Source organism: Micromonospora sp. NPDC049049 (assembly GCF_040649115.1).
Lineage (GTDB): Bacteria > Actinomycetota > Actinomycetes > Mycobacteriales > Micromonosporaceae > Micromonospora.
In genome coordinates this window covers 115344-229200 of sequence record NZ_JBEZEX010000001.1, presented here as the reverse complement: position 1 = coordinate 229200, position 113857 = coordinate 115344, and the positions used below count along the sequence as shown (strand labels likewise).

The window sequence follows — 113857 nt, the reverse complement described above, 5'->3', positions numbered from 1 at the left end:
CACCGAAGATGTTCACCCGGGCGATCTCCAGGTCCTCACCGCGCTGACCGTTGGAGAGCGCGTTGTGCAGGGCGCCTGTCTCCGCGTCCACCAGGTAGGCGGCGAAGGCCCCCGCGTCCCGCCGGAACAGCGTGTTCGACAGCGAGCAGTCGCCCCAGAAGAAGCCGGTCAGGTGCATCCGCACGATCAGGGCGGCGAGCGCGTCGAGCAGCCGGCTCATCGTCTCCGGGCGGAGGGTGTGCGAGAAGAGCGCCCGGTACGGCAGCGAGAACTGCAGGTGCCGGGTGATCAGCACCGATTCGAGGGGCTCCCCGTCCTCGGTCTGCCGGTCGGCGACGACCGCGACCGCCTCGACGGAGGGGAAGTCGATCCGCTCCAGGGCCCGGAGCAGGTCGTACTCCCGCTCGGCGATCCGCTCGCGGGTCTCCTTGAACGCGTACACGTAGTCGCCCAACCGGACGAAACGGACGATGTGCCGGGAGATGCCCTGCGGCAGCGCAACCAGGTGCTGGGCAGGCCACTCCTCCAGCGGTGTCGACCAGGGCAGGTCGAGCAGCGCCGGGTCCACGAGAGCAGACGTGATCCGCACGGGCACAAGCATGACTGGTCGTCCCCCTCATCCGCCTCTGATCGTGGTTGGGCCCACAGCGCCGCACACCCCGGCCTCGCGCCGGGCCGGTAGCGTGGTCGCGTGCTCAAACCCACAGCGGTACGACGTGACCTGCGGCTACGGCCCGTTCGCCCGGCCGGCTGGTGGTTCGACGCGCTCCTGCTGGTCGGTCTGGTCGGGTTGACGGTGGCGCTCGCCGCCGACCAGCTCTTCGGATTGGACCGGGCGGTCGCCGACTGGGCCGACGGGCACCGGCCGACCGCCGCGTACTGGATCGCCCGGGTGCTGAACTTCCTCGGCCAGGGCACCCCGCTGACCCTGATCGGCGTCGGGCTGGGCGTGCTGCTGGCCGTCCGGCTGCGTTCGGTGCGGCCGATCCTGCTGCCGGTGGTCGGGTTCGTGATCACCACCTTCACGATCGGTCCGCTGAAGGTCTGGACCGCGCGGGCGGCACCGAGCGCCAGCGTCAAGGAGCCGTTCCTGACACCCGAGCAGACCCTGCCGCTGTTCCACGACGACCTGCCGGTGCGGTTCGCCCAGTCCTACCCGTCGGGCCACGTCGCCAACGCGATCGTCTGGTACGGGGTCATCGCGCTGCTGCTCGCCCCACTGGCCCGCACTTTCGGCCGGCAACTCCCGAGCCGGCTCGTCACCGTGATCCGCGTCGTACCGCCGCTGGTCGTCCTCACCACCACCACCTACCTCGGCTGGCACTGGCTGACCGACTCGGTCGCCGGGCTGCTGCTGGGCCTGCTCCTGGACCGGCTGCTGCACCGGGTGCCCTGGGACGATCTGCCGCTCCCCGGCCGGTTACGCGCGTGGGACCGGCCGTTCACCTCGTACCCCTAGGTTCTGATTCATGGATCAACTGGCGCGGCGGCTGGGCGTACCCGATGCGGTTGTCATCGGGTTGGGCTCGATGCTGGGCGCGGGCGTCTTCGTGGTCTTCGGCCCGGCGGTGGCGGCGGCCGGCGGTGCCGGCCTGCTGCCCGCGCTGGCGCTGGCCGGCTTCGTGGCCTTCTGCAACGCGACCAGTTCGGCGCGGCTGGCGGCCCAGTACCCGGAGTCCGGCGGCACCTACGTCTACGGCCGGGAGCGTCTCGGGCCGTTCGCCGGGTTCCTGGCCGGTTGGGGCTTCGTGGTCGGCAAGACGGCGAGCTGCGCGGCGATGGCGTTGACCGTCGGGGCGTACCTCTGGCCGGGCCAGGCCCGATTGGTAGCCGTCGGCGCGGTGCTCGCGGTGACCGCTGTGAACCTTCGCGGCATCGGCAAGACCGCCACCGTGACCAGGGCGTTGGTGGCGCTGGTGCTGGCGGTGCTGGCAGTGGTCACCGTCGTCGGCCTGGTCGGTGGGCCGGTGCATCTGGGCCGGCTCGGCGAGCCCGGCGGCTCGGCGCGGGGCGTGCTCACCGCCGCCGGGTTGCTGTTCTTCGCCTTCGCCGGGTACGCCCGGATCGCCACGCTGGGCGAGGAGGTCCGCGACCCGCAGCGGACCATTCCGCGCGCGGTGCCGCTGGCGCTCGGGGTGGTGCTCGTGATCTACCTGGTGCTGGCGGCGGTCACCCTCGGCGTGCTCGGTGCCGACCGCCTGGCCGGATCCGCCGCGCCCCTGGTCGACGTGGTGACCGCCGCCGGGCTGCCCGGCCTGGCGTGGGTGGTCCGCGCCGGTGCCACCATCGCGGTCGTCGGGGTGCTGCTGTCACTGGTCGCCGGGGTCGGGCGGACCACCCTCGCCATGGCCCGCCGCCGCGACCTGCCCGGTGCGCTGGCCGCCGTGCACCCGGTGCACCAGGTGCCGCACCGCGCCGAACTGGCGGTGGCCGCCGTGGTGACAGTGGTGGTGCTGCTCGGCGACGTACGCGACGCGATCGGCTTCTCCAGCTGCACGGTGCTGGTCTACTACGCGATCACCAACGCGTCTGCGCTCACCCTGGGGCGGGACCCGGACCGGCGGTTGCCGGTCCGGGTGCTCGCCGTTCTCGGGCTGGTCGGGTGCCTGCTGCTCGCTGTCAACCTGCCGCTGAGCAGCGTGATCGCCGGCTTCGGTGTGCTCGCCGTGGGTGCCGCCTTCCACGCCCTGCGGGTCCGCCGCTGACCCGGGCAGACGGTCGGAGTCAGCGGCTCAACCGTTGGTAGCGGCGCACGGCCAGCGGGGCGAACGTCGCGATCAGCAGCACCGGCCACAGCACCGCCAACAGCATCGCGTGCTCCGCCGGCCAGGAGTCACCACCCAGGCCCGGGTTGCCGAACAGTTCGCGGATCGCCGCGACGGTGGCCGACAACGGATTCCACTCCGAGATCGTCCCGATGACCGACGGCATCAGCTCGGGTGACACGAAGACGTTGGAGATCGCGGTCAGCGGAAACGCCGCCGGAAAGACGATGACGCCGACGGTGTCCGGGTTGCGGACCAGAAGCGCCAGGTAGATCCCCATCCAGGTGATGGCGACTCGCAGCAGCAGGAGGAGCCCGACGGCGAGCAACGCCCTGCCCACACCCTCGCGCCACTGCCATCCGACGAGCAGGCCACACACCAGGAGGGTGGACATCTCCAGCAGGGCGCGCAGCAGGTCGGCGGCGCTGCGACCGGTCATCAGGGCGGACCGTGCCATCGGCATCGACCGGAACCGGTCGACCACACCCCGGCTGAGGTCCAGCGCCACGCCGGTCGCTGTGGCCCCCAACCCGTAGAGCATCGTCATCACGAAGACCCCGGGCAGCAGGAACTCGCGGTAGTCGCCGCCACCCGGCACCTGCATGCCGCTGCCGAACACGTACCCGAAGACCAGCACGAACATGATCGGCAGCGAGAAGTAGAGGATCAGCTCCTCCGGCGCGCGAACCACGTGGGTCATGTTCCGCCTGGTCATCGTCCAACCGTCGACGATCGCCGTGGTCATGCCATCTCCACAGTTCGTCCGGCCCCGACCGGCTCGCGGGCCTCATCCGGCCGGTGCCCGGTCAGGTGCAGGAATGCCTCGTCCAACGTCGCGCGCCGCAGGCCGATGTCCTCGACAGCGATCCCGGCGTCGTCCAGCGCGCGAACCACGTCGACCAGGCCGGCGACGCGATCGACCACCGGCACGCTGAGCCGCCGAACCTCCGGGTCGAGTTCGGGCTCCGCGCCGCAGATCCGCGCGACGAGGCGGACCGCCTTGCTCAGCTCGGCCGCGTCGCGGACCACCACCTCGATCCGGTCGCCCCCAGTCATCGCCTTCAGCTGGTCCGGTGATCCCTCGGCCACCACCCGACCGGCGTCGATCACCGAGATCCGGTCGGCGAGCTGATCGGCCTCCTCCAGGTACTGCGTGGTGAGCACGACCGTGGTCCCGTCCGCCACGAGACCTCGGACCAGGTCCCACACCTGGTTGCGGCTGCGCGGGTCCAGGCCGGTCGTCGGCTCGTCCAGGAACAACACCCGCGGCGTACGGATCAGACTGGCGGCGAGGTCCAACCGGCGACGCATCCCACCCGAGTACTCACCGGCGGACCGGCTCGCCGCCTCGTCCAGCCCGAACCGCTCCAGCAGTTCATCGGCGCGTCGGCGGGCCTCCCGTCGGCCGAGCCGGAACAGCCGGCCGAACAGCTCCAGGTTCTGCCGGCCGCTGAGGATCTCGTCGACCGCGGCGTACTGCCCGGTCAGCCCGATCCGGGCGCGCACTTCGTCCGGATGGCGCAGCACGTCGTACCCGGCCACCGTGGCCCTTCCCGTGTCGAAGCGCAGCAGGGTGGTGAGGATCCGTACGGCAGTCGTCTTGCCCGCGCCGTTCGGTCCCAGCAGTCCGTGGACCGTGCCGGGCGGCACTGTCAGGTCGAACGTGTCGAGCGCCCTGGTCGGGCCGTACCGCTTGCCCAGACCCTCGGCGACCACCTCGAATGTCGTCATGCCCCCACGGTGCGGCCCGACGCTGACGGGTCACGCACCGCCCGCTGACAGCGGCGCACCGGCCTTCTCCGCCTCGGTGATCTCCTTCAGGACGAGAACGATCTCCGCACGGGCTGCCTCGCCGACGTACCAGCCGGTGAGCCCGCCGGTCAGCGCCTCCTCGCAGAACCGCCTCGCGGCAACCAGGTCCCCGCGCACCCGGGCCACCTGGGCGAGGCCGAGCCGGGCGCTGGCCACGAACTCGGGCGCACCGCTGCGCTGCGCGAGGAGCAGCGCACCGGCGAAGTCCTCGTGCGCCCCCGCGAGGTCACCGGCGCGCAGCCTTATCTCGCCCCGGGTACGCAGCATGTCGGCCTGGTCGACGGCCGACCCGAGCGCCTTGACCAGTCCCATGGCCTCATCCATGTGGGCGCCCGCGGTCTCCGGATCGCCCTGCCAGGCGGCCAGTTCGCCGAGCGCACCGAGCGTGATCATGGTGCCCCACCGGTCCCCGGTGCCGCGGAAGCCGTCGAGCGCTGTGGCCAGCGCGGCCCGGGCGCGGTCCCGTTGGTCGCTCCACATCAGCGCCGAGCCGCTGCCCATCGCGCCGAGCGCGTTGATCCACGGGTCCGGGCCGACCAGCCGTCGCAGCTCCCCCATCAGCTCGTCGACATCCTCGGCACCGCCGGAGGGCGGTCCCGTCGAGATCCCCGACAGGTACAGCAGGAAGGGCTGTCGCGGCGGCCGGTCGAGGCTGCGGATCACGGACCGCTGCGTCCCGAGCGACGGCAGAGACCCGGAGCCAGCGAGCGAGGCGTTGTAGACGCAGAGGGCGAACTCCTCGCCCAGCCCCGGCGGCGCCTCGGTGCCGAGCAGTTCGAGGACGTCCGCGGCGAGCCGCGCCCCTTCCCCGCGCATGCCGCGCAGCCACCAGTAGAACGACAGGGCCGCGACCATTCCAGCCGCGTCGGACGCGTCACCGGCCGCGGTGGCCCGACGCAACGCCGCGTGCAGGTTGTCCCGCTCCGCGTCGAGGCGTCGCAGCCAGTGCAGTTGCTCCGCGCAGCGGAGGTGGTCGCTGGCGGTCCAGGCGAACTCCAGGAAGTACGCGGTGTGCGCGCGACGCAGTTGGTCGGCCTCGCCGGCCTCGGCGAGACGCTCCGCACAGAAGGCCCGCACCGTTTCGAGCATCCGGTACCGGCCACCCGTCATCTCCACGAAGGACTTGTCGACCAGACCGGTGAGCGCGTCGACGAACTCGGCGGTGGGCAGGCCACAGACCCGCTCGGCCGCCTCCAGCGTGGCCCCACCGGCGAAGACGGTCAGCCGTCGGGCCACGTGCCGTTCGGCGTCGTCGAGCAGATCCCAACTCCACTCGACCACGGCCCGCAGGGTGCGGTGTCGCGGCGACGCGGCCCGGTTGCCCGTCGACAACAGCCGGAACCGGTCGTCGAGACGGGCGGCCACCTCGGCGACGGGCAACGCCCGCAGCCGCGCTGCGGCCAACTCGATCGCCAGCGGCAGGCCGTCCAGGCTGCGGCAGATCCGCAGCACCATCTCGACGTTGGCCGGCGTGACGGTGAAGTCGGGCGCGACGTCGGCGGCCCGCTGGGAGAAGAGGCCGACCGCCGCGTAGTCGTCGGCGTCCAGCACGGACGCGCCGAGCGGTGGCAGGCTGAGCCCGGACAGCGGGCACAGCGCCTCACCGGCCAACCCCAGCGGCTCCCGACTGGTGGCCAGGACGCGCAACGCCGGGCACGCGCTCAGCAACCGGGCCGCCAGCTGGGCCGCGTCGACGAGGACGTGCTCGCAGTTGTCGAGGACCAGCAGCAGCCGCCGCTCGGCCAGCGCCTCGACCAACCGGTCGGTGGTCTGCCAGCCCGGCTCGGCCGGGGCACGCAGGCCCGCGTCGCGTAGGCCGAGCGCACTCAGCACCGCCTGCGGAACGTCCGAACCGTCAGCCAGCCCGGCCAACTCGACGAAACGGACCTCCCCGTCGACCCGGCCAGCGGCCTCGATCGCCAGGCGCGTCTTGCCCGCGCCCCCGGGGCCGGTGAGGGTGACCAGCCGCCGCTCTCCGAGCAGATCGCCGACGCGCTTGAGCTCCTCCTCGCGCCCGACGAAGGTGGTGAGTTGACTCGGCAGCACCGGTTCGGCCGACCCGCGTTCCGCACCACGCAGCACCGCCAGGTGGACCGCGGCCAAATCCGCCGACGGGTCGACGCCGAGCTGCTCGGCCAGCGTGTGCCGGGCATCCTCGAACTCGGCCAGCGCCTCGGCCGGCCGGCCCAGCGCCGCCAGGGCGCGCATGAGCTGACCACGTAGCCGCTCCCGCAGCGGATGCGCGACGACCACTTCCCGCAACTCCGCGATCAGGGCGCTCTGTGCGCCCAGCGCCAGATCCGCCTCGACCCGATTCTCGATGGCGGCCAACCGCAGCTCGTCCAGCCGGGCCGCCTGGGCGGGCACGCCGGCTGCGCCGATGGCATCGGCCAGGGCGGGACCACGCCACAGCTCCAGCGCCTCACGCAACGCCGCCGCCGCGCGGGGCCAGTCGCCGTCGACGAGCGCGCGGCGTCCCTCCTCGGCGAGCCGTTCAAAGCGGTACGCGTCGACGTCGTCGGGATCCACCGCCAGGCGGTAACCGGCCGGGTGGAACTCAACCGGGTCGTGCCCGGCGGGCAGTGCCTGACGCAGTCGCGACACCTGGGACTGGAGCGCGTTGGCCGCACCTCGGGGCGGGTGCTCGCCGTACAGGCCGTCGATCAGTCGGTCGGCGGAGACGACCCGTCCCGCGTTGAGCAGAAGCAGCGCCAGCAGGGCACGCAGCCGAGGCCCGCCCACGGGGACCTCTCGCCCGTCGGCCAGCACGACCTGGGTCGGACCCAGGATGCGGAAACGCATGCCATGGATTGTCGCTCAGTGCCGCCCGGTTCCTGCTGCGTCGGGTGCTGTCAGCTCACCTCGCCGGGCCCGTCATGCCGGCGGGTCAGCTCACGTTCGTCAGGTTGAACACCGTTGGTCGTCGAGGGCGCATCTCCACCCGGAGGGACGGGATGTGCCGCGCCACCCCCCGGGCCCGTCTGCCCCGGCACGGGGGGAGACGCCGCCGCCGGGGTGTGCGCTCCGCCGTGGACCGACCCGGCCGGTCGGGTGACCGGCTCCGGGTGGGCCGGCGGGGCGCACTGGCGCGTCAGCCAGTCCAGCCCGCGCCGCCGGGCGACGACGGTCAGCCGGTCGCCGGCGAAGATCACCTGGCGGGGGTCGAGGTCCTTCCACCAGATGGTCCTGGCGCCGCCGGCCGGGGTGCGGGCGATCAACCGGACCTGCCCGTCCCGGTTGACCGCGTCCAGCGGTCGACCGTCCAGCTCGGAGCCGGCGGCGACCGGCACCTCGGCGACCGGGAGCGCGTGCCGGTCGACCGGGATGGTGCTGATCACGGCGCGTTCGGTGAGCGCCCCGATGAAGGCCGGGGCGGCCAGGTAGGAGACCGAGCGGGACACCCCGAGCGCGAAGGTCTCCTCCACCCGTTCGGCGAAGTCACCGTCGAAGAGCCGCAGCACCACGCGCAGGTCGGCGCGGAGGTCGCGGGCGGCGAGGGCCGCCTCCAGGTTGGCCACGTCGTCGGTGGACGCCACCACCAGCGCCTGACAGTCGGCCACCGAGGCGGAGGCGAGTGTCTCCGGCAACGCGGCGTCGCCGACGATCAGCGGCACCTCCAGTTGGCGGGCCAGGGCGGCGCCGCGCGGCTCCGGATCCTTGTCGATCGCCACCACTTCGACGTCGTACTCGCGTAGCTGCGCCATCACCCGGGTGCCGACGTTGCCCAGACCGATCACCACCACGTGCCCGACCCGCGCGGGTTGCAGGCGGCCGGTGTGCAGGGCCAGTCGGGCGTTGACGATGCCGTCCACCACGACGGCGGTGATCAGTGGGATCAGCGCCAACCCGGCCAGGTTGAGCACCACCTGCATGATCTGGGCATCCGCCGCCTTGGTGGTGTCCGGGTCGGCGCCGCTGAGCGTGGTGACCAGCGTCAGGTACAGCGCCTCCAGCGGAGAGACGTCCTCGGCCCGGGAGATCAGTGCTCCCAGCACCGCGATCAGCGCGAGCACCACCATCACCGCAATGCCGATCTTTCGGGTGGCGAAGCCGCGTACCGCCCCCACCACCACCGAGATCGGACGACGCCGCCGACGCGCCCGGACCAACCGGCGGGCGGCGACCTCGGTGCCCGGCGGCTGACCGGTCGCCTCGGCCAGCACCAGGTCGGCGCCAGCCTGCTGGGCCGGCAGCAGCTCCACCCCCCGCGCCTCGCTGAGGTGCGCCAACGCGCAGACCACGTCCTGCGGTCGGACGTCGGCCCGACGCGCCACCCGCAGCGTCTTGTCCCGGTGTTGGAAGGAACTCGGGTCGACCTCGTTGAGCGCGGCGGCCACGAAGGCCGGCGCGGCCATCTCGGCGTCGGAGAGCACCTCGACCGGCGCCTTGAGCAGCTTGCGCACGCCGTCGGCGAGGGTGCCGTTGAACATCCGCAGCACCTGGCGGACCCGCTGGTCGACGGCCTGCGCGCAGAGCGCGGCGTGCAGGTTGCCCACGTCGTCCTGGTGCAACAGGGCCAGCCCGGTCGCGCCGGCCAGGCCGGCGGCCTCGAAGGTGGCCACGTCAAGCCGGTCCGAGCGGACCACGCGGACCCCGCGCAGCCCGGCCACGTCCGGCCCGTTGCTGCGGTAACGCTCCGGCACCACGACTGTCACCCGGGCCCCACCGACCGGCAGCTCGGATTCGAGCATCGCCCGGGCCACGTAGTAGGCGAGCGCGTCCTTGCCACAGATCACGTAGTGCGGGCGGGGATCACCGACGGACCTCAGTCGCCAGTTCCACTCGACCGCCCGTCGCGCCCGGTCCCGCCACGGCTCCGCCATGCCCGGATCGTAATCAGCACTGCCACCCTGGGCGACCCCGTCCGGATCATCCCGGGCCCAGGTATGTCCGCCCCGGCGACGGGTAGAGCAGCGGCATGCAGACGTTCCTCCCGTACCCGGGCTTCCTGGCCAGCGCCCGCACGCTGGACCAGAAGCGGCTCGGCAAGCAGCGGGTGGAGGCCATCCAGGTGCTGCGCGGGCTCACCCGACCCGGGTACGGCTGGCGCAACCACCCGGCCGTGAAGATGTGGGCCGGGTACGAGGAGGCGCTCGTCCGCTATGGGCTGGACATGTGCGCGGTCTGGACCGAACCGGGGCGGGCCGACACCTGCGCCACCACGATGACCGTCGACCTCGCCGACGCCTGCGGGGCCGGCGTGGTACGCACCCAGGACGAGCTGGCCCGAGCGGGTGAGCTGCCACCGTGGCTGGGCCGCGACGACCTGCACCTCAGTCACCGCTCGTCGCTGCTGCGCAAGGACCCGGCGCACTACCGCCCGCTGTTCGGCGACGGCGTGCCGGAGGACCTGGAGTACGTCTGGCCGGCCTCCGACCGTCCCCGCCGTTGCTTGCCAGCCGACTGAGCCGAGGTGGGGCAGACTGGGCCCATGGCGCTGTCGCAAGTGGTAGGTCGGCTGATCGGCGTACGGCAGCACCAGGTGGACCCGGGCGGTGGTGGCGCCGACCGGGTGCCGCGACCGACCACGGCGCTGGTGGTGGGTGGCGGCATCGCCGGGATGTCGGCGGCGGTGGTGTTGGCCGAGCGGGGTGTGGCGGTCACGGTGCTGGAGGCGGCACCCACCCTCGGTGGTCGGCTGGGCGCCTGGCCGGAGGCGCTCGCCGACGGCAGCCAGCAGAACGAGCACGGCTTCCACGCGTTCTTCCGGCAGTACTACAACTGGCGGTCCATCCTCCGCCGGATCGACAGTGACCTGGGTTTCCTCAAGCCGATTCCGGGCTACCCGATTCTCAGCGAGCAGTGGCCGACCGAGGAGTTCGGCAGGTTGCCGCCCGCGCCACCGGCGAACCTGCTGGCGCTGCTGCTGCGCAGCCCCAGCCTGCGCCTGGCCGACCTGCGACTGATGGACCGGGACGCGGCGCTGCCGCTGCTCAGCTATGACCCGGTGCGCACCTACGCGGACCTGGACGACACCACAGCCGACGAGTTGCTGGCGTCGCTGCGACTGCCGGACCGGGCTCGGGCGATGCTGTTCGAGGTCTTCTCGCACTCGTTCTTCAACCATGAGGCGGAGATGTCGGCCGCCGAGATGGTCGCCCAGTTCCACTTCTATCTGCTCGGCAACCCGGAGGGGTTGGCCTTCGACTGCCCCGACGAGGACTACGCCACGGCGATCTGGGAGCCGCTGACCCGGCACGTGGAGAAGCACGGTGGCCGGGTCCTCACCGGCTGCGGCGCCACGGGGGTGCACCGCGACGCCGAAGGGTGGCGGGTGACGACCACCGACGGCGGCAGCCATCCGGCGGGTCACGTCGTGCTCGCCGTCGACCCGCCGGCGCTCGCCGCGCTGGTGGCGGCCTCCCCGGACCTGGCGGAGCAGGCACCCGAGCTGGCGGCACGGATGCCGGCCTTCGGCACCCCGGGCCCGCCGTACGCGGTGGCGCGGTACTGGTGTGACGGGGACGTGGGCGCCGAGCGGGCGGTGTTCAGCGGCGTGTCCCGTCAGCCCACTCTGGACTCGGTGACGCTCTACCACCGGCTGGAGAACGAGTCGCGGCGCTGGGCGCAGCAGACCGGCGGCTCCGTCGTCGAGCTGCACGCGTACGCCTGCGAGCCCGGCGTGCCGGCCGAGGAGCTGGCCGAGCGGATGCGCCGCGAGCTGGTCGCGCTCTGGCCGGAGGCCGGCGACCTGCGGGTCCGCGAGCTGCGGGCCCGGGTGGAGGCGCAGGCGCCGGCTTTCACGCCGGGCAGCCACGCCTGGCGACCGGGGGTACGCACCGACGCGACCGGCCTCTACCTGGCGGGTGACGGCATCGCCACGGACTTCCCGAGCGCGTTGATGGAACGCTCGGCCGCGACCGGGATCATCGCCGCGAACCACATCCTGCGCGCCGAGGGTGGCGCGGCCGAGCCGGTGCTCTCGATCCGACCGCGTGGTCTGCTGGCCGGCCGCACGAAGCCAAATCGACAAAACATGACATAAGCCACGGTACGCTGCCGTACGCTCGAATGATCAACCGTCGATCGGCCGGGCGGGAGGGCAGCGGGAGATGTCACCACTGCACCGCGCCGGCGCGGAGAACGGCTCGTCGACGGACGAGATCGGCCGCGACGACGCGTACCCGCTGATCCGCGACGAGCGCGCCTGCATCGTCACCGCGCTCCGGCTGGGCTGGTGGATGGCGGACGCCTACCACCACGGGCAGCACGCGGAGCCCAGCGCCTTCGTCGAGGCCCGCCCGGCCGTACCGCCGGCCAAACTCTCCAACCTCACCGAGATGTCCGCCCACCGTCGGATGCGGATGTACCTCGACGGGGTGGACGTCGCCCTGGCCCAGATCGCCGACCTCACCCGGCACACCGGGCCGGTACCCGACACGTCGGCCGCCCGCGCCCTGCTCCCCGACCTGGGCCAGCCCGACCCCGCCGACCCGGTGCCGCTGCTGCTCGCCCTCGACGACCTCAACGTTGAGGTGCTGCGCTGGGCGATGGCCGCCAACCACCGGGTCGGGCTGGCCTACCGACTGGGCCGGTCAGTGGCCGACACCGTCCGAGCCGGCGACGTCACGCAGTTGCTGCGGCAGTTCGGCGGCCGGCAGGTCCAGATCAGCCGGTGGCTGGACGAGTTGGCCAGCGTGCTGCCGCCGTACTCGGCCGCTGTGGTGCGCCGCTCACTGGCCGCCTGGGCGAGCGCTGTCGACCGCGCCGGTCACGGGGATCCGACCGAGCCGACGCCCGCCACCCTCAGCCGGGCGCTGCGCGGCCAGGGCGACCTCTGGCGCGACGTGCTCACCGGCGGCCTGCACCCGCGCGACCTGCTCGACGAGGAGGACTACGCGGTGATCGCCCGGAACCTGATCATTCGAGACCGGCGACTGGTGGCGCAGGCGGCCCGAGGCATCTTCTGGCCGGTGCTCGTACCCCTGCTGCTCGTGCTCTTCGCGGTCGTCGGGGTGAGTGCCGCCGCGGCCGCCGGCTCACCGACCACCCGGGCCACAGTGGCCCTGGTGGGCCTCGGCGCCGGGCTGGCGGCGATCTGGCGGTCGGTCTCCGGGCCCGCGCTGTCCGTCGCCGGTGAGGTCAACCGGCCGCTGCTGGACAGCGAACTCACCGCACGGATGGCACTGCGGCTGAACCGACCGCTGACCACCGCCCAGGTCTCGGCCAAAGCGGTTCCCCGCACCCGCCGCCAGCGGCGTCCCGACGGGGCCGGCCGATCGAAATACGTTGCCCGTGTCTCCCGGGTCGACCTACCGTGAGCGCGCAAGGTCAACCACCACCGCGGGAGCAGCTCATGACGATGTGGCACATCAGCATCGTGCTGTCGACGCTGCCCGGTGACGGTTGCCGAGCGGAAGGTCCCCGGGCGGGCCGGCCCGACTGACGCGTGTCCTGACGCGCTGAGCCGCCCCGTCCGCCAACCGGACCGGGCGGCTTCCTGCTGTCCGTCACCATGTGGAAAGGAGTCCCGGTGGATGCCGTCCTCGTCATCAACGCCGACCTCGGCCCGCTGCACCGGGTCACCGTCCAACACGCCGTCCGCATGCTCTGCCGTCGGGTGGCCGAGATCCACGAGGCCGAGCCGGACCGGGTGATCGGGGTCTTCCCGATGCCCCGGGTGGTGCGGCTGGTCCGCTTCGTCGTCACCCGGTGGAGGTTCAGCTCCGGGCCGGCCTGGTCGCGGGCCGGTGTGCTGCGCCGCGACGACAGGTGCTGCGCGTACTGCGGCGGCCCGGCCTCCACCATCGACCACATCCTGCCCCGCTCGCGCGGCGGCCGGAACAACTGGCGGAACACCACCGCCGCCTGCTACGCCTGCAACCAGCGCAAGGGGGACCGGACGCCGGCGGAGGCGGGCATGCCGCTGCGCCGGGAGCCGGTGAACCCGGGCTGGGCGGCGTTGGCCGGGCGGTGACGGACCGGCCGGCGGGAACGGGGGGCCGCGTCCCGGGTACGACCCGGGCGCGGCACCCGCCGGCCCCCGATCAGGCGGCGCGTTCCTTGACCTTCGGCCTCAACTGGCCGCTGGGGCACTGAACCCTGATCTCGCTGCGGTGCTCCGGGGAGGTCAGCTCGACCACGATCTGCTGTGCCGGCCCCGGGTCGTACCCCTCGGCTCGGAAGCCGGGTGCGGGTGCCACGGTGAGCACCTCGACCGACTTCCCCACGCAGCGGGCGGTGACCGTCCCGCCGAGCGCGTCGACCGGTACGCCGACGCCAGGTGTCGGGGTCGGCGCGGCCGGGGTCGGGGGCGGTCCGGCGGTGGTGGTCGTCGGGCCCGGGACCGCTGTCGTCACGCCCGGAGCGGCCGGAGAGCTGGTCCGGGTGGCGGCCGAGCTTTTCCTGGTCGTCGGTACGGCGGCCGGTCCGGCATCGGCCGCGTCGGTCGGGTCGTCGGTGCGCGGCATCCCCACGGTGGTGGTGCCGGGGCCGCTGCTGGTCGGCGCGGCGCTCTGTCCCTGTCGATTGCTGAAGTCACCGAGCGGCCCGGCGAGCGCCACGGCGGCGATCACAGCCCCGCCGACCGTCAGAATGGCTCGCCCCCGACGCCACGGCCCGCGCCTCGTCCGCACCGCCGAGTCACCCGTCGTTCGGGCACCCTCGGGCCTGGCTCTGGTCGGCCCGGTGCCGGTCTGCTCCGTGCCGGCCAGCTCGGGGCTGGTCTGCTCAGTGCCGGCCTGCTCGGTGTCGTTCTGTTCGGTGCTGGTCTGCTCGGTGCTGGTCTGCTCGGTGCTGGTAGGGCCGGTCTGCTTGGTTACGTCGGCCGCCGGTTGGGCGGCGACGGCAGCGGCCTCGGGGGCGGCCCCGCTGGCGGCGGCGAGCAGTATGCGGGCCGCGTCGGTGGCCGGTGGCCGATCGGCGGGGTCGGCGGCCAGGCACCAGCGGTAGAGCCGGTGCACCTCGGGCGGCACGCCGTCGATCGCGGGCAGCGGGTCCGGTTCGACGGGCGTGTGCGAACGGACCATCCGGGTCTGCGCCTCGGCGGGCCACGGCAACCGGCCGGTGAGCACCCGGTACAGCAGCAGGCCGAGGGCGTACACGTCGCTGGCCGGCCGCACCTCGCCAGCCTGCAACCGCTCCGGCGCCAGGTACGCCGGCGTGCCCATCAGCCGCCCCTCGAAGTCGATCTCCGGCGCGCCGACGGCTGCCGCGATCCCGAAGTCGAGCACCTTCGCACCGGTCGGCGTGAGCATCACGTTGGCCGGCTTGATGTCGCGGTGTACCAGCCCCTGGTCGTGCGCTGCGGCGAGCGCCGAAGCCACCTCGGCACACACCCGCAGACCGGCGCGCGGGGGCAACGGCCCGACCACCAACCGGCGCTCCACTGTGTGACCGCCGAGCAACTCCATCACCACGAACGGGACCTCGGCACCGTCCACCACCGACTCGCCGTAGTCGTAGACGCTGGTGACGTGCGGGTGCGACAGCCGAGCCGCGGCCTTGGCCTCGCCCCGGATCCGCTGCCGGGCGTCGGTGTCCGAGGCGACCAGCACCTTCACCGCCACGTCCCGTTCGAGCACCTCGTCGTACGCCCGATGCACCGCCGACATGCCGCCACTGCCGAGGCGCTCGAGGAGCCGGTAGCGGCCCGCAAGCAACTGATCACGCTGCACGACGGACAGCCTGCCGTACCGACCTGGGTCGCGGATACCCGGGATCGAGATGTTGCGATGGGTGGGAGCAGGTTGCGGCTACCGTCCGCGCAGATCCGGGTGGGCGCGCAGGAACGCCTCGCCCCGACGGGCGTTGCGGACGATCGACACGATCAGCACCACCCAGAGCACCAGCAGCAACCCGCCGATCATCGCGTGGAACGGCGCGAACCCCACGAAGACCTGACCGACGGTCGTCATCAGCAAACCGGCACACAGCACCGCAAAGTACCGTTGATTGACGAACTGTTTGGCGGTTTCCACGAGCAGACCCGGGTCTTCATCGGCCTCCGGTGCGTCGCGTCGAACCTGCCGATCCAGCCGACGACGGCGCGACCAACTGAGCCCGACCAGGGGCGAGTGTCGTGCCGATCGGTAGCGGCCGGTGCGTACGACCCAGACGGCTGCGGCCACCTCGACGATGACTCCGAGGATCACCAGGACGAGTCCCAGGTTACTGGCCCAGCCCGGCGGGTCACCATCGAAGATGCCGGTGTTCTGGCCACCCATCGCGACACTGACCGCGAGCGCGCCGACCACTGCGGGCAGCAGCACGAAACCAAGAATCAGACGAAGTCGCCGGTCGTTCCGGTCCGGATTCGTCGCCGTCTCGTCCATAGTGGTCCCCCGATCACCGCGTGGAGCGGGATCTACCCATCGACGGCGGCGGCGGAAACCCTGCCGACTCAGGCGTCGGTCGGTGGCTGCCAGGCGAAGCGGGGCGTACGCCGCTCGGTCACCGCCGCGACCCCTTCCCGGGCCTCGCCGGTCGTCGTCACCTTCCGGTGCCACCAGGCGATCCGCGCGGGCTCGGCGCGATCGTCGATGATCTCCTTGGCGGCGGCGATGCTCAGCGGGGACCGCATGGCGATCGTCGCGGTCAGCTCGTCCACCCGTGCGGCGAGCCGGTCGACCGGTAGCAGTTCGTCGACCAGGCCGATCCGCAGGGCGCGCTCGGCGTCGATCAGCTCGGCGGTGAACAGCAGGTGTTTGGCGGCGGACGGGCCAACGAGCCGGGCTAGCCGGCGTGTCGTCGGCGCCGGATAGACAAGCCCGAGCCGGGCCGGCGGTACGCCGAAACGGGCGTCGTCGGCGGCGATCCGCAGATCGCAGGCAACCGCGAGTTGTGCCCCACCGCCGACGCAGGCACCCCGGATGGCCGCGATCGTCGGCTTGGCGAACCGGGCCAGCCGTTCCTCGGCGGCGACCGCGATGCTGGCGTCACCGGCGTCCAGCAACTCGGCCAGGTCACCGAGGTCCGCGCCCGCGCAGAAGGCGGCGCCGGCACCGGTGAGCACCAACGACCGTACGGCCGGGTCGGGCTCCAGCCGGTCGAGCAGTTCGGGGAGCTGACGCCACATGGCCGCGGTCATGGCGTTGCGCCGGGCCGGGTTGTGCATCACCACGGTGGCGACCGGCCCGGTCACCTCGACTGTCAACTCCGCGTCCGACACGTCCGCTCCTTCCCGGCGTCACCTGTGCGGCGCCACCGATCTGCCCGCCAGCGTCGTCGCCCCGCTGCCGCGACCATAACGACGCGAGCCCGACGACCACCGTGAGGGGTGGCCGTCGGGCCCGCGCGTGAGCCGTCAGGTCAGGAGACGTTGATCGCGGTGTCGTCGACCACGAACGACGTCTGGAGCGAGGAGTCCTCCACGCCCGTGAACTTCAGGCTGACGGTCTGACCGGCGTACGACGCCAGCGAGAAGGACTTCTGGCTGTAGCCGGTGGCCTTGTTCAGGTTCGAGTAGGTCGCCAGGGTGGCCAGAACGGTTCCGCTCGAGTTGAGCACCTGCACGGTGAGCTTGTCGTAGGCGACGCTGCTGGTGGTCTCGGCGGAGTCGATGTGCAACCAGAAGCTGAGGGCGTACGACGCGCAGCCGGCCGGCAGGCTCACCGACTGGGCGAGCGTCTCGGTACGGGTGCTGCCGTACCCGTTCAGCCACGCCTTCCACGACCCGGTGCGGGCTGCCTGGCTGCTGGAGCTGGTGATCACCCCGGAGCTGGCCGACCAGCCGGTGGCCCCGGATTCGAAGCCCGGGTTGGCCAGCTTCTGACCCGGCGCGGTGCAGCCGCCACCGGTGCCGTTCACGGTCAACGTGTAGGTGGCGCTGCGGGTGACCGCGCCCGCTCCGTTCACGGTGATCGAGTAGGTGCCGGCCGGGGTGCTCGCCGAGGTGCTGATGGTGAGGGTGGACGAGCCGCCGGAGGTCACGGAGGCGGGGCTGAACGCGGCGCTCGCCCCGCTGGGCAGGCCGGACGCGGAGAACGTCACCGTCTGCGCCGAGCCACTCGTGGTGGCGGTCGACACGGTGGTGGCGGCGGAGCTGCCCGGGTTGACCGAACCGGCGGTCGGCGAGAGCGACACCGAGAAGTCGTTGCCGGTCGAGCAGGCGGAGTCGCTGCCGGCCACGTTCACCGCGGTCCAGGCTGCCTGCACGGCCTTGTACTCGGTGGAGCAGCTGCCGTACAGGTCGGTGGCCGCCCGCAGGCTGTAGGCGCGGGCGGTGTTCGCCGGGTTGCTGGTGCTGACGTACGACGTGTTGGAGGTGAAGTAGACGTCAAGCGCCCGGTACCAGATCTTCTCGGCCTTGGCCCGGCCGATGCCGGTCACCGCGGGGGCGGAACCGCAGACCGGGGAGGTGCCGTACGAGGTAGCGCCGGTGCCCTCGGCCAGGTTGAAGAAGAAGTGGTTGGCCACGCCGGAGGAGTAGTGCACGTCCTTGTTCTTGGTGCTGGTGGACCAGCAACTGTCGGACGAGCCGTCCAGCGACGGGTTGTACATGTAGCGCAGCGGCGTGCCGTTGTTGTTGATGTTGATCTTCTCACCGACCTGGTAGTCGCCCGGGTCGCTCGGCGCGGCGGCGTAGAACTCCACCATGTTGCCGAAGATGTCGCTGGTGGCCTCGTTGAGGCCGCCGGATTCGCCGGAGTAGACCAGGCCGGCCAGCGCCTCGGTGACACCGTGGCTCATCTCGTGCCCAGCCACGTCCAGCGAGACCAGGGGGCGGGAGTTGCCCGAGCCGTCACCGTAGGTCATCTGGGCGCCGTCCCAGAAGGCGTTGACGTAGTTGTTGCCGTAGTGCACCCGGCTCGGCACGCCGCTGCCGTTGCCGAAGATGCCGTTACGGCCGTGCGTGTTCTTGAAGTAGTCGAACGTCTTGGCGGCGCCGAAGTGCGCGTCCACCGCGGCGGACTGCCGACTGGAGGTGGCTCCGGTGCCCCAGGCGTTGTCGGCGTCGGTGAAGGTGGTGCAGCTCGACGTGCCGTTGTTCATGTCACAGGTGCGGCCGTTGCCGCGCACCGGGTCGATCATCTGGTACGTGCTGCCGGAGAGCGTCGTGTCGATGCTGACCGCGCCGGTGTAGATGCCCTGGCCGCTGCCGGTGACCGACTCGATCTCGTCGTACGACCCGACTGTCGCGCCGGTGGTGGCGTCGCTGATCACGTGCAGCCGGGACGGGGTCTGTCCGTCGGGCTGCCAACCGCTGACCACGGTCTCCCAGGCCAGTCGACCCTGCCCGGAACTGGCGTCCACGAACAGTTCCGGCGTGCCCACCGCCTCGGCCTTACCGGCGAACCGGGCGCTGGCGGCCTTCTTCGCGGCCGCCGCGGTGGTCCTGGCCGAGGTGGCGAGGGTCAGCGGCGCGGCCAACCCGACCGAACTGCCGGCGTACGTGCCGTTCGGCGCGGTGTGGATGACGAAGTCACCGCCGTACACCCGCAGGCCCTGGTAGGTCCTGGTGTAGCGGGTGTGGGCCGCGCCGCTGGGGTCCACCTTGGTGCTGCGCACCTGGTAGGACTCGGCGCTCGAACCCTGGACGGCGCCGGGGTTCGCTCGTAGGACGGTTGCCGCTCGGGCCGCGGCGGAGGCGTCCGGCGCGGGAGAGGTGGGCGGGGCCGCGTGCGCCGGGGTGACGACGCAGGTCAGCAGGCCGCTGGTGAGCAGCACTGCGCTGACGGCGGCAAGAGCTCTTTTCACGTGCGCTCCTGAGAGGAGAAGGATGTGACGGAGGTAGTCACGCATGTACATATAGCTATGTGTAGAAGAAAAGAGAAGGCCTGAACCGATGTCAGGCATCTAGATTGACCGTTCGGATGAGTGGCTTGACGAGGGAACCAGTACCTGCCCCAGCCCGTCCGACGGACATGAGACCCGCCTCGACAGCCGGCGTCACGTTCGCCCTACTGGGCGCGCTCCTGACCGGCTGCACCAGCGCTGACCGGGCCGGGAGCATCCCTGACCAGCCGCCGAACAGCCCCGGCACGAACCTGTCCACTCCGACCACCGGCGCTCCGCCCCCGACCGCCGCCCCCACGGCAAGCGCCGGGGCCAGCGCTGCGGCCCCCCGAGTGACGTTGCGAATCTCCGGCGGCTTCGCCGGGCGCGGTGACTCCATCGCGGTCGAGCCGGACGGTAGGTGGACCGTGACGGACCGGGCCGGCAGTCGGCGCAACGGCCGGCTCTCACCTGCCGATCAGGCCACCCTCGCGGGCCTGACCGCCGACCCCCGGCTCGTCAGCGAGGCGCAGCGACCCACCACCGCGACCAACTGCGCGGACGTGATGAACTACCGCCTCACCGTGGCCAGCAACGACACCGCGTACGTCGACTGCCCGACCGACGGGCCGCCACCGCCTGCCACCCAGGCGGTGGTCAAGCTGCTGCTGCGGACCACCGCGTCCTACGTCAGATAGTCCGGGGGCAGGCCGGTGCCCCGCAGCTCCGGCGGCAGGTGGGCCACGTCGTTGACGGCGATCAGATTCGGCGGGCCGGCCGCGCTGTACCGGATGACGGTCAGCCCCGCGTTGTGCGCGTTCAAGCCCAGCCAGCGCCACTCCGGCGCGTCGAGGGCGTGCCGCACCAGCCAGGCGATCAGGAAACTGTGCGTCACGACCAGCTCGCGGACCGGTTCGCCGCCGGCGGGACCCTCGGCGACCGGGCCGGCGAACCGTCGCACCGCGTCCGCCGTCACTCGCGGCCCGTCGGCCCGCTCAGCCGCCGAGAACTGCGTCAGGAACTCGGCGTACGCGGGCGGCAGCCCAGCCGGGTCCGTGTCGTGTGGGAGGTGGTCGCCGGCCAACTCCGTCTCGTACACCGGAACGTCGGGCAGCGACTTGGCGACCAGCTCGGCGGTCTGCGCGGCCCGGCGCAGCGGCCCGTGGTGGACGGCGGCGAACCGCCGGGCCCCCAGGCGTTCGCCCAGCAGGGTGGCCTGCCGCCGGCCGCGCTCCGACAGGCCGGTATCCGGTTCGCCGGCGTCCGGCCCACTCGGCTCGGAGAGATCCTGCTCGGCGTGTCGGGTCAGGTACAGCAGTCGGGTCACCATGATCCCCACCTCAACACACCGGGAGGTACGAGTTCGACCCCGTACCTCCCGGTCCTAACGCCGCGGCCCGGCTGATCGCACGCCCTCTACGCCCGGGGGAACATCTGGCCGATGCGGATCCGGTTGCCGAACGGGTCCCGGATGCCGAAGTCGATCCCGTACGGGCGCTCGGTCGGCTCGTCCGTGATCTCGACGCCCTTCGCCACAAGGTCCTCGTGCGTCTTGCGGGCGTCGTCAGTGGTCATGAAGAGGTACCCGCCGAGGGCACCCTTGGTGAGCAGCTCCCGGACCTGCTCGGCGGTGGCCGGGTCCAGCGCGGGCGGGCCGGGCTTCTCCAACAGGATCTCGCGCTCCGGGTCGCCGGGCAGGTTGACAGTGAGCCACCGCATGAAGCCGAGGTCCTGGTCGGTGTTGACCTCCATGCCGAGCTTGTTGACGTAGAAGTCAAGCGCGGCGTCCTGGTCGAGGACGTAGATCTGGGAGCGGCTGATCGCGTTCATCGTCATGCCCATGACGCTAGACGCAGCCTCTGACCTGCTGCTTATCCAAAACTGCTTGGTCGGGTCCAGGCTTTGGTGAAGCACGACGGCACGTTGGCCGGCGCGACGCGCTGACGCCGGAAATCCGAGGGCGACTCCCCGACGATCTGCCGGAACGTCCGGCTGAACGTGCCCAGGCTGCCAAAGCCGACGGCGTAACAGATGTCCGTGACGTCCCGGTCGGTCTCCCTCAGCAACGACATCGCCCGCTCCACCCGGCGGCGTTGCAGGTAGCGGTGCGGGGTCTCACCGAAGGTGGCCCGGAAGGTACGGATGAAGTGCGCCTGCGAGACGTGCGCGATCCGGGCCAACGCGGGGATGTCCAGAGGCTCGGCGTACGCCCGGTCCATCGCGTCCCGGGCGCGCAGCATCGCCCGGTTCGACTCCTCCACCGCCCGACTCATCTGCCCCCGACCCGCTCCGCGCTGCTCCGGCCCCAGGTTACCGTCGGGCACCGCGTCGTCCGATCGGACCAGTACGGCCGAGCTGTCACTTGCGGTAGTAGAAGTCGGCGGCCTCACCAGCGCGTGCCGGCTCGTTGATCTTCAAGGACTTTCCGTGATCCTTCATGGTGGTGGTCAGCGTCAGTTTCGGGCCTTCGCTGGGGCTCAGCTCCACCTTGATCGAGGTGACCCAACCCTTGTCGTTGGTGGTGATCGTGAACGGCGACAGACGTATGCCGATCGAGACGATGCTCGGTGCACCCACGGGGAGGAACGATCTGGCGTCCTTGCCGGTGGGGTCGAAACGGCCCGTGTAGGTGTGCGGGTCGACGCGGTCCACCGAGGCGATCGACGAGGTGAACGCCTTCAGTCCGGTCGGGTCGACCCAGTCGAAGCGGAGGAAGGGGTCGTCGCGCTTCACTCGCTTCAGATCGACGTGCACCCAGTCCTTCTCGTCGGACGGCCGCACGTAACTGTCGTTGCCAATCACGATCCGGCTCCCCGCCGACGGGTACTTCCCGCCGGTGACCGAGACCGTGGTCTGGAAACGGCGCTTCTTCGGGTCGAAGGCACCCGTGCCAATGACGTTCTGCCCTTCGGGCAGGTTGCCGCGCACTGCGTACCGGTGGGCAGCCCCATGCGACCGCTGCAATGCCGCGACCAGCTCAGCGCGGACGTCGGGCGTCGGGGACGGCGCGGCCGTGGCGGTGGCGGTGGCCTGAACCGGTTCGTCGGTGGACGTGGGCTCAGTCGTCGGAGTGCAGCCGGCAGCAAAGAGCAGACCGCTGGTCAGAGCCAGCACGAGCAGAGTGGTGCTCTGTCTCATTGTGATTCCCCCGTTGACCGCCGCCTGATGGCGGGACGGAGGCACGATAGCGAACTTGGTCGAGGTCCGGTTGCCCTCGGGGCAACCGGCAGAGGCACAGCAGCGCCGATCGGAAAGGTCTGATGTAATTGGAGCCCCCGGCCGGGATCGAACCGGCGACATCTCGCTTACAAGGCGAGTGCTCTGGCCAGCTGAGCTACAGGGGCGCGCGTGTCGAGGTCAGCATAGCGACTGATCTCCGGTAATCCCGATCGCGAGGCCTCCCGAGCACGGGAATCGTCAACAACCCGACGCAGACTCGTTTGCCACGGCGTCGATTGATGTCTGACCGTGCCCGAGTGACCGGAATGCGTAGCCCGACTGGTGGGCTGGGCGTCCCCCCGCCTTGGCAGCAGGGGGAAACGCGTTTACGGTTCACACACGGACGACGACCGGGCGCCCCCGCGACCGAGCGCCGTCCGATGACCGGCACGGACACGTGCCGGTTGCTCCTTCACTCGGATCGTCCGGCACGTTCCTGCCGGTGAAAGGAAGCGCTTCACCATGGCTACGGTCACCTATTCCAAGGCATCCCGGGTCTACCCGGGCCAAGAGCGTCCCGCCGTCAACGAGCTGGACCTTGAGATCGGCGACGGGGAGTTCCTCGTCCTGGTCGGCCCCTCCGGTTGCGGTAAGTCCACCAGCCTGCGGATGCTCGCCGGCCTGGAGGACGTGGACGCCGGTTCGATCTACATCGACCAGCGTGACGTCACTCACCTTCCCCCGAAGGCCCGCGACATCGCGATGGTCTTCCAGAACTACGCCCTCTACCCGCACATGACGGTGTACGAGAACATGGCGTTCGCCCTCAAGCTCCGCAAGACCTCCAAGTCGGAGATCGACCGGCGGGTCAAGGAGGCGGCCGGGCTGCTCCAGCTGGAGGAGTACCTCAGCCGTAAGCCGAAGGCGCTCTCCGGTGGTCAGCGTCAGCGTGTCGCGATGGGCCGGGCGATCGTCCGCGAGCCGCAGGTCTTCCTCATGGACGAGCCGCTGTCGAACCTCGACGCCAAGCTCCGCGTGCAGACCCGTACCCAGATCGCGTCCCTGCAGGCCAAGCTGGGCGTCACCACTGTCTACGTCACGCACGACCAGGTCGAGGCCATGACCATGGGTCACCGGGTCGCGGTGCTGCTCGACGGTGTTCTCCAGCAGGTGGACACCCCGCGGGCGCTCTACGACACCCCGGCCAACGTGTTCGTCGCCGGCTTCATGGGCTCGCCCGCCATGAACATCAAGACCGTTCCGCTGAACGAGCGGGGCGCCGAGTTCGCCGAGCTGCAGATCCCGCTCACCCGCGAGCAGGTCGAGGCGGCCCGCGCCGAGGGTGGCGACGGCAAGGTCACCGTGGGCTTCCGTCCGGAGGACTGCGAGCTGGTCAGCCCGACCGAGGGCGGCATGCCGGTGGTTGTCGAGCTGGTCGAGGACCTCGGCTCGGACGCCAACGTCTACGGCCACGCCGCTCTGGGTGGCAACTCGGAGCGCTTCGTCGTCCGCACCGACCGGCGCAACATGCCGAACATGGGTGACACCGTGTTCGTCAAGCCGGTTGCCGGTCGCAGCCACGTCTTCCACGCCGCCACCGGTGGCCGGATCTGACGTAACGCCGTACCGACAGGGGCGGTCCGCTTCGGCGGGCCGCCCCTTCGTCGTACCGAAAACGGTTCTTCAGCCCGCCTCGGCGCCTGACGACGAAGGCCCCCTCCCGCGATCGGCGGGAGGGGGCCTTGGTTCGACGTGCGCTACAGCTCGACGGAGCGCCGGCGGGCGACCTCGGCCAGGGCGACCGCCGCCGCCACACTGGCGTTGAGCGACTCGACCTCGGAGATCATCGGGATGCTGACGGTCAGGTCGCAGGTCTCCCCGACCAGGCGGGAAAGACCGCGCCCCTCGGAACCGACCACCACCACCAGCGGACCGACCGCGGCCTCCAGGTTGTAGAGGTCGGTGTCGCCGTCGGCGTCCAGGCCGACGACCATGAAGCCGGCGTCCCGGCACGCCTTCAGCGACCGGGTCAGGTTGGTCACCTGCGCGACCGGCACCCGAGCGGCCGCGCCGGCGCTGGTCCGCCAGGCGGTCGCGGTGATCCCGGCGGCACGACGCTCGGGTACGAAGACACCCTGCGCGCCGAACGCGGCAGCCGAACGGATCACGGCGCCCAGGTTGCGCGGGTCGGTGACACCGTCCAGCGCGACCAGCAGCGGGGCCTGCTGCTCCAGGGCAGCGGCGACCATGTCCTCGAACGGCTGGTACGCGAAGGGCGGCACCTGCAGGCCGACGCCCTGGTGCAGCACCCCGCCGGTCATCCGGTCCAACTCGGCGCGGCTGATCTCCAGGTTGGCGATGCCCCGGTCGGCGGCGGTCCGGATGATCTCGTTGACCCGGTCGTCCATGTCGATGCCCTGGGCCGTGTAGAGCGCCGTCGCCGGCACGTTGGCGCGCAGCGCCTCCAGCACCGGGTTACGCCCGACCAACAGCTCCGGGGTGTCCTTGGACGGGTTGGACTTGCGCCCCGGCGCGACCCGGGGGCCGGACCGCCCAGTGGGCTTGCCGCCCCGTCCGCCGGTGGCAGCACCCCGGCCCACCGGTACGCCCCGACCGCCGCCCCTGCCCCAGGTGGTGTCCTTGGAGCCGGGCTGACCGATCTTGGGGGCGCGCCCCTCCTCGGCCGCCGCGCGGCGCTCCTTGTCCTGCTTCCAGGCGGTGCGCTGGGGCAGCTTCTCGGTGCCCGAGTAGCCCTTGTGCCACGGCCGCTCGTCCGCGGGCAGGGTGCGACCCCGCCCGGCCAACGAGTCCTTGTTCTTGCCGCCGGTGCCCTTGGGGGCGCCTGCCTTCGACGTCAGTCGCCGGCCACGGCGCTGCGAGTTGCCGGCCATCAGTCCTGCTCTCCAATAGTCCAACGGGGGCCCTGGGGGGTGTCCTCGACCACCACGCCGGCCAGCTTGAGCTGGTCACGCACGGCGTCCGCGGCAGCCCAGTCCTTGCGGCCCCGCGCCTGCGCACGCTGCTCCAGGGCCAGCGCGATCAGGGAGTCCACCACGGCACGAAGATCGTCCGATCGGCCGCCGCCGGTCCAGGCCGGGTCGAGGGGGTCGATCCCGAGAATATCCAGCATTGCCCGCACCACGGCCAGCGTGGTGCGGACGGTCACATCGTCGCCGACGCTCAGCGCGGTGTTGCCGTCCCGAATGTGCTGTTGCAGCACGGCCAGCGCGGCGGACGTGTTGAGGTCGTCGTCCATCGCCGCGACGAAGCCGGCGGGCAGCTCACCGACCTGCCCGGCACCGACCCGCTCGGCGGCCCGCTGCACGAAACCCTCGATCCGCCGGTACGCGGTGGCCGCGTCGCGCAGCGAATCCTCCGAGTAGTCGATCACCGAGCGGTAGTGCGCGGCGGCGTAGTAGTAGCGCAGCTCCACCGGCCGCACCCCGAGCGAGTCCACGTACGCCAGGCCCAGCGCGTTGCCGGCGGACTTGCCCATCTTGGCCCCGCCGATGCTCAGCAGCCCGTGGTGCACCCAGTAGCGGGCGAACGGCAACCCGGCCGCCTGGGACTGGGCGATCTCGTTCTCGTGGTGCGGGAACGTCAGATCCAGGCCACCGCCGTGGATGTCGAACTCCGGGCCGAGGTAGCGCCAGCACATCGCCGAGCACTCGATGTGCCAACCCGGACGGCCCAGACCCCACGGTGAAGGCCAGTACGCGTCCGCCGGCTCGTCCGGTTTGGCACCCTTCCACAGCGCGAAGTCGCGCGGATCCCGCTTGCCCCGATCCGGGGCGTCCCCAGCGGACTGCATGGCGTCCGGAGACTGACCCGACAGCGACCCGTACGCCGGCCAGGACGCCACGTCGAAGTAGACGTCGCCGGAGCCGTCACTCGCCGGGTACGCGTGCCCGTCGGCGATCAACTTCGTGATCAGCTCGTGCATCTCGGGGATGTGCCCGGTGGCGCGCGGCTCGTAGGTGGGCGCCAGCACGTTCAACGACCGGTACGACTCGGCCAGCAGCAGCTCGTTGGCGTACGCGATCGACCAGAACGGACGACCCTGCTCGCCGGCCTTGACCAGGATCTTGTCGTCGATGTCGGTCAGGTTGCGAATGAAGGTGACCTCGTAGCCGGCGGCCAACAGCCAACGCCGCAGGACGTCATAGTTGACGCCGGAGCGAAGGTGACCGATGTGCGGCGGAGCCTGAAGGGTGAGACCACACAGGTAGACCCCCACCTTGCCGGCTTCCCGCGGGACGAAGTCCCGCACCGATCGGGTGGCGGTGTCATACAGGCGTAGCGTCACCGTACAAGGGTAGCTGTCCGTGCCTGTCCGGGTCCGCCGGTGCCGGGTCGTACGCTGCCAGGCGTGGATGCGACCGCACGCTCCGGTGGCTCCGGTGACCCGCCAGCCAACCCCACCACCCCCGCCGACCCGGCCCTCCACCGGGCTTCCGTGCCGACCGACGCGACCTTCGGCTCGGCCGGCGCAGGTGAAGGGCGGTCCGGCGCCGCCCGCGGACGGGCCTCCAGCTCGGCCGACGCGGCCCACGGGCGGCCCGAGGCTGGCGTGCGGCCGGCCGACCCGGCCCACGGACGGCCCGAGGCTGGCGTGCGGCCGGCCGACGCCGCCCTCGGGCGGCCCGAGGCTGGCATAGGGTCGGCCGATGTGGTTGCGGGGCGGGGCGGGGAGACGTCGCAGACGCTGGACCGGGGGTTGCGGCTGCTACACCTGGTCGCCGAGGTCCCCGGCGGTCTGACCGTCACCGAGGCCGCGAATCGGCTCGGCATCGGCCGGGCCGCCGTCTACCGACTGGTCACTGCGCTGACCGGGCACGGCATGCTGCGTCGCGACGGAGACGGTCGGCTGCGTCTCGGTGCCGGGTTGCTGCATCTGGCCCGCAGGGCCCAGCCGCTGCTCGCCGAGGGTGCGCTGCCCGCGTTACGCCGCCTCGCCGAGCAGGCCGGCGCGACCGCGCACCTGACCGTCGTCGAAGGTGGCGAGGGCGTCGCCCTGGCCGTGGTCGAGCCAAGCTGGACGTCGTTCCACGTCGCGTACCGGGCCGGAGCACGACACCCGCTGGAGCGAGGGGCGGCCGGACGGGCGATCCTTGCCGGTCGCGCCGGGTTGGCCGAGCCGCTCAGTAGCAGCGGAGAGTTGCAGGCCGGGGCGTACGGGGTCGCCGCACCGGTGCTCGGCGTACCCGGCCTGGAGGCCAGCGTCGGCGTGGTCGCGCTCGCCCCGCTGGACGTCGACTCCATCGGCCCTGAGGTGCTGGCCGCCGCCCGCGCGATCGCCACCGCCCTCAGCTGACCCCCGACCGCCGCGCGCCCTCACCGCCCCTGCCGCGCGCCGCGCCGCCCCGCCGCGCACCCCGTCCCGGCTTGATCAACTCGGGTTCACGGAAGTCGCGGTGTCCCAGAGCCAGCGACCGCCCGACTTCAAGGAACGCGAGTGGATCACTGCCCCTCGGCGGCCCGGATGCCGATTGGTCGGCCGCCCTGGCCGGTGCCATAGCACGATTGCCTGGCGGATTCGTCGTTGTCCACAGGGCCGGCGGCACCCGCGGGCCCGGTTGTCCACAGGGGTTTCGGTGGTTAGTCGGTGGTCGGCAGGCTGCGTGGCATGCCCCCACGTCCACATCGCCCCGATGCCCTGACCTGGCAGGTCTTCCGCGGCTCCGACGCTGTCCGAGGCGGCCTGCTCACCGAACATCAGTTGCGCAACTCTGCCTGGGTGCGGTTGCGCCACGACATCTACGCCGATGCGCGGTTGGATCGGGACCACGCCCTCGCGTGTCGCGCCGCCCTCCTCCGGCTACCGCCCGGCGTGGTGGTCGGCGGTCCGTCGGCCGCCTACCTGCACGGCGTCCAACACGCCGCGAGCTTCACCGACGACGTGCACGTCCTCGTACCCCGATCGTTACGGGTCGGCTCACAGCGCGGCCTCCGCGTGCACGTCAACACCATCACCCCGCTCACGGCGAGCGAGACCGCTGAGCCGACGGCGTCAACCACGCGACGACCGGCAGGCACAAGACGACCACCAGACGCAGGTCGACAGCCAGAGGCGAGCTGTCCGTCGACCCCAGGAAACCCGCCAGACGCAGGACGACCGCCAGACGCAGGACGACCGCCAGACGCAGGACGAATGCCGGTCGCAGGACGACCCCCGAGCGCGGGAAGTCCACGTGATGCAGCGCGACCTACGGGAGTGGGCCGCCCACCTGCCGGCGGAAGGTCACCACGCCCAGCACGACAGCTGTCCCGCCCGGCCGCCGTGTCCGTCGGAGCAGAGGGCTTGGTGGTGGCCGGCCGGGGCGATGAATGGGCGGCGGCCAGTCCGCCCAGGACCAGGGAGCGAGACCTCCCGATCCCCCGATCAGATCCCGGGCGGGCCGCCTGGGAGACGGCTGTCTGGCTCGACCCGGTCCGGGCGGTCGCAATCGTCGACTCGCTACTTGGTCAAGGGCTTGCCGACCGCGACGCGCTGAGTACCATGGCTGCCCGCAACGCTGACCGCCCCGGTGGCCGACGAGCGCGCTGGGTGTTTGACCTGGCCGACGGTGGAGCCGAGTCTCCGCCAGAATCCCAGCTGCGCGTCCGGTTGGTGTTGGGCGGGCTGCCGCGCCCGGCGGTTCAACATCCGGTGCGCCTGCCCACCGGACTTGTTCTGCATCCCGATCTGGCCTGGCCGCAATATCGGGTGGCGGTGGAGTACGACGGAAAGTGGCACTCCGGCGTGGAGCAACTGCACCGCGATCGCCGTCGGCTGAATCAACTGGTCGGCGCGGGTTGGCTGGTTCTGCACGTGACCAGTCGGCGGCTGCACGGTGAGTTCCCAGCGGTGCTTCGAGAGGTACGCGACGCGCTGGTCAGCCGCGGCTGGCGACAGGGATCGTCCAGATGACCGGGATCAACTCAGGTTCCTGGAAACCGCGCCATCCTCCAGGCACCAACACCGCACCTTCCAGCAAACCGCGTCAATCATGAACGGCGTCGGGCGAAGGTCGGTGACAACAGGCATGGACGACCCGAGGCCCGGTCGACGACGTGTCGACCGGGCCCCGGGGCACGGTGGCAGTTGGGCCACCGCAGTGCGATGTGCGCTACGGGCGGGCGTTCGGCTTGAGCGGGGTCTTCACCGCCGCGTAGGCGTCGACGATCCCGTAGCCGTAGAAGCCGTTGAAGTTGAGCCCACCGGCGCAGTACGCGTCGTAGGTCTCGTCCCGGCCCTCGTTGCGGTACTGCTGGAGGCGCGGCTCCGGGCACGCGTGCTCGGCGGCCGTGCGGTAGAGGTGCTGCTCGACCTGGTCCGGCGACATCCCGAAACCATTCCGACCCTGCGCCTTGCCGTACCGGCTGACGATCAGCGCGGCGACACCGGCGGCGTGCGGGGACGCCATCGAGGTGCCCTGGAGGTACGTGTAGTAGCCGCACTCACCGTTGGCCTTGCACTGCTTGAAGACCGAGTTCTCGAAGCCGGGGACGATGTTGCCGTCGGCGTCGACCGATCCTTCCTCCTGAAGCACGTGCTTCGGGTACGAGGAGAGGATCATGTTGGCGTCGGTACGGAAGGTGTCGGTGCCGAAGCCGTCCCGGAACCAGCCTCCCGGCGCGGCGACCGAGATCTGCTCGGTGCCGTAGTTGGAGAAGTCCGACTTCTTGCCGGACGGGCCGACCGACGACACGCCGATCACGTGCGGGCCCTCGGTGGGGAGGTCCCAGCAGCTCTCGTTGTCGATCGGTCGGGGGTACGGGTCGGCGCCGTAGTCGGGGCTCGAGACATCGGTGCGCGGTGCACCCAGGTCCTCGTTGTTGTTGCCGAGCGCACCGACGAGGGTCACGCCCTTGTTGTGCGCGAAGGCCAGCGCCCGCTTCATCGCCTTGATGATGGCCCGCTGCTCGGCCTGGTCCTCGGGGGAGTCGGCCGGGTTGGCGGTGCAGTTGTAGAGCCACGGGTCGACATAGAACGACATGTTGACCACGTCGATCCCGGAGCGGCCGGCGTAGACCAGAGCATTGACGACCGGGTCGAGGAAGAAGTAGCCGGAGTCCTGGCCGCCCTTGAGCTCGACCAGCGAGACGTTCGGGGCGACGCCGGAGAGTCCGAAGCCGTTGGCCGCGGCGCCGATGGTGCCGGCCACGTGGGTGCCGTGCCCGCCGTCGTCGGTGCCGACCGGGTCGAGGCAGCTCGGCACCTCGCAGGGGCCGTCCACGTCGGTCAGGTCAGGCGCGAAGTTGCGCGACAGCGACCAGTTGAAGTTCGGCGCGATGTCCGGGTTGCTGGCGTCGACGCCGGTGTCCAGCACGCCGACGGTCACCCGACGGTCGCCCGGCTCGATCTTGCGGGCCTTGTCGGCCCGGATCATCTCCAGGCCCCAGAGCTTGTCGTCGAGCGGATCGAGCTTGGCGCCCTTCTTGGCAGCACCGGCAGCACCGGCACGAGCACCGGCAGCGGCCAGCAGGTGCTCCTGCTCGACCCGGTCCAGCTTCGGCTTGCGGCCGATGGCCTTCTGCTCGGCGGCACCGATCAACGTCGGCGCGGCGGTCGCCCTGGCCGCGAAGTCGGCCCGGTCGCTGCTGACCTGGAACATGCCGACCTCATCGGACCGGGACACCACAGTGCCGCCAGCCGCCCGGATCGCGGCAACGGCCGTGTCGATGGCGACGCCATCCTCGGCGACGACGGTGAAGGTCCGGGAATCGCTCGGCGCGGCGTTGGCCGGCACACCCAACCCCGTAGCCGTAAGTGCCAGCACAGCCGCGGTCGCGACCGTACGGGCGGTGAAGCGCTTGCTCACCACATCGGATCCTCTCGTTGAGGGACGTGCCAGCCATCACACAACACCGATCCGCATCGCGCCAGATGAACGCCCGTTATGGCCGTGAATCACGCCAGTTCGGGCCGCACCCCGGCCACACAGACAGGCTGCACAGACGCAGGTCGCACAGACACAGGCCGCACAGACACTTACGCCCGCCGGCTCGACCTACACGCCTACCGCGTCGACACCCAGTTTCGCGAGCGCGGCCGGCAGCTCGGCCATGCCGGATACTTCGGCGTCGGGTGGGCAGCCGGACGGGCGAGGCAGGCCGAGTCGGTTCAGCCACACCGACCGCGGGCCGGCCCGGCGAGGCGCCACCGCCGACCGTCGGGAGCACTCGGCCCGCAGCACTCAATGCCTGCCGGCAACGGGCCGGCCATCGGGAGCACATCGACCGCGGACCCTCACCGACCGTCAAGCGCCAGCTCGGGCTCGGGCGTGACCGGCGCGGGCGTCGAGGGCGACCCCCGCAGTTCGTCGAGGCGTACCAGGGCAACGCCGGCGACGATCAGCGCACCGCCGAACAACTGCCAGCCGGTGGGCAGCTCGTTCAGGAACAACCACGCGATCAGCACTGCGAAGAGCACCTCGGTCAGCCCGACGAACGACGACAGGCGGGGCCCGAGGATCCGGGTGCCGGCGATGCCGGCGAGGTACGCGATGACGGCGGCCACCAGCGACAGCCCGGCGATGGGCACCAACCAGCTGGTGGGCTGCCCGGCGAAGGTGACCTCACCGAAGGTGGCGTGCAGTGGCAGCAGGCCGGTCAGCCCGATGAGCAACAGCACGGCGGCACCGACTGCCATCCCACCGCTGGCCAGGGCGACCGAGGGCAGCCGGGGGTCGACGCGGCCGGCGAGCACGAAGTATCCGGCCAGGCCGAATGCCGCGCCGAGCCCCCAGAGCACGCCCACCGGGTGGAAGTCGGCGGTGCCGGCGATGTCGAGCACGAACGCCAGCCCGGCCAGCGCGGCCACCGACCCGGCGATGGTGAGTCGGCGGGGCGGCTGCCCGTGCCGCAGCCACATCCAGGCCACGACGAGGATGATGCCCAGGTATTCCAGCAGCAGCGCGACACCGACCGGCAGGTAGCGCACGGCGTTGAAGTAGCACACCTGGGCCACCGCCACCCCGAGGAGCCCGAACAGCCCGATGGTCGCGGCGTTGCTTCGCAGCACGTCCCATTTGCCCCGCAGCGACAGCAGGGCGGGGATCGCCAGCACCAGGGCGGCCACGCCGACGCGGGCGATCACAGCGGACTCGGCTGACCAGCCGGCCTCGATGAGCGACCGGGCGAAGGTTCCGGAGGTGGCGAAGGTGACTGCGGCGAGCAGCGCCAACCCGACGCCGGCAGCAGGTCGAGAGTGCATGTCGCGCTCCTCGCAATGGGCACCGTGTCATGAGCAAACTATCCTTGTGCTGATGACGCTAGGCGGGAGCCGTGACAGGAGTCAAGTTGCTATTCGCTCATGACACCGAATGTTCGCTGATCGCCGCAGCGGCGCTGGTCAACACCGCAGGTCGGGACGGTGAGTTGCTGCCCGACATCGCGGCGCTGGACGCGTTCTTCATCCGCCACTCCTACAGTGGCCGGCACGAGCACACCGAGGCCGAGCTGCGCGCCGTACGGGAGCTGCGGCCCCAACTGCGCCGCATCTGGCACGCCGAACCACCCGAGATCGTCGCTGTGGTCAACGGCCTGCTTCTGGAACACAAGGCGCTGCCTCAGCTCATCGAGCACGACGACGAGCCGTACCACCTGCACGCCGTTCCCCGCGACGCGCCGCTGGCGACCCGGATCGCGGTCGAGGCCGCCATGGCGATGGCCGACCTGGTCCGTAGCGGCGAGTTGAGCCGATTGCGGATCTGCGAATACCCGGACTGCGACAACGTCGTCGTCGACCTGTCCCGCAACCGCTCCCGGCGGTTCTGCGAGGCCGGCTGCGGCAACCGCGCCGCGGTGACCGCCTACCGCGCCCGCCGGGCCGCCGGCCGCTCCTGACCGATGGTCGCCCACTCCTCGGCCCGCACCTCGTACTCCACCTCGCCCTGCTCGGTGCCCGGAATCGGGTGATCCCACTGGAGGTGGAAGGTCCGCACGTAGTGCAACCCGGCCTTCACCATCACCCGCCGGGAGCGTTCGTTGACAGTCATCGTCTCGGCCCAGACCCGGCGCACCCCGACGGCGTCGAAGGCGTACCGGACCAGCGCCCGCGCCCCCTCGGTGGCCAGCCCTCGCCCCCACGTCGGGCGGCGCAGCCGATAGCCCAACTCGGCCTCGGTGCCGTCCGCCGACGGGTCCAACGCGAACCAACCCAGGAACTCGCCGGACGCCCGATCATGCGCTGCCCACCGGCCCAGCCCGGGATGCCTGTCGTACTGGGCCAGCAGCCTCGGCAACTGCTCGCCCCGCACGGTCGCCGGCGGGGTCGCGACGCCACCGGTGAGAAAACGCATCACCTCGGGGTCGCTGTCCAACTCGACCAGCGCGTCCACGTCGGCAATCGTCAGCCGCCGCAACCGCAGCCGCTCGGTCCCCGCCGGCACACCCACGCCATCGTCACCCATAGCCCGGATCATCCGTCCCGCTCAAGTCCCCGTCGACCCGTTTACCAGGGCCAGTTGCGCGGAGAACCCGACCGCCGTCGCGGGCGAGGCGGTCGCGTCAGCGCGGGGGCGCGACCACGAAGAGCCGCCAGGAGTACGCGTCGACAACGAGCACGGGCCCGTCCGAGTCCTTGCTGTCTCGCACCCCGACCACCTCCCCAAGATTCGTAGCCACCTCGACGCACTGGTCGTTGGAACCACTCCGGCTGCTCTTACGCCACCGGGCTCGGGTCAACTCCACGACTCTGCCACTTCCCTCAGCAACTCGATCGACTCCTGCGGTGGCAACGCCTGCCCGAGGGTAGCTTCCCAGGTCCGTTGTAGACGCAACAGATCCGCAGGTAGATCGAGTTCCTGGCCGCCGATCTGGCCACCGAGGTAGGCAAGATCGCTATGGTCGTTCACGGTGGCAAGGATGAATGGCCCGTTCAGGCCGGGATACTCCTCGGCCGAGCGAGGCACCACATGGAGCTGAACCCGCGGATGCTCGGTCGCCAAGCGCGCCAGGTGCAGAGACTGCTCGCACATGACCTTCCGACCGCCGACGCGTCGCCTCAGCACCGACTCGTCAAGCACCGCGACCACATGCGGCGGGCGATCCCCGTAGAGGACCCGCTGGCTGTCCATTCGGTCCGTCAGCCGACGCTCGACCTCATCGGCATCGAGCAGTCGGTCCGACTCGAAGATCGCGCGAGCATAGTCTTCGGTTTGCAGCAGGCCAGGGACGTGAAGCGGGTCGAACCATCGCAGCGCCCGCGCCTCCGCGAGGATCGCACGCCAACCGCGCAGCCAGACCTGAGCCTTGTCCAGGCTGACCAGTTCGGTGGACATGCGGCCGAAGAGGCCGCCGGTGTCGAGGGCCCGGTCGACGAGTTCCAGGTACTTGGCGGTGGGCACCTGCTGGCCCAGCTCGACGGCGCTGACCATCGACGCCGAGTAGTTGACCGCCTTGGCCAGCTCGTCCTGACTCCAGCCGCGCCGAGTCCGCGCCCGGCGCAGCTCCGCTACCAGGAACGCCGCCGCCGTCATCTGTCCATCGGCCATGCCGTGCCCGCCCTCCACCCCGCCGACGACCATTTCCAGCCGGCCGCCAGCGGCGGTGCCACCCAGAACAGGGCGACTATGACGACGCGGCCAAACCCTTCCGACCGTAGTCGCCTGATCACCAGACTGTGAAGTGCGGCACCGCTCCCCGTCCCCCGGGATCTGCCGGCGCCGCACGGGACCGCCCGCTCCCCCGTGCCGGGCGGTCCCAACCCCACCGAAGCCGACCATCCACCAAGATCGCGCTCGATCCTGGAAACAGTGGTCTCCTGGCGCGCGAAGGCCACTACATCCAGGATCGAGCGCGATCTTGACAGGAGCAACGCAGCGCAGAGCGGTCAGCGCAGTCGGCGCAGCGCGGCACCGTCGGCGCGGCCAGCGCGACGCCGGCCGGCGCGAGCCGGGGGGGTGATGTCACGAACGATTCAGCTCCAAAGGAGGACCCCACCATGCCCCGGAGCACCCTGGGCGGGCTCACCACACGCTCCTGCCGGCCGCACCTGCCGCTGCGCCCACTCTGGCTCTGCCGGGTCTGCGCCGCGCCCTGGCCGTGCCCCATCGCCCGACTTGCTCTGCGGCAGGAGTACGCGCACGACCGGATCGGGCTGAGCATCTACCTGTGCACGGTGCTGCACGAGGCGGCTCACGACCTGTACCTACTCAACCCGCACGACGGCCCCGACCCTGCGGCGCTCTTCACCCGCTTCCTCGGCTGGGCGAGACCGCTACACCTGTACTGAGCAGGCCAGAACGGGTCAGGGGTGGGTCATCCGGAGCAGGTCCAACGTCTCGTCCAGTTGGGTCTCGGTGAGCTTGCCGGAGTCGACGTGGCCCCGGGAGATGACCACCTCGCGGATCGATGCCTGCTTGGCCAACGCCTCCTTGGCGATCGACGCGGCTTCGTCGTACCCCAGGTAGCGGTTGAGTGGGGTGACGATCGACGGTGAGCCCTCGGCGTACGCCAGACAGACCTCGGCGTCCGCGACCAGGCCGACCACCAGCCGGTCAGCGAAGAGCCGGCTCACCGCGGAGAGCAGCCGGATCGACTCCAGCAGGTTGCGGCCCATCACCGGGAGCATCACGTTCAGCTCGAAGTCGCCCTGTGAGCCGGCGAAGCCGACCGTCGCGTCGTTGCCGACGACTTGGGCGCAGACCTGCCGCATCGCCTCGGCGACGACCGGGTTGACCTTGCCCGGCATGATCGACGAGCCGGGCTGGAGGTCCGGGATGCGTAGCTCGCGCAGACCGGCGCGGGGACCGGAGCCCATCCAGCGGATGTCGTTGGCGATCTTGTAGAGGCCGATCGCCACGGTCCGCAGCTGCCCCGAGGTTTCCACAAGCGCGTCTCGCGCGCCCTGCGCCTCGAAGTGGTTACGCGCCTCGCTCAGCGGCAGCCCGGTCGACTCGCGCAGCTTGTCGATCACGGCGGCGGCGAAGCCGAGCGGGGTGTTGATCCCGGTTCCGACGGCGGTGCCACCCAGGGGCAGCTCGGCGAGTCGGGGCAAGGAGCCCTCCAACCGTTCGATGCCGTAGCGGACCTGAGCTGCGTACCCGCCGAACTCCTGGCCGAGTGTGACCGGGGTGGCGTCCATCAGGTGGGTACGCCCGGCCTTGACCACCGTCTCGAACTCGGCGGCCTTCGCCTCCAACGCCGACGCGAGGTGGGCCAGCGACGGCAGCAGATCCTCGACGATGAACTGGGTGGCCGCCAGGTGGATCGAGGACGGGAAGACGTCGTTGCTCGACTGGGAGGCGTTGACGTGGTCGTTCGGGTGCACCGGTGAGCCCAGCTCCCGGGTGGCCAGTGTCGCGATCACCTCGTTGGTGTTCATGTTCGACGAGGTCCCCGAGCCGGTCTGGAACACGTCCACCGGGAACTGGTCGTCGTAACCACCGTCGGCCACGTGCGCGGCGGCGGCGGCGATCGCGGCGGCCACGTTGGCGTCGATCACGCCCAACTCGCCGTTGACCTGGGCCGCCGCGCCCTTGATCTGCGCGAGCGCCTTGATCTGGGCCGGTTCGATGCCCCGGCCGGAGATCGGGAAATTCTGCACCGCGCGTTGGGTCTGTGCCCGCCACAGCGCCTCGGCGGGCACCTCCACCTCGCCCATCGAGTCGCGTTCGATGCGGTAACCGGTCGCCTCTGGAGTCGTCACGCGTACCATCCTGCCGCGCCCGTGGCCGACTCGCAGATGATCCGTCAGCCCAACTCGGCCAGCAGCCGTTCCACCTCGTGCTGCTCCGGCGACTCGATCTGGCGGAACAGGGACAGCGCCCGGAGCCAGTGCGACCGGGCCGCCGCCGGGTCGGTCTCCCGCAAGCAGCGGGCGATACCGTCCAGCGCACCGGCCTGTTCGTGCCGGGCGTCCATCCGGATGGCATCGGCGAGCACCCGCCGGTGCAGGTCCAGCGCGCTGGCCACGTCCCCCTGGTCGAGGAGAGCGCGGGCCAGCAGGTTTCGCGACATGCTGGCGGCAATGCGGTCCCCGGACTTCGTCACCGCAGCGAGCGCCTCGCGGTGCAGCGTCGCGGCGGCCTCCGGCCGGCCCATGATCCGCTCGATGGTGCCCAGCTCGTTGAGGACCTCGCCCTCGCCGAAGCGGTTGCCCTGCCGGCGCTTGAACGTCAACGCGAGCCGCAGGAACCGGCGCGCTCCCGAATAGTCGCCGAGCCGGGCCCGCACCGCCCCAAGGTGACCGAGGGCGTTGCACAGGCTGTTCATGTCGCCGATCTCGCGGGCCAGGCGCAACTGCCGCCGCGAGGCCAGCCGGGCCTCCGCGTAGCGACCCGATGCCAGCAGCAGAAACGCCTGATTGTTGAGCATCGCGATGACCTCCGCCGGCTGGTCACCGCCGGAGACAAGCGACAGTGCCACGGCGGAGTGGGTCATGGCGGGAGCTAGCTGCCAGTTCGCGCCGTACGCGACGGCCAGATTCCGGCGGACCGTCGCCTCACCACGCCGGTCGCCGAGCCGTTGACGCAGTCGGAGCGCGACCTCCATCAGCTCAATGGCCTCCGGGTACCGCCCGAGCCGGAAGTAGCCCGAGGAGAGGTAGTTGCGCACTGTGGCGATGGCTCCCGCGTCGCCGAGCTGCTCGGCGGCGCCCAGCGCGACGGTGTGGGTGTCCACCAGCTCGTCCAGGTGGCCGTGCCTGAACAGATAGAACCAGGCTGTGCGGGCCAGCTGCCAGCAGCGTTCCAGGTGCCCCTCGTCGGCGGCCATCCGCACCAGCGCCGGAAGCGCCGCGCGGTTGGCGTCGAACCAGGCGGCACCATCCGAGACGGACGCCCGCACCAGATCGGCTCGGGGAGGTTCCGGCAGCACCAGGGCGGATCGGCTGGCCACCGGCTCCATTCGACTGGAGATGGCGTGGGCCACGTGCAGGTAGTGATCAAGGAGTCGGACGGTGGCGGCCGTCCGGCTCGCTGCGGTCTCGCTGGTCCCCAGCAACTGCCGGGCGTACTCGCGCATCAGGTCGTGGAAGCGGAAACGGCCGGCCTCGGGCTCGTCGACGAGGTGCGCGTCGACGAGACTGTCCAGTAGGTCCTGGGCGTCCGGCAGCGGCAGGTCGGCGACCGCCGCCGCCGCCCGATCGTCGAAGAAGCCCCCGGGATGCAGCGCCAACAGCCGGAACATCCGCTGTTGGTCGACGTCGAGCTGTGCGTACGACAGAGCGAAGGCCTGCCCGACGGAGCGTTCGCCGGCCGACAACTCGGTCAGGGTGTCCCGTCCGGTGGCGAGCCGGTCCGCCAGGTCGCGGACCCGCCACCGAGGCCGGTGCGCGAGTCGGGCACCCGCCAGCCGGATGGCCAGCGGCAGGTGCCCGCAGCGGGTGATCACCTCGATGGCCGCCTCCGGCTCGGCGTCGACCCGGTCGGTGCCAACCACCCGTCCGAGCAGTTCCACCGCCTCCTCCGGGTCGAGCACGGCCAGCGACGACGGCTTGCCACCGTCCAGACCGGTGAGCCGGCGGCGGCTTGTGACCAGGGTGAGGCTGTCCCGACCGCTGGGCAGCAGCGGTGCGACCTGAGCGGCGCTCGCGGCGTTGTCGAGCACCACGATCGCCCGGCGTCCGGACATTCTGCTCCGCCACAGGGCGGCACGTTCGTCGGTGTCGGCGGGGATCCGGTCACCCGGAACACCGAGCTGACGAAGCAGCGTGGCAAGGGCGACGGCGGGCGGGATCGGCTCCCGATCGCTGTGTCCGTGCAGGTCGATGAAGAGATGCGCGTCGGGGTAACGGTCCGCGAGCGCGGTGGCGACGTGCACGGCCAGCGTCGTCTTCCCGCTGCCCGCCATGCCGTCGACGAGCTGGATCCGGGCGTCGTCTTCCTCGATCTCCTTCACCAGCCGGGCGAGCGTCTCCTGCCGTCCGATGAAATCGTCGATCGCCCGGGGCAGTGCCCGGACCGGGGTGAAGGTCCGCTCCTCCGAGCCGCCGAGTGCCAGGTCACCGGCGAGTACGCGTTGGTGCAGTTCCTGAAGCTCGGCACCGGGTTCGATACCCAGCTCGTCGGCGTACAACCGCCGGCCCTCACGGTAGACGGCGAGCGCGTCGGCCTGCCGACCGACCGAGGACAGGGCGAGCATCAGTTGGCCACGCAGACGCTCCCGCAGGGGATGCTGGTCGACGGTCTCGGCAAGCTCCTCGATCAGTTCGGCGGCCCGCCCGAGGCGCATCTCGACGTCGACGCACTCCTCCAGGGCGGTGAGGCGCTGCTCGTCGAGCGCCTGTGCGCGGCGGCGGACGCTGCGGCTGGGGATGCCGCCGAGCGCCGGCCCTCGCCAGAGCGCCAGGGCCGCCCGGAACAGCTCACTCGCCTTGTCCTCCCGGCCGGCCGCGACGGCGGTGCGGGCTGCCTCGACCGTACGCCCGAAAACCTCGGCGTCCAGGACACCCGGGGCGGTCCGGACGCCGTACCCGACGGGATCGGTGATGATGGTTTCCGGTGCCAGCCCCAGCTCGGTGAACCGGCGGCGCAACCGCGACACGCAGGTCTGCAACTGGGCCCGGGCGGTGGCTGGGGGATTGTCCTCCCACACGGCGTCCACCAACTCGTCGACCGGCACGAGGCGGCCGGCCCGCAACAGCAGCGTGGCGAGCACGATCCGGTCGCGTCCCGCGGTGACAGTGGACTCGCCACCGCCCACCCGCAGGGGCCCCAGGATCCCGAAACGCATCTACTCCCCCGCTTCACTGTGCAACTTCCAGCAGCGTAGTCCCGGTGTGACAGTTCGCTTCGGTCAGGCGATAGCGATCTGATAGCGGATCAACAGCGGTGCTCAGCACACTCACTGTGGGTTGTCGGTGACGGCATCCGACGGGGGCGGTGCGCCCGTCCCACCCCAGCGGGGCGGGCGTACCGATGTCGGCAGAGCACGGGCGACAGAACGGGCGCCGGGCGAGTTCGCCCGGCGCCCGTTCGCGTACCTGTCGGGTCAGCGGCGGCCGACGGTGAGCACCGGCTTGGTGACCTCGGCGAAGAAGTCGTTGCCCTTGTCATCGACCACGATGAATGCGGGGAAGTCCTCCACCTCGATCTTCCAGACCGCCTCCATGCCCAGCTCCGCGTATTCGAGGACCTCGACGTGCTTGATGCAGTCCTGGGCGAGGCGGGCTGCGGGGCCGCCGATCGAGCCGAGGTAGAAGCCACCGTGCTGCTGGCAGGAGCGGGTCACCTGACCCGACCGGTTGCCCTTGGCCAGCATCACCTGGGAGCCGCCAGCGGCCTGGAACTTCTCCACGTAGGCGTCCATCCGGCCGGCCGTGGTCGGGCCGAACGATCCGGACGCGTACCCCTCGGGGGTCTTCGCCGGGCCGGCGTAGTAGACCGCGTGGTCACGCAGGTACTGCGGCATCGGCTCCCCGGCGTCCAACCGCTCGGCGATCTTGGCGTGGGCGATGTCCCGGGCGACCACGAGCGGCCCGGAGAGCGAGAGGCGCGTCTTCACCGGGTACTTCGACAGCTCTGCGCGGATCTCGTCCATCGGCCGGTTCAGGTCGACCCGGACGACCAGCTCGGCGTCCAGCGCATCGTCGGTGATGTCGGGCAGGAACCGCGCCGGGTCGGTTTCGAGCCGCTCCAGCCACACGCCCGACGGGGTGATCTTGGCGACGGCCTGGCGGTCCGCCGAGCAGGAGACGGCGATCGCCACCGGGCAGGACGCGCCGTGCCGGGGCAACCGGACCACCCGTACGTCGTGGCAGAAGTACCGCCCACCGAACTGCGCGCCGATGCCGAAGTTGCGGGTCAGCTCCAGCACCTCCGCCTCCAGCTCCAGGTCGCGGAAGCCGTGCGCGCTCATCGAGCCGGCGGTCGGCAGCGCGTCGAGATACTTGGCGCTGGCGTACTTCGCGGTCTTCAGCGCGTACTCGGCGGAGGTGCCGCCGATGACGACGGCCAGGTGGTACGGCGGGCAGGCCGCGGTGCCGATCAGCCGCAGCTTCTCCTCCAGGAACTGCATCATCCGCGTCGGATTGAGCAGTGCCTTCGTCTCCTGGTAGAGGTACGACTTGTTGGCCGAGCCACCGCCCTTGGCCATGAACAGGAACTTGTACGCGTCGGGGTGCCCGTCCGGGTCCTCGGCGTACAGGTCCACCTGGGCGGGCAGGTTGCTGCCGGTGTTCCGCTCGTCCCACATGGTCAGCGGGGCGAGCTGGGAGTAGCGCAGATTGAGCTTGGTGTACGCCTGGTAGACGCCCCGGGAAATGGCCTCCGCGTCGGCACCGTCGGTCAGCACGTGCCGACCACGTTTGCCCATCACGATGGCGGTGCCGGTGTCCTGACACATGGGCAGGACACCGCCGGCGGCGATGTTGGCGTTGCGCAGCAGGTCCAGCGCGACGAACCTGTCGTTCGGCGAGGCGGCCGGGTCGTCGATGATCGCCCGGAGCTGCGCCAGGTGCGCGGGGCGCAGGAAGTGCGCGATGTCGTGCATCGCCTCGGCGGTCAGCGCGGTGAGCGCTGCCGGTTCCACAGTGAGGAACCGACGGCCTCCCGGGCCGTGTACGACGTCCACGCCCTCGTCGGTGACCAGGCGATAGTCCGTCTGATCGGGACCGGTCGGCAGCAGAGGGGCGTACGAGAATGCGGCGGCACTGCTCATGAGCGGCAAGCCTAGGGCAGACCGGTCGATCACTCCCACCCGCCGGGCGGGTCCTGGGACGCCGCTCTCATCCACCGGGCGTGCCGGGCCTCACCGCCATCCGGATCATGAGGCGGACGGCCCGCTCAGCCGTCCTTGCCGCCACCCGGGTCGGGGCAGAGTTCCCGCTTCGGCCCGCAGTCGTCGTCGTTGTCCGGCCCGCCGGGGCCGGGGCCGCCCGGCCCGGGATTCCCACCGTCGTTGGGAGGTCGGGCGGGCGAGTTTCCGGACGCGCCGAAGCGGACGTACCCGATCTCCCGCCCCTCGCCGATGATCATGCCCTGTGACCCGACGGCGAGGGCGTTCGCCGAGGTACGCAGAACGGCCAACTCCCGGCCGGTGCGCGGGTCCAGTGCCGCCAGCCGGGACGGCTTCTCGTCGGCCACCACCGCCGCGTACGGGGTGAGCGCGGCCCCGGCCTTGCCGCTGGCCTGCCGCGTCCAGAGCACCTTCTCGGTGCCCAGCTCACGGGCGATGACGGAGCGTTTGTCGGCGGCCCGGAACACCGCCGAACGGTCGTCCACCGCGATCAGCTTGGTGCCCGGCTCACCGACCCAGAGCAGCCGGCCGTCGTACCCGTCGATGACGGTCTCGCGGCCGTCCGGGGCGACACCGATCAGCACGTTGCGCGCACCCTGCGGGTCCTCGCGTTGCACGCAGCCGGCGGAGTCGGCGGTGCGCAGGTTGATGCCGGCTCGCTGCCAGGCCTCCTGCCCGGTCGCCGAGTCCCGGGCGGAGATGGCGAAGTAGCAGGTGCCGTCCTGGGATCGGGCGGAGATGCGCAACAGCCGGCCGCCCACCACGGAGAGCCGTTCCTCCCGGCCGGGCTCGACGTTCTGCAGCACCCGGCCGGTGGCGGTGTCGACCACGTGGACCCGACCGTCGACCGGGAAGCCCAGCAGCGGAGGTGCGGCTTCCGCCCCGGCCACGCCGTCGTCGATCCGGGTGGCGGTGAGCCGGCGGGTGCCGCGCAGACCCGGATTGTCGGCGAGCAGGCCGCTGTGCACCCCGGGCAGGAAGGCCGTCCAGAGCGGCGTCGTGCCACGCGGGTCCCAGGCGCTCAGGGTGCAGTCGGTGGCGTCCGTGCAGCTGGCGTCGAGGAGCAGGTTGCGGTACGTCCAGACGGCCACCGCGTCATCGTCACGCCGACGGGTCACCCCGGTCGTCGGGTCGAGCAGCTCGTACCCCTTGACCAGGAGCTTGCCCACGGCCACGACCGGATCCCGGTCGCCGCCCGCGACCGCCGCCCAGTCCGCCTTGCGCTCCCAGAGCTGGGCACCGGTGGCCAGGCTGCGAGCCTCGACCCGGGTCCGCTGCTCGACCACCACGGCGTCGCCGGCGATGGTCACGCTGCGCGGAGTGCCGCCGACCCGTTGCTGCCAGACCACGTCGGGCTCGGAGATGGGTTCGCTGCGGTCCACCCAGTCCCACAGGCCGGGGAACGGGTTCCACACGCCGGTCGCGGCGAGCGCGACGACCACGGCGAGGCCAAGCAGCAGCCCACCGCGCACGCTCCCCTTCGCCACCCGCACACCGTAGCCACGATCACGGATCTTCCGTACGCCCGCGCCGCCGTGTCGCCGCGCTTTCTGCGCTCGGAGGTGTTACAGCGCCCTTCCGTCCAGCCGAACAGCGCTGCGCACCAGCGGAAGCGTGCGGTAGGGGATCTGCTCGGCCAGCGCGATGATCGTCGAGGCCCGGGTGATGCCGGCGGACGAGACGATCTGGTCGATGACCCGTTGCAGGTCGGTGTTCGACCGGGCCACGATCCGGCAGAGCAGGTCGCTGGAGCCGGTGATGGTGTGCGCCTCCAGCACCTCGGGGATGGCGGCGAGGTGAGCGGTGACCGGGTCGTGACCGTGCCGCTGAGTGATCTCCAGGGTGACGAAGCTGGTCACCCCGAACCCGATCGCGGCCGGCGCGATCTCGGGGCCGAAGCCCTTGATGACCTGCCGCTCGACGAGCTTGTCCAGCCTCGCCTGCACGGTGCCCCGGGCCACCCCGAGCCGCCGGGAGCACTCCAGCACCCCGATCCGCGGCTCCTCGGCGAGCAGTTCGATCAAGCGCACGTCAAGCGCGTCGAGCTGTACATTCTGCTCACCATTCATGAGTGACGACCATACCGAATGCGCAACCTGACCAGCATTTCTGCCAACAGTTGCCCACTCGATGCCGGGCCAGCGATCCTCGCCTCAAGAACCGACCACGGCGGCCCACAAGGCCGGCCGGTACGCGAGGGAGCCCACCATGACCCAGGCGATCGACCGACCCAAGTCGACCGAGGACGTCGACGTCGACCGGCTCGTCGGCGCTGTCGACCACGACATCAGCCACGACCCGTTCCCGGTCCGGGGCCTCGACCACGTGCACTTCCTGGTCGGCAACGCCAAGCAGGCCGCCCACTACTACTCCACCGCCTTCGGCATGACCTGCGTGGCGTACCGCGGCCCCGAGCAGGGCTACCGGGACCACGCCCAGTACGTGCTGACCAGCGGCTCGGCCCGGTTCGTGCTGACCGGCGCGGTGCGCCCGGACGCCGAGGGCGCCGAGCACGTGGCCCGGCACAGCGACGGGATCAGCGACATCGCGCTGGAGGTCCCGAACGTGGACGCCGCGTACGCGCACGCCATCGCGCAGGGCGCCGCCAGCGTCGTCGAGCCGCACGACGTGACCGACGAGCACGGCACCGTCCGGATGGCCGCCATCGCCGCGTACGGCGACACCCGGCACACGCTGGTCGACCGGTCCCGCTACACCGGCCCGTTCCTGCCCGGCTTCGTGGCCCGGGGCCCGATCGTTGACCGGCAGCCGATGATCGACGCCGGCATCCAGCCGAAGCGCTTCTTCCAGGCCGTCGACCACGTCGTCGGCAACGTGGAGCTGGGCCGGATGGACGAGTGGGTCGAGTTCTACAAGCGGGTGATGGGCTTCTCCAACATGGCGGAGTTCGTGGGCGACGACATCGCCACCGACTACTCGGCGCTGATGAGCAAGGTCGTGGCGAACGGCACCCGGAAGGTGAAGTTCCCGCTGAACGAGCCGGCGATCGCCCGCAAGAAGTCCCAGATCGACGAGTACCTGGAGTTCTACCAGGGCCCGGGCGCGCAGCACATCGCCGTCGCCACCAACGACATCCTGGCCAGCGTCGACGCGATGCGCGCTGCCGGCCTGGAGTTCCTGGACACCCCGGACTCGTACTACGACGACCCCGAGCTGCGTGAGCGGATCGGCAAGGTGCGGGTGCCGATCGAGGAGCTGAAGGCCCGCAAGATCCTGGTCGACCGGGACGAGGACGGCTACCTGCTCCAGATCTTCACCAAGCCGGTGCAGGACCGTCCCACTGTCTTCTTCGAGCTGATCGAGCGGCACGGCTCGCTGGGCTTCGGCAAGGGCAACTTCAAGGCGCTCTTCCAGGCGATCGAGCGGGAGCAGGAAGCCCGCGGCAACCTGTAACACTTGCGAGCGTGACGCAACCTCCGTCGTACCCGACGCCGCCGGCCGGTGGGCCCCGACCCACCGCCGGCGGCTTCGCGCCGCAGCCCGGACCAGACCCCCAGGGGTACGCCCCGCAGTACCGCCATGCCGAGTTCCAGGGAACAGCCGTCGTTAAGGTGTCCCAGTGAGCGAGCGAAGCGGAGCGGTGACGGCGTGAGTGTGCAACCCGGCTGGTACGTCGACCCCGCCGACACCGAGACCCGGCGTTACTGGGACGGCGAGGGTTGGCTCGGTGCGCCCATTCCCATCGACGCGACTCCGCCGGACGGTCCGCCGCCGGCCGAGCCGCCGCCCGCGCCGGTCACCCCGGCCGCGCCAGCGGCGTCGACGACCCCCGAGTCGGCGACCGGCGCGCCGGGCTGGTCGCCCCAGCAGGGCCCACCCCCTGGGTACGGCCCGCAACCGGGGCACGGCCCGGGCTGGGGACCACAGGCCGGCCCTCCCAGCTGGGGCCCGCAGGGCGGTCCGTCGGGCTGGGCACCACCGGGTGCCCCTCCCGGCTGGGCGCCCCCGGCCGGTCACCCCGGCTGGCCCGGACGTCCGCCGGAGCCGCGACCGCACGGCTTCAGGTTGGCCGGCTACGGCCGTAGGTTGGTCGCCCGGCTGATCGACTTCGGTCTCGTCCTCGCACTGAACGTGGTCGTCAACGGCTGGTTCGTCTGGCGCTGGGCGCAGGAGTGGGCACCGTACTGGCAGGAGGTCTTCCGGCGCGCGTCGCGCGGCGACACCTCCGCCGACGGCCTTCCGCTCCCCAGTGAGCAGGCGAATTCTCTGCTGGTGGCGATCCTGCTGATCGCCACCGCGCTCTGGCTGGCGTACGAGGTGCCGACGATGGCCTCCGGCGGGCAGACAGTCGGCAAGCGGGTGATGCGGATCCGGGCGGTGCCGATGGCCGCCGACCAGCCGCTGGGCGTCCGCCGGGCGCTGAGCCGCTGGAGCACGATGGGCCTGCCGACACTGCTCTGGTACTGCGCCGGGCTCGGCCTGGTGCTGCAACTGGTCGACGCGCTCTCCCCCCTCTTCGACCACCCCCTGCGCCAGGCGCTGCACGACAAGCGCGCACAGACGGTGGTCGTCGAAGTCCCCCAACACACCGACACCGCCCCCTCGAACGACCGTAACCAGCCCCCGGGAGACACCCCATGACCGACTCCGGACGTCACCAGCCGGCGCTGCGGCTGACCCGCGTCGACCTGGACGCGCTGCCCAGCTACGTGCCGGGGCGCAGCCCCGCCGACCTGGCCCGCGAGTTGGGCCTGCCGGAGGCCATCAAGCTGGCCAGCAACGAGGTGCCTTACGGCCCGCTGCCCGGCGTCGTGGAGGCGGTCACCGAGGCCATCACCACCTCGCACCGCTACCCGGACATGGGCGTGGTCGCGCTGCGCGACGCGCTGGCCCAGCGGTACGGGGTGGACGCCGACCGGATCGCCACCGGCTGCGGTTCGGTGGCGCTGGCCGAGCACCTGGTGCGTGCCACCTGCCTGCCCGGCGACGAGGTGCTCTACTCGTGGCGGTCCTTCGAGGCGTACCCGATCATCGTGGCGACCAGCGGCGCGACCAGCGTGCGGGTGCCCAACGACGCCGGGCACGGGCACGACCTGGCGGCGATGGCGGCGGCGGTGACCGACCGGACCCGAGTGATCTTCGTCTGCAACCCGAACAACCCCACCGGTACGGCGGTACGCCGCGCCGAACTGGACCGGTTCCTCGACGCGGTGCCGGACGACGTGCTGGTGGTCATCGACGAGGCGTACCGGGAGTTCGTCACCGACGCGGAGGTGCCGGACGGTCTCGACTACCTGGACCGGCCGAACGTGGCGGTGCTGCGCACGCTGTCGAAGGCGTGGGGGCTCGCCGGGCTGCGGATGGGGTGGCTCGTTGCCCAGCCGGTGGTGGCCGCCGCCATCCGCAAGGTGGCGACCCCGTTCTCCAGCAGCACGGCAGCTCAGGCCGGGGCGCTCGCCGCGCTGACCCAGGTGGCGGAGATGGAGCGCCGCTGCGCCCTGGTCGTCGCCGATCGGGACCGGGTCACCGAGGCGCTGCGCAAGTTCGTGCCCGAGGTGCCGACGAGCCAGGCCAACTTCGTCTGGCTGCCGCTGGGCGAGCGGGCCGTGGCGTTCGGCAAGGCGTGCGAGGCGCGCGGGGTGATCGTGCGGCCGTTCGCCGGGGACGGGGTCCGGGTCACCATCGGCACCCCGGCCGAGAACGACGCGTTCCTGGCTGCGGCCGAGGCCGCGCTGGCCTGACCGTCGCCGGCGGTAGCGCACCGACTCACAGGCAGGGAACGAGCGGCGGGCGGGCGGGCGGAGCACAACTGCTCCGCCCGCCGACGCCCCCTAGGGCGCTCCGTCGATGACCGCCAGTCGCCACTGCGCCTCACCCTCGACTCCGACGGCAAGGTCGGTCGAGACGCCCTTGTCGACGAAGACCTGCGACAGGTTGGGCACCCCGTCGCAGGGATATCGCAGCGGAGCCGCGGTCTTCACGTCCAGTGCGATCCGGCCTCCTCCGGAGCAGACGAAATACACGGTGGAGCTGGCCCCGCTGGGAACGACATCTGCGATGGTTGCTTCCTTCTGCTCCACCAGCGGGCCGGCCAGCAGCACCCGGCCGGGCGGAAACCATCCCGTGGGCGCCTCAGTGGTGGGCGAAGGCCGACTCGGCCCGGTGAGTGCGGGCGGGTTGGTCGGCGCCGCCGATCGTCTCGCCGTGTCACCGGTGCAGCCGCTGACCATCAGCAGGGGGACGACCGTGCCGATGGCCAGGCATACGGCGGAACGACTAGCGCGCATCTCGCGTCTCCAATCCAGGCCCGACGAGCTTGCTGAACCTCACCTCGGTCGTCAAGCTGCGAGAAGTAAGCGCCGTTTGTCCAACTTTGCGTTGTTTCTGCCCTATCTTCCGAAGTAGCCGGCCGTGCCGAGGAGTCACGCCCGCTCACTTCGAGAAAACGGGGTAACGAACAGTGCGTACTGCCAAGATCTGTCTGGCCTGGGCGGCCGCAGCGGCGATGGTGGGCTTCCTCGCCGCGCCGGCCGCCGCCGCGCCCACCGACACCACCGACACCACCTTCGAGGTGCTCGCCGGCACCCTCGACATCGTCGCGCCGGCCACCGCCGACCTCGGCGACGGTGCCCCCGGTGGCGTCATCACCGGCCAGCTCGGCGTCGTGACGGTCACCGACTCGCGAGGTGCCGCCGACGCCTCCTGGGTCGCCTCGGTGACCGCGAGCGTCTTCCAGACCGGCGGCGGCTCACCGCCCGAGACGGTCCTCCCCGAGGAGATCGACTACTGGTCCGGCCCGGCAACGGCCACCACCGGCACGGGCACCTTCACGCCGGGGCAGGCCGCCGCCGGCGACGCCCAGCCGCTGTCCAGCGTCACCCCGCTCACCGCGTTCACCCACAGTGGCGGCACCGGGGGCAACACCGCCAGCTGGAACCCCACCCTGGACGTCAACGTCCCGCTGGACAGCATCGCGGGCGTCTACACCGGCACGGTGACACATTCGGTGGCATAGCCGCCGGGGGCGGTCGACCATCGCTGTCGCCCTCGCCCTGTTCTGCCTCGCCGGTCCGGGTCTGTCGACCCGGGCCGGCGCGGTCGAACCGGAAGCGGGATCCGACGACGGCACCATCGGGATCCGGTTGTGGGAAGCCCCGACCGAACGCCGCAGCGACCCCCGGGCGCTGCGCTACATCGTCGACCACCTACCGCCGGGCACCACAATCAGGCGGCAACTGCTGATCGTCAATCGCACCGACCAGACCCGTCGGGTCGACGTGTATCCGGCGGCCGCGACCCTGGAGGATGCGGCGTTCCGCTTCGGCGATGGTCGCGCCGAGAACGAGCTGACCTCCTGGGTCACCCTCGACGAGCGCTCAGTCGAGCTGGAACCGTGGGGAGAGACCCGGGTCCGAGCGACAATCACCGTGCCGCCGACCGCCTCGCAGGGCGAGCGGTACGGGGTGGTCTGGGCATCCACCGCCTCAGCCCCGCGGGCCGGTGGCGAGATCACGCAGGTCCACCGGGTCGGAGTCCGGATGTACCTCGACATCGGACCCGGTGGCGAACCCGCCTCCGACTTCTCGATCGGCGAGGTACGCCCGGCCCGCAGCCCCGAGGGCGAACCGTCGCTGACCGTCCAGGTCAGCAACACCGGAGGCCGTGCCATCGACCTGACCGGCGCGGTCATCCTGAGCGACGGTCCGGCCGGCAGTCGGGCCGGCCCGTTTCCGGTCGGGCAGGGCGTCACGCTGGCGCCGGGCGCCTCCGGGCAGGTCATCGCCCGACTCCCGAACACGTTGCCGAACGGTCCCTGGAAGGCGGAGGTGAACCTGGAGAGCGGCCTGGTGAAGCGGAGCATCGCCGCGCAGGTCACGTTCCCCGACGCTGGTCAGGTCGGGAAACGGGGCAATGTCGTCTCCCGGATGTTTTCCGGGTGGACCGTGGTGGCGACAGCAGTGGGGCTGCTGCTGGTCGTCGGCCTCGCCATGCTGGCCCGCCGGTCCCGCCAGTCCGGTCGACCTCGGCTTCGCACCAGCCGCCCGAGGGAGCACACCCCGGCCGGCCGTTGATCGCGAACGGGCCAGCCCGACCACCGTCTCCGACCGGCCGGTCAGCTCAGCCTGTTGCGGCGGGCGGCGAACCAACCGGCGACGATCAGAGCCGCGCCCAGGACGGCGAGGAGCAGCGCCGACCCGCCCGACCCGGTGACCGGCAACTCACCGCCGTGACTCGGCGTGGGCTGGGGCGGTGCCGTCGGTGTGGACGTGGGCGGCGGCTGAGTCGGAGGCGGTGTCGGCGACGCCGGCAGGATCTCGAAGGTGACGCCCGTGTCCGCCGACGGCTCGGCCCGGACGACGCCGAACCCCTGCGCCGAGGCGGGGCCGGCGGCCAGCACCGGCGACACCGCCAACGCCAGGCTCGCGGTGGCGGCGAGTGCCCCGCCCACGAGGTAGTTGGCTGCTGTCCTGGCCATGCGCCGACCCCTTCCACCGGGAACCTGAACCGTGAAAAACGTACCCTTTCATGACAAAGGGAATGGAATGGTTCGGTGTTCCGAGCCGGAAGACGCCACGATCAGGTGGCGGCCAGGATCACCGTCTCGCCGGTGTAGAAGTAGCGCCGGTCATCGCCGGTGGGGTCGACCGGCCTTCGGAGCCGCTCGATCGCGACGAAGCCGTCCTCGGCAGTCACCGCCCCCGGCGCCCAGCCGGTCCCGTCCGACCCAACATTGAGCGCGAATCGGGACAACTGCCTACCGGTCACCGGATCCAGCGTCACCAGATCGTTCGCCTCGGTCAGCAGGTGCACCCGGCCAGGCTGCCCCGCCAGCACCCGAGCCCCGTCCAGGCCCGCGGAGCGCCACAGCTCGGTGCCCGTACGCGCCGATCGACCCACAACGACCCCGTCGAGCACGGCGACGGACTGCTCACCGACCAGCGCGACGCCGGCCGGATCCAGCGCGGGAGCGGCGACCGGCGAACCCGCAGTCAACAACCAGCCCTGGCCGCCCTCGTCACCCGGCCCGGCGGTCCGCAACCCCAGACAGTCCGAGCCGCCGGTACGACAGCCGAGTGGCGTCACCACAAACCCGTCCGGGCCGCCCGGCGGTCGCCAACGCTCCCGCACCTCGCCCGTGGCAGCCTCCCTGAACTCGACAGTGGCCGCCCCGGCGCAGGTGTCAAGACCGATCAGCAGCCCGGTGGCGCTGGTGCCGACATCGCTGCGGCACCTGCCGGGCAACTCGACCCGCCACAGCTCCCTACCGCCGCTCAGCTCGACCCCACGCGCCTGGGCATCCCCGGTCACCACCAGCACGATCCGCCCGTCGGGAAGGTCGGTGAGCTGGAGCCCGGGCGCATCCCAGACGGTCGCCGCCCAGGTACGACGTACCGGCGCCGTGCTCTCGACAGGCTCCGGGCCGTCGGCTCGCCAGAGCACCCCGCCGGTCCGGGCGTCGAGTGCGACGAGCTGCCCGTCGGACCAACGGCTGACCACGGTACGACCGCTGGCGACCACCCCGGTCAGCTCCGCCGGCCACCGCCGGTACGACCAGAACGGGCTGGTCCGGTACCGGCCGTCGACCGGCCGGTCGGCGTAGACCTGACGGTGTGCGGCGTACACCCGCAGTCTCCCGTCGACGATCAACGGGGCGACCGGCAACCGACCGATCACTCCGGCGGCCGGTTGGGCCGGGGCCGGATAGTCGGCCCGCGCCACGGTGCTCACCTCTGCCGGTGCGAGGACCCGGTGGACGATGACCGCGACGGCTGCCGTCGCGAGCAGCGCCGCGACCGCGATCGCGAGCCGTCGCCGGCCTCTCGGGAACCTCATGCCGCACCTCCGCCCGGCACCCTACCCAGCGGAGAGGGCCGGACCCCGTTCAGGTCACGGCGAAGGCTGACCGCCCGGCGCTCAGGCGGCTTCGACGGAGCCGGCGGCACCGGCCGCGACGGCGAGGTCGGCGAGATCACGCCAGAGCGCCGCCTCGACCGCCCGCGCGGCCAGCCCGCCGAGCAGCAGCGCCACCACCCGACCGTACGGAGCGGTCGGCACCGCCTCGTGGGTCACTGTGACCGCTGTGCAACCCCGACGGCGGCGGCGGACCGGCCGCAGGCTCCAGGTGATGCGGTAGTCGGCGCCGGTGCCGGAGGAGCAGAGCACCAGTCGCTGCGGTGCGAGCGCCTCGACCACCAGGAACTCCTCGGTCAGCGTGGCGCCGCCCGGCTGGACCCGTTCCTCGCGCCAGGAGGTGCCCGGCCCGAACGAACCCGGGGTGAGCACCTTGATCGGGCCGGCTGCGGTCAGCCGGGCCGCGCGGCCGGGCAGGTCGGTCAGCAGACGCCAGACGTCGACAGCGTGCGCCTCGATGATCCCGGTAATCGCCACCGTCGACATGCCACCCTCCCGTGTCCCCGACGGTACGCGGAGTGAGGGCCGGACGGGGCCCCCGGAGCGGAATTTCCAACCCCCGGGGGCCACGCTGTCCGATTGGGCGGTCGCTTCGGCACCGGTCGTCGTCGACCGGCGCCGAAGCGCCGGTCAGCGCTCGAAGCGACCGGCCCGAATCGCGCCGATGAACGCTGTCCACCCCGGCGGGCTGACCGCGAGTGTGGGACCGGTCTGGTCCTTGGAGTCGCGGACCCCGACCAGACCATGGACATCGACCAGGTTGTCCGCCACTTCCACGCAGAGCCCCTGGTCGTTTGAACGGCTACTGGTACGCCAGACCGCGCCCGCAAGATCGTGCATCGTCGTTACCTCCGTGTGCGTCGGGATTGCCCCACCGCTGTGGACGGGCATTGGGCCCGGCCCGTGTGGGACCACTTGATCCGCGTGACCAACGGCGCAACGAGGGCTCTTGATCGCACCCGCTGTGCGATCAAGAGTCCCGTGAACGAGACGACTCGAAGACCAGATGGTCAGAGCGCTCCGGAGGGGTCGCAGTAATCCGACTCAGCAGAGGAAAGCCGCTGCTGGGCCGTACCGCGGCGGCGGCTTCAACGGGCCGGACGAACCGTGCCGGACACCTCGCCGAGGGCGATTGTGGTGCCGTCCGGGCCGGGCGCCGTGGCGGTGATGGTCACCGTGTCGCCGTCTTCGAGGAAGGTACGGCTCTCGCCGCCCACGGTGACCGGTTCGGCCCCGCCCCAGGTCAGTTCCAGGAAGGACCCGACCTGTCCCCGTTCCGGGCCGGAGACGGTCCCGGAGGCGTACAGGTCACCGGTGCGCAGCGAAGCCCCGTTGACGGTGAGGTGCGCCAACTGCTGGGCGGGGGTCCAGTACATGGTGGCGAACGGAGGCTCGCTGACCTGGTCGCCGTTCCACTCGACCGACAGGCGCAGGTCCAGGCCCAGGTGCGGCACGTCCCGCAGATAGTCCACCACCGGCGGGTCCTGGTCGGGGGCCGCCACGTTGGCGTTGCCGAGGGCGTCCAGCGGCGTCACCCAGGCCGAGATCGAGGTGGCGAACGACTTGCCGAGGAACGGGCCGAGCGGCTGGTACTCCCAGGCCTGGATGTCCCGGGCCGACCAGTCGTTGACCAGCACCACACCGAAGACGTGCTCGGCGAAGTCGTCGACGGAAACCCGATCGCCCAACGCGCTCGGTACGCCCACCACGAATCCCACCTCGGCCTCGATGTCGAGGCGTACCGATGGGCCGGTGACCGGGCCCTCGGCGGAGGCCCGCTGCCCGGTCGGCCGGGTCACCGGCGTGCCGGAGACGACCACCGTGCCGGCCCGCCCGTGGTAGCCGATCGGCAGGTGCTTCCAGTTGGGCAGCAGCGGCGGCTGGCCGGGGCGGAAGATCTGCCCGACGTTCGACGCGTGGTGCTCCGAGGAGTAGAAGTCGACGTAGTCGGCCACCTCGATGGGGAGCAGCAGCTCCACGTCGTCGAGGGGCACCAGCAGCGGCTCCACCGCGCCCCGGTGCGCCGGGTCGGTCAACAGCTCGGTGATCCGCTGCCGTACCGCCGTCCACTGCGGACGACCCAGGGCCATGAAGTCATTGAGCACGGGCCGGCACAGCGTGCCGGCGGCCAGCACCAGCTCGGCGGCCTCCGCCGCCGCGAGGTCGAAGACCCAGGACCCGATCCGTACGCCGATCCGCGAAGGACCCCCGTCCTGCCGGAACACCCCGTACGGCAGGTTCGTCACCCCGTACGGCGAACCGTCGGCGCCGGTCACCCAGGTCATGCGTCGTAGCCCCCGTTCACCAGCCCAAGCCGGATCAGATCGGTCAGTGGTTCCAGAATGCTGCACGAGCCGAAGCCCACCCACAGGGGGCGAGGCCCGTCCAGCCGTGCCGTCGTGCGCTCCACCAGGGGGCGCGGGTCGACAACGGTGAGCAGCTCGGCGACCGTGCGCACGCCGTCACCCTCGGCGGCGGCCAGGGTCGCGGCCAGCACGTTGGCGTAGCCGTGGTGGGTGAACCCGGTCTCCGGGTCGAGGTGTCGGATCGCCTGGTGCAGCCCGGCGGTGAGCTTGAACGGCAGGCCCCGGTCCCGGCAGGCGCAGATCACGGTGGCCAGTTCGGTCGGGGTGGGGAAGAGTTCGGCGGCCAGGCCGCCGGTGCGGAACTTGGCCGCGATCGGCACCCCGTCGGCCCGCGCGGCGACGAGCGCGTCCAGGGCGCCCATCAGTCCGAAGGTCAGCGGCAGTTCGGCGTAGACGGTTTCCACGCCCGGCAGCGCGTCGGTCAGCCGCAGCAACTCGGCGATGCCGGGCAGCGGGTCCTCGCCGCGCTTGGCAACCGCCACCTCTACCTGGCGCGCCGTGACGCCGTCGGGGGCGAGGAACGACAGCGCGAACGGCAGGTTCCCGATCCCGGTGTCGCCGATCACGCCGACCACCAGGCCCTCGCCCGGGTCGACGAGACCGGTCAGCTCACCGGCGGCCACGTCCGAGGCGGGGATCAGCAGTGGGCCGACCAGGTCGGCGTACCAGGCGGCGCGGTGTTGGCGGTGGGCGACCAGGGCGTCGTGCAGCGCGGCGCTGCCCGGCGGGAAGACGGCGGCGTCGTCCACCAGGCCGTGGAGGAGTGCTGGCACCTGCGTTGACACGGAACAAGAATGTACGGGACGCTACGAGGAACGGACAACAGCGTCCGATTATCGGACGCCCTCGGCCGGTGAACGGGAAATATCGGGAGGCGAGATGCCGTACTACCGCAGCGTCGGCGAGGTGCCGCGCAAGCGCCACACCCAGTTCCGGCAGCCCGACGGCAGCCTCTACGCCGAGGAGCTGATGGGCCAGGAGGGCTTCTCCTCCGACTCGTCCCTGCTCTACCACCGGCACGCGCCCACCGCGATCCTGGCCGCCGACGAGTTCACCCCGCCCACCTTCACCCGGGCGCCGAACCTACCGCTCAAGCCCCGCCACCTGCGCACCCACAAACTGGACACCGGCGGTTCCGACCCCATCCTCGGCCGGCAGTACCTGCTTGCCAACGACGACGTACGGATCGGTTACGTCCTCGCCGACCGACCCTCACCGCTGTTCCGCGACGCCACCGGCGACCACTGCCTCTACGTCGAGTCGGGCACCCTGCGGGTCGAGTCCCCGTTCGGCGTGCTGGACGCGGTCGCCGGCGACTACGTCGTCATCCCCACCTCGACCATCCACCGGCTGGTGCCCACCGGCGACCAACCCGTCCGGCTGCTCGCCGTCGAGGCGTCCGGGCACATCGGCCCGCCCAAGCGCTACCTCTCCGTACGCGGCCAGTTCCTGGAGCACTCGCCGTACTGCGAGCGGGACGTCCGCGGCCCCGACGCCCCGCTGCTCGTCGACGGCGAGGAGGTCGAGGTGCTGGTCCGGCACCGGCGCGGCTGGACCCGTTACGTCTACGCCAACCACCCGTTCGACGTGGTCGGCTGGGACGGGCATCTCTACCCGTGGGCGTTCTCCATCCACGACTTCGAGCCGATCACCGGCCGCATCCACCAGCCCCCGCCGGTGCACCAGACCTTCCAGGGGCCCAACTTCGTCATCTGCTCGTTCGTGCCCCGCAAGGTCGACTATCACCCGCAGTCGATCCCGGTGCCGTACAACCACCACAACGTCGACTCCGACGAGATGCTCTTCTACACCGGGGGCAACTACGAGGCACGGCGCGGCTCCGGCATCGAGCAGGGCTCGATCTCCCTGCACCCGTCCGGCTTCACCCACGGCCCCCAGCCGGGTGCCGCCGAGCGATCCATCGGCGCGGACTACTTCGACGAGTTGGCCGTCATGGTCGACACCTTCCGCCCGCTGGATCTCTGCGACGCCGCCAGCTCCTGCGAAGACGAGGGGTACGCCTGGACGTGGGCGCGTTCTGTTTAGTCGCCGTTGGGGGTTTCGCCGGAGCCCGCCCGCTCTGGGCGGTCAGGCTTGATCCCGACGCGGTCGGGCTCCGGCGAAACCCTGAGCCGGTCGAGCTGAACGACGCTTGTGGATCATGCTGGCGGGCGCGGCCCGACGCTTTGGTGGTTAGCGGATGGCGGTTCGGGTGAAGACGGCGAACTCGGCTACCGCTGTGGTGGCGATCGCCAGCACCAGGGGCCACGGGGAGCCGACCATGGCGTACACCAGCAGCAGCAGCGGCGCGGCGGCCACGGCGTAGACGGCCAGGGCCATCGCCCGGTCCGAGTGCAGCAGGGCGGGAAGGACGCTCCGGGTCAGCCCGGGCAGCCGGGCCGCGAGCTGCCACACGATGATCCCGCCGGTGAGCGCGGCGAGCACCGCCAGGACGCGGGAGAAGCCGTCGTTCGCCGACGCCGCGAACGCGATCAGCACCGCCGCCACCAGCGACCATCCCGCGCCGTAGAGGACCAGGCGGTGCAGCCCGTACGCGAGGGTTCGTGGCGAGTCGATCCGCCTCGGGCTGACCGTCACCGCCTCGGCGACGTGCTCCAACGCCTCCGACCAGCGGCGCTGCTCCAGCCGCATGACACCCACGTCGTGGCCGGCCTCGCCGATCCGCGGGTCGAGCCGCAGCGCCTCCCGGTAGGCCCGCTCAGCCAGGTCGAACAGGTCCAGGCGGGCGGCGACCAGGCCGAGCACCAGGTGCGCCTGCGGCTCCTGCGGAGCCAACTCGACACCTCGCCAGGCCGCGTTCAGCGCCGGCTGACCGTTGCGGGCGCCGGCCAGGATCGCCGCCGCGCTCCGCTGGGCGTACGCGTCGGCCGGGCCGAGGGCGAGGACACGGTCGGCGGTGGCCGCCGACTCGCTGTAGCGCTCCAGGTCGGCCAGGGCCATGCCCCTGGCAACCAGCGGGGGCAGGGCCTCGGGTGCGGCTGCCACGGCCGTGTCGGCGGCGGTGAGCGCCTCGGTCGGGCGGCCGGCGGCCAGGTGCACCCGGGCCAGCATGGTGAGCGCGTCGACGTCATCCGGCTGGAGGGCCAACCCGTAGGCCAGTTCCCCGGCCGCCTCGTCGTAGCGGCCGAGTTCGGCGAGGAGTTGGGCCCGCTGGACGTAGCCGTCGGCGGCGGACTGGTCGGGGGTGGGGTCGCTGGACATCGCGGCGAGCTTAGGCGGCCGACGCGTCGTACACCAGGGCCACCGCGACCCCGGTCAACCCTTCCTCACGGCCGGCGAAGCCGAGCCCGTCGGTGGTCGCCGCCGAGACGGTGACCGGGGCGCCGACCGCGGCGGAGAGCACCTCCTGCGCCTCCTCGCGACGCCGGCCGATCTTGGGACGGTTGCCGATGACCTGCACGGACACGTTGCCGACCTCCAGGCCGGCGGCGCGCACCCGACGGGCCGTCTCGGTCAGCAGCGCCACCCCGGACGCGCCGGCCCACTCCGGCTGGCCCACCCCGAAGGCGGAACCGAGATCACCGAGACCGGCGGCGGAGAGCAGGGCGTTGCAGGCGGCGTGCGCTGCCACGTCGGCGTCGGAGTGCCCGGCGAGGCCGTCCTGATCGGGCCAGAACAGCCCGGCCACCCAGCACGGCCGGCCCGGCTCGAACGCGTGCACGTCGGTGCCGATGGCCACCCGGGGAACGATCATGATCAGAGGGTACGCGTCAACCGGCCGCGGCAAGCAGATGCTCGGCCAGAGCCAGGTCGAACGGCCGGGTGATTTTCAGTGCGTACTCCGAGCCGGGCACGCAGCTCACCGCGACGCCCTGCTTCTCAACCAGTCCGGCGTCGTCGGTGAGGGAGTCACCGGCGGCGGCGTGGGCGGCGCTGAGCACGACCCGACGGAAACCCTGCGGGGTCTGCACCGCGCGCAGTGCGGAACGGTCGACGGTGCCGAGCACCACCTCGTCGGCACCGACTTCCTTGATCGTGTCGACGACCGGCAGGACCGGGATCACCGCGTCGCACCCGCCTCGTACCGCCGCCGCGACGGATTCGACCAGCTCAGGCGGGGTGAGCGCCCGGGCGGCATCGTGCACCAGGACGATCGTCGGACCGGGGGGCACCGCGGCCAGCGCGGCGGCCACCGACGCCTGCCGTTCGGCACCACCGGGCACCACGGTCACCGGGGCGACCGGGGCCAACAGCTCGCGGACGGCCTGCACCTCGGCGGCCGGCGCGGCCACCACGATGGTGTGCACCGACGGCGCGGCGGCCAGTCGACGCACGGCGTGCACCAGCAGCGGTTCACCGGCGAGCAGGCGCAGCGCCTTGGGTCGGCCGGGGCCGAGCCGTACGCCGGCACCCGCCGCAGGCACGAGGACCGCGACGTCACCGCGCGGATTGAGCTGCGCGGTCACGTCGCGGTCCTCGGTGGTTTCTTCACTACGAAGTGGGTACGACGATGCTGTGCGGACTAGGCCTCGGTGAGGACCTTGTCGAGCAGCGTCTCCGCCTCGTCCTTGGTGCTCTTCTCGGCCAGCGCGACCTCGCCGACGAGAATGTCACGGGCCTTGGCGAGCATCCGCTTCTCGCCCGCAGAGAGGCCCCGCTCCCGCTCCCGGCGCCACAGGTCACGCACGACCTCGGCGACCTTCAGCGGGTTGCCGGAAGCCAGCTTTTCCAGATTGGCCTTGTAACGCCGCGACCAGTTGGTCGGCTCCTCGGTGTGCGGAGCCCGCAGAACGTCGAAGACCTTACCGAGGCCTTCTTCGCCGACCACCTCGCGCACACCCACGATCTCGGCGTTCTCGGCCGGCACCCGGACCGTCAGGTCACCCTGCGCGACCCTCAGGACGAGGTATTTCTTAGGCTCGCCCTTGATGACCCGAGTCTCGATTGCCTCGATGAGTGCGGCCCCGTGGTGGGGGTAAACAACGGTCTCGCCGACACTGAAAACCATAGGTTCGAAACCCCTTTCGCTGTGTCTAGGGTAACACGGTCAGGCACTGATGTCTCTCCGATGTCCTGACCATTGGCGCAGCTCAGGGGCCCTGTGAGAGGTCTTGCTTCAGCTTGACAGGCGGTCAAACCGATGGTTCGAACACGCTCCGTAACGGGCAAATGACTGCCCGGTACGGGTGAACAGAACGTCGAGATCAAGGGCTATGCGCTCCTCCCATGGTAGCCCGGCCAGCAGGACCGCGCCCAGATGTAGCGCGAGGAGCCCCTGGTGCGGGACCCTGGAGACCGAGCCGCACTCAGCTCTCGAGACGCTTCCAGGGGGTCCGATGGGCAAGCCGGACGCAGAGGGTCACGGGCCAGCCGACGGCCTGCCCGGCCTACCGCCCGAATGGGGCCGCGTGGTGGTTCCCGACGACGCCTCCGCACTGGCCGCCGAGGCCGCTCAGATCCGCCGTGAGCTGCGCCGGGCCGACGGCCTCTCGGGCGGTCACCGGGCCCTGGGCCTACCGCTGGCGGTGCTGTTGGTGGCGGTCCTCACCACGCTGGCCGGCCTGCTGGCGGTCACCTGGCCACGCGCCAACCGCGAAGCCGACCGGCCGACCCCGGCCCCCTACTCGCCACCCGAGACCCTCGTCGGGCGGGCGCTGCCCGCACTGGACCTGGTCGGCGCGGACGACGAGCCCGTGCCACTGCGCGGCCTGCTACCCGCCATGATCATCCTGCTGGACGCCTGCCGCTGCCCGGACCGGGTCACCGACGCCCTGGCGGCCGCTCCCGCCGGCGTCTCCGTAATCACCGTCACCGGAGGGCGGACGGCGCCAGCCGGGCCCACCATCGAGCGGCAGGCTCGCGCCCTGGCCGACCCCGCCGGGGGCCTGCGCTCGTTCCTGGGCCAGCCGGCTCGCTCCGGCGCCGCGACCGCCCTGCTCGTCGACCGGGCCGGCATCGTGACCCGGGTGCTGCCCGAACTGGGCACCAGCGACTCCTACCGGAGCGACCTGAGCGCCCTGGCCGCCTGAGCCGACCGCGCCTACCCGGGCAGCACGACGAGTTGCGCCTGGATGTCGATGGGCCGGTCACCGGCCGACAGCGACAACCGGAACGGTCCGCCGTTGGGCCGCACCTCGGCGTTGGCGATCGAGCCGTCGCACTCGACACGAAACTGGCCAATGATCTCGGTCCCGGTGCTCGTCAACGTGAGCGTGCCGGGACGGGTGCACCGGTACTGGAGCAGGTAGCGGGCACCACTGTCGTTGGCCTGCCGGGTCACTTCCTGGCCGGCAGCGATCTCCCGCTGCTCCCGCCAGACGGTCTCGTTGAACGAGGGCAGGTCACCCGAGCGGAAGAGCAGCGCGGGATCGCCCTCGATGTCGACGATCGAGCCCGTCTCCAGGTCGATCACCGTCCGCGGGCTGCTCTCCACCCGGATGACCTCGCCGGTGTCCGGGTCCATCCGAGCCGTGATCCGCGCTTCGGGCTCCTCAGCCGCGATGAGACGTTCCAGTGGGGTGCTGACGCTCCGCTCGGCGCTCGGCGCCGCGGTGGGAGAAACAGCCGCAGCGGGCGTCGACGAGGGCGCGGCCGAGTGCCACCACCAGCCGCCCACGACCAGGGCGGCCGCCGCGGCACCGAACAGCACCACCGAGCGCAGCCGGTCGTCCGCCGTCACATCCACCTCCCGAGCGTACCGGCCGGCCCGACGGGGTTCAGCCCTGTCGATCGAGCAGGGCTGCGTACAGGGTGAGGCCGGGGCCGAAGGCCAACATGACGATGCGCCGAGCCGCCGGTGTCGCCCGACCCAACCGGTCCAGGATCAGCAGGACGGTCGGCGACGAACAGTTGCCGTGCTCGTCGAGCGTCGCACGGGACGCCGCCAACCCCTGCGGTGGCAGCGCCAACTCCCGTTCGACGACGTTGAGGATCCTCGGCCCGCCCGGGTGCACGGCCCAACCGTCCACCTCGGAGCTGGTGAGGCCGTGCCGGGCCAGCAGATCGTCGACCAGCCCCCGGACGTGCCTCGACAGCACCTGCGGCACCTTCGGCGACAACCCCATCCGGAAGCCGGCGTCGGTGACGTCCCAGGTCATGTGGTCAGCCGTTGAGGTGTCGGTGACGGCGGTGACCTCGCGCAACGCGTACCCCGGTCCGCCCGGCACGACCACGGCGGCGACTGCCGCATCCGAGAAGAGCGCGTGGGAGACGATCTGCTGGGTGTCCACCCGGGCGCTGGACGGCTGGATGTGCAGGCTCGTCAGCTCCGCGCACAGCAACAGCGCCGGACGCCCCCGGGCGGTGACGAAGTCACTCGCCGCGCCCAGCCCCGGCAACGCCGCGTAACAGCCCATGTGGCCGATGACCATCCGCTGGGTTTCCGCGGCCATGCCCAGGTCCCGGGCGAGCAGGATGTCCAGCCCAGGGGTGGCATAGCCCGTGCAGGAGCAGACGATGAACAGCCCGATGTCGCCGGCGCTCAGCCCGGCAGCGGTCAACGCCCGACCCACCGCCTCCTTGCCCAGCGGCAGCGCCTCGACCTGGTAACGACGCATCCGCCGCTCGGTCGGCCAGTCCGACACGTCCTCCAACAGCGGGTTGACCGCGGCCTGCCGCCGGGTCACCCCCGAGTTGGCGAAGATCCGCTGGGCCAACGACCTGGTGGTGCCGGTGAAGTGCCGGGAGAAGAAGCCCTCCCACAACTCGTCCTGCGAAGCGGACGGCGGCTGCGCTGTCCCGAGCCCCGCGATCACTGGTACGGACACGATCCCCACCTCTCGTCAGATGCTGTCCTCCCCCTGGCCGTCCCACCAGCCACGTCGGCTGGTCGTTCCTTCGTGCGAGCCCGGTGGCGCGGGCTCACCAACGTGGTGCCGATCCGTCACGATCCGGGTCGCCGCCCAGCGCGGCGATGCCGAGCCAGTCGGCGCAGACATCAGACGTGGCCGGGTGCAGCGAGCCGCAACGGGCGTCGCGGTAGAGCCGCTCCAGCGGATGACCACGGCGGGTGGCCGAGGTGCCCGCCGCCTCCAGCACCGACGCCGCCACCTCGGCGGCCGTGGTGCCGGCGAGCAGCTTCGCCCGCCACACCCAACGGTTGGTCTCCTCGTCACCGGGCGCCTCGTCCACCCGGCGGGCCGCCTCGGCAACCACCAGTTGCGCGGCGGCCGTCGCCGCGTCCGCCCGACCCAGCCTGGCCCGCACCGCCGGCAGACCGGCCAGGTTGCGGGCGTTCAGGTGCTCGGCCGCCGCGTCGATCGCCGCGCGGGCGACCCCCACGTAGACGGCCGCGTAGCTGGCCACCAACCAGTGCGGCATCAGCTGCGCGACCACCAGCGCAAGCCCCTCCACCCCGCCGAGCAGCCGGTCGGCGGGCACCGTGACGTCCAGGTGCAGGTCGTGGGAGGAGGTGGCGCGCATGCCGAGTGAATCCCAGGTCGGCTCCACGGTCAGCCCGTCGCCGGCCGGCACCAGGAACTGCGACACCACCGACTGGTCGGCCGCACTGCGCGCCGCCACCAGGTAGCCGTCCGCGTGCCCGGCCCCGGAGCAGAAGGTCTTGCTGCCCTTGAGGTGCCAGCCCCCGTCGGTCGGCTCGTACGCGGTGGTGAGCTGGGACAGCCGGGCACCCGCGCCCCGCTCGCTCATCGCGACCGCGTACCAGGAGCCCTGCGCCGCCGCGCTGAGCAGCCGGTCGCGGGCGGCCAGCGCCTCGTCGGGTACGCCCAGCGCCTCGGCCAACTCCTCGGTGACAGCGCCCAGCGCGCCGGTCACCGAAGCGTGCATGTTGAACACCAGGGCGGTCGCACCGTTGCCCCGGGCAAGCTCAGTGGCCACCGCTGCGTACTCGGCGAAAGTGGCGCCCAGACCGCCGAGCGCCCGGGGCACCATCAGCCCGAAAAGGCCGGCCTCGCGCAGGTCGGCGAAGTCGTCCACGGGGAAGGAACCGTCCCGGTCGTGCTCGGCCGCCCGCGCGGCGAACCGCGGCGCCAACCGGCGTGCTGCCTCAAGCGCGTGCACCGTCATCTCGTTCCTCCTACGGTGTTCCATACCCCGCCACGGCCTGACTATCCTTTGCGGACCCCCCGGCCCTGGTACAGCACGGCGGTGGAGCGGGTCGGCACGATGCGCGGCGCGCGGCCGACGGGCACGGCACCGGCCGTGCGGCTCGCGCGAGCGCGGCGCAGCAGCCAGGCGAGCATGCCGCCGACCTGCGGACGGATGCCCCGCAGACTCAGGTCGACACCGTGTCGGGCGCACTCGGCCACCAGCGCCCGTGCGTCCACGAACAACTGTGGATCGTGGATGCCGCGAGGCACCGTCGGCAGGCGCTCGGCGATCCGGACCGCGACGAGCCGGGCCAGCGCCGTGTCGTTGAGGGTGTCCAGCACCAGCACGCCGCCAGGGCGCAGCAGCCGACAGGCCTCGGCCACCGCGCGCGGCCAGGCCGGCACGTGCTCCAGCAACTCACCGGCCGAGACCACGTCGGCGCAGCCGTCAGGCAGCGGCACCGCCGTGGCGTCACCCTGGACCACCCGCACCCCGTGCTCGGCCGCCTGGACGAGTGCCGAGTGGGTCAGATCCACCCCGACGTGGCGGTAGCCCTTGCCCGCCAGGTGCGGCGCGAGCAGGCCGGCGCCGCAACCCAGGTCGACGAGCAACGCGTCCGGACGGGTGGCCGGAGGCACCAGCGCGGCACGGGCCTCAGCCAGCCAGTGCAACATCGCGAACGCACCGTCCGGCCGCCACCACTCACCGGCCAGATCGTCGTACTGACGCGGATCGTTTCGCGGCAGCACCCTCGGACCGGTGGACGCCCCGGCCGCAGCCACGTCTCGCATGGAACCGAGCGTGGCACGACTGCTCGGTAACGACCAGACTTCCCTTATGTCGTCGAGGGTGTTAGGGCTGGTCAGAGCGAGCCATCCGGAACCGGCCGCAGCGGTGACCACGGTGGCCGGTCTGCTGGCCTGGGGAGTGGGCCACCGGCCGACCGGAATCGTCTCGGTGGTGCTCGCCGTGCTGGCCAGCCAGCTCGCCGTCGGCTGGACCAACGACGCGCTGGACGCCGAGCGGGACGCCACTGTGGGGCGTACCGACAAACCGGTCGCCAGTGGCGCGGTCGGTCGGCGCGTCACGGCCTGGGCCGCCGCGGTGGCCGCGGTGGCCTGCCCGTTGCTGGCGCTGACCACGAACCCGGTGGCGGCCTTCTGGCTGACGCTCGCCCTGGTCTCCGCCCTGCTCTACGACTGGCCGCTCAAGGCGACCGCGTTCTCGGTGCTGCCCTACGCCGTGTCGTTCGGCGCGCTGCCCGCCTTCGTGGTGCTGGCGCTGCCCGGCCAGCCGTCCCCGCCGGTCTGGCTGGTGACGGCGGCGGCCTGCCTGGGCGCCGGCGCCCACTTCGCCAACGTGCTGCCCGACCTCGCTGACGACGCCCTCACCGGCGTGCGCGGCCTGCCCCACCGGCTCGGTGCCGCCGGCAGTCGGGTGGCCGCGGCGGGTCTCCTCCTCGCGGCGACCGCGACACTGGTCCTCGGGCCACCCGGGCCGCCGTCGGCGATCGGCTGGGCGGCGGTCGGCACGGCCGCCGTGGTGCCGCCGCTGAGCTGGTACGCCGGGCGCTCGGCGATCCGGGCCGGCCGGCGGCCGGTGGCGGCCTTCCGGGCGGTGATGCTGGTGGCCCTCATCGACGTGGTTCTGCTGGTGGCGAGCGGTCGGGTGGTGTGAACGCCACCCGGGCAGGTGGCATTGCCGGGTCCGCGTGCGGGCCTCGATCAGTCCCAACTACCCTGGAGCGCGGTCTGCGCGGGTATGGCCACCGTGCCCGGCGTACGGCCCGGGTGGGGATTGTGACGAGGAGGACCGACGTGACGCGCTCGATCAGGGGATCCCGGCGGGCGGCCCTGTTGCTGTCCGGGATTGCGGCGGCCAGCCTGCTGGCTTCGGGATGCGGCACCGGTCAGATCGCCGAGACCGCGTTGAAGGAGCCGTCGGTCCAGGGCGTCAACCTCACGACCAACAACGGTTCCTTCTCGGTGCGGGGCCTGCTCGTGGACTACCCGGGCACCGAGGGTTACAAGGCCGGGCAGGACGCGGGGCTCGGCGCCGTGATCTACAACGACTCCAAGGAAACCGTGACGGTCACCGTCACCACGGAGAGTGCCCGCGAGGTGGTGATCAGCGGCGGCTCGGCGAGCCCGTCGCCGTCCGCCTCCATGAGCCCGTCGCCGTCCGGTTCGGCCAGCCCGTCGAACTCGACGTCCGGTTCGCCGAGCCCGTCGGCGACGCCCTCCGAGACCGGATCGTCCTCGGCCACCCCGTCCGCCCCGGAGTCGGCGCGGGCGTCCGGTTCGGCCAGCCCCGCCGCCCCGGGTCAGCCGGCCCGGATCGAGCTGGCGCCGTTGAGCTACATCCAGTTCAACTCCGAGGCCACCACGCAGCTCCGGCTGATCGGCCTGACCGAGGCGCTGCGCTCCGGCCAGAACGTCGTCGTGACCTTCGACTTCGGCAACGGCAACACGGTCACCGGGCAGGCGCCGGTCGCGGTGCCGCTCACCCCGGCGGCCCCTCCGTCGCCGATCATCGAGCGCGAGGGTGGCTACGAGGGCAACGAGGGCGGCACGACCCACGAGTGACCGACCCGCACATCGACGAACGCCCCGGCGTGGTGACCACCACGCCGGGGTGTTTTCGTCGTACGCGAGGGCTAGCGTCCTGATGTGACCACCTCCCGATCGACAGCTCCGCGTGGCGGCACGGCCGGTGCCCCCCGTGGTCGGTCCGCCGCCCGCGAGCCGCGCCCGGCCTACCAGTGCGACGCCTGCGGGCACCAGCCGCCCAAGTGGGTGGGGCGCTGCCCGGAGTGCGGCGAGTGGGGGGCGGTCGTCGAGCACACCGTGACCGGCCCGACGGTCTCCGGTCGGGTGGTCAGCTCCCGGATGCCGTCCGAGCCGGCCCGACCGATCGCCACCATCAGCGCCGCTCCGGCCCGCGCGGTGCCCACCGGGGTGAGCGAGCTCGACCGGGTGCTCGGCGGCGGCCTGGTCCCGGGTGCCGTGGTGCTGCTCGCCGGCGAGCCCGGCGTGGGCAAGTCGACCCTCCTTCTCGATGTGGCACAGCAGTGGGCGGTCGGCGCCGGCAGCCCCTCGCTGGTGGTCAGCGGCGAAGAGTCGGTCAGTCAGGTGCGCCTGCGCGCCGAGCGGATGGGCACCCTGCACGAGCGGCTCTACCTCGCCGCGGAGAGCGACCTCGGCTCGGTGCTCGGTCACCTCGACGCGGTCAAGCCGGGCCTGTTGGTGCTCGACTCGGTGCAGACCATCTCGACCACCGGCACCGAGGGTGTGCCCGGTGGGGTCACCCAGGTCCGCGCGGTCACCGCCGCGCTGGTCTCGGTCGCCAAGGAGCGGGGCATCGCCACAGTGCTGGTCGGGCACGTCACCAAGGACGGCCAGGTGGCCGGGCCTCGGGTGCTGGAGCACCTGGTCGATGTGGTGCTGCACTTCGAGGGCGACAAGCACTCGTCGCTGCGCCTGGTGCGCGGCGTGAAGAACAGGTTCGGCGCGGCCGACGAGGTCGGCTGCTTCGAGATGCACGAGGGCGGCATCAGCAGCCTGGCCGACCCGTCCGGGCTGTTCCTGACCCGCTACGCGGAACCGGTCCCGGGCACCTGCGTGACGGTGGCCATGGAGGGGCGGCGGGCCCTCGTCACCGAGGTGCAGGCGTTGATCGGCGCGACAGTGGCGGGCTCTCCCCGGCGCACCGTCTCCGGTCTCGACTCCGCGCGACTGGCGATGGTGCTCGCGGTGCTGCAACGGCGCACCGAGCGGCTGACCCTGCACGACCGGGAGGTCTTCGCCGCCACTGTGGGCGGGATCCGGGTGGTGGAGCCGGCCGCCGACCTGGCGGTGGCTCTGGCGGTCGCCTCCGGCGGGCTCAACCTGGCGATCGCGCCGCACCTGGTGGCGATCGGTGAGGTGGGGCTGACCGGCGAGGTGCGCCGGGTCGGGGCGGTGCCACGCCGGCTGGCCGAGGCCGCCCGGCTGGGGTTCAAGGTGGCCCTGGTGCCGCCCGGCTGCGGCCCGACCAGCACCGGCGCCGGCCCCGAGCAGATGCGGGTGACCGAGGTCACCGACGTCCGTTCGGCGCTGCACCATGCGGCTCGCGCGTCCGCCGAGTGACCCACCGTGCCGACGAGGGCGGCGAAACCGGACAGCACGTCGCAAGCGGGAAACGTTGGAAAGGGCGGCATCGTGACACATCACAGTAACCACGACAGCACCCACCGCACGGCAGTCCGTAGACTGTGCCCGTGCCGATCGACCGCGATACCACCAAGCCAGCCGGCGCGCCGCCCCAGGCCCGCACCGGCGCCGTGGGCTCGCCCGCCCGCCCGATCAGCGTGAGCGTGACTGCGGGGGCCGCCGGGAGCGCCGGAGATCCGCTACGCGCCAATCTCGCCCTGATGGCCCCGGGCACTGCGCTGCGTGACGGTCTGGAGCGCATCCTGCGAGGTCGCACGGGCGCGCTCATCGTGCTGGGCTACGACAAGGTGGTCGAGGGCCTCTGCACCGGCGGCTTCCCGCTGGACGTGGAGTTCTCCGCGACCCGCGTGCGCGAGCTGTGCAAGATGGACGGCGCTGTCGTGCTCTCCAGCGACGGCACGAGGATCGTCCGGGCGGCGGTGCACCTGATGCCCGACCCGTCCATCCCGACCGAAGAGTCCGGCACCCGGCACCGCACCGCCGAGCGGGTGGCCCGCCAGACCGGCTACCCGGTCATCTCGGTCAGCCAGTCCATGCGGATCATCAGCCTCTACGTCAACGGCCAACGGCACGTGCTCGACGACTCGGCGGCCATCCTCTCCCGCGCCAACCAGGCGCTCGCCACCCTGGAGCGCTACAAGCTCCGGCTGGACGAGGTCTCCGGCACGCTCTCCGCCCTGGAGATCGAGGATCTGGTCACCGTGCGGGACGCGGTGGCAGTGGTGCAACGGCTGGAGATGGTTCGCCGGATCGCCGACGAGATCGCCGGCTACGTGGTGGAGCTGGGCACCGACGGCCGCCTGCTCGCCCTGCAACTCGACGAGCTGATGGCCGGCGTTGACGCCGACCGGACGCTGGTGATCCGGGACTACCTCCCCGTCGGCCGCAAGTCGCGCACCCTGGACGAGGCTCTCGTCGAGCTGGACCTGCTCGGTGCCACCGAGCTGATCGACCTGGTGTCGGTGGCCAAGGCCATCGGCTACCCGGCCGCGTCCGACGCGCTCGACGCCGCGGTCAGCCCGCGCGGCTTCCGACTGCTGGCCAAGGTGCCCCGGCTGCCGGTGGCAGTGGTCGATCGCCTGGTGCTGCACTTCGGCAGCCTTCAGCGTCTGCTCGGCGCGACAGTGGAAGACCTGCAAGCCGTCGAGGGGGTCGGCGACGCCCGGGCCCGCGGCGTCCGTGAGGGGCTGTCCCGGCTCGCCGAGGCATCCATCCTGGAACGTTACGTCTGACCCGGCTCAGCCGGTGACGGTGAGCTTCACCGGGTCGCTGAGCTTCGTGCCGACCCGGGCCAACACCTGGTACGACCCGACCGGCGCGAACGGTCCTCCGGCCAGCGCGCCGTCACAACGGCTGGTGTCCCGCCCGTTCCAGGGCACCTGGTAGGAGCGCTCGAAATTCGGCGTGAAGGACTGCACGTCCGAGCCCTCGACCTTGCCGCAGGTGTCCGACGACCAGACCTTCTCGGCCCCGGACTTGATGAAGATCTCCTGGAGGTCGGCGCCGACGTTGCGGCTGCACGTCCGGTCCGACGTGTTCTTGATCCTCAGTTGCAGCTCGACCACCGCGCCCCGCTGCACCGAGGTCGGGCTCGCCGACGAGACCACGCTGATCTCGCCGTCGGTGCAGGTGCCGTCGTCCTCCGAACCGGCCGCCGCGCCCAGCGGCGGTGTGTTGCTGGTGATCCCCGGGCTCGGACTCGTCGCACCCGAATCAGCGGACGCGGACGACGCCGGAGCGCCGGTCTGCGGTGTCAGCACCGGCCCTGCGGGGCCTGACGTCGCGGCGGACGTCGCCGACGGCGACCCTCCCGCCTTCGGATCCTTGTCGCCGGAACGACCCGAACCGGTACAGGAGTAGAGCAGGACAATCAGGAACAGGAACCCCGCTCCGAGCACGACGGCGCGACGCCGCCAGTACACGGCGGGTGCCAGGGGGCCGACCGTCAGACGCATGATGCCCTCCACCGTAGCCGCGCCGTACCCGGCAGTGCGGCGCGACGCGCCGGAGCCACTCCGAGACGCCCGCGCCACCCTCCACTGAGGACGTTCCGCCACCCGGTCACAGGTAGACCTTGCGCTGATAGACCGCGTGCGCACCGGCCACCCGGTCCAGGAAGAGCAGCCCCGCACAGTGGTCGATCTCGTGCTGCAACGCCCGAGCCTCGAAGCCGTCGGTCACCAGCCGGACCGGCTCGCCGCTGCCCGGCAGATCACCCTCCACCACCAGCCGGCTGGCCCGCTTCACGTCGCCCGTCAGGTCCGGCACCGACATGCAGCCCTCCCGGCCCGGCTTCCACCGCGTCGCCTCGACCACGCGCGCGTTGCACAACACGAAGGTGCCGTGCACCGTCACCGCCTTGGGGTGCCCGGTCACGTCGACGGCAAAGACCCGAGCGCCCACCCCGACCTGCGGCGCGGCCAACCCCACGCAGCCCGGCGAGACCTTCATCGTGGCGATCAGGTCGGCCGCGAGTTGGACAGTCTCCTTTGCCGTGGGGTCGACCTCGTCCGCAGCCCGACTCAGCACCGGATGCGGGGCGGACACCACCGCCCGCACCTCGCCCGGCACGTCCAGTGACTCCGGAGTCCAGTCCCCCAGGCCGACCTCCGGCCCGCGCTCCTCGCCGGTCACAACAGGTCCGGGTCCGCCGGGCGGAGGGTGACCTCCACGCCCAGCTCGGCAGCCGTCCGGTGCAGCCGGTCGAGCAGAGTCTCCGCCACACCGGCCGGCAACTCGACCTCCGCCAGGACCACGTAGAGCGCACCGGTCAACCGGGTACTCAGGTCGGTGACATTCCCCCCGGCGTCCACCAGCACCCTCGTCATCGCCGCGACGATCCCCATCCGGTCCGAACCGTGCACCGCCATCACGTACGGCTCACCCACCGGAGGAACATCGCCGTCCGGGGTGACCGCGCGTACCGTCGCCAGCAGCTGGCCCTCGGCGGCCAGCGACGCCAGTGCGGCCTCGACCTTGGCGGCGGCCGGGCCGGTGCAGATGAGGGTCATCGCGAAATGCCCCCGCAGCCGCGTCATCGTGCTGTCGGTGAGGTTCGCGCCCAGTCGGGCCAGCACCTCCGCGACGTCGGCCACGATGCCCGGCCGGTCCCGACCGATGACGGTGATCGCGAGCTCGTTCATCCGCGCATTCTCCCCCGCCCGCCGAACGAGGACGTGGCACCCCGCCCGAGCCGCCCAACCAACGGGAACGCCGGGCGTGACATCATCGACGACGCCATGACTCAACCCGACTTCGCCACACTGGTCAGCCGGTGGTTCCAGCAGCACGCCCGTGACCTGCCGTGGCGCGAGCCCGGCGTCACCCCGTGGGCCATCCTGGTCAGCGAGGTCATGCTCCAGCAGACACCGGTGGTCCGGGTGGTGCCGGCCTGGCAGGCCTGGCTGACCCGCTGGCCCGACCCGGCCGCGTTGGCGGCGGACACCCCGGCCGAGGCGATCCGGATGTGGGGACGCCTCGGCTATCCCCGCCGGGCGGTCCGGCTCCGCGAATGCGCGGTCGCGATCGTCGACCGGCACGGCGGCCAGGTGCCGGACCGGCTGGAGCAACTACTCGCTCTGCCCGGCGTCGGCACGTACACCGCGCGGGCGGTGGCCGCCTTCGCGTACGGGCAGCGGCACCCGGTCGTCGACACCAACGTACGCCGGGTGGTGTGCCGGGCGGTGGCCGGCGAACCGGACGCCGGGCCCGTCACACGGCCAGCGGACCTGGTCGCCACCGAAGAGCTGCTTCCGACCGAACCGGCCGCAGCGGCACTGGCCAGCGCCGCGTTCATGGAACTGGGCGCGGTGATCTGCACGGCCCGGTCACCGCGCTGCACCGCCTGCCCCGTCGAGTCGGTCTGCGCCTGGCGAGCGTCCGGCCAGGAGGCGCCGGCCGGGCCGACCCGTCGACCCCAGCGGTACGCGGGCACCGACCGACAGGTCCGCGGTCTGTTGCTCGGAGTGCTCCGGGACAGCACCGGACCGGTCCCACACCAGCGGTTGGACCAGGTCTGGACCGATGACGTGCAACGCGCCCGCGCCCTAGCCGGGCTGGTGCAGGACGGGCTGGTCGAACCAGCCGGCAGCGACTCCTTCCGCCTGGCCGGTGACGGCCCGTCCCTGCCAACAGCAGACCTGACCACCTGACCTTCCACGGGCGCATCCTGCGCGCCAACTGAGGGGCTGCGCGGCCGCCCGCACGCCCGCACGGCCCGCACGCCCTACGCGGCACGCAAAGGCCGCGATCCGCGCCTTTCACCTCAAGATCGTGCTCGATCCTGGATGTAGTGGTGTCGGGCGCGCCGGATGCCACTAGATCCAGGTTGCTGCGCGATCTTGGGAGCCGAGGCCTTCACGGGGAGCGGGGACGGCGGCTCGGCGGTGTGCGGGGGCACGAAAAGGCGGGGCCCCGGTGGCTTGCGCCACCGGGGCCCCGCCCCTTGCTGGTTGTGTTACTCGTCCACGCCCGCGGCGGCGGCGGTGCCAGCGGCAGTGCCACCGAGGTCGGCCGGGACGGCGTCCGGAACTTCGATCGGCTTTTCCGAGCCCCGGAAAACGAGCTTGGACTTGTCGATGTCGTCCGGGTCGCCCTCGCAGTCCACCACGATGATCTGACCCGGGATCAGCTCGTTGAACAGGATCCGCTCGGAGAGGTTGTCCTCGATGTCGCGCTGGATCGTGCGACGAAGCGGACGGGCACCGAGCACCGGGTCGAAGCCCTTCGCGGCCAGGTACTTCTTGGCGTTGTCGGTCAGCTCCAGACCCATGTCCTTGTTCCGCAGCTGGCCCTCGATCCGCTGGATCATGATGTCCACGATCGAGAGGATCTCGCTCTGGCGCAGCTGGTGGAAGACGATGGTGTCGTCGATCCGGTTGAGGAACTCAGGCCGGAAGTGCTGCTTGAGCTCGTCGTTGACCTTCTGCTTCATCCGGTCGTAGGTGGACTCGGAGTCCTCCGACTGCTGGAAGCCCAGCGACACCGCCTTGGCGACGTCACGGGTGCCCAGGTTGGTGGTCAGGATGATGACCGTGTTCTTGAAGTCCACGATCCGACCCTGACCGTCGGTGAGCCGACCGTCTTCGAGGATCTGCAGGAGCGTGTTGAACACGTCCGGGTGGGCCTTCTCGATCTCGTCGAAGAGGACCACCGAGAACGGCCGACGCCGCACCTTCTCGGTCAGCTGCCCGCCCTCGTCGTAGCCGACGTAGCCGGGAGGGGCACCCACGAGCCGGGAGACCGTGTAACGGTCGTGGAACTCGGACATGTCCAGCTGGATGAGGGCGTCCTCGCTGCCGAAGAGGAACTCGGCGAGCGCCTTGGACAGCTCGGTCTTACCGACACCGGACGGGCCGGCGAAGATGAACGAGCCCGACGGGCGCTTCGGGTCCTTCAGGCCGGCCCGGGTACGCCGGATCGCCTTCGAGACCGCCTTGACCGCGTCCTCCTGGCCGATGACGCGCTTGTGCAGCTCGTCCTCCATGCGCAGCAGGCGCGAGGTCTCCTCCTCGGTCAGCTTGTAGACCGGGATGCCGGTCCAGTTGCCGAGAACCTCGGCGATCTGCTCGTCGTCGACCTCGCTGACGACGTCCAGGTCACCGGCCTTCCACTCCTTCTCCCGCTGAGCCTTCTGGCCGAGGAGCTGCTTCTCCTTGTCGCGCAGCTGGGCGGCGCGCTCGAAGTCCTGCGCGTCGATCGCGGACTCCTTGTCGCGACGCACCTGGGCGATGCGCTCGTCGAAGTCACGCAGGTCTGGCGGCGCGGTCATCCGACGGATCCGCATCCGGGCACCGGCCTCGTCGATCAGGTCGATCGCCTTGTCCGGGAGGAAGCGGTCGGAGATGTACCGGTCGGCCAGAGTCGCGGCAGCCACGAGGGCGGCGTCCGTGATCGAGACGCGGTGGTGAGCCTCGTAGCGGTCCCGCAGGCCCTTGAGGATCTCGATGGTGTGGGCCAGCGACGGCTCACCCACCTGGATCGGCTGGAAGCGGCGCTCGAGAGCGGCGTCCTTCTCCAGGTGCTTGCGGTACTCGTCGAGCGTGGTGGCACCGATGGTCTGCAGCTCACCGCGGGCCAGCATCGGCTTGAGGATGCTCGCGGCGTCGATCGCGCCCTCGGCGGCACCCGCACCCACCAGGGTGTGGATCTCGTCGATGAACAGGATGATGTCGCCGCGGGTGCGGATCTCCTTGAGCACCTTCTTGAGGCGCTCCTCGAAGTCACCGCGGTAGCGGGAACCGGCGACGAGCGCGCCCAGGTCGAGCGTGTAGAGCTGCTTGTCCTTGAGGGTCTCGGGCACCTCGCCCTTGATGATCTTCTGGGACAGGCCCTCCACCACGGCGGTCTTACCGACGCCGGGCTCACCGATCAGGACCGGGTTGTTCTTGGTACGGCGGGAAAGCACCTGCATGACCCGCTCGATTTCCTTCTCGCGCCCGATGACCGGGTCGAGCTTGCCCTCGCGGGCGGCCTGGGTCAGGTTGCGGCCGAACTGGTCCAGCACCAGGCTGGTCGACGGCGCGGCCTCACCCGGCGCGGCGCCCGCCGCGGCAGGCTCCTTGCCCTGGTAGCCGGAGAGCAGCTGGATCACCTGCTGGCGGACCCGGTTGAGGTCGGCGCCGAGCTTGACCAGCACCTGGGCGGCGACGCCCTCGCCCTCACGGATCAGCCCGAGCAGGATGTGCTCGGTGCCGATGTAGTTGTGGCCGAGCTGCAGCGCCTCGCGCAGCGACAGCTCCAGCACCTTCTTGGCCCGCGGCGTGAACGGGATGTGCCCGCTCGGCGCCTGCTGGCCCTGGCCGATGATCTCCTCGACCTGCTGGCGGACGCCCTCCAGGGAGATGCCGAGGCTCTCCAGGGCCTTTGCCGCGACGCCTTCACCTTCGTGGATCAGGCCCAGCAGGATGTGTTCCGTACCGATGTAGTTGTGGTTGAGCATCCGGGCCTCTTCTTGGGCCAGGACGACAACCCGTCGCGCTCGGTCGGTGAACCGCTCGAACATGCCCTCGTGCTCCTCACGTGCCGTGCGCCTTGATGGTCAAGATCTTGGCGGGGCCGGTGCACGAACGTCCAGGACGGGCGTCCGTGCCTCCTTACTCTATCGTCGCTGACCGACTCCGCTGAGGTCGTGTGTCTCTGCTCTGGGTCGGTTCCACGTCGTTTTGAACAACCGTCCGCGCTCAGGAGGTGTTCCGGTAGCCCTGTCGCTACGCGCAGAGCGAAATCCGACTGACTCGACGGAAGCCCCATCCGGGGTCCCGAAGCGCTCCGGGAGGCCCCGGAGGGCGGACCGGCGGTCGCGACGAGCGCCGCGCCGACCCTTGGGGAAGGTTATCCACAGGCTGTGGACAGCTGTTCCACTGGTTGTGGACAACGCCGGTGGGCCCGGAATGCTTCCCGGGCCCCGAACGGGCACGACGACGCCGTCCGGATACGGCGACGCCGGCCCGGAGGACTCCTCCGGCCCGGCGTCGGTGTCGCCTGCGGTGGCGGCTCGCCACCAAGCTGCTGACGGATCAGCGCTTCGCGTGGAACTCGTCCACGATCTCCTGCGGGATACGACCCCGGTCCGAGATGTCCTTGCCGGCCTTCTTGGCCCACTCCCGGATCGCCTTGTTCTGTTCCCGATCGGCGGTCGCGCCACCCCGACCGCGGGCAGCCCGCCCACCGATCACGACACCGCCACGGCCGACCTTGGTGCCGGCGCCCACGTACGACGCAAATGCATCGCGCAATTTCGCGGCGTTGGCGCTCGACAGGTCGATCTCGTACTGAACGCCGTCGAGGGCGAACTTGACGGTCTCGTCCGCGTCCCCGCCGTCCAGGTCATCGACCAGCTTGTGAATGATCTGCTTGGCCACGTCCCACATTCCTTTCGAGCAGGGTGCTCCTGCTAACGAGAGCACAATAACCCCCGCGCTGCTCGTCGCGTCAATAGGCTCCGGTTACGGCTCGGCGTACGAGCGGACGGGACTACTCCGGGCGGACCAACGGGAAGAGGATCGTTTCCCGAATTCCGAGGCCGGTCAGGGCCATCAAGAGGCGGTCGATTCCCATTCCCATACCGCCGGCCGGCGGCATTCCATACTCCATCGCCCGAAGAAAGTCCTCGTCGAGACGCATCGCCTCGTCGTCGCCGCGAGCCGCGAGCTGCGCCTGGGCCACCAGCCGCTCCCGCTGCACGATCGGGTCGACCAGCTCGGAGTACCCGGTGCCCAGCTCGAAACCGAGCACGTAGAGGTCCCACTTCTCGGCCAGACCCGGCTCGCTGCGGTGGCCTCGGGTGAGCGGGCTGGTCTCCTCCGGGTAGTCCCGCACGAAGGTGGGTGCCTCAAGGCTGGGAACGACCAGCTCCTCGAACAGTTCCTCGGCCAGCTTGCCCGGCCCCCACTTCGGGTCGACCGCCAATCCCACCTTGTCCGCGTACTCCACCAGACGGGTCCGGTCGGTGCGGACCGTGACCTCCTCGCCGAGCGCTTCGGAAAGCACGCCGAAGAGTGTCACCGACCGCCACTCACCACCCAGGTCGAACTCCCGCCCGTCGGCGTGGGTCACCACCGTCGAACCGCTCACCGCGATCGCCGCCTGTTGCACGAGATTACGGGTCAGCTCGCCGATCGTGTTGTAGTCCCCGTACGCCTGGTACGTCTCCAGCATCGCGAACTCCGGCGAGTGCGAAGAGTCGACACCCTCATTACGGAAGTTGCGGTTGATCTCGAAGACGCGGTCGACGCCGCCGACCACAGCGCGCTTGAGAAACAGTTCGGGAGCGATTCGCAGATACAGATCGGTGTTCAACGCATTGCTGTGGGTCACGAACGGTCGGGCCGTAGCGCCGCCATGCAGCAGTTGCAACATCGGCGTTTCCACCTCGATGAAGCCCTGCCCGTGCAGTGAATCGCGCAGACTGCGCACCGCGGCTGCCCGGGTGCGCACCATCTCCCGCGCCTGCGGCCGGACAATCAGGTCGACATAACGCTGCCGGACGCGTGCCTCCTCGGAGAGGGGCTTGTGGGCAACCGGCAACGGTCGCAACGCCTTGGCGGTCATTTCCCATTGCTGGGCCAACACCGACAGCTCACCCCGACGGCTGGTGATCACCTCGCCGGTGACACCGACGTGGTCGCCGAGGTCGACGAGGCGCTTCCACGCCTCCAGCCGCTCCGGCCCGACCCGGTCCAGTGAGAGCATCGCCTGCAACTCGGTGCCGTCGCCGTCCCGGAGGGTGGCGAAGCAGAGCTTGCCCGTGTTGCGTACGAAGATCACCCGGCCGGTGACAGCGACCTGGTCGCCGGTCGCGGTGTCGGTGGGCAGGTCGGCGTAGGCCGCCCGGACCTGCGCCAGGGTCGTCGTGCGGGGGAAGCCGACCGGGTAGGGCTCGACGCCCTCGGCGAGCATCCGGTCCCGCTTCTCCCGGCGGACCTTCATCTGCTCGGGAAGGTCGTCGGCGGGGTCCACTGGCACGGGGTTCTGCTCGGTCACGGCACGCTTCCTCGTCACGGAGATACAGGGGGTCAGGGCCGAGCGTACTCAAGCGTGCCGGAGGGCGTTACGGGATAACCTGCCCGTCATGGTCGATCACACTCACGCCCTGTCGTTCGGTGTCGCTGCGAGTGATTACGACCGGTTTCGGCCACGTTATCCCGAGGCTGCGGTCAGCTGGGCACTCGACGGGCTGAGCGAAGCCCGGGTGGTCGATCTCGCGGCGGGCACCGGCATCCTGACCCGCGCTGTGCTGGCCCTGGGTCACGAGGTCGTACCGGTCGAGCCCGATCCGGGGATGCGGACGCAGCTCGCCGCCAGCACCCCGGGCACGACGGCGCTGGCGGGCAGCGCCGAGGCCATGCCGCTGCCCGACGCGACGGTGGACGCGGTGCTGGTGGGGACGGCGTACCACTGGTTCGACCGGGGGCCCGCGCACGCCGAGATCGCCCGGGTGCTCCGCACCGGAGGCACCTTCGCCCCCATCTGGAACATCCGGGACGGCAGCGTCGACTGGGTGGCCGAGCTGGGTCGCATCGCCCACTTCGGGGACAAGTCGACCAGTCAGGTCTTCGGAGAGGGCGCCGACTTCGGCCCCGCGTTCGACGCCGTCGAGAAGCGCGAGTTCACGCACCGCACCACGCTCACGCCGGACGAACTGTTCGGCATGGTCCGCACCCGCTCGTACTGGCTCACCGGTTCCAGCGACGATCAGCGGCGGGTCGAGCGGGAACTGAGCGACCTCCTGAACACGCACCCCGCCCTGGCTGGGCGGGACACCATCGAACTGCCGTACCGGACGCTGGTGCTGCGCGCCCGGCGGCGCTGACGCCCGCACGGAGGCCGGCCCGACGGCGGCCGGGGGTCAGGTGTTGCGGTCGTAGACCATCCGCAGACCGATCAGGGTGATCATCGGCTCGTGGTGGGTGATGCTGCGACACTCGTTGATCACCAGAGAGGCGAGGCCGCCGGTGGCGATCACCGCCCGCACCTCGCCCAACTCCTCGGTCATCCGCTCGACGATCCGGTCCACCTGCCCGGCGAAGCCGAAGTACAGGCCGGCCTGGAGGCACTCCACGGTGTTCTTGCCGATCACCGAGCGGGGCTTGGTGGCCTCGACCTTGCGCAGTTGCGCGGCCCGGGCGGCCAGCGCGTCGAAGGAGATCTCGATGCCCGGGGCGAACGCGCCGCCGAGGAACTCACCGCGCTCGCTGATCACGTCGAAGTTGGTGGTGGTGCCGAAGTCCACAACGATCGACGGACCGCCGTAGAGGGTGTACGCGGCCAGGGTGTTCACCACCCGGTCGGAGCCCACCTCCTTGGGGTTGTCGATCGCCAACTGCACGCCGGTCCGCACGCCCGGCTCGACGACGACGCTCGGCACCTCCGCGTAGTAGCGGCTGAGCATGGTGCGCAACGACCGCAGCGCGGCCGGCACCGTCGAGCAGGCGGCCACACCGGTGATCTCGACGTTGTCCCCGGCGAGCAGACCCCGGAACATCAGGCCCAGCTCGTCCGCCGTCGAGCGGGCATCGGTCTTGATCCGCCAGGAGTGCACCAGCTTGTCGCCGTCGAAGGTCGCCAGCACGGTGTTGGTGTTTCCGATGTCGATGCAGAGCAGCACGCACGCAGCCTAGACAACTACTCGCTGCGCAGGTCCAGCGCGATGTCCAGGATCGGCGACGAGTGCGTCAGCGCGCCCACCGAGAGGAAGTCCACACCGGTGGCCGCGTACCGGCCGGCCACCTCCAGGGTCAGCCCGCCGGTCGCCTCCAACTCGGCCCGGTCACCCACCGCGGCCACCGCCCCGGCCAGCACCTCCGGCGTCATGTTGTCGCAGAGCAGGAAGTCCGCGCCGGCCTCCACCGCCTCCACCGCCTCGTCGACTGTGGTCACCTCTACCTGCACCGGCACCTCCGGGAACGCCTCCCGGACCCGCCGGAAGGCGGCGGTGATGCCCCCGGCCGCCAGCTTGTGGTTGTCCTTGATCATGGCCACGTCGTAGAGGCCCATCCGTTTGTTGGTGCCGCCTCCGGCCCGCACCGCGTACTTCTCCAGCGCCCGCAGGCCCGGCGTCGTCTTGCGGGTGTCCAGCACCATCGCCTTCGAGCCGGCCAGCGCGTCCGCCCAGGCGCGGGTGTGGGTGGCCACCCCGGACATCCGGCAGAGCAGGTTGAGCGCCGTCCGCTCGGCCGTCAGCAGCAGCCGGGTCGGGCCGGTCACCGTCGCCAGCACGTCGCCGCGGGCCACCCGCTCGCCGTCGCGGGCCAACACCGACACCTCGACGGTACGACCGAAGCCAGTCACCTCGCCCACCAGCTCGAACACGGCAGCGGCCACCGCCATCCCGGCCAACACCCCGTCCGCGCGGGCCACCAGGTCGGCGGTGTCGGTCTGATCCGCCGGAATGGTCGCCACGCTTGTGACGTCCAGGAAATCCGGGCCCAGATCCTCCACCAGCGCGCCCTCGATCACCTGCCGTACGTGCGCCGGATCCAACCCCGCCGCCCGCAACGCCGTCTCCGTCGACTCGATCACGAGTTTCCCTCCCACTGTTGCGTCACCCGGCCCTGCGCCCCGACCGCGCCGACCAGATGGCCCAGCCACCGTTCGTCGGCCGTCGGGAAGTCCTCCCGCCAGTGGCAGCCCCGGGTCTCACCACGGGCGTACGCGGCGGCAACCAACGTCGACGCCACGGTGAGCAGGTTCGTCGCCTCCCAGTCGGCGGTACGCGGCCGGCCCCGGGCCGCGCCCAGGTCGGTCAAGGTGCCGGCCGTCCCGGCCAACGTCGCCGCGGATCGGAGCACCCCCGCCCCCCGGGTCATCGCCCGTTGCAGGGTCGGCGTCACCTCCGCGGGCAGCACCCAACCCGTCCCGCCACGCCACGCGCCGGTGTCCGCCGGCTGGGCCTGCTCGGGCAGGCCGGCCGCTATGTCCTCGGCGATCCGCCGGGAGAAGACCAGACCCTCCAGCAACGAGTTGCTGGCCAGCCGGTTCGCGCCGTGCACACCCGTGCAGGCCACCTCGCCGCAGGCGTACAGGCCCGGGATGGAGGTACGGCCGCGCAGGTCGGTCCGGACCCCGCCGGAGGCGTAGTGGGCGGCCGGGGCCACCGGGATCAGATCGGTCGCCGGGTCCACGCCGATCGCCAGGCAGGACGCCACGATGGTGGGGAACCGACCGGCCAGGAAATCGCCGCCCAGGTGCCGTGCGTCGAGGAAGACGTGGTCCGCGCCGGTGGCCAGCAGCACCCGGTGGATGCCCTTGGCCACCACGTCCCGGGGTGCCAGCTCGGCCAACTCGTGCTGGCCCACCATGAACCTCTTGCCGTCCCCGTCCACCAGGTACGCGCCCTCGCCGCGCAACGCCTCCGAGACCAGCGGCTGCTGCGCGTGCCCCGCCCCGGGCACCCCCGCGCCGGACGGGGTGATCAGCGCAGTCGGGTGGAACTGGACGAACTCCACGTCGGTCACGGCCGCGCCGGCCCGCAGCGCCAGCGCCACCCCGTCCCCGGTGGAGACCGCCGGGTTGGTGGTGGCCGAGAAGATCTGCCCCATGCCACCGGTGGCGAGCACGACGGCACGGGCCAGCAGCGCGCCGACGCCGTCCTCGCTGCCCTCACCCAACACGTGCAGGGTGATCCCGCAGGCCGGGCCGAGCCCGTCCGGGCCGTCGCCGGGCGCCCGCAGGAGATCCAGCACGAGGGCGTGCTCGAACAGCCGGATCCACGGATCGCGCTGCACGGCGGCGTGCAGGGCCCGCTGCACCTCCGCGCCGGTGGCGTCGCCGCCGGCGTGCACGATCCGGTCCGCCCGGTGCCCGCCCTCGCGGGTCAGCATCAGCGAGCCGTCCGGGTGCCGATCGAACTCGGCGCCGATCCGGATCAACTCACGGAGCCGGGTCGGGCCCTCCTCGACCAGCACCCGGACCGCCGCCGGGTCGCACAGCCCGACCCCGGCGACCTCGGTGTCCCGGGCATGCGCCGCCGGGGTGTCGGCCGGGTCGAGCACGGCGGCGATGCCACCCTGCGCCCACCGGGTCGAGCCGTCGTCGATGTTGACCTTGGTGACCACCGTGACGTGCAGACCGGCCTCCCGCAGGTGCAGCGCCGCGGTCAACCCGGCCACGCCGGAACCCACCACGATCACGTCGGTGGTCTCCACCCACCCGGGCGCGGGCGCGGCCAGCAGCGCGGGCAGGGCAGGCAGGTCGACGGTCGGAAGGTCCATCCCCCCAGTCAACCCGAACCATCCTCGCCCGGGGCGGCGGGGGCGGGACGAGTGTTTTGGGCGACCCCGTCCGTCCCGCGCCGCGCCGCGCCGACCGTCAGGCCGTGGTCACTTCGTCCGGACCGGCAGACCAACCGGGCCCGCGCCCTTCAACGAGGCGGTCACCGTACGGTCGCTGAGCCACAGATAGCAGCGGACGCCCCGATCACCGACCTTCCAACGCCCCGCCCCCGGCGGACGGACCACCACGCCGCTGCGGAAGCGCAACGTGGCGTCGTCGGGTACGCCCGCGTACCGGGCCAGGACGCTACGACAACCCGTGTAGAGCGGCAGCCAGTCGGCGTCCCGGGTCGGGTACGCCAGGTCCGGTGCGCGCCACACCCCGACGAACTCGGCGTCGTGCTGTCTGCCGCACTCCACCGGGGTCAGCGTCTGCACACCCCGCCCGGCGCCACCGCGGGTCTGCTGGCAACCGAGGCGCAGCCCGGTGGGCCCCTTCAACGCGTCCCGCAGACTGCCCGACCGGACCACCACTGTCGCCGCCGCCTCGACGGTGGTCAGCTCGGTGAGGTCGCAGCGGAACCACCGGGAACCCGCCGCCCACCCCGGCCCGTTGGGCACCGCCACTGACAGCCGCAGCCGGCCGGACCGCCATTCGTCACCCACGTAGCGGGTCGCCCGGGTGTCGCACTCGGCGAACGCACCCCGCAGCTCGGCCGAACCACCCGCCGGAGCGGCCGCCCGCTCGGCCGGGAAAGCCCCGACGTGCACCGTCTCCAAACGGTGCGGCCCGGCGCAGTCCACCGGCTCATAACTGGCCAGGCTGACCAGATCGGTGAAGTCGGCGGCGTGACACACACCGGCGGCCGGAGTGAACGCCGACGGTGCCGGTAACGCCGCCCAGTCGTCGGTCAGATCACCGTCCAGCCCGCCGGACCCGGCGCAGCCCACCAGCAGCACTGCCGTCACGGCAGCGGCGAACAGGGTCGTCATGGCACGGCTCATCGCGGCCTCCCCCAGCCACCGACCGGCTTCCGCCAGCGTGCCCAGGGTAACCGGAAATGACCTTCCGGTAACAGACCGGAATCACGGTACGGGGGATCAGACTCCGGACACGGCCAACGGGCTGGGCACCGGGCTACCGGCCGTGCCAGGCGCCGCCGCAGCCGGATCGGTACCCAACTCGATCACCCGGTTGTCGGCGTCGACGTGCACGACCCGTGGCCGGTACGTCCGGGCCTCGGCGTCGTCCATCTGCCCGTACGAGATCAGGATGACCAGGTCGCCGGGGTGCACCAGGTGCGCGGCGGCGCCGTTGATGCCGATCACGCCACTGCCCCGCTCGCCCGGGATCACGTACGTCTCCAGCCGGGCGCCGTTGGTGATGTCCACGATCGCCACCTGCTCGCCGGGGAGCAGGTCGGCGGCGTCGAGCAGATCCTCGTCCACGGTCACCGAACCGACGTAGTGCAGGTCGGCCTGGGTCACCGTGGCTCGGTGGATCTTCGACTTGAGCATGGTCCGCAACATCGGAGTGGCCTTTCGCGGGTATTCGGTGGCGGGTGGTACGGCCGGGTCAGGGGCGCGGGGCGAGGTGGATCGCCGCGTTGTCGATCAACCGGGTGGCGCCCACCCAGGCGGCGATCACCAGCCGAGCAGGCCCAGCCACCGGCCCCGGTTCCAACTCGGGATCGGTGAGCACCAGGTAGTCGAGGCGGGCACCGGGCGTACCGGCGCCGAACGCGGCGTGCGCGGCGGTCAGCACCGCGGCCGCGTCCAGGCCGTCGTCGGCGGCCTGCGCGCCGGCCCGCAGCGCGGCGGACAGACTCAGCGCGGCGGCCCGCTCCGGCCCACTCAGGTAACGGTTGCGGCTGGAAAGGGCCAGCCCGTCCGGCTCCCGGACGGTCGGCACGCCGACCACCTCGACCGGCACGTCCAGGTCGCGGGCCATCCGCCGGACCAGGGTGAGCTGCTGGTAGTCCTTCTCGCCGAAGAACGCCAGGTCCGGCCGGGTGAGCTGGAGCAGCTTCAGCACCACAGTGAGCACCCCGTGAAAGAAGCCGGGGCGGCTCGCCCCCTCCAGCTCGCCGCCGAGCTGGCCCGGATCGAGGCGTACGCGGGGCTGACCATCCGGGTACATGTCCGCCACCGACGGGGCGAAGACCAGATCCGCGCCCGCCCGCCGGCACACCTCCAGATCGGCCTCAAGGGTGCGCGGGTAGCGGTCGAAGTCCTCGTTCGGCCCGAACTGCAACGGGTTCACGAAGACCGTGACCAGCACGTGGTCGGCCTGTTCCCGGGCCGCGCGCAGCAACGTCTCGTGGCCGGAGTGCAGCGCACCCATGGTCATCACCACCCCGACAGTGCCCTTCAGCCCGGCCCGGGCCTCGGCCAACTCGGCGCGCGTGTGCACCACCTGGGTCATGCGGCCACCTCCCGACTGCTGTCGGCCAGCACGCCGAGCAGCGACTGCGCGTCCACCGGCCGCAACCGGCCGGCGGCGATAGCCCGGTCGGCGGTACGACGGGCCAACGCCAGGTACGCGGGGACGGATTCCGGTGCGGTGGCCGCCAACCGGGCCAGGTGCCGCTGCACGGTGCCCGCGTCGCCACGGGAGACCGGACCGGTCAACGCGTCGTCACCGAGCCGCAGCGCGTTCTCCAGGGCGGCCTGCAGCAGCGGGGCGAGCACCTTCTCCGGCCGGGCAACCCCGGCGTCCCGCAACCGGTCGGTCGCCTCGTTGACAAGGGTCACCAGGTGGTTCGCGCCGTGCGCCAGCGCGGCGTGGTAGAGCGGGCGGTCCGACTCGGCCACCCACTCGGGCACGCCACCGAGGTCGGCGACCAGCCGGGCAGCCAGCGGGCGCAGCTCCGCCGGGGCGGTCACACCGTACGAGATGCCGTCCAGCCGGGTCAGGTCGTCCGGCGTACCGGTGAAGGTCATCGCGGGGTGCAGGGCGAGTGGCCGGGCGCCGGCCGCGACGGCCGGCCCGAGCACGGCCAGGCCGTGAGCCCCCGAGGTGTGCGCGACGATCTGCCCCGGGTGCAAAGCGCCCCGCTCGGCGAGGTCGGTCACCACACCGGCCAGCCTGTCGTCCGGCACCGCGATCAGCAGCAGGTCGGCGGCGGCGTGGGCTACGGCGGTGACCGGGCGACGGGGCACCTCGGGCAACAGCAGGGCGAGGCGGGCGCGGCTGGCTCCGGAGCTGCCGGAGACGGCGACCACCCGGTGCCCGGCGGCGGCGAGCGCGGCGCCCAGCACGGCGCCGACCCGACCGGCGCCAATGACACCGACGGTGAGCAGACGGGAGGTGCGGGGAGTGGCGGAGGCACCGAGAACGGCGGGCCCCTGCGGGGCGGCCGAACGCGGGCGCATCGGTGCGCTCATGTCGACGATCCAGTCCTCGAGAGGGGTACCGGTCGATCGCAAGTATGCGCCCGGCCCACCGAACCCGGACAAGCATGTGTGAAAACCTTCACCACCACCTCAAGTGCCCTTCACCACCGTCCCCGACCGCCCCAGGCCAGCGCGTCCCCCCTGCCACCATGATCAAGTGCTGAAAAGTAGGTAACCGGAGCGTTTCTGACCTACTTTTCATCACCTGATCACCGTGCGCCGCGCCCGCTGCATTCGGAGTGAACTGATGTCGATCGCCTGGCGAGACGCGATGAGCCAAGCCCTCTATGGGCCGGGCGGCTTCTTCGTCGCCGGCACCGGCCCGGCCGACCACTTCCGCACCAGCGTGCACGCCTCCCCGGCCTTCGCCACCGCGCTGCTGCGCCTGCTCACCCAGGTCGACGCGGCCCTCGGGCATCCGTCGCGGTTCGACGTGGTCGACGTGGGAGCAGGGCGGGGCGAGCTGCTACGGGCTCTCGCCGGGCTCGCTCACAATCCCGCCGGGGTTGCGGTGGGGGTTTCCGGGGAGCCCGACCACTCCGGGCGGTCAGGCTTGATCCCTGCGTGGTCGGGCTCCCCGGAAACCCTGACTTCCACGACCTCCGCCCGTCCGGCACCCGACGGGCCGTCGTTGGCCGCCGTCCCTCCGTCGCTCGCCGAACGCGTCCGCTTCACAGCCATCGAGTACGCGCCCCGCCCGGAGAACCTGCCCGGAGAGATCAACTGGACGTCTGAGATCCCTGCCGGGATCACGGGAGTGCTGCTCGCCACCGAGTGGCTGGACAACGTCCCCCTCGACGTGGCAGTGCAATCCGAAGATGGCTGGCGATACGTGCTGGTCGACCCGGAGAGTGGTGCCGAATCGATTGGTGAGCTGGTCAGCCCGGCTGATCTCGACTGGCTCACGACCTGGTGGCCCAGCCCCACAACCTCGTCAAGTACGGACGGCGCTCCGAACCCTGGGTTGACCTCGACTGATGCCACCAGCGAGAACGAGTCGGGTTTCCGGGCCGAGATCGGCAGAAGCAGAGACGAGGCGTGGGCCAACGCCGTGCAGAAGATCGAGCGGGGCCTGGCCGTCGCTGTGGACTACGGGCACCTGAGCGGCGACCGACCTGTGGACGGGACGTTGACCGGGTACCGGGGTGGGCGACAGGTGCCTCCGGTGCCCGACGGGTCGAGTGACGTCACGGCGCACGTGGCCATGGACTCGGTCGCCTCCGCTGGTGCGGCGGTCGCCCGGTGCGCGTACTCCCTGGTCTTGCAGCGGGAGGCGCTGCGGGCGCTCGGGGCCGACGGCGGGCGACCACCGCTCAGCCTGGCCGGCACCGACCCGGTCGGCTACGTGCGGGCGCTGGCCGCCGCGTCGACGGTGGCCGAGCTGACCGACCCGGCCGGGCTCGGTGGGCACTGGTGGTTGCGCCAGCCGGTCGGCATCCCGCTCGGGTCGGCCGTGGCACGATGACGGGCATGACCACCGACGCCGGGGACCTCCGCGAACTGACCGTCGGCACCGGGGCCGGGCTGATCCCCGGCACCGGTGATCAGCAACTCGGCACCGACATGGTGCTGAACATCGGTCCGCAGCACCCCTCCACCCACGGTGTGCTGCGGTTGAAGCTGGTGCTCGACGGCGAGCGGGTGGTCGCCTGTGAACCGATCGTCGGTTACATGCACCGGGGCGCGGAGAAGCTCTTCGAGGTGCGTGACTACCGGCAGATCATCGTGCTGGCCAACCGGCACGACTGGCTCTCGGCGTTCTCCAACGAGCTGGGCGTGGTGCTCGCTGTCGAACGCCTGATGGGCATGGAGGTGCCGGAGCGGGCCACCTGGCTGCGGATGGCCCTGGCGGAGCTGAACCGGGTGCTGAACCACCTGATGTTCCTCGGCTCGTACCCGTTGGAGATCGGGGCGATCACGCCGATCTTCTACGCCTTCCGGGAACGCGAAACCATCCAGGCGGTGATGGAGGAGGTCTCCGGTGGCCGGATCCACTACATGTTCAACCGGGTGGGTGGCCTGAAGGAAGAGGTCCCGTACGGGTGGACCGGGCGGGCCCGCGCGGCGATCGGCGAGGTACGCCGCCGGTTGCCCGACCTGGACCACCTGATCCGGCGTAACGAGATCTTCCTGGCCCGCACCGTCGGCGTGGGCGTGCTGTCCGCCGCGGACGCCGCCGCGTTCGGCGCGTCCGGGCCGGTGGCCCGCGCGTCCGGGCTCGACCTGGACCTGCGCCGCGACGACCCCTACCTGGCCTACGACGAGCTGGACGTGCCGGTGGTCACCAAGACCGCCGGGGACTGCCACGCCCGCTTCGAGGTACTGCTCGACCAGGTGTACGCGTCACTGGACCTCGCCGAGCAGTGCCTCGACCGGGTGGACCGGCTGACCGGGCCGATCAACACCCGGCTGCCGAAGGTGCTCAAGGCGCCGGAGGGGCACACGTACGCCTGGACGGAGAACCCGCTCGGCATCAACGGCTACTACCTGGTGTCGCGGGGTGAGAAGACGCCGTGGCGGTTGAAGCTGCGCACCGCCTCGTACGCGAACGTGCAGGCGTTGGCCACCCTGCTCCCCGGCTGCCTGGTCCCCGACCTGATCGCGATCCTCGGCTCGATGTTCTTCGTGGTCGGCGACATCGACAAGTGACCGGAGCCGCCTGACCGGTCACCGCCAGCGGTCGGTGGGCGGCGCGCCCCCGGCACGCGGCACGTCGTCCTGCGGCGGGTAGCCGTAACGCTCGTCGACCCGCCGCCGGCCGGTCCGTTCGGGCGCGGGTTCCGCCTGGTGGCCGCGTTGGCGCGGTGGACGCCACTCGTCCGGCATCGGCACACCGCCCACCGGCAGCGCCGGCCTTTCCGGCTCGGCCCGCCGACCACCGTCGTGGCGGCGCGGTTCCTCATACCGGCCGGCGTCCTCGTAGCGGCCGGCGTCCTCGTGACGGCGCGGCTCCTCGTAGCGGCCGGCGTCCTCGTGACGGCGCGGCTCCTCGTGACGGACGGCGGCCCAGCGGTCGGCCACCCGGTACTCGGTGCCGCTGGCGTCGGCGTGCACCTCGGCCCGACGTTCGCCGACGTGCAGCTCTCGACCGTTCTCGTCGTCGCGGACGGCAGCCCACCGGTCACCGGCCCGCAGCTGAGACCAGTACTCGCCGGTGTCGTCGGCTCGCAACGGCGGCCCGGCCTGCGGCGCCGGGGCTCCCGCCCGGTCGCGCTGCTCCGACCAGCCCCGATCGTCCGGGCTGTCCCAGGATTCCGCCGCCGGCCTCTCCGGGCTGCGGTGTGACCGGGCCGGCGGGGCCGGCTCGTCGGGCTGGGCGTACGCGTCGCGCCGATCCGTCCACTCCGGTTCGTCGCGGCGGCCCGTCCAGCCCGTCTCGTCGCCGTACCCGGCTCGGGGGTGTTGCTCCGGCTCGCTCCTCGCGCGGCCGGCAGGGCGTGGGGGCTGATCGGCGTCGCGGCCCCGGGTCCACTCCTGAGCGGGAGGGGTCCACTGGCCGGCGTACCCGCCGCCGTAGCGCCCGGCCGGCTCGGCCGGGCCGCCGTCCACCACTGTGTGCCGGGTGGTGACGTGCACGGTCTCGGTGTGCCGGACCACTCCACCCGGCCGGTGTGCCGCCTCGGGTCGGTCGTGCTCCCGGGGGCGAGCTGAGCCGTACGCGATGGCGGCCGGTCGTTCCCCGCCGTACATGCCGGCGGCAGGCTTCTCGGGGGCCTCCCGGGCGTACGCCGGCTCGTCGTCGTCCGGGTGCCCGGGGCGTCCCCACCGGGGCGCGTCGTCGGGGCCGGAAACCCGGGCGCGGCCGGCCGGCGCGTCGGCTCGGTTACGGGCCACCGGCGTGTCGTCCACCGGCGGCTCGACGGCAGCCACCCGGGCCCGTGCGACGCCCGCCGGCTCGACGGCGGGGGCGGCACCGGCGAGGGCAGCACCACTGGCGTCGAGACGGCGGCGCACCGCAGCGATCCCCTCATGGGCCCGTTGCGCCTGGTCGAGTGCCTGGTTACCGCGCTGGGCGGCGGCCACGATCTCGCCGCGCAACTCCCGACGCAGCTCCTCGATCTCGTCCAGCAACTCGTCGGTGCGTGCCGAGGCGCCCTCGTTGTCGGGCCGCAAGGCGATGGAGAGGCCGATCAGCACCACCGCGAGGATGGCGAGCACAGCAGCGAAACGCAACGGGCCATTGCCGTCGGCCACCAGCAGGATCAGCGCCGCCACCGGCGCGAGAGCGACGCCCGCCCAGAAGAGCATGGTCAGCAGCGTTGGTTGACGCCGGGCGTCAGAGGTGGCCGGGGCTGGCATGGATGTGCAGCCTACCCACGACATCCAGCGGAGGGAACGGGGTCCCCGGACGCGCAGACGCCCCCGCCCGGTCGGGGCGGGGGCGTCCTCAGCACCTGCGGAAAGGGCTCAGCTGGTGGCGAAGGCGCCATCCGACGAGAAAATCAGACCCACGCTGATCGAACCGTCGCGGAGCCCGCTCTTGGTCAGCGGCCCGCCCTGGTCCAGGGAGGAGAACTTGCCGACCGACAGCCCGTAGGTCTTCTCCAGGCCCGGCTTGCAGAACGGACGCTGCTCGCACTCCGGCGGGCCACCCAGCACTGTCGCGCTGCCGGAGCACTTCGCCGCCAACTCGGAGAGGGTCCGCACGCCGTACTTGTCGGCGAAGGCCTGGGTCACCGCGAAGGCATTCTGGTCCTGTGCGGCGGCCGGGGTGCCGAAGGTGAGGCCGGCCTTGTCGCCCTCGGTCTTCAGCGCGGTCACCGTCGTGTTGATGTCCGGCGAGGAGATCGGCTGGGCGTTCTGTCCGTTGGCCTTGGTGTTGAGGAACTCGGCCATCGTCGCCGCGTACTCCGGGACGACCTGGATCTCGCCCTTCTCCAGAGCCGGCGCGTAGAGCTCCCGGTTGCCGATCTGCTGCACCTTGACCTGGTAGCCGGCGGCGCTGAGCGCGATCCGGTACAGCTCACCCAGAATTTGACTCTCGGCGAAGTTGCCGGCGCCCACAGTGATGTCGCCACCCGGGCCCTTGGCGATGTCAGCGGTGAGGTTGTTCGCGCTGGCGAACTCCTCGGCCGCCACCTTGGGGGTCTTGCGGTCCTCGTTGACGGCCTTGTTGAGCTGGATCAGCTTCGGGGTGTCGAGTGCTGCGGAAACCTTGTCCAGTGCGGCGATCAGCTGCGGGTTGGCCGCCTTGCTGTTGACCGCCGGGATGACGTTGTCGGAGTTCTGGAGCTTCTTGTCGTCCTGCAGAGCGATGAGCTGCTGGCCGGCGACCGGGGCGCACCCGGCGCCGGAGGCGCTCGTCTGGGGTGCGTCGGTGCCGGACGAGCCGGCGTCACCGCAGCCGGTGAGCAGTGCTGCCCCGGCGACGGCGCTGACCGCCCCGATCGCCAGGCGTGTACGTGCGCGCATGTGCCCGCCTTCCGTGTCCCGGCGCGGCCCGTCCCGGGCCGGCCGCGTGTCCGACGGGCGATCCTGACTGTCGGCCGCCCGCGAATGTCCACCCAACATCCTCCGGAACCGACCGACAACTTGGGATGGACTTCGTCACCCCATCGTCACCGATTTGACGACCGTGGGTCGCCAGCTCGACGCGGGCTCACCCGGACGGGTCAGGCACTCCCGGTGGCGTCGGCGGCCCGGGGCCGCCCGAGGCGCTGCCGCCCACGCCGCAGCGGCTTGGGGGTGACCAGCCGTTCGACGCCGCCGAGGACCACCTCGGCCAACAGCGCGAGCCCGGCCACCAGCACACCACCGGCGACGATCTGCCCGCCGCCGGCCGCGATTCCGATGCCGAAGCCGGTCCGGATGATCTGGCCCAGGCCGCCGCCGTTGACGAAGGAGGCCAGCGCGGCGGTCGCGATCACCTGGACCGCCGCGGTGCGGAAGCCGGCCGCCAGATAGGGCACCGCGAGCGGCAACTCCACCCGGCGCAACAGCTGCGTGCTGGACAGGCCCATCCCCCGGGCCGCGTCGCGGGCCTCCGGGTCCACCTGCCGCACCCCGGTGTACGCGTTGGCCAGCAGCGGTGGCACGGCGAAGACGGCGAGCGCCACCACGACCGGTGTCTTCCCGAAGCCGCTGGCGAAGACCACCGGGAGGATGGTCAGCAGCGCCAGGGTGGGGATGGCCAGGGTGGCGTTGGAGATCAGCACCACGAGGCCGCCACCTCGACCGAGGTGCCCCAACCAGAGCCCGAGCGGCCAGGCCACCAGGCAGCCGAGCGCCACGGCCAGGGCGGAGATCGTCAGGTGCTCGCCGAGCCGGTCCAGCATGCCGCCGGGGTTGGTCCAGTTCAGTGGGTCGTTGATCCAGGTGACGGCCTGCCCGATCGGGTTCTCCGCGACGGTCACCGTGCCCTCCGGGTGGACCAGGGGGTCACCAGTCGGGCGACCAGGATGAGCAACAGGTCGAGCACGACCGCGAGCGCAACGCAGAGCAGTGCGGCCGTCATGATCTCGGCCTTGTAAAGGTTGTTCTGGAAGCCCGCGAAGATGAGCTGCCCGAGCCCGCCGTGCCCGACCAGCACCCCGACCGTGACCAACGCCACCGTCGAGACGGTCGCCAGCCGTACGCCGGTCACGATGCCCGGCAACGCCAGCGGGAGGTCGATCCGGAACAGCCTCCTCCAGCGGCCGTATCCCATGCCCTCGGCAGCCTCGCGAACCTCCGGGGGCACCTGGTTGAGGCCGGCCACCACGTTGCGCACGATCAGCAGCAGCGCGTAGAGGACCAGCCCGACCAGCACCGTGGTCGCACCGGTGCCCAGGTAGGGGGCGATGAACGCGAAGAGCGCCAACGACGGGATGGTGTAGACAACCCCGCTGACAGCGAGGATCGGACCGGCGAGCGGACGGACCCAGTACGCCAACACGGACAACGGCAGGGCGATCAACACCGCGATCAACACCGCTCGCCCGGTGAGGGAGGCGTGTTCGCGCACCGCGGCGAGGATCGTGTCAGAGTTGTCCCGCACGTACTGCCAGGAGAACCAGGGGTTACCCGGGTCGGCCCGGTAGCTCAGGCGGAAGGACATACGTGGACGTTACCCCGGAGGCTGCCGACGTGACCCAATCCCCTCGCGCGGCGTCGATCTCCCTGGAGGGCATCCAGAAGCGCTACCCGAACGGCACCGAAGCGGTCCGGGACCTCAGCCTGGAGGTCCGGGCCGGCGAGCTGGTGGTGCTTATCGGCCCGTCCGGCTGCGGCAAGTCGACGGTGCTGCGGATGATCAATCGCCTGATCGAACCGACCGCCGGTCGCATCACGCTCGGCGACGAGGACGTCACGAACGTCGACCCGGTGCGACTGCGCCGTCGAATCGGATACGTGATCCAGAACGTCGGCCTCTTTCCACACCAGACCGTGCGGGCCAACGTGGCCACCGTGCCGGGCCTGCTCCGCTGGCCCAAGGGCCAGACCCAGGCCCGGGTCGACGAGCTGCTCGACCTCGTCGGGCTGGACCCTGCCGAGTTCGGCGGTCGCTACCCGCACGAGCTGTCGGGTGGCCAGCGGCAGCGGGTCGGGGTGGCCCGGGCGCTCGCCGCCGACCCGGTGGTGCTGTTGATGGACGAACCGTTCTCGGCCGTCGACCCGATCGTCCGGGCCCGCCTCCAGGAGGAGTTCCTGCGCCTCCAGGCCGAGGTGCGCAAGACGATCGTGCTGGTCACCCACGACCTCGACGAGGCCGTCCGACTCGGTGACCGGATCGCCGTGCTCTCCGAGGGCGGGCACCTGGAGCAGTACGACACCCCGGCCGCGCTGCTCGGCGCACCCGCCACCACGTTCGTACGCGAGTTCGTCGGCGCCGACCGGGGCATCCGCCGGTTGGCGGTCACCCCGCTCGACCGGGAGGCGCTGGAGCCGGTGCCCGAGGACGCCGCACCGGACCTGCCCACCGTCGCCGTGGACGGCTCGGCGTACGACGCGTTGGCAGTCCTGCTCACCTCGGGCCGGGACCGGCTCCTCGTGACCGACGCCGGCCGGCCGGTGGGCGCGCTCAGCCGACAGCGCCTCCTCGACCTCGGCCGCCCGACCAGCTGACAGGCCCTGGCGCACGTACGACAGTCGCGCCTGACCCCACCTCGGCGAGGTCAGGGCGACTGTCGAGGCGCGGTCAGGCGCGACCGCCGAGGCTGGCGATGCCGATGATCCAACCGGTGAGGAAGCCGTAACCGGCACCGGTGCTGGCGTCCTGAAGGGCCCCCAGCAGTGACGGTGCCGGGCCGAGCAGCGCCGCCAACACCGCAGCCAACCCGCCAGCCAGCACGTACGCGGCCCAGCCGGAGAAGAACTGGCTGACCGGGCCGGGCACCCGGGCGACCTGGGCGGCGGGCAACAGGTAGAGCAGCGCCACCGCGAGGACCACCAGCAGCACGGCTCGCAGGTCGGCGGCGAACAACCCGCCGGCCTGCCCGTCCGCGTCGAGCCGCCAGGCCGGCCAGGCGAGCAGGCGCGCGTAGAAGGCCCCGGCCGAATCCGGGTCGGTCAGGGTGACGGCCCAGCCGGTGTACGCCGGACTGCCGCAGATGCCGACCAGCAGCAACACGGCGAGCGCGCCGGTGCCGGCGGCCGTGCCGTAGCGGCTGACCGGGCCGGAACGGCGGACCAGCGACGCGATCCGCCCAGGCCCCGAACCGGTGGATCGGGCGGACCTGGGCTGCCCCGAGCCGCTCAGTGCTTCATCAGGTAGTCGATGAAGGCGGCCCGCAGCAGCGGCGCCGACTCCTCGTAGCCGTGACCGGTCAGCTCCCGCCACAGCGCGTTGGCCTCGTCGATCGTCGGGCCGATCGAGTTCGGGGCGCCATCCAGCACCGTTGCCTCGTCCGCGTTCGGCAGGTGGCGCAGCACCGACCAGAAGAAGCCCACGTCCCGATGGTCCCGGGCCCGGGCGAACGCCCGCTCCCGCAACTCCTCGGTGGACAGCGCGTCAAGCTCCTCGAACGAGGTTCCGCCCGGGGTGGCGGCAGGTGAGTCGGTCATGTCGCCGAGCCTAACGGTCGAGATCAGCTCCGGCTCGGCGGACGCGACGCGGCTCACCGCTCGTCGGTGTCCCACCGTCGCGGGCCGTCCTCCCACCGCGGATCCCGCCACGGGTCGATCGGCTGCGGCGCGGCCTGGGTCGGCAGCGTCGGAGGCCAGTTGTCGACGGACTGCGGCTGCGGCGTGGTCCAGCCCGAGCTGATCGTGCCGTCACTCACCGGCTCGGGCCGCTCGGGCCTGCCCGGTCGGGGCCGCCCGAGCGTCTCGACCAGCCGAGTCGCCAGCAACCCGACGCCGAGCGCGGCCCCACCGACCACCCAGTTGCTCAGCGTCCAGCCGCGCTCCGACGCGTACACCTGGAAGACGGTGACCAGGCCGACCGCCAACAGCGTGCCGAACACACCGCCCCGGCGGCCGTACGCGCTGGTGCCGGCGAGCAGGGCCGCGCCGACGGCCAGCACCGTCCAGTCCAACCCCGAGGTGGGCGCTACCGGCCCGGGGTCGTTGGCGGCGAGCAGCATGCCGGCCAGAGCGGCCAGGACTGTGGAGACGACAAGCGCGGCGGCGGTCACCACGGCGGCGACCGCGCCCCGCCGACGGGCCGGATCGGCGATCGGTCGGTATCTGCCGACGAGCCGACGGATCGCCCGGATCGCGCCAAACAACCCACCCAGGACGGCCACCGCGGCGAACCCGGCGAACAGGTAACCGGCGCTGCCCTTGGGGTCGTAGTCGCCCTGTACCAGCACGGGCGCCGACCGACGTTCGATGTACACCACCACGGCGGCGGCGCCGGCCAGGCTGGCCGCCCAGCCCGGCACGTGCAGCACCACCACGGCCAGCGCCAGCGCCAGCCCGCCCACCGCGGCGACCGCCACGGCCGGGCCGAGCGACTCCGGCAGACCCCTGTCACCCTGCTCGGCGTAGTGCAGGGCGGCGGCTACCGCGATCGGGCCGACGGCCAGGTTCGGCGCGGCAGTCCGCAGGCTCAACCCTGCGGCCAGTGCGAGCAACCCCAGCCCGACCGCGTCGATCAGGAGCGTGCGCAGGTTCTCGTCGCGCACCGCAGACGGATCCTCCCGCCAGAGCAGCCAGCTCACGGCGGCCAGCCCGGCCAGCAGCAGCAGCTCCCACCCCAGGTGTACGCCGATCCGATCCCGGCCGGGCTCACCGTGGGTGGGATCGTCGAAGACGTTGTCCAGTACGGCGGCCGGCACCCCGGAAGAGGGTTCGGCCGACCGGTCCCGGCCCGCTTCTTCGTAACCCATGACGCCGCCTCCCCAGTGGCCGACCGCCCCCAGTCCGGCGCACGGACGGACCCTGGGCGGCCCTTGCTCCCCGATCGCAGGCACCGTACCCGCGACCGCAGCCGGGCGTAACCCCCTGCTCAGCGCTGGCCGGGGCGGCTCTCCCGCGGGTCCTGCTCGTGCTCATCGTCCGGGCGTTCCGGCACCCGGCAGGAGCGCTCCAACCAGAGCGCGGCGCCGACCAGTGCCAGCGAGGCGAGCAGGCCTCCGCCAGCAGCCGGTCGATCGTCCAGGGCGGCGCGGGTGGTCTCCACGAAGAGCCAGCCGGTGAGCCCCGCGTAGAAGCCCGCGAAGATCGCGGCGGCCAGCGCCGACGCCTTGGCCAGCACCACGAAGCGGGCGACCAACAGCGGATTGACCGGCTCCCGACCCGGTTTGCGCTCGATCCGGCCCCGGGTGTTGATCGCGGCGTACGCCTCCAGCACGGCGAGCCCGGCCAGCGTCACCACCGGCAACCAGGGCAGCCGGGGAATCCCGCTGTAGTAGAGGGTGCTGATCAGCAGCCAGGCCACCGCCGCCGCAGCCAGGCCGGCCACGACCAGGGTCGAGATCCGGGTGGGGCCCATCCGCGACCCGTCCGGGCCCGACCCGCGGGGTGGGGGCTTCGCCTGCGTCATGCCGGCCGGTTCCGCTCGGTCATGCCGTCGACTCTAACGCCAACTCCGGCCGGGGACGCAGTTCCAACGCCCCGGCCGCCGCAGGGCCGGTGGTCAGCAGGTCGGTCAGCCAGCCGTGACCGGGCAGCCGTCCGTACGGCTGGATGTCGATCCACGGACGGAGCACGAAGGCGCGCAGGTGGGCCCGGGGGTGCGGCAGGGTCAACTCCGGGTCGTCGCTGAGCACCGGCTCGTCGTCGTCGCCCCAGACCGCGATCACGTCCACGTCGAGGGTGCGCGGCCCGAACCGCCGCTGCGGGTCACGGACCCGGCCGGCCGCGCGCTCCGCGTCGCGGGCCCGTTCCAGCCAGTCGCGCGGGCTCGCGCTCTCGTCCTGCACGAGCACCACCGCGTTGAGGTACGCGGGCTGATCGGTGTCGCCCCACGGTGGAGTCTCGTACACCCCGGAGAGCACGAGCACCGCGTCGCCGAGGGTGGTGACGGCCGTGCGCAGGTGCTCCAGGCGGTCGCCCAGGTTGCTGCCGAGCGAGAGAACCGCCCGGGTCACCGGGTACGCGCCCGGGTCATCGTGACGGCCACGTCGGTGAAGGTGTGCGGCACCGGCGCCTCGGGCTTGTGCACTGTGATCGTCGCGGCGTCGACCCGAACGTCTGCCAGGCAGACCGCGAGGAGCCGGTCCGCCAGGGTCTCGATCAGGTTGACCGGCTCGCCGGTCACCACCGCGACCAGGCGCTCGGCCAGCTCGCCGTAGTGCACCGTGGCGGCAACGTCGTCACTGGCGGCGGCCGGGCCGAGGTCCAGCTCCAGGACGGCGTCGACCACGAAGTCCTGCCCCTGAACGCGTTCGAAGTCGTACACCCCGTGCCGGCCGCGCGCCCGCAGGCCGGTCAGCTGGATCCGGTCCGTCGTCATCGCCGTACCCCATGCTCGTGATCGTGGTGGGTCAACTTCCTGTCGTGCGACGGCACGGCCAGGCGGGGGCTGCCGGTCGCCGCCCAGACGGCGAGCGCGTCGGCGGTGGCCCGCACGTCGTGCACGCGTACGCCCCAGGCGCCCGCGGCGACCGCCAGCACACTGGTGGCCACGGTGGCCGCCTCCCGCTGGGCTGTCGGTCGCGGCGTGCCGTCGGAGGCGGCGAGCAACCCACCGAGGTACGACTTGCGGCTCGCCCCGAAGAGCAGCGGGTAGCCGAGATCCAGCAACTCCGGCAGGCGGGCGCTGAGCTCCCAGTTGTGCGCGGCCGTCTTGGCGAAGCCGAGCCCGGGGTCGACGATGAGGCGGTCGGCGGCCACCCCGGCGGCCAGCGCCGCGTCGATCCGTTGGGACAGCTCGGCCCGGACGTCGGCCACCACGTCCGTGTAGGTGGCCAGGTCCCGCATGGCTCGGGAGTGCCCTCGCCAGTGCATCAGCACCCAGGGGCAGTGCGCGTCGCGGACCACCCGGGCCATGTCCGGGTCGGCCAGGCCACCGGAGACGTCGTTGACCACCGCAGCGCCGGCGGCCAGGGCGGCCTCCGCGACCCGCGCGCGGCTGGTGTCGACGCTGACCGCCACACCGGCGGCGGTCAGCTCGCGAATGACCGGCAACACCCGCTCGACCTCGGTCTCGGCGTCGATCCGCGCGGCACCCGGACGGGTCGACTCGCCACCGATGTCGACCAGGTGCGCTCCGGCGTCCCGTAGACGGACGCCGTGTCCGACGGCGGCGTCCAGGTCGGCGTACCGTCCGCCGTCGGAGAAGGAGTCCGGTGTGACGTTGAGGACGCCCATCACCACCGGGCCCGAAGCCCGCACCAGATCGGTCACGACTAGACGGTACCGGTCGCGGCGGCGGCGCCCAGCGACCCGGGTGGGCCCCGCACCACTACCCCTGACGTGCCGATTAGAACAGGTGTACGATCGGTCATCCGGGCAGCATCGGGCAGTCCCTTCGCGGCTTGTCGCAATCCGGGGCGGCCCGTACGCTTTGGAATTGGCCAGCATCGAGATGGCGAAGCTTGGAGGGAGGGCCGAAGCGGGGAAAATCCGCCCAAACCTCGCCACCCTCCGTGGTGAGTAACGAACACAGGGTCAAGAACGCCATGCCCTGTGGAGCACTTTTCCCGCCAGGCTTGCCTATTGCACCGCCGCGGCATCGCCGGCCGCGCTATGGGGAGGTTCCAGTGATCGCCTACGAGCTCATGGAGACGGCGTCGTCCGGCGTCGCCCACGCGCTCTCCACCCTGGCGTCGACTCCACTCGCGGAGCCGGCACCGAAGGGGATCGACACCAACGGTGTCGTCACCTTCTTCGCCAGCAAGATCGCGCCGATCCTGCTCGCCGTCCTGGGCGTCATCTTCATCGGCCGTGCCAGCCGAGGCGAGATATCCAAGGTGCTGACCAGCTCCGCGATCGCCATCGTCGGGCTCGCCTTCATCGCGGGCGCGGCAACACTCTTCTTCGTCGGCGATTACCTGATCGACCTGATCTTCGAATAGGCGCGTTCACCACATGCGGCTGCGCACCGACGACGACATCTACCGGGCCCGCCTGGTCTACCTCGGGCCGCCCGGTTACACCCTTCCGGTCCACCTGCCCTACGCCCAGTACGGGCTCTTCATGTTGCTGGTCCCCCTCTACATGTTCATCCACTGGCTGTTCACGTTGACGGTCGAGCTCTTCCCCGCCTGGGAGATCGCGCTCGCCATCGTGACCACGTCGTTCATCTTCCGGCACGTCGACCCCGATCGGCCGGCGCGGGTGGTCATCCGCACCGCGCTGACCGACTGGCGACGCACCCGGGAGCCGGCGGTCGAGCAGCGCGATCCGCGCCTGGTCGGCAGCCGGATCAGGATTCGGGAGGAACTGGCATGACCGGACGTATGTCGAACGGCCCGTCGCAGGACGCGGACATGGGTCTGCCGACAGCCGCCGAGGCGATCGCATGAGCCGCTCCTCCACGCCGGGCTCCCCGGCCGGCCGCCCTGGCGCACCGGTCGGTCACCGTGCGCACTCGTTCGACTACCTCGAGGACGAGGACGAGGTTGCCCTCGACCCCGCGCTGGTGACGTCGCCCGGCCACGGTGCCGTCGGCGTGTTCCAGGCACCCCGCCCGGTTCCCCGCCGGACGCCACCGGCCGAGCCCACCGCCGTGTCGGCCGGCGAGAACGCCGACATCGACTCCCCCTTCCTGGACCTCTTCGGCGGCGGAGGGCGACCCGGCGCGGCGCGAGCCGTCACGGCCGGCCCGAGCACCCGCGAGCAGCCGGCGATCCCGCATCAGCCGCCACCAACCGCCGGCCCGGCACCCGCTCCCGCGGTTCCCGAGCTCGAGCCACCGTGGACCCCCGCCGACAACGGCGGCCTACCCGTCGACCCACGACACGCGGGCGGCCACCCGGCCAGTGAGTCCCGGGTGCCGCATCAGGCAGGGGATCGACGGCCGATGGGGCGTCCGTCCGATGAGCCCGGTCCGTCCGCCGGCGGTCCGTCCGCGACCGCCGGCCCCGACCGCCGACCTGCCAGCACCGCGCCGAGTGGCCGCCCCCCAGCGACGCCGGCGGCCCGACCGGCGGCTCAGGCGCAGCCCCAGCCGACGGCCGCCAGCCGGTCCACGGCTCCGCCGGAGCAGCCGGCGATGATCACATCTGCGAATCGGCCAGCTCTGGAGCGCGCCGCGCGTCGGGCCACCGACCCGGACCGACCCAGGAGCACCGGCACCGCGGCCCCCGGTAAGGAGGTCGCCGCACCCCGACAGCGCACGGCGAGCCGGCCGGACCGACCGATCAAGCCGACCCGGGTTCGCGCTCCGAAGATCAAATTCGGGGATCGGGATCCGTCGGTCGAACTGGCCATCACCGAGATCGCCGGCCACCTCACCTTCACACCGAACACCGTCACCGCCTGGTACTGGCTGCCCGAGGTCCGCTGGGCGTTCCGGCCGGACGCCGAACGCGAGGCGCTGCTGTCGGCGATCTCCGAGCAGTACGCCGGCCTGGCCGGCTTCCGACTGCACCTGCGCCGCACCACCCGGCCGTTCCCCGCCGACGAGTGGGCTCGCACCATCGACACGCACACGGCGGCGCCGCTGCCCGACGTTCCCGGCACCACCGGCTGGGCCGACCACCTGGTCGCCGCCCAACGCCACCTGATGGCGGTCAACCACGCCGAGGGCCAGACCTACCTCGGTGTCACCTTCGCCCGGCGTTCCCTCGGCGACTCGCTCACCGAGCGGCTGCTGCGCACCTTCGGGCGAGGCACCGCCGATGGCGAGCGCCGCAAGCTCGGCCGCACCGTCGAACAGTTCGACGAAGTGCTCGGGGCATTCGGCATGCGCGGCCGACGGGTCACCGCCCAGGAGCTGGAATGGCTGCTCTACCGCTCGGTGGCGCTGTGCATGTCACCGCCGAGCACCCTCTCCCCCGTGACCGACGGGCGCTGGGAGCGCGGCGACCTGCTCGCCATGACCGAGCAGGTCGAGCGCTACCGCACCCCGTACGGCTCGACGGTCAAGCTGGTCAACCGGATGACCGGCGAGGAGCGGCACGTGGCCGTACTCGCCGTCGGCCGGATGGAGCCGCTGGAGATCCCCGAACGACACGAGCCCTGGCTGCACTTCCACGAGCGGCTGCCCTGGCCGATGGAGATCTCTACCCGCGTCGACATCCTCGGCTCCGGCGACTCCTTCCGTAACCTGGAACACCGGTTGCGGATGATCCGCTCGCAACAGCTCGACTACGCCGAACACGGCATCGACGCGCCCCCGGAGCTGGAACGACTGGCCAAGCGCGCCCTGGTGATCGGCGACGAGATGACCACCGGTCTCCCGGTCGACTCGGCCCGTGCGCACGGCTGGCACCGGATCGCGGTCGGCGGCCGGACCAGGGAGGAATGCCTGGAGCGGGCGCGCCGGCTCATCCAGCTCTACTCCCGGGAGCTGCGCATCTCTCTCCAGCACCCGAAAAACCAGGACTGGCTGGCCCGCGAGTTCATCCCCGGCGAGCCGATCGCCAACACCGGCTACGTGCGTCGCATGCCGGTGCCGTTGCTCGCCGCCGCGCTCCCCCAGGCCGCGTCCAACGTGGGCGACCGGAGGGGCGACCTGATCGGCCGTACCGCCGGCACCTGCCGCCGCCCGGTCTTCCTCGACCTGCACTTCCCCATGGAGGTCCGGGAACGCTCCGGGCTCGCGGTCTTCGTCGCCGAACCGGGCGGTGGCAAGTCCACACTGCTCGGCGCCCTGGGCTACCTGGCCGCCCGCCGAGGTGTCCAGGTGACCCTGCTCGACCCGTCCGGCCCGCTGGCCCGCCTCTGCGCGATGCCCGAGCTGCGGCCGTACTCCCGGGTGTTGAACCTGACCGGTTCGGAACACGGCACCCTGGCGCCCTACTCGCTGATCCCGACGCCGCTGCGCTCCGAGTTCGGCAGCGGGGCCGCCGGCGACCGCGAGTTCGAGATCGCCGTCTCCAACGCCCGGGCCGAGCGGCGGATGCTGGTGCAGGACATCTGCATGATGCTCGTTCCACCGCAGGTGGCCAGGGAGGCGTCGACCGCCACCCTCTTCCGGCACGCGGTCCGCCAGGTCCCCGCCGAGGAGACCTCCACCCTGGACGACGTGGTGAGCTGCCTCGGACGGCTCGACGACGACGCCGGCAAGGAACTGGCCAACCTCCTGCTGGACACCGCCGAGATGCCACTGGCCATGCTCTTCTTCGGCCGACCGCCGGAAGGGCTGCTCGGTGCCGACGCGGCACTCACCGTGATCACCATGGCCGGGCTACGGTTGCCCGACCTCAAGATCGAACGCGAGTACTGGTCAGCCGAGGAAGCACTGGCCCTGCCGATGCTGCACACCGCGCACCGGCTCGCCGTCCGGCGCTGCTACGGCGGCTCGATGTCATCCCGCAAACTCGTCGGCCTCGACGAGGCGCACTTCATGGAAGGCTGGCGGTCCGGGCGCTCCTTCCTGGTCCGACTCGCCCGCGACTCCCGCAAGTGGAACCTGGCCGCACTGGTCGCCTCCCAGAACCCCCGCGACATCCTCGGCCTCGACGTGCAGAACCTCGTCTCCACCGTCTTCGTCGGCCGCATCGCCGAGGACGCCGAGATCGCCTCCGAAGCGCTACGACTGCTGCGGGTGCCGGTCAACGACGGGTACGAGGCCACCCTCGCCTCGCTCTCCGCCGCCGACGCCAGCTCGTCCACCCGGCTCGGCTTCCGCGAGTTCGTTATGCGCGACGTAGACGGACGAGTGCAGAAGGTCCGAGTCGACGTCTCGTACGTCGAAGGGCTGCTGGACCACCTCGACACGACGCCAGCCGCGATCGCCGCGGCGGCCGGAGTCCTGCCGAGCATCCCCCTGCCGGATCTGGAGGCGTGACATGGCTAGGGCGTGTGTCAAAGCCTCGGTCGAGCCGAGGCGGAGTCCAGGCGGCGGTCCGGCAAGGCGGGAAATGACCCGGATACCGGTGTTGTATCCGGGTCATTTCCCAACGCGGCCGGTCGTCGTCTGGGCCCGCCGCAGGCCGGCCAGGGGCTTTGACACACGCCCTAGGGCCTGGGCAAGGATCGCGTCGTTCCTGCTCGCCCTTGGCGTACTGGCCGGGGCTACCCTCACCTGGCCGCTGATCGGCGCGGAGGCCGCAGCCGCCGCACCGCCCACCGCCCAGGCCCGCGCCGACCTCTGCACGACCGCCGAATGGCAAGCCGACTTCCGCACCTGTGTAGGGAAGCTGAAGCAGGTCAGCAAGGCCGAAATCGATTGCCTCAAGCCACCTGTGCCTTCCGCTCCGGATTCGGGCCTGGCTGGTTGGTTCGCCTCCCGCCCGGATTCGTCCAAGCTGCCCGGGCCGAAGGGCATCTACAGCGACTACGGCTACGGCGGTTACAGCTACAACACCTATAACGTGGAGGGCGGGTGCGCCTCCACCGTCTTGCACCCGGACTACAAGTTCACCACCACGGTCGCCAACGGCGAGCTCATGATCGCCACGGCCGTCGTGGGTGCCTCGAACGCCCTGCGTGAACGGGCCTGGGATCCCCGCTCGATGTGGAACTGGGCCGACCCACTGGTGGAGAAAGCCACCAAAGGCGTCTACGAGAAAGTGTTCAGCGTCTTCGGGATCATCACTCTCTGCGTGGTGGGCCTCTACCTGCTCTGGCGCTCCCGCCAGTCGGACATGAGCAATGCGATGACGACGGCAGGGTGGGCGCTACTGGTGATGGTGGCGGTCACCGCGCTGGCGGCCTGGCCGGTCAAGTCGGCGAACATCGCCGACGGCACCCTGATCACCTCACTCGGCGTCGTACACGACGCTCTAGGTCCGGCATCAAAAGACATCCCAGCCGACAAGTGCGTGCTTCCCAATCCGGACGCCTGCATTGACAAGCGGCCACCTGCCGTCCGTGCCAGTGACACCGCTACTGAGTCTATGCTCTACCGCAACTGGCTACGTGGTGTGCTTGGCTCGGCCGACAGCGAGACCGCTAAGAAGTACGGTCGGGCACTCTACGACGCCAAATCACTTAGCTGGGGTGAGGCAGAATCAATCCGCTCCAACCCCACCACTCGAGATGTAGTGATCGGGGCGAAGCAGCAACAGTGGATGACAGTTGCCGAGCAGATCAAGGCTGAAGACCCGGAGGCGTACGAGTTCCTAACGGGAACCCGCGACATGGACCGGATTGGCTCCGGGTTCATCGCGGTACTCGCGGCCGTGCTCTTCGCAATGTTCGACCTCACCGCGTCGGTGCTTGTGCTACTTGGCTTTCTGATCTTCCGCTGGGCGGTGATCGCTGCCCCGATTCTTGGCACGATTGGTCTCCTGCGACCCGCGAGCGCTGGGCTACGCCGACTGGCCAATGCCGTCGTTGCCGCAGTGTTCAACATCGCCATTTTCGGCACTGGCGCCGCGATCTACCTTTTCGCGGTCGATTTGATCATGAGCACGCCCACCTTGCCGGGTTGGCTCCAGGTGGTGCTGGTCTGGCTCTGCGGGGTGGTCGGGTGGCTGCTGCTGCGGCCGTACCGGCGGATCACGCAACTCGGCGGCAAGGACAGCAGCGAAGCGGTCAGTTCGGCCGGGTCCTGGCACCGCCGGTTCTTCCGCGACATGCGGACCGCCGCTCGGCTTGACGTAGCCGAGCCGGGCGGCACCGCCGAGCCGGTGGGCGGACGTCGACGGTCACCCAACGCGGAACAGACCCGACTACGCCCGGAGGCGCGGCGGGAGGACCCGGCTCCGGTGCCGACAGCCGCGGCCGAGGGCCGGCGCGCCGACACGGCGCGCCCCGATGGCCGAGAGCGGCCCGACGAGGCGCCGGCGGAGGAGGGCAGAGGTCGGAGCCGCCCAACCGCCCCGCAGCCCCGACGCCGACAGCCGGCGACCTGGACCGAGCCGGATGTTCCGGCTGAGAACCCGTCGTTCGTGGTCTACCGCCCAGGCTCCACCGAGCGTGCACCGGATCGCACCGGACCTCGGGTGCGCTCAGAGGCGAGGTGACGGCGATGCGACGGGCGCTGGAATTCCTCTTCACCCGGGCGCTGCGGTCCCGGCTGGGCGTTGCGCTCGTGATCGGGGTGGTGGTCGTCGGTGTACTCGGGGCGGCCAGGCTGATCTCCAGCGCGGGTGCTTCAACCGATGGGTTGAGCAGCCGTCCGGATGGGCCGATCATCACGGTGGACCCGACGGCCGGCGACGACGGCCTGCTCGACAGCGCGGCTCCGCCGCGACCCGTGACGTCGCCCGGCGCCCGCACGCCCGAACAGACCGCCGACCGCTTCGCCAAGGCATGGCTGGGCAGTCCCGGGATGACCACCGAAGAGTGGCAGGCTGGTCTGCGGCCACTTTCCACGCCGGCGCTGAGGGAGAAGTTGACCGGCGCCGAGCCCGAGAGCGTGCCGGCCGAGAAGGTCACCGGTCCTCCAACCATGCGAGAGCGGACCGAGACGTTCGTCGAGTTGCTGCTACCCCTTGATGCCGGCGGGCTCCGGTTGGAGCTGGTCACCTCCGATGATGGTTGGCTGGTCGACGTTCTGGACTGGGAGCGGCCATGAGCGACGTTGGTAATGCCAAGACCCGCCGCGGCCCCCTCCGGCTCGGTGTGGTCGCCGCGGTGCTCACCGGGATGCTGCTTCTGCTCTGCTGCACCGGCGGCACCGCGGCGTTCTTCCTCACCGGGCTCGGAGGCGACGACGCCGAGAACGGCGACACCATGGCAGGCATGGAGTGCGGGCCGGTCCGAGCGGTGAACATCGCGGGCAAGCTGCCGCGATTCGCCCAGTACGGCGACACACAGGTCCGCAATGCCGCGATCATCATCAAGGTCGGCCAGGACATGGGCGTGCCCTCGCGAGGCTGGGTGGTCGCCCTCGCCACCGCGATGCAGGAGTCCGCCCTGCGTAACCTCGCCAACAGCGGCGTACCCGAATCCCTGGCCCTGCCACACGAGGGCGTTGGCGCGGACCACGACTCGCTGGGCCTGTTCCAGCAGCGGCCGGGGTGGGGCAGTGTCGCCGAGCGGTTGAACCCCGCCTACGCGGCGCGCAAGTTCTACGAGAAGCTCGTCAAGGTGGGGAGCTGGCAACAACGACCGCTGACCGTGGTCGCGCAGCGGGTCCAGGTCAGCGCTTACCCGGACGCGTACGCCAAGCACGAAGAGGTAGCCAGCCGGATCGTGGACGCACTGGCCGGCGGGGCGGCCCGCACCGTCGAGATCAACGGCAAGGCGGTGTGCAACGCCGCCGAACGCGGTCAGATCGCCGCCTCCGGCTGGACCGCGCCGATCCCCGGCGGAGTCGGCTCCGGTTTCCGCACCGCCAGCCGACCCCGCCACAACGGAGTCGACATCGGCGCGGCCAAGGGCACCGAGATCCGCGCCGCAGCGACTGGTCGGGTGCTGGTCTCCACCTGCGACGAGGACGACCGCGGCCGAGAAGACTGCAACGTGGACGGATTTCCCGGCAAGGGGGGCTGCGGCTGGTTCGTCGACCTGCTGCACGCGGGCGGCTACATCACCCGGTACTGCCACATGGTGGTTCGGCCCTTCGTCAAGAAGGACCAGATCGTGACGGCCGGTCAGGTGATCGGCAAGGTCGGCAGCAGTGGCAACTCCTCCGGCCCGCACCTGCACTTCGAGGTGCACCTGCGCAACGACCGTAACGCTTCTGGCGCGGTGAATCCGGTCCCGTTCATGCGCGAGCGGGGTGCCCCGCTGCGCGCCGCTGAGTGAGGCCAGCACCTGCATGACCGGACCGTTGCCTGACCCCTTCGCCGACCAGCCGGACTGGGCACCGCAGCCACCGAGACCGCTGACCATCGTCCCCGCGACTGAGCGGGTCGAGCTACGCGGCCAACGGGTGCTGGTCGGGCTGCCCGGGATGGGTTGGCGCGGAGACCTGCGCGCTGACGACCGGGTCGTGCAGAGCGCCCGGACCTACGTTCCCGTGATCCCCGAGCACGAGTGGTACCGGGCCGAAGCCGACCAGGTCGAGGTGTTCGCGCCGTTGGTGCCGGTGGAGCGGGTCTGGGTGGAGACGGTCGGCAGCCGTCCGGCAGTGGACGACGCCCGGGACACGGGCATCCGGCTGGTCTCGCTGGACGGCCCGGCACACCGGACCCCCACACCGGTCTTCGAAGCGGACGCGGTCACCGGTCGGCGGGTGGTGCACGTCGAGGGCGGCATGGAGCACCGTGACCTTCGAGCGGTCACCGAGACCTACTCGGGCGCCGAAGGGGACATCTGCGTGCGAGTCACACCCGAGGTGGAGTGGTACCGCTGGGCCTGGCGAGGCCAGTCACCCACCACGCTGGAGGTCCCGGTTCATCTCTTGTGGATTGAATAAGTCTGCTCAGGATCGTTCGGCCTTACATACCCGCCAGCCGTCTTCGTGCCGTGTCTCAAACCGCCAACGCTGACGATCACTTTGCGATATCCCGTCCACGAAGGCTGAAAGGATGAGGTCAACTTCGACATTGGCCGAATCGCCCTGCTCTTGAACAGCGAAACCCTCCCAACTCGTGGAGATCTTTGCGCTGTAGCGGACTTCACGACCTACAAGATCGTCTCGAAGAAGCCGTAGAGCATCGAGATCGAGATCGCTTTGACAGACGAATTCGCTGGCTCTCGCGTCATTACGGTCGGCAAGAAAAGACTGAATGTAATTTGCTACGACCACGTCCGGGGTGCTGCGGTCGGGTGTCGAGGCGCGGTTGTACCAGACCACGGCGGTGGCGATGCCTCCGAGGCAGAGCAGGGCGAGCACGCCAGCGACGACGGTGAGCACCGTCCGCGTTCGGCGGCGTGGCGGCTGCGGTGCCGGCGTTGCCGGGGCGGGCGGCAGCTGCTCGGACGGTGTCCGCTGGGCCGGTACGCGGGAGACCTGGGAACCGGCGGGGGGCTGCACTGATTCCACCTCTTGAAGTTATCGGCTGGACGCTCCGGAGCCAATGCCTCAGATCCAGCGGATCGTGACGGACCCCTCCCCACCGGTGAGATCCACGACAACACCGGCGCAGCGCCGAGGCACCTCCCGGAGGAGGACCGTCGGCTGGGATACCGTCTCTGCTCGGGGAGGGGTTGCCAACCTCGGGTAGAGGGGGTGGACGCGGTGGCCGGTCCGAAGGCTCGCACGAACCGCGCCGCAGCCCTGCACCGTCGGGCGTCGGCCGTCGCGACTGCGGCTGCCGGGATCCTGGACGAGACGCGGCCGGCTCCTGCCGATCAGCGCCGCCAGTACGAGGTGGCCGAGCGGTTGCGGACGGCTGCGGCTCTGCTGGCGCCGGGCTGGTCGGGCGCTGCACAGGACTCACTCACCGAGGACTCGCCGGCCGGTGATGGTCCGCCGCCGTTCGTTCGGGTCGGTACGGCGGCGCCGTTGGACGACGCTCGCTTCCCCGCGTTGGTGCCACTTGTCGGCACCGGTCACCTCAGCGTGGACGCTGACGCACGGGAGCCGCGGGTTGCGGGGTTGCTCCGGGCCGTACTTCTGCGGTTGTTGGGTGCGGCCCCGGCGGGTGCCCTGCTGGTTCGCGCTGTGGATGCCACCGGGGCTGCGCTGACGCCGTTCGGGGCACTCGCTGATGCTGGCCTGTTACCGCCACCGGCGGTGGACGTGGTGGGTCTGCGCGCGGTGCTGACCGAGGCGGAGCAGTGGGTGACGCCGGGGGCGAGTGGGCGACGCCGCCACGATCGGACGCTGTTGCTGGTGGTGGCCGCGCTTCCGGAGTCGACAGGCCCGACCGATCTGGCGCGCATCGAGACGTTGGCCGAGCAGGGGCCGGCCGCTGGGCTGCACCTGGTGGTGGCGGGTTGGCCGCCCGCCGGCCCGTACTCGGCCCGGGCACCGCTGCCGCGCACCACTGCGCTGGCGTTGCGTAATGCGTACGCGCTGCTCGGCGATCCGCCGGGGGCGTCGTTCGCCGGGCCGGGCGCTGATCCGCCGGGCGGTTTGAACTCGCCGGTCTTCGTCGAGTCGGACCCGCCGGCCGAGCTGGTCGACGCGGTTTGTCGGCGGCTCGCCGAGCAGGTGGAGGCGGGTTCCCGGTTGGCGTTGGGTGCTCTGCTGCCGCCGACGGGTGAGCGACTGTGGGAATCGGACTCGGCCGACAGGCTGACCACGACCGTCGGCGATGCCGGGGGCCGGTCGGTGCCGTTGGGCTTCACCGAGTTGACCCCGCACTGGCTGGTGAGCGGCCGGTCAGCGGCGGGCCGGGCGGCTTTCCTGACCACCGCGTTGCTCGGCCTGGCCGCCCGGTACGGCCCGGACGACGTGGCGTTCTACCTGGCGGATCTCGGCGACGGCGAGTCCTTCGTGGAGTTCCTGCAGACCGAGCGGGACCGGTCGTGGGTTCCGCAGGTGCGCGCGGCGGCGATGGCCGCCGACCGGGAGTACGTCCGGGATCTGCTGGACGAGTTGACGGCCGAGGTCCAGCGCCGCACGGAGGCGGGCGCTCGGGCCGGGGGGCAACGCTTCGCGGAGCTGCGTCAGCACCAGTCGCTGCCCCGGATCGTCTGTGTGGTGGACAATGTGCCGCTGCTCTTCGCCGAGCGGGACCGGCTGGCCGCCGAGGTGGCCGCCCAGTTGGACGGGCTGGCCCGGGCGGGTCGGGCGTACGGCGTGCATCTGGTCCTGGCGGGTGCTGGCGAGTTGGGGCTGAGTGCGCGCGCGGAAACTGGTCATCGGGATTCGGTGCTCGGGCAGTTCCCGGTGCGGGTGGCGCTGCCGGGTGGCAGTCCGGTGTTGGAGCCGACAAACGACTCGGCGGCCGGTCTGCCGGTGGGCAGCGCGGTGGTGAACACGGCCGGCGGGCTCGGCGGCCCGCGGGGCGCGATCCGGGGTCACGAGCGGTTGATCCGTCACCCGGACCCGCAGGATCATCCGGAGGTCGTGGAGAAGCTGCGGCACGAGTTGTGGGAGGCCCGTCCGGCGGGGTCGGTGCCGCCGGTGGTCTTCGCGGGTTACGCCCGCCCCCTGCTGGGCAATGATCCGCGCCACCGGGCGGCCCTGGCGGGACAGGCTCACGGGCCGGCCGCCCTGTTGGGCCGGGCGGTGGACGTGGCCCGCTCGACGGTCGCCGTGCCGTTGGGGCCGGCGGCGGGGCGCAACCTCGCGGTGTTGGGGTCGGGCACCGCGGCGGGCGGGCTGTTGGCGACGGCGGCGCGGAGCACGTCGGCTCACCACTCGCCGGGCAGTGCCCGCTTCCTGGTGGCGGCACCGGATCCCGGGGCCCGGGTCCTGGCGGAGGCGTTGACGGCCGATCTGGCGGCCCGGCATTCGGCCGAGTTGGTGGATCTGCCGACGCTGCTCGCGGACGCGGCCCACGACCTGCCGACGTATCTGGTGGTCTTCGGGCTGGACCGGCCGGGTCCCCGGGAGCTGCCGCTGGACCGGCTGCGGTCGCTTCTGCGGGACGGGCCGCCGGCCGGGCGGCATCTGCTGGGCTGGTGGCGTGCGGTGCCGCCGTTCGCCGCGTTGTTCGAGCCGGCGGGTGAGGTCGACAAGCTGGCGGCGGTGGCCGTGCTGGACGTGCCGGTCGCGCAGCTCACGGCGGTCTTCGGTCGGCCGGTCGAGTGGCAGGTGCGCCCCGACCGGGCGGTGCTCTGGGACGGTCCGGACGAGCGGGGCACGGTCCTGGTGCCGTTCGCCGACGCGGCCGGCTGATCGGGTGGCGCACGTGGAGGGTGTCGAGGTGGATTCGATCGCGGCGGTGACCGGGCCGGGGCGGCAGCGGGCAGCTGCGGCGACCGGGGACGCCACGCCGCGGGCGGTCGAGCCCAGCAATGCCTGGACGGAGTATCTTGCGGCCGCCCGCCAGCTGGACGGGGTACGCCGGGGTGCGGCTGCCGCCGCCGGTGAGCAGGCCCGGTCGACGGAGGCCGCCCGGGAGGAGTTGACGGTGCTCCGTACCGGGCTGGCGAGTCAGCAGGAACGGTTGCGCGAGTTGGGCGTACCGGCGATCTCCCTGGTGCCGTCACCGCCGGAGCTGACCGAGGCGGCCCGGTCGATGGCGGGCGGTCCGGCGGCCGTGTTGGCGGCGCTGCGGACCGCGCGTGGCTGGGCCGAGGCGGCGGACGGGGCGCTGGCCGCGCGCCGCGGGTTCCGGCCGGGGTCCTGGCCCGCGAGGGCGCGCAACCTCCTGGTGTACGGGCCGTTCGCGCTGTTGGTGCCGCTGATCCAGGTCGTGGTTCTGGCGGCGACGGGGGTGGGACCGGCCACCGTGGCGGCGTTGATCTGCGGGCTGCCGATGCCGGCGGTCGCGTTCGTCGCCGGTTGGATCGGCATTGGCAGGTTGTTTCGGGTCAGCCCCACCGAGCGGCTGGACCGTACGGTGCGTTTCGGCGCGTTGGTGTGCCTGGTGCCGGCGGTGCTGGCCACGGCCGGCCTGCTGCTGGCCCTGCTCGCTGGCTGACAGGCGGGACCCGCCCGGGCTGGTGCGGAAACGCGACGGCCGGCCGTCCCGGTTGGGGTGGCGGCCGGCCGTGGTGCGACGGGATCTCAGCGGGGGATGATCAGCGCCATCGCCTCGGCCCGCGACTTGGAGTCCGACTGCAGGATGCCGCGTACGGCCGACGTGATGGTCTTGGCACCGGACTTCTGAATGCCGCGCATCGCCATGCACATGTGTTCGCATTCGAGCACGACGACGACGCCGCGGGGCGCGAGTTTGCTCATCAGCAGGTCGGCGACCTGTGAGGTGAGCCGTTCCTGCACCTGCGGACGACGGGCGAAGACCTCGACGAGTCGGGCCAACTTGGACAGGCCGGTGATCCGCCCGTCGGGGCCCGGGATGTAGCCGATGTGCGCGCTGCCCCGGAAGGGCAGCAGGTGGTGCTCACAGAGGCTCATCACGTCGATGTCCCGGACGATGACCAGCTCTTCGTGGTTGGCCTCGAAGGTGGTGCTGAGGACCTGGGCCGGGTCGACCCGCAGGCCGGCGAAGAGTTCGGCGTACGCACGGGCGACCCGGGCCGGGGTCTGCTGGAGTCCGTCGCGGTCCGGGTCCTCGCCGACGGCGATCAGGATCTCGCGGACGGCTTTCTCGATCCGGCCGAGGTCGACAGCGTCCTCGACGGGCCGGCCGGTCAGTTTGCCGCTGATCAGCCGGGCGGCCACGTAGTCCAGCTCGTCGTCGCCGTCGGGTTCGGTCGCGGAGACGGCCAGCTCCCGGTGTGGGGAGCTGGCCGTCGGGTCGTTGCTCAGTGCGTGCCGTCCGAGTTGTTGGACGGCACCACGCCCCCAACCGACGCCTGCGCGCCGTCGGCCTGGGCCTGTGCCTTGAGCTTGTCCTTCTCCGCAGGGGTGAGCACGGGCGGCTCGGTGGAGGGCTGACGCTTGCCGAAGCCGTTGTACGGCGCCAGCGGCGGGCGCTTGACCACCCGGGAGCAGATCCGCGCCATGTCGGCCGTGGAGAGAGTTTCCTTCTCCATCAGCTCGAGCACGATGTTGTCCAGGACGTCCCGGTATTCCACCAGGATCTCCCAGGCCTCGTCGTGCGCCAGCTCGACCAGTGCCCGCATCTCGCCGTCGATCTCGGCGGCCACCGAGTCCGAGTAGTCCCGCTCGTGGCCCATGTTGCGGCCGAGGAACGGCTCGTCCCCGCTGGTGCCGTACTTGATCGCGCCGAGCTTGGAGCTCATGCCGTACTGGGTGATCATCGCGCGGGCCAGTTGGGTGGCCTTCTCGATGTCGTTGCCGGCACCGGTGGTCGGCTCGTGGAAGACCAGTTCCTCGGCAGCGCGACCGCCCAGCGCGTACGCCAGGGTGTCGATCATTTCGGCGCGGGTCTGCGTGTACTTGTCTTCGGTGGGGAGCACCAGGGTGTGGCCCAGCGAGCGGCCACGGGACAGGATCGTCACCTTGTGCACCGGCGCGGCGTGCGGCAGCGCCCAGGCGACCAACGCGTGGCCACCCTCGTGGTACGCGGTGATCTTCTTTTCGTTGTCGCTCATCACCCGGGTCCGCCGCTGCGGACCGGCGACCACCCGGTCGATCGACTCTTCGAGCGAGTCGTTGGAGATGGCGCGCTGCTCCTTGCGGGCGGTGAGCAGGGCCGACTCGTTGATCACGTTGGCCAGGTCGGCGCCGCTGAAGCCCGGCGTGCGACGGGCCACCGCGTCGAGGTCGACGTCGGGCGTGAACGGCTTGCCCTTGGCGTGCACCCGCAGGATGGCCTTGCGGCCCTCCATGTCGGGGGCGTCCACCGGGATCTGCCGGTCGAACCGGCCCGGGCGCAGCAGCGCCGGGTCGAGGATGTCCGGCCGGTTGGTGGCCGCGATCAGGATGACGCCACCCTTGGTGTCGAAGCCGTCCATCTCGACGAGCAGCTGGTTGAGCGTCTGCTCCCGCTCGTCGTGGCCGCCGCCCATGCCGGCACCACGGTGCCGGCCGACGGCGTCGATCTCGTCGACGAAGACGATCGCCGGGGCGTTCGTCTTGGCCTGCTCGAAGAGGTCACGGACCCGGCTGGCGCCGACGCCGACGAACATCTCCACGAAGTCGGAGCCGGAGATGGAGTAGAAGGGCACCCCGGCCTCGCCGGCGACCGCGCGGGCCAGCAGCGTCTTGCCGGTGCCGGGCGGGCCGAACAGCAGCACGCCCTTCGGGATCTTGGCGCCCAAGGCCTGGTACTTGGCCGGGTTCTGCAGGAAGTCCTTGATCTCGTACAGCTCTTCGACGGCCTCCTCGGAACCCGCGACGTCCGCGAAGGTCGTCTTCGGAGTGTCCTTGGTGATCATCTTGGCCTTGGACTTGCCGAAGTTGAGCACCCGGGAGCCGCCACCTTGCATCTGCGACATGAAGAACAGCAGCAGAAGCACGAGCAGCGCGATCGGCAGCAGGTTGACCAGCAGGCTCACCCAGATGCTGTCCGAGGAGACCTTGGCGTCGGCCGGGCCGGTGACCCGGTTGTTCGCCTTGGCGTCCAGCACCTCGTTCCAGACCTGGTCGCCAGCCTGGTACGGGAACTGGGCCTCGATCTTGTTGGTCTCGGTCTTGCCGAACTTGGTCTTCTGGGCCAGGTCCAGCTGGAGCGTCTGCTCCTTGTCCTGGAAGACCACCTTGTTGATCTTGGCGGTGTGCAGTTGATCGAGCGCAACGGAAGTGTCCACGCGGTGGTAGCTGGGACCACTGGTGAACAGCTGACTGAGCACAACGGCGCCGAGGATGACCAGGATGATCCAGACCACCGGTCGGCGGAAGAAACGCGTACGTTCCATACTGTTGTCGAGCGCCGGGGCGCCCGCATCCTCCTGATCGACGTCCTGACCGTCTGATGGTGTCGCCGCATTGAGCGGCGGCCGGAGCCGCCGTGCGGGCCGACTCGACCCCGAGGCGCGAAAACTACCGCGCCGCGGTCATTCGACGGTACACCGTGTACGCGAGGCGTGAGCTTGCGAGCCCCGCAGTCGTGCACCATCAAGCCGGCGTGGCGGGGAGTCCGGCTCGGCCACCCGAGCGCCCGGTCACGCGATCGAGTGGGTCGAGCGCGGAGGAACCTCCGGGCCACCGTGCTACACGGTAACCGCATCAGCTGAGAGCGCGCTGAACGTCGGCTTGATGGATGCCGATACAAGTCGGGCTCATGTCGACCCGCGGGCCGTCGCGACGGGTCGGCCCGACGTCAGGAGCGGGCGTAGACCTCGGGCTTGAGCACCCCGACGTACGGCAGCTCCCGGTAGCGCTCAGCGAAGTCGAGGCCGTACCCGACCACGAACTCGGTGGGGATGTCGAAGCCGACGTACTTCACCGGTACCGGCACCTTCACCGCGTCCGGCTTGCGGAACAGGGCGACCACCTCGACACTCGCCGCCGAGCGCGACTCGAGGTAGCGCAGCAGCCAGGAGAGCGT

General features: G+C 71.5%; 105 protein-coding genes and 1 tRNA gene (2 of these 106 only partly in view). 37 read left to right on the top strand and 69 right to left on the bottom strand.

The genetic code is table 11. From position 1 onward, the window contains the following. Nucleotides 1-601 carry the start of a DUF4032 domain-containing protein gene (locus tag AB0B68_RS01045; RefSeq protein WP_357193926.1) on the bottom strand. The gene continues 623 nt to the left of window position 1, outside the view, so the window shows 601 of its 1224 coding nt (coding positions 1-601); it begins with the start codon at nucleotides 599-601; the stop codon falls past the left edge of the window. Between the two features lie 120 nt (nucleotides 602-721). On the opposite strand from AB0B68_RS01045, the gene AB0B68_RS01040 reads away from it, so the two are divergent. Further along, nucleotides 722-1459 (top strand): phosphatase PAP2 family protein, encoded by a 738-nt coding sequence (locus AB0B68_RS01040; RefSeq protein WP_357194070.1) that lies wholly within the window; start codon nucleotides 722-724, stop codon nucleotides 1457-1459. A 10-nt stretch (nucleotides 1460-1469) separates the two neighbouring features. Next, nucleotides 1470-2705, top strand: coding sequence for an APC family permease (locus AB0B68_RS01035; protein ID WP_357257268.1), 1236 nt, complete (start codon nucleotides 1470-1472; stop codon nucleotides 2703-2705). Nucleotides 2706-2724: 19 nt separating this feature from the next. On the opposite strand, the gene AB0B68_RS01030 is transcribed toward AB0B68_RS01035, so the two are convergent. Genes AB0B68_RS01030 through AB0B68_RS01015 form a run of 4 tightly spaced genes read right to left on the bottom strand, consistent with a single transcriptional unit; the run spans nucleotide 2725 to nucleotide 9400 of the window. After that, entirely contained in the window at nucleotides 2725-3510 is a 786-nt protein-coding gene (locus AB0B68_RS01030; protein ID WP_355005883.1) for an ABC transporter permease, read from the bottom strand. Further along, nucleotides 3507-4496, bottom strand: a complete 990-nt coding sequence (locus tag AB0B68_RS01025) for an ATP-binding cassette domain-containing protein (RefSeq protein ID WP_357193917.1) — start codon at nucleotides 4494-4496, stop codon at nucleotides 3507-3509. The genes AB0B68_RS01030 and AB0B68_RS01025 overlap by 4 nt, the downstream gene beginning before the upstream one ends. A 30-nt stretch (nucleotides 4497-4526) precedes the next feature. After that, nucleotides 4527-7379, bottom strand: coding sequence for a BTAD domain-containing putative transcriptional regulator (locus AB0B68_RS01020; protein ID WP_357257263.1), 2853 nt, complete (start codon nucleotides 7377-7379; stop codon nucleotides 4527-4529). 50 nt (nucleotides 7380-7429) lie between these two features. After that, the gene (locus AB0B68_RS01015) at nucleotides 7430-9400 is read right to left on the bottom strand and encodes an NAD-binding protein (RefSeq protein WP_357257260.1); all 1971 of its coding nucleotides are present in this window, start codon (nucleotides 9398-9400) and stop codon (nucleotides 7430-7432) included. 95 nt (nucleotides 9401-9495) lie between these two features. Here AB0B68_RS01015 and AB0B68_RS01010 point away from each other — a divergent pair, with 95 nt between their 5' ends. The 4 genes from AB0B68_RS01010 to AB0B68_RS00995 all read left to right on the top strand — a co-directional run bounded on the left by AB0B68_RS01010 (nucleotide 9496) and on the right by AB0B68_RS00995 (nucleotide 13494). Next, nucleotides 9496-9984 (top strand): MSMEG_6728 family protein, encoded by a 489-nt coding sequence (locus AB0B68_RS01010; protein WP_357257257.1) that lies wholly within the window; start codon nucleotides 9496-9498, stop codon nucleotides 9982-9984. Between the two features lie 24 nt (nucleotides 9985-10008). Continuing rightward, nucleotides 10009-11562 (top strand): FAD-dependent oxidoreductase, encoded by a 1554-nt coding sequence (locus AB0B68_RS01005; protein WP_357257253.1) that lies wholly within the window; start codon nucleotides 10009-10011, stop codon nucleotides 11560-11562. Nucleotides 11563-11629: 67 nt separating this feature from the next. Next, nucleotides 11630-12838, top strand: a complete 1209-nt coding sequence (locus AB0B68_RS01000) for a hypothetical protein (protein ID WP_357193903.1) — start codon at nucleotides 11630-11632, stop codon at nucleotides 12836-12838. A 212-nt stretch (nucleotides 12839-13050) separates the two neighbouring features. Then, nucleotides 13051-13494 carry an HNH endonuclease gene (locus tag AB0B68_RS00995; protein ID WP_357257250.1) on the top strand — a complete coding sequence of 148 codons (444 nt, stop codon included), beginning with the start codon at nucleotides 13051-13053 and terminating at the stop codon, nucleotides 13492-13494. Nucleotides 13495-13564: 70 nt separating this feature from the next. Here the strand turns inward: AB0B68_RS00995 and AB0B68_RS00990 are convergent, their stop codons facing one another. From AB0B68_RS00990 to AB0B68_RS00975, 4 genes are all read right to left on the bottom strand, one after another. Further along, nucleotides 13565-15193 carry a serine/threonine-protein kinase gene (locus tag AB0B68_RS00990; RefSeq protein WP_357257247.1) on the bottom strand — a complete coding sequence of 543 codons (1629 nt, stop codon included), beginning with the start codon at nucleotides 15191-15193 and terminating at the stop codon, nucleotides 13565-13567. Nucleotides 15194-15271: 78 nt separating this feature from the next. Then, nucleotides 15272-15850 (bottom strand): hypothetical protein, encoded by a 579-nt coding sequence (locus AB0B68_RS00985; RefSeq protein ID WP_357257244.1) that lies wholly within the window; start codon nucleotides 15848-15850, stop codon nucleotides 15272-15274. Nucleotides 15851-15918: 68 nt separating this feature from the next. Next, nucleotides 15919-16686, bottom strand: coding sequence for an enoyl-CoA hydratase/isomerase family protein (locus tag AB0B68_RS00980; RefSeq protein ID WP_357257241.1), 768 nt, complete (start codon nucleotides 16684-16686; stop codon nucleotides 15919-15921). 140 nt (nucleotides 16687-16826) lie between these two features. Continuing rightward, on the bottom strand, nucleotides 16827-19214 hold the full coding sequence (locus tag AB0B68_RS00975) for a M4 family metallopeptidase (protein ID WP_357193887.1): 2388 nt from the start codon (nucleotides 19212-19214) through the stop codon (nucleotides 16827-16829). A 167-nt stretch (nucleotides 19215-19381) separates the two neighbouring features. Here AB0B68_RS00975 and AB0B68_RS00970 point away from each other — a divergent pair, with 167 nt between their 5' ends. After that, nucleotides 19382-19930: a hypothetical protein gene (locus AB0B68_RS00970; protein ID WP_357257238.1), complete on the top strand. Its 549-nt coding sequence runs from the start codon at nucleotides 19382-19384 to the stop codon at nucleotides 19928-19930. Here AB0B68_RS00970 and AB0B68_RS00965 read toward each other — a convergent pair. The 5 genes from AB0B68_RS00965 to AB0B68_RS00945 all read right to left on the bottom strand — a co-directional run bounded on the left by AB0B68_RS00965 (nucleotide 19918) and on the right by AB0B68_RS00945 (nucleotide 22576). Further along, nucleotides 19918-20562, bottom strand: a complete 645-nt coding sequence (locus AB0B68_RS00965; protein WP_357193881.1) for a histidine phosphatase family protein — start codon at nucleotides 20560-20562, stop codon at nucleotides 19918-19920. The two genes, AB0B68_RS00970 and AB0B68_RS00965, sit on opposite strands and share 13 nt — an antisense overlap. Nucleotides 20563-20648: 86 nt before the next feature. Then, complete coding sequence (locus AB0B68_RS00960; protein ID WP_088952055.1) at nucleotides 20649-21068, bottom strand: VOC family protein; 420 nt, start codon at nucleotides 21066-21068, stop codon at nucleotides 20649-20651. Nucleotides 21069-21103: 35 nt separating this feature from the next. Continuing rightward, nucleotides 21104-21505, bottom strand: coding sequence for an AraC family transcriptional regulator (locus tag AB0B68_RS00955; protein ID WP_357194067.1), 402 nt, complete (start codon nucleotides 21503-21505; stop codon nucleotides 21104-21106). Nucleotides 21506-21590: 85 nt separating this feature from the next. Beyond that, nucleotides 21591-22346: a hypothetical protein gene (locus AB0B68_RS00950; protein WP_357257235.1), complete on the bottom strand. Its 756-nt coding sequence runs from the start codon at nucleotides 22344-22346 to the stop codon at nucleotides 21591-21593. Between the two features lie 153 nt (nucleotides 22347-22499). Then, nucleotides 22500-22576: transfer RNA gene (locus AB0B68_RS00945), tRNA-Thr, on the bottom strand. 337 nt (nucleotides 22577-22913) lie between these two features. Here AB0B68_RS00945 and ugpC point away from each other — a divergent pair. Next, nucleotides 22914-24005 carry a sn-glycerol-3-phosphate ABC transporter ATP-binding protein UgpC gene (ugpC, locus tag AB0B68_RS00940; protein ID WP_091403085.1) on the top strand — a complete coding sequence of 364 codons (1092 nt, stop codon included), beginning with the start codon at nucleotides 22914-22916 and terminating at the stop codon, nucleotides 24003-24005. Between the two features lie 143 nt (nucleotides 24006-24148). Here ugpC and rlmB read toward each other — a convergent pair whose 3' ends face one another. Further along, a complete protein-coding gene (rlmB, locus tag AB0B68_RS00935; RefSeq protein WP_357193874.1) occupies nucleotides 24149-25282 on the bottom strand; it encodes a 23S rRNA (guanosine(2251)-2'-O)-methyltransferase RlmB in 1134 nt (377 codons plus the stop codon). Next, nucleotides 25282-26697, bottom strand: coding sequence for a cysteine--tRNA ligase (gene cysS, locus AB0B68_RS00930; RefSeq protein ID WP_357193871.1), 1416 nt, complete (start codon nucleotides 26695-26697; stop codon nucleotides 25282-25284). The genes rlmB and cysS overlap by 1 nt, the downstream gene beginning before the upstream one ends. Nucleotides 26698-27045: 348 nt before the next feature. Here cysS and AB0B68_RS00925 point away from each other — a divergent pair, with 348 nt between their 5' ends. Both AB0B68_RS00925 and AB0B68_RS00920 read left to right on the top strand, forming a co-directional pair. Continuing rightward, nucleotides 27046-27705 carry a helix-turn-helix domain-containing protein gene (locus tag AB0B68_RS00925; RefSeq protein WP_357194064.1) on the top strand — a complete coding sequence of 220 codons (660 nt, stop codon included), beginning with the start codon at nucleotides 27046-27048 and terminating at the stop codon, nucleotides 27703-27705. A 1233-nt stretch (nucleotides 27706-28938) separates the two neighbouring features. Next, nucleotides 28939-29301 carry a DUF559 domain-containing protein gene (locus AB0B68_RS00920; RefSeq protein WP_357193865.1) on the top strand — a complete coding sequence of 121 codons (363 nt, stop codon included), beginning with the start codon at nucleotides 28939-28941 and terminating at the stop codon, nucleotides 29299-29301. 199 nt (nucleotides 29302-29500) lie between these two features. Here AB0B68_RS00920 and AB0B68_RS00915 read toward each other — a convergent pair whose 3' ends face one another. Together AB0B68_RS00915 and AB0B68_RS00910 are read right to left on the bottom strand one after the other, a co-directional pair. Then, entirely contained in the window at nucleotides 29501-31195 is a 1695-nt protein-coding gene (locus tag AB0B68_RS00915) for a S8 family serine peptidase (protein ID WP_357257232.1), read from the bottom strand. 428 nt (nucleotides 31196-31623) lie between these two features. After that, nucleotides 31624-32589, bottom strand: a complete 966-nt coding sequence (locus tag AB0B68_RS00910) for a DMT family transporter (RefSeq protein WP_357257229.1) — start codon at nucleotides 32587-32589, stop codon at nucleotides 31624-31626. An 86-nt stretch (nucleotides 32590-32675) separates the two neighbouring features. Here AB0B68_RS00910 and AB0B68_RS00905 point away from each other — a divergent pair, with 86 nt between their 5' ends. After that, a complete protein-coding gene (locus AB0B68_RS00905) occupies nucleotides 32676-33221 on the top strand; it encodes a CGNR zinc finger domain-containing protein (protein WP_357193857.1) in 546 nt (181 codons plus the stop codon). On the opposite strand, the gene AB0B68_RS00900 is transcribed toward AB0B68_RS00905, so the two are convergent. The 3 genes from AB0B68_RS00900 to AB0B68_RS00890 all read right to left on the bottom strand — a co-directional run bounded on the left by AB0B68_RS00900 (nucleotide 33188) and on the right by AB0B68_RS00890 (nucleotide 34870). Then, nucleotides 33188-33787, bottom strand: coding sequence for a GNAT family N-acetyltransferase (locus AB0B68_RS00900; RefSeq protein ID WP_357257226.1), 600 nt, complete (start codon nucleotides 33785-33787; stop codon nucleotides 33188-33190). The genes AB0B68_RS00905 and AB0B68_RS00900 overlap by 34 nt on opposite strands. Nucleotides 33788-33884: 97 nt before the next feature. Continuing rightward, nucleotides 33885-34067 carry a DUF397 domain-containing protein gene (locus AB0B68_RS00895; protein WP_354940258.1) on the bottom strand — a complete coding sequence of 61 codons (183 nt, stop codon included), beginning with the start codon at nucleotides 34065-34067 and terminating at the stop codon, nucleotides 33885-33887. Further along, nucleotides 34058-34870 (bottom strand): helix-turn-helix transcriptional regulator, encoded by an 813-nt coding sequence (locus AB0B68_RS00890; protein ID WP_357193849.1) that lies wholly within the window; start codon nucleotides 34868-34870, stop codon nucleotides 34058-34060. The genes AB0B68_RS00895 and AB0B68_RS00890 overlap by 10 nt, the downstream gene beginning before the upstream one ends. Nucleotides 34871-35319: 449 nt before the next feature. On the opposite strand from AB0B68_RS00890, the gene AB0B68_RS00885 reads away from it, so the two are divergent. Continuing rightward, nucleotides 35320-35610, top strand: a complete 291-nt coding sequence (locus AB0B68_RS00885; protein WP_357257223.1) for a hypothetical protein — start codon at nucleotides 35320-35322, stop codon at nucleotides 35608-35610. Between the two features lie 15 nt (nucleotides 35611-35625). On the opposite strand, the gene AB0B68_RS00880 is transcribed toward AB0B68_RS00885, so the two are convergent. The 5 genes from AB0B68_RS00880 to AB0B68_RS00860 form a co-directional block, all read right to left on the bottom strand. Beyond that, nucleotides 35626-37035 carry a class II fumarate hydratase gene (locus AB0B68_RS00880; RefSeq protein WP_357193844.1) on the bottom strand — a complete coding sequence of 470 codons (1410 nt, stop codon included), beginning with the start codon at nucleotides 37033-37035 and terminating at the stop codon, nucleotides 35626-35628. 35 nt (nucleotides 37036-37070) lie between these two features. Further along, the gene (locus AB0B68_RS00875; RefSeq protein WP_357257220.1) at nucleotides 37071-40052 is read right to left on the bottom strand and encodes a BTAD domain-containing putative transcriptional regulator; all 2982 of its coding nucleotides are present in this window, start codon (nucleotides 40050-40052) and stop codon (nucleotides 37071-37073) included. Between the two features lie 258 nt (nucleotides 40053-40310). Beyond that, nucleotides 40311-41978: a fumarate hydratase gene (locus tag AB0B68_RS00870; protein WP_357193838.1), complete on the bottom strand. Its 1668-nt coding sequence runs from the start codon at nucleotides 41976-41978 to the stop codon at nucleotides 40311-40313. Nucleotides 41979-42103: 125 nt separating this feature from the next. Further along, nucleotides 42104-43516, bottom strand: coding sequence for a PQQ-binding-like beta-propeller repeat protein (locus AB0B68_RS00865; protein ID WP_357194061.1), 1413 nt, complete (start codon nucleotides 43514-43516; stop codon nucleotides 42104-42106). A 105-nt stretch (nucleotides 43517-43621) separates the two neighbouring features. Beyond that, on the bottom strand, nucleotides 43622-44125 hold the full coding sequence (locus AB0B68_RS00860; RefSeq protein ID WP_355005914.1) for an Lrp/AsnC family transcriptional regulator: 504 nt from the start codon (nucleotides 44123-44125) through the stop codon (nucleotides 43622-43624). Nucleotides 44126-44264: 139 nt separating this feature from the next. Between AB0B68_RS00860 and hppD the strand changes: the two genes are divergently transcribed. The 3 genes from hppD (at nucleotide 44265) to hisC (ending at nucleotide 47758) form a co-directional block, all read left to right on the top strand. Continuing rightward, nucleotides 44265-45470, top strand: coding sequence for a 4-hydroxyphenylpyruvate dioxygenase (gene hppD, locus AB0B68_RS00855; protein ID WP_357193834.1), 1206 nt, complete (start codon nucleotides 44265-44267; stop codon nucleotides 45468-45470). A 195-nt stretch (nucleotides 45471-45665) separates the two neighbouring features. Further along, nucleotides 45666-46658: an RDD family protein gene (locus tag AB0B68_RS00850; protein WP_357257217.1), complete on the top strand. Its 993-nt coding sequence runs from the start codon at nucleotides 45666-45668 to the stop codon at nucleotides 46656-46658. Next, the gene (hisC, locus tag AB0B68_RS00845; protein WP_355005917.1) at nucleotides 46655-47758 is read left to right on the top strand and encodes a histidinol-phosphate transaminase; all 1104 of its coding nucleotides are present in this window, start codon (nucleotides 46655-46657) and stop codon (nucleotides 47756-47758) included. The genes AB0B68_RS00850 and hisC overlap by 4 nt, the downstream gene beginning before the upstream one ends. Nucleotides 47759-47848: 90 nt before the next feature. On the opposite strand, the gene AB0B68_RS00840 is transcribed toward hisC, so the two are convergent. Continuing rightward, nucleotides 47849-48304, bottom strand: a complete 456-nt coding sequence (locus AB0B68_RS00840) for a hypothetical protein (RefSeq protein ID WP_357257214.1) — start codon at nucleotides 48302-48304, stop codon at nucleotides 47849-47851. 173 nt (nucleotides 48305-48477) lie between these two features. Between AB0B68_RS00840 and AB0B68_RS00835 the strand changes: the two genes are divergently transcribed. Together AB0B68_RS00835 and AB0B68_RS00830 are read left to right on the top strand one after the other, a co-directional pair. Further along, nucleotides 48478-49032, top strand: coding sequence for a hypothetical protein (locus tag AB0B68_RS00835; protein ID WP_357193825.1), 555 nt, complete (start codon nucleotides 48478-48480; stop codon nucleotides 49030-49032). 127 nt (nucleotides 49033-49159) lie between these two features. Further along, nucleotides 49160-50089 carry a hypothetical protein gene (locus tag AB0B68_RS00830; RefSeq protein ID WP_357193822.1) on the top strand — a complete coding sequence of 310 codons (930 nt, stop codon included), beginning with the start codon at nucleotides 49160-49162 and terminating at the stop codon, nucleotides 50087-50089. 41 nt (nucleotides 50090-50130) lie between these two features. Here the strand turns inward: AB0B68_RS00830 and AB0B68_RS00825 are convergent, their stop codons facing one another. The 6 genes from AB0B68_RS00825 to AB0B68_RS00800 all read right to left on the bottom strand — a co-directional run bounded on the left by AB0B68_RS00825 (nucleotide 50131) and on the right by AB0B68_RS00800 (nucleotide 55080). Further along, a complete protein-coding gene (locus AB0B68_RS00825; protein ID WP_357231898.1) occupies nucleotides 50131-50493 on the bottom strand; it encodes an LPXTG cell wall anchor domain-containing protein in 363 nt (120 codons plus the stop codon). 101 nt (nucleotides 50494-50594) lie between these two features. Next, nucleotides 50595-51851 (bottom strand): PQQ-binding-like beta-propeller repeat protein, encoded by a 1257-nt coding sequence (locus tag AB0B68_RS00820; RefSeq protein ID WP_357193817.1) that lies wholly within the window; start codon nucleotides 51849-51851, stop codon nucleotides 50595-50597. Between the two features lie 81 nt (nucleotides 51852-51932). After that, nucleotides 51933-52415 carry an SRPBCC family protein gene (locus tag AB0B68_RS00815; protein ID WP_357193814.1) on the bottom strand — a complete coding sequence of 161 codons (483 nt, stop codon included), beginning with the start codon at nucleotides 52413-52415 and terminating at the stop codon, nucleotides 51933-51935. A gap of 144 nt (nucleotides 52416-52559) precedes the next feature. Then, nucleotides 52560-52769 (bottom strand): DUF397 domain-containing protein, encoded by a 210-nt coding sequence (locus tag AB0B68_RS00810; protein WP_130405275.1) that lies wholly within the window; start codon nucleotides 52767-52769, stop codon nucleotides 52560-52562. Between the two features lie 248 nt (nucleotides 52770-53017). After that, on the bottom strand, nucleotides 53018-54214 hold the full coding sequence (fahA, locus tag AB0B68_RS00805) for a fumarylacetoacetase (RefSeq protein WP_357257210.1): 1197 nt from the start codon (nucleotides 54212-54214) through the stop codon (nucleotides 53018-53020). After that, the gene (locus AB0B68_RS00800) at nucleotides 54211-55080 is read right to left on the bottom strand and encodes a hypothetical protein (protein WP_355005924.1); all 870 of its coding nucleotides are present in this window, start codon (nucleotides 55078-55080) and stop codon (nucleotides 54211-54213) included. Before AB0B68_RS00800 ends, fahA begins: the two co-directional genes overlap by 4 nt. A gap of 94 nt (nucleotides 55081-55174) precedes the next feature. On the opposite strand from AB0B68_RS00800, the gene AB0B68_RS00795 reads away from it, so the two are divergent. After that, nucleotides 55175-56341: a cupin domain-containing protein gene (locus AB0B68_RS00795; RefSeq protein ID WP_357257207.1), complete on the top strand. Its 1167-nt coding sequence runs from the start codon at nucleotides 55175-55177 to the stop codon at nucleotides 56339-56341. A 147-nt stretch (nucleotides 56342-56488) separates the two neighbouring features. On the opposite strand, the gene AB0B68_RS00790 is transcribed toward AB0B68_RS00795, so the two are convergent. Genes AB0B68_RS00790 through AB0B68_RS00775 form a run of 4 tightly spaced genes read right to left on the bottom strand, consistent with a single transcriptional unit; the run spans nucleotide 56489 to nucleotide 59264 of the window. Continuing rightward, nucleotides 56489-57517, bottom strand: a complete 1029-nt coding sequence (locus AB0B68_RS00790; RefSeq protein WP_357257204.1) for a tetratricopeptide repeat protein — start codon at nucleotides 57515-57517, stop codon at nucleotides 56489-56491. A 10-nt stretch (nucleotides 57518-57527) separates the two neighbouring features. Then, the gene (ispF, locus tag AB0B68_RS00785) at nucleotides 57528-58013 is read right to left on the bottom strand and encodes a 2-C-methyl-D-erythritol 2,4-cyclodiphosphate synthase (RefSeq protein WP_357195412.1); all 486 of its coding nucleotides are present in this window, start codon (nucleotides 58011-58013) and stop codon (nucleotides 57528-57530) included. 13 nt (nucleotides 58014-58026) lie between these two features. Further along, nucleotides 58027-58722, bottom strand: a complete 696-nt coding sequence (ispD, locus tag AB0B68_RS00780; protein ID WP_357206317.1) for a 2-C-methyl-D-erythritol 4-phosphate cytidylyltransferase — start codon at nucleotides 58720-58722, stop codon at nucleotides 58027-58029. Nucleotides 58723-58778: 56 nt separating this feature from the next. Then, on the bottom strand, nucleotides 58779-59264 hold the full coding sequence (locus AB0B68_RS00775; RefSeq protein WP_203148040.1) for a CarD family transcriptional regulator: 486 nt from the start codon (nucleotides 59262-59264) through the stop codon (nucleotides 58779-58781). Between the two features lie 328 nt (nucleotides 59265-59592). Between AB0B68_RS00775 and AB0B68_RS00770 the strand changes: the two genes are divergently transcribed. Beyond that, nucleotides 59593-60285, top strand: a complete 693-nt coding sequence (locus AB0B68_RS00770; protein ID WP_357257201.1) for a hypothetical protein — start codon at nucleotides 59593-59595, stop codon at nucleotides 60283-60285. Nucleotides 60286-60296: 11 nt separating this feature from the next. Here AB0B68_RS00770 and AB0B68_RS00765 read toward each other — a convergent pair whose 3' ends face one another. The 4 genes from AB0B68_RS00765 to AB0B68_RS00750 all read right to left on the bottom strand — a co-directional run bounded on the left by AB0B68_RS00765 (nucleotide 60297) and on the right by AB0B68_RS00750 (nucleotide 64098). Beyond that, a complete protein-coding gene (locus AB0B68_RS00765) occupies nucleotides 60297-60941 on the bottom strand; it encodes a hypothetical protein (protein ID WP_357257199.1) in 645 nt (214 codons plus the stop codon). Between the two features lie 31 nt (nucleotides 60942-60972). After that, nucleotides 60973-62022, bottom strand: a complete 1050-nt coding sequence (locus AB0B68_RS00760) for a type III polyketide synthase (protein WP_357257195.1) — start codon at nucleotides 62020-62022, stop codon at nucleotides 60973-60975. Nucleotides 62023-62116: 94 nt separating this feature from the next. Then, on the bottom strand, nucleotides 62117-63283 hold the full coding sequence (locus AB0B68_RS00755; protein ID WP_357206309.1) for an acyl-CoA dehydrogenase family protein: 1167 nt from the start codon (nucleotides 63281-63283) through the stop codon (nucleotides 62117-62119). A 41-nt stretch (nucleotides 63284-63324) separates the two neighbouring features. Further along, entirely contained in the window at nucleotides 63325-64098 is a 774-nt protein-coding gene (locus AB0B68_RS00750) for a methyltransferase domain-containing protein (protein WP_357206307.1), read from the bottom strand. 46 nt (nucleotides 64099-64144) lie between these two features. Between AB0B68_RS00750 and AB0B68_RS00745 the strand changes: the two genes are divergently transcribed. The 4 genes from AB0B68_RS00745 to disA all read left to right on the top strand — a co-directional run bounded on the left by AB0B68_RS00745 (nucleotide 64145) and on the right by disA (nucleotide 68750). Beyond that, nucleotides 64145-64984, top strand: coding sequence for a UbiA family prenyltransferase (locus AB0B68_RS00745; RefSeq protein WP_355005933.1), 840 nt, complete (start codon nucleotides 64145-64147; stop codon nucleotides 64982-64984). Nucleotides 64985-65124: 140 nt separating this feature from the next. Further along, nucleotides 65125-65892, top strand: a complete 768-nt coding sequence (locus AB0B68_RS00740) for a hypothetical protein (protein WP_357257192.1) — start codon at nucleotides 65125-65127, stop codon at nucleotides 65890-65892. Nucleotides 65893-65976: 84 nt separating this feature from the next. Next, on the top strand, nucleotides 65977-67434 hold the full coding sequence (radA, locus tag AB0B68_RS00735) for a DNA repair protein RadA (RefSeq protein WP_357206304.1): 1458 nt from the start codon (nucleotides 65977-65979) through the stop codon (nucleotides 67432-67434). A 131-nt stretch (nucleotides 67435-67565) separates the two neighbouring features. Next, nucleotides 67566-68750 carry a DNA integrity scanning diadenylate cyclase DisA gene (gene disA, locus AB0B68_RS00730; RefSeq protein ID WP_030327921.1) on the top strand — a complete coding sequence of 395 codons (1185 nt, stop codon included), beginning with the start codon at nucleotides 67566-67568 and terminating at the stop codon, nucleotides 68748-68750. A gap of 6 nt (nucleotides 68751-68756) precedes the next feature. On the opposite strand, the gene AB0B68_RS00725 is transcribed toward disA, so the two are convergent. The 3 genes from AB0B68_RS00725 to AB0B68_RS00715 form a co-directional block, all read right to left on the bottom strand. After that, nucleotides 68757-69473, bottom strand: coding sequence for a hypothetical protein (locus tag AB0B68_RS00725; RefSeq protein WP_357206302.1), 717 nt, complete (start codon nucleotides 69471-69473; stop codon nucleotides 68757-68759). 106 nt (nucleotides 69474-69579) lie between these two features. Next, complete coding sequence (locus AB0B68_RS00720; RefSeq protein WP_350857154.1) at nucleotides 69580-70152, bottom strand: peptide deformylase; 573 nt, start codon at nucleotides 70150-70152, stop codon at nucleotides 69580-69582. After that, a complete protein-coding gene (locus AB0B68_RS00715; protein ID WP_357206299.1) occupies nucleotides 70149-70661 on the bottom strand; it encodes an ACT domain-containing protein in 513 nt (170 codons plus the stop codon). The genes AB0B68_RS00720 and AB0B68_RS00715 overlap by 4 nt, the downstream gene beginning before the upstream one ends. A 96-nt stretch (nucleotides 70662-70757) precedes the next feature. On the opposite strand from AB0B68_RS00715, the gene AB0B68_RS00710 reads away from it, so the two are divergent. Next, entirely contained in the window at nucleotides 70758-71669 is a 912-nt protein-coding gene (locus AB0B68_RS00710; RefSeq protein ID WP_357206297.1) for an A/G-specific adenine glycosylase, read from the top strand. Nucleotides 71670-71974: 305 nt separating this feature from the next. Here AB0B68_RS00710 and AB0B68_RS00705 read toward each other — a convergent pair whose 3' ends face one another. The 3 genes from AB0B68_RS00705 to lysS all read right to left on the bottom strand — a co-directional run bounded on the left by AB0B68_RS00705 (nucleotide 71975) and on the right by lysS (nucleotide 77001). Further along, on the bottom strand, nucleotides 71975-74521 hold the full coding sequence (locus tag AB0B68_RS00705; protein ID WP_357206436.1) for an ATP-dependent Clp protease ATP-binding subunit: 2547 nt from the start codon (nucleotides 74519-74521) through the stop codon (nucleotides 71975-71977). A 514-nt stretch (nucleotides 74522-75035) separates the two neighbouring features. Further along, a complete protein-coding gene (locus AB0B68_RS00700) occupies nucleotides 75036-75380 on the bottom strand; it encodes an Lsr2 family protein (RefSeq protein WP_036392792.1) in 345 nt (114 codons plus the stop codon). Between the two features lie 112 nt (nucleotides 75381-75492). Next, the gene (gene lysS / locus AB0B68_RS00695; RefSeq protein WP_357206438.1) at nucleotides 75493-77001 is read right to left on the bottom strand and encodes a lysine--tRNA ligase; all 1509 of its coding nucleotides are present in this window, start codon (nucleotides 76999-77001) and stop codon (nucleotides 75493-75495) included. 88 nt (nucleotides 77002-77089) lie between these two features. On the opposite strand from lysS, the gene AB0B68_RS00690 reads away from it, so the two are divergent. Next, on the top strand, nucleotides 77090-77830 hold the full coding sequence (locus AB0B68_RS00690; protein WP_357257189.1) for a class I SAM-dependent methyltransferase: 741 nt from the start codon (nucleotides 77090-77092) through the stop codon (nucleotides 77828-77830). Between the two features lie 36 nt (nucleotides 77831-77866). On the opposite strand, the gene AB0B68_RS00685 is transcribed toward AB0B68_RS00690, so the two are convergent. The 7 genes from AB0B68_RS00685 to AB0B68_RS00655 all read right to left on the bottom strand — a co-directional run bounded on the left by AB0B68_RS00685 (nucleotide 77867) and on the right by AB0B68_RS00655 (nucleotide 84617). Further along, complete coding sequence (locus tag AB0B68_RS00685; RefSeq protein ID WP_355005943.1) at nucleotides 77867-78625, bottom strand: type III pantothenate kinase; 759 nt, start codon at nucleotides 78623-78625, stop codon at nucleotides 77867-77869. Nucleotides 78626-78642: 17 nt separating this feature from the next. Next, nucleotides 78643-79539 (bottom strand): carboxylating nicotinate-nucleotide diphosphorylase, encoded by an 897-nt coding sequence (gene nadC, locus AB0B68_RS00680; protein ID WP_355005944.1) that lies wholly within the window; start codon nucleotides 79537-79539, stop codon nucleotides 78643-78645. Then, entirely contained in the window at nucleotides 79536-81230 is a 1695-nt protein-coding gene (locus AB0B68_RS00675) for an L-aspartate oxidase (RefSeq protein ID WP_357257185.1), read from the bottom strand. Before AB0B68_RS00675 ends, nadC begins: the two co-directional genes overlap by 4 nt. A gap of 108 nt (nucleotides 81231-81338) precedes the next feature. Next, complete coding sequence (locus AB0B68_RS00670) at nucleotides 81339-82235, bottom strand: septum formation family protein (RefSeq protein WP_357257182.1); 897 nt, start codon at nucleotides 82233-82235, stop codon at nucleotides 81339-81341. 96 nt (nucleotides 82236-82331) lie between these two features. After that, nucleotides 82332-82760: an aspartate 1-decarboxylase gene (panD, locus tag AB0B68_RS00665; RefSeq protein ID WP_355005947.1), complete on the bottom strand. Its 429-nt coding sequence runs from the start codon at nucleotides 82758-82760 to the stop codon at nucleotides 82332-82334. Between the two features lie 46 nt (nucleotides 82761-82806). Then, nucleotides 82807-83655, bottom strand: coding sequence for a pantoate--beta-alanine ligase (gene panC, locus AB0B68_RS00660; protein ID WP_357206447.1), 849 nt, complete (start codon nucleotides 83653-83655; stop codon nucleotides 82807-82809). Next, the gene (locus AB0B68_RS00655) at nucleotides 83652-84617 is read right to left on the bottom strand and encodes a Rossmann-like and DUF2520 domain-containing protein (protein WP_357206449.1); all 966 of its coding nucleotides are present in this window, start codon (nucleotides 84615-84617) and stop codon (nucleotides 83652-83654) included. The genes panC and AB0B68_RS00655 overlap by 4 nt, the downstream gene beginning before the upstream one ends. A gap of 256 nt (nucleotides 84618-84873) precedes the next feature. Here AB0B68_RS00655 and AB0B68_RS00650 point away from each other — a divergent pair, with 256 nt between their 5' ends. Both AB0B68_RS00650 and AB0B68_RS00645 read left to right on the top strand, forming a co-directional pair. Beyond that, nucleotides 84874-86091: an SAM-dependent methyltransferase gene (locus AB0B68_RS00650; protein ID WP_357257179.1), complete on the top strand. Its 1218-nt coding sequence runs from the start codon at nucleotides 84874-84876 to the stop codon at nucleotides 86089-86091. After that, nucleotides 86088-87275, top strand: coding sequence for an NADH-quinone oxidoreductase subunit D (locus tag AB0B68_RS00645; protein ID WP_355005951.1), 1188 nt, complete (start codon nucleotides 86088-86090; stop codon nucleotides 87273-87275). The genes AB0B68_RS00650 and AB0B68_RS00645 overlap by 4 nt, the downstream gene beginning before the upstream one ends. An 18-nt stretch (nucleotides 87276-87293) precedes the next feature. Here the strand turns inward: AB0B68_RS00645 and AB0B68_RS00640 are convergent, their stop codons facing one another. From AB0B68_RS00640 to AB0B68_RS00625, 4 genes are all read right to left on the bottom strand, one after another. Further along, nucleotides 87294-88925, bottom strand: a complete 1632-nt coding sequence (locus AB0B68_RS00640) for a hypothetical protein (RefSeq protein WP_357257176.1) — start codon at nucleotides 88923-88925, stop codon at nucleotides 87294-87296. Between the two features lie 108 nt (nucleotides 88926-89033). Further along, nucleotides 89034-90038 carry a glycine betaine ABC transporter substrate-binding protein gene (locus AB0B68_RS00635; protein ID WP_357257173.1) on the bottom strand — a complete coding sequence of 335 codons (1005 nt, stop codon included), beginning with the start codon at nucleotides 90036-90038 and terminating at the stop codon, nucleotides 89034-89036. A 200-nt stretch (nucleotides 90039-90238) separates the two neighbouring features. Next, a complete protein-coding gene (locus tag AB0B68_RS00630; protein WP_355005954.1) occupies nucleotides 90239-90979 on the bottom strand; it encodes an ABC transporter permease in 741 nt (246 codons plus the stop codon). Beyond that, entirely contained in the window at nucleotides 90976-91662 is a 687-nt protein-coding gene (locus tag AB0B68_RS00625) for an ABC transporter permease (RefSeq protein WP_091403225.1), read from the bottom strand. The genes AB0B68_RS00630 and AB0B68_RS00625 overlap by 4 nt, the downstream gene beginning before the upstream one ends. 29 nt (nucleotides 91663-91691) lie before the next feature. Here AB0B68_RS00625 and AB0B68_RS00620 point away from each other — a divergent pair, with 29 nt between their 5' ends. Then, nucleotides 91692-92669 carry an ATP-binding cassette domain-containing protein gene (locus tag AB0B68_RS00620; protein WP_357257170.1) on the top strand — a complete coding sequence of 326 codons (978 nt, stop codon included), beginning with the start codon at nucleotides 91692-91694 and terminating at the stop codon, nucleotides 92667-92669. 73 nt (nucleotides 92670-92742) lie between these two features. Here the strand turns inward: AB0B68_RS00620 and AB0B68_RS00615 are convergent, their stop codons facing one another. From AB0B68_RS00615 to folP, 7 genes are all read right to left on the bottom strand, one after another. Next, nucleotides 92743-93174: a hypothetical protein gene (locus AB0B68_RS00615; protein ID WP_357257167.1), complete on the bottom strand. Its 432-nt coding sequence runs from the start codon at nucleotides 93172-93174 to the stop codon at nucleotides 92743-92745. A 125-nt stretch (nucleotides 93175-93299) separates the two neighbouring features. Further along, on the bottom strand, nucleotides 93300-93608 hold the full coding sequence (locus AB0B68_RS00610; RefSeq protein ID WP_357222730.1) for a hypothetical protein: 309 nt from the start codon (nucleotides 93606-93608) through the stop codon (nucleotides 93300-93302). A gap of 53 nt (nucleotides 93609-93661) precedes the next feature. After that, nucleotides 93662-94876 carry an ABC transporter permease gene (locus tag AB0B68_RS00605; protein WP_357257164.1) on the bottom strand — a complete coding sequence of 405 codons (1215 nt, stop codon included), beginning with the start codon at nucleotides 94874-94876 and terminating at the stop codon, nucleotides 93662-93664. Nucleotides 94877-94995: 119 nt separating this feature from the next. Next, nucleotides 94996-95532 carry a DUF3180 domain-containing protein gene (locus tag AB0B68_RS00600; RefSeq protein WP_355005958.1) on the bottom strand — a complete coding sequence of 179 codons (537 nt, stop codon included), beginning with the start codon at nucleotides 95530-95532 and terminating at the stop codon, nucleotides 94996-94998. Between the two features lie 19 nt (nucleotides 95533-95551). Then, nucleotides 95552-96079 (bottom strand): 2-amino-4-hydroxy-6-hydroxymethyldihydropteridine diphosphokinase, encoded by a 528-nt coding sequence (gene folK / locus AB0B68_RS00595; protein ID WP_357257161.1) that lies wholly within the window; start codon nucleotides 96077-96079, stop codon nucleotides 95552-95554. Continuing rightward, nucleotides 96076-96444, bottom strand: a complete 369-nt coding sequence (gene folB, locus AB0B68_RS00590; protein WP_357202099.1) for a dihydroneopterin aldolase — start codon at nucleotides 96442-96444, stop codon at nucleotides 96076-96078. The genes folK and folB overlap by 4 nt, the downstream gene beginning before the upstream one ends. Beyond that, nucleotides 96441-97337, bottom strand: coding sequence for a dihydropteroate synthase (folP, locus tag AB0B68_RS00585; RefSeq protein WP_357257157.1), 897 nt, complete (start codon nucleotides 97335-97337; stop codon nucleotides 96441-96443). The genes folB and folP overlap by 4 nt, the downstream gene beginning before the upstream one ends. A gap of 356 nt (nucleotides 97338-97693) precedes the next feature. Between folP and AB0B68_RS00580 the strand changes: the two genes are divergently transcribed. From AB0B68_RS00580 to AB0B68_RS00550, 7 genes are all read left to right on the top strand, one after another. After that, nucleotides 97694-98008 (top strand): hypothetical protein, encoded by a 315-nt coding sequence (locus AB0B68_RS00580; RefSeq protein WP_357202093.1) that lies wholly within the window; start codon nucleotides 97694-97696, stop codon nucleotides 98006-98008. 13 nt (nucleotides 98009-98021) lie between these two features. Continuing rightward, entirely contained in the window at nucleotides 98022-98384 is a 363-nt protein-coding gene (locus tag AB0B68_RS00575; RefSeq protein WP_053654782.1) for a hypothetical protein, read from the top strand. 70 nt (nucleotides 98385-98454) lie between these two features. Next, nucleotides 98455-101889: an ATP-binding protein gene (locus AB0B68_RS00570; RefSeq protein WP_357257155.1), complete on the top strand. Its 3435-nt coding sequence runs from the start codon at nucleotides 98455-98457 to the stop codon at nucleotides 101887-101889. A 73-nt stretch (nucleotides 101890-101962) separates the two neighbouring features. Further along, the gene (locus AB0B68_RS00565; RefSeq protein ID WP_357257152.1) at nucleotides 101963-104011 is read left to right on the top strand and encodes an MFS transporter; all 2049 of its coding nucleotides are present in this window, start codon (nucleotides 101963-101965) and stop codon (nucleotides 104009-104011) included. Then, the gene (locus tag AB0B68_RS00560) at nucleotides 104008-104565 is read left to right on the top strand and encodes a hypothetical protein (protein WP_357257149.1); all 558 of its coding nucleotides are present in this window, start codon (nucleotides 104008-104010) and stop codon (nucleotides 104563-104565) included. The genes AB0B68_RS00565 and AB0B68_RS00560 overlap by 4 nt, the downstream gene beginning before the upstream one ends. Continuing rightward, nucleotides 104562-105740 carry a M23 family metallopeptidase gene (locus tag AB0B68_RS00555; protein ID WP_357257146.1) on the top strand — a complete coding sequence of 393 codons (1179 nt, stop codon included), beginning with the start codon at nucleotides 104562-104564 and terminating at the stop codon, nucleotides 105738-105740. Before AB0B68_RS00560 ends, AB0B68_RS00555 begins: the two co-directional genes overlap by 4 nt. A gap of 13 nt (nucleotides 105741-105753) precedes the next feature. Next, on the top strand, nucleotides 105754-106353 hold the full coding sequence (locus AB0B68_RS00550) for a hypothetical protein (RefSeq protein WP_357257143.1): 600 nt from the start codon (nucleotides 105754-105756) through the stop codon (nucleotides 106351-106353). Between the two features lie 6 nt (nucleotides 106354-106359). On the opposite strand, the gene AB0B68_RS00545 is transcribed toward AB0B68_RS00550, so the two are convergent. Beyond that, nucleotides 106360-106914, bottom strand: coding sequence for a hypothetical protein (locus tag AB0B68_RS00545; protein WP_357257510.1), 555 nt, complete (start codon nucleotides 106912-106914; stop codon nucleotides 106360-106362). A gap of 195 nt (nucleotides 106915-107109) precedes the next feature. Between AB0B68_RS00545 and AB0B68_RS00540 the strand changes: the two genes are divergently transcribed. Beyond that, nucleotides 107110-109671, top strand: coding sequence for an FtsK/SpoIIIE domain-containing protein (locus AB0B68_RS00540; protein WP_357257140.1), 2562 nt, complete (start codon nucleotides 107110-107112; stop codon nucleotides 109669-109671). Nucleotides 109672-109708: 37 nt separating this feature from the next. Beyond that, the gene (locus AB0B68_RS00535) at nucleotides 109709-110419 is read left to right on the top strand and encodes a hypothetical protein (protein ID WP_357257508.1); all 711 of its coding nucleotides are present in this window, start codon (nucleotides 109709-109711) and stop codon (nucleotides 110417-110419) included. Between the two features lie 86 nt (nucleotides 110420-110505). On the opposite strand, the gene folE is transcribed toward AB0B68_RS00535, so the two are convergent. The 3 genes from folE to hpt all read right to left on the bottom strand — a co-directional run. Beyond that, nucleotides 110506-111171, bottom strand: coding sequence for a GTP cyclohydrolase I FolE (gene folE / locus AB0B68_RS00530; protein ID WP_091403265.1), 666 nt, complete (start codon nucleotides 111169-111171; stop codon nucleotides 110506-110508). Nucleotides 111172-111206: 35 nt separating this feature from the next. Continuing rightward, the gene (ftsH, locus tag AB0B68_RS00525; RefSeq protein WP_357257137.1) at nucleotides 111207-113225 is read right to left on the bottom strand and encodes an ATP-dependent zinc metalloprotease FtsH; all 2019 of its coding nucleotides are present in this window, start codon (nucleotides 113223-113225) and stop codon (nucleotides 111207-111209) included. A gap of 404 nt (nucleotides 113226-113629) precedes the next feature. After that, nucleotides 113630-113857: the 3' portion of a hypoxanthine phosphoribosyltransferase gene (gene hpt, locus AB0B68_RS00520; RefSeq protein ID WP_091403272.1), read on the bottom strand. 348 nt of this gene lie beyond the right edge of the window; only the last 228 of its 576 coding nucleotides appear in the window; the start codon falls outside the window, past its right edge; its stop codon occupies nucleotides 113630-113632.

Excerpts from the sequence above, each read along its gene's own strand:
- AB0B68_RS01035 (WP_357257268.1), top strand. The coding sequence starts at position 1,470 with ATGGATCAACTGGCGCGGCGGCTGGGCGTACCCGATGCGGTTGTCATC.
- AB0B68_RS01030 (WP_355005883.1), bottom strand. The coding sequence starts at position 3,510 with ATGACCACGGCGATCGTCGACGGTTGGACGATGACCAGGCGGAACATG.
- AB0B68_RS01025 (WP_357193917.1), bottom strand. The coding sequence starts at position 4,496 with ATGACGACATTCGAGGTGGTCGCCGAGGGTCTGGGCAAGCGGTACGGC.
- AB0B68_RS01020 (WP_357257263.1), bottom strand. The coding sequence starts at position 7,379 with ATGCGTTTCCGCATCCTGGGTCCGACCCAGGTCGTGCTGGCCGACGGG.
- AB0B68_RS01015 (WP_357257260.1), bottom strand. The coding sequence starts at position 9,400 with ATGGCGGAGCCGTGGCGGGACCGGGCGCGACGGGCGGTCGAGTGGAAC.
- AB0B68_RS01010 (WP_357257257.1), top strand. The coding sequence starts at position 9,496 with ATGCAGACGTTCCTCCCGTACCCGGGCTTCCTGGCCAGCGCCCGCACG.
- AB0B68_RS01005 (WP_357257253.1), top strand. The coding sequence starts at position 10,009 with ATGGCGCTGTCGCAAGTGGTAGGTCGGCTGATCGGCGTACGGCAGCAC.
- AB0B68_RS01000 (WP_357193903.1), top strand. The coding sequence starts at position 11,630 with ATGTCACCACTGCACCGCGCCGGCGCGGAGAACGGCTCGTCGACGGAC.
- AB0B68_RS00985 (WP_357257244.1), bottom strand. The coding sequence starts at position 15,850 with ATGGACGAGACGGCGACGAATCCGGACCGGAACGACCGGCGACTTCGT.
- AB0B68_RS00970 (WP_357257238.1), top strand. The coding sequence starts at position 19,382 with ATGAGACCCGCCTCGACAGCCGGCGTCACGTTCGCCCTACTGGGCGCG.
- AB0B68_RS00965 (WP_357193881.1), bottom strand. The coding sequence starts at position 20,562 with ATGGTGACCCGACTGCTGTACCTGACCCGACACGCCGAGCAGGATCTC.
- AB0B68_RS00960 (WP_088952055.1), bottom strand. The coding sequence starts at position 21,068 with ATGACGATGAACGCGATCAGCCGCTCCCAGATCTACGTCCTCGACCAG.
- AB0B68_RS00955 (WP_357194067.1), bottom strand. The coding sequence starts at position 21,505 with ATGAGTCGGGCGGTGGAGGAGTCGAACCGGGCGATGCTGCGCGCCCGG.
- ugpC (WP_091403085.1), top strand. The coding sequence starts at position 22,914 with ATGGCTACGGTCACCTATTCCAAGGCATCCCGGGTCTACCCGGGCCAA.
- rlmB (WP_357193874.1), bottom strand. The coding sequence starts at position 25,282 with ATGGCCGGCAACTCGCAGCGCCGTGGCCGGCGACTGACGTCGAAGGCA.
- AB0B68_RS00910 (WP_357257229.1), bottom strand. The coding sequence starts at position 32,589 with ATGCACTCTCGACCTGCTGCCGGCGTCGGGTTGGCGCTGCTCGCCGCA.
- AB0B68_RS00900 (WP_357257226.1), bottom strand. The coding sequence starts at position 33,787 with ATGGGTGACGATGGCGTGGGTGTGCCGGCGGGGACCGAGCGGCTGCGG.
- AB0B68_RS00890 (WP_357193849.1), bottom strand. The coding sequence starts at position 34,870 with ATGGCCGATGGACAGATGACGGCGGCGGCGTTCCTGGTAGCGGAGCTG.
- AB0B68_RS00885 (WP_357257223.1), top strand. The coding sequence starts at position 35,320 with ATGCCCCGGAGCACCCTGGGCGGGCTCACCACACGCTCCTGCCGGCCG.
- AB0B68_RS00880 (WP_357193844.1), bottom strand. The coding sequence starts at position 37,035 with ATGGTACGCGTGACGACTCCAGAGGCGACCGGTTACCGCATCGAACGC.
- AB0B68_RS00875 (WP_357257220.1), bottom strand. The coding sequence starts at position 40,052 with ATGCGTTTCGGGATCCTGGGGCCCCTGCGGGTGGGCGGTGGCGAGTCC.
- AB0B68_RS00870 (WP_357193838.1), bottom strand. The coding sequence starts at position 41,978 with ATGAGCAGTGCCGCCGCATTCTCGTACGCCCCTCTGCTGCCGACCGGT.
- AB0B68_RS00860 (WP_355005914.1), bottom strand. The coding sequence starts at position 44,125 with ATGAATGGTGAGCAGAATGTACAGCTCGACGCGCTTGACGTGCGCTTG.
- hppD (WP_357193834.1), top strand. The coding sequence starts at position 44,265 with ATGACCCAGGCGATCGACCGACCCAAGTCGACCGAGGACGTCGACGTC.
- hisC (WP_355005917.1), top strand. The coding sequence starts at position 46,655 with ATGACCGACTCCGGACGTCACCAGCCGGCGCTGCGGCTGACCCGCGTC.
- AB0B68_RS00840 (WP_357257214.1), bottom strand. The coding sequence starts at position 48,304 with ATGCGCGCTAGTCGTTCCGCCGTATGCCTGGCCATCGGCACGGTCGTC.
- AB0B68_RS00825 (WP_357231898.1), bottom strand. The coding sequence starts at position 50,493 with ATGGCCAGGACAGCAGCCAACTACCTCGTGGGCGGGGCACTCGCCGCC.
- AB0B68_RS00820 (WP_357193817.1), bottom strand. The coding sequence starts at position 51,851 with ATGAGGTTCCCGAGAGGCCGGCGACGGCTCGCGATCGCGGTCGCGGCG.
- AB0B68_RS00815 (WP_357193814.1), bottom strand. The coding sequence starts at position 52,415 with ATGTCGACGGTGGCGATTACCGGGATCATCGAGGCGCACGCTGTCGAC.
- AB0B68_RS00810 (WP_130405275.1), bottom strand. The coding sequence starts at position 52,769 with ATGCACGATCTTGCGGGCGCGGTCTGGCGTACCAGTAGCCGTTCAAAC.
- fahA (WP_357257210.1), bottom strand. The coding sequence starts at position 54,214 with ATGACCTGGGTGACCGGCGCCGACGGTTCGCCGTACGGGGTGACGAAC.
- AB0B68_RS00795 (WP_357257207.1), top strand. The coding sequence starts at position 55,175 with ATGCCGTACTACCGCAGCGTCGGCGAGGTGCCGCGCAAGCGCCACACC.
- AB0B68_RS00790 (WP_357257204.1), bottom strand. The coding sequence starts at position 57,517 with ATGTCCAGCGACCCCACCCCCGACCAGTCCGCCGCCGACGGCTACGTC.
- AB0B68_RS00775 (WP_203148040.1), bottom strand. The coding sequence starts at position 59,264 with ATGGTTTTCAGTGTCGGCGAGACCGTTGTTTACCCCCACCACGGGGCC.
- AB0B68_RS00770 (WP_357257201.1), top strand. The coding sequence starts at position 59,593 with ATGGGCAAGCCGGACGCAGAGGGTCACGGGCCAGCCGACGGCCTGCCC.
- AB0B68_RS00755 (WP_357206309.1), bottom strand. The coding sequence starts at position 63,283 with ATGACGGTGCACGCGCTTGAGGCAGCACGCCGGTTGGCGCCGCGGTTC.
- AB0B68_RS00750 (WP_357206307.1), bottom strand. The coding sequence starts at position 64,098 with ATGCGAGACGTGGCTGCGGCCGGGGCGTCCACCGGTCCGAGGGTGCTG.
- AB0B68_RS00745 (WP_355005933.1), top strand. The coding sequence starts at position 64,145 with ATGTCGTCGAGGGTGTTAGGGCTGGTCAGAGCGAGCCATCCGGAACCG.
- AB0B68_RS00725 (WP_357206302.1), bottom strand. The coding sequence starts at position 69,473 with ATGCGTCTGACGGTCGGCCCCCTGGCACCCGCCGTGTACTGGCGGCGT.
- AB0B68_RS00715 (WP_357206299.1), bottom strand. The coding sequence starts at position 70,661 with ATGAACGAGCTCGCGATCACCGTCATCGGTCGGGACCGGCCGGGCATC.
- AB0B68_RS00710 (WP_357206297.1), top strand. The coding sequence starts at position 70,758 with ATGACTCAACCCGACTTCGCCACACTGGTCAGCCGGTGGTTCCAGCAG.
- AB0B68_RS00705 (WP_357206436.1), bottom strand. The coding sequence starts at position 74,521 with ATGTTCGAGCGGTTCACCGACCGAGCGCGACGGGTTGTCGTCCTGGCC.
- AB0B68_RS00690 (WP_357257189.1), top strand. The coding sequence starts at position 77,090 with ATGGTCGATCACACTCACGCCCTGTCGTTCGGTGTCGCTGCGAGTGAT.
- AB0B68_RS00675 (WP_357257185.1), bottom strand. The coding sequence starts at position 81,230 with ATGGACCTTCCGACCGTCGACCTGCCTGCCCTGCCCGCGCTGCTGGCC.
- AB0B68_RS00670 (WP_357257182.1), bottom strand. The coding sequence starts at position 82,235 with ATGAGCCGTGCCATGACGACCCTGTTCGCCGCTGCCGTGACGGCAGTG.
- panD (WP_355005947.1), bottom strand. The coding sequence starts at position 82,760 with ATGTTGCGGACCATGCTCAAGTCGAAGATCCACCGAGCCACGGTGACC.
- panC (WP_357206447.1), bottom strand. The coding sequence starts at position 83,655 with ATGACCCAGGTGGTGCACACGCGCGCCGAGTTGGCCGAGGCCCGGGCC.
- AB0B68_RS00655 (WP_357206449.1), bottom strand. The coding sequence starts at position 84,617 with ATGAGCGCACCGATGCGCCCGCGTTCGGCCGCCCCGCAGGGGCCCGCC.
- AB0B68_RS00650 (WP_357257179.1), top strand. The coding sequence starts at position 84,874 with ATGTCGATCGCCTGGCGAGACGCGATGAGCCAAGCCCTCTATGGGCCG.
- AB0B68_RS00645 (WP_355005951.1), top strand. The coding sequence starts at position 86,088 with ATGACGGGCATGACCACCGACGCCGGGGACCTCCGCGAACTGACCGTC.
- AB0B68_RS00640 (WP_357257176.1), bottom strand. The coding sequence starts at position 88,925 with ATGCCAGCCCCGGCCACCTCTGACGCCCGGCGTCAACCAACGCTGCTG.
- AB0B68_RS00635 (WP_357257173.1), bottom strand. The coding sequence starts at position 90,038 with ATGCGCGCACGTACACGCCTGGCGATCGGGGCGGTCAGCGCCGTCGCC.
- AB0B68_RS00625 (WP_091403225.1), bottom strand. The coding sequence starts at position 91,662 with ATGTCCTTCCGCCTGAGCTACCGGGCCGACCCGGGTAACCCCTGGTTC.
- AB0B68_RS00610 (WP_357222730.1), bottom strand. The coding sequence starts at position 93,608 with ATGACCGACTCACCTGCCGCCACCCCGGGCGGAACCTCGTTCGAGGAG.
- AB0B68_RS00605 (WP_357257164.1), bottom strand. The coding sequence starts at position 94,876 with ATGGGTTACGAAGAAGCGGGCCGGGACCGGTCGGCCGAACCCTCTTCC.
- AB0B68_RS00600 (WP_355005958.1), bottom strand. The coding sequence starts at position 95,532 with ATGACGCAGGCGAAGCCCCCACCCCGCGGGTCGGGCCCGGACGGGTCG.
- folB (WP_357202099.1), bottom strand. The coding sequence starts at position 96,444 with ATGACGACGGACCGGATCCAGCTGACCGGCCTGCGGGCGCGCGGCCGG.
- AB0B68_RS00575 (WP_053654782.1), top strand. The coding sequence starts at position 98,022 with ATGCGGCTGCGCACCGACGACGACATCTACCGGGCCCGCCTGGTCTAC.
- AB0B68_RS00570 (WP_357257155.1), top strand. The coding sequence starts at position 98,455 with ATGAGCCGCTCCTCCACGCCGGGCTCCCCGGCCGGCCGCCCTGGCGCA.
- AB0B68_RS00565 (WP_357257152.1), top strand. The coding sequence starts at position 101,963 with ATGACCCGGATACCGGTGTTGTATCCGGGTCATTTCCCAACGCGGCCG.
- AB0B68_RS00555 (WP_357257146.1), top strand. The coding sequence starts at position 104,562 with ATGAGCGACGTTGGTAATGCCAAGACCCGCCGCGGCCCCCTCCGGCTC.
- AB0B68_RS00550 (WP_357257143.1), top strand. The coding sequence starts at position 105,754 with ATGACCGGACCGTTGCCTGACCCCTTCGCCGACCAGCCGGACTGGGCA.
- ftsH (WP_357257137.1), bottom strand. The coding sequence starts at position 113,225 with ATGGAACGTACGCGTTTCTTCCGCCGACCGGTGGTCTGGATCATCCTG.